The following is a 115,343-nucleotide window of genomic DNA, read 5'->3' as shown; positions in this document are numbered from 1 at the left end:
CCCTCGCACCGGAGTGCTCGAGCCCCAGCGTGGCAACGTCGATGGCGTTCGTCCAGGCGGGCGACAGCACCCTTTATGCCGCGACCTGCGCGGCGCCCGGCGGCTCGACGCGAGCGCTCGTCGTCGGTGGATCGGCCGAGCCTGCGCCGACCCTCGTGGCCCAGGGCCCACGCACCGATGCCTCGCTCAACGTTCACTACTACACCGTCACGAACGGCCGGCACCTCCTCTTGTTGGATGACAACGCGACCGGAGAAGCGTTCTTCAGAACGGGCGCCTCGCGCGCCGATCTCGGCGCGGCGCACCGGATCCAGTTCAGCCCGTCTCCTGACGAGGTGGAGTCCTTCTTCGGGGCGTTCCCGCTGCCCGAGGGGGATGGCGTCACGCTCTTGATGGTGCACCTCGTCCCTCCGCCGAGGCTCACCCTCTCGGCGGAGGTGGGCGTCGTGAAGGACTTTTTGTCGCTCGGACAGGTTCCCCCGCCCGGCTTTACCCCTGTCTTCAAGCTCCAGAATGTGAACCAGTACAACCCCCCGGGCCCCGTCGCGAGCGACGGCGAAAACGTGTATTTGGCGTTGGTGCCGCCGCCTGGAAAGAGCGTGAACCTGGGCTGGTTCACGCGGACAGGTGAGAACGTGCTCCCCAACCAGCTCATCTTCTCCCTTCCGGACGGCAGCAGCGCGCAGATCCTCGGCTCGACCGTCGCGCAGCTCGGCGTCAAGCTGCTCGTCGCCTGGATCGAGCAACGCGAGGGCGCCTACTCCGTGCGCGGTCAGCGGCTCATCTGCACGCTGCAATGACGCGCCGACCGGCGCGGCCAGCTGGGGCGACTCAGGTGCCCAAGCCGAGGCTCAGAGCGTCCTTCCGAGCCTCTCCAGCAGCTTGGGCCACCCGGGCTTCATGCCTTCGAAAGCGGTCTTGCCCATCGGCGAGTCGAGGTTGAAGCCCTCGTGCGTGAGCGTGAGGAGCGTCCCCGCCCCTTCGGGCGTGAGGCGCCAGGTGATGATGGTGTCGAGCTGGCCAATCGCAAAGCGGTACGAGAAGAGCCGCTCCGCTTCGACGGCGAGCACCTCGCAAGCCTGCTTGCCCCAGGGCCCCATGTCGAGCTCGAAGCGGTGCCCAACGACGGCTTTGACGTCACCCGGAGCCCACCAGCGCGCGTGCAGCTCCGGATCCGTGAGCGCCCGCCAGACGGCGGACGGAGGCGCTGTGTAACGATGTTCGAGGTGGATGACTGCAGGGGCGTTCATTTTTTTCCTTCTTCGTCGAGGAGATCTTCGAGGGCGGTGAGCCGCGTCTTCCAGTACTGAGTGAACGTGTCGAGCCATTCGTCGACCTCGCTCAGCGGGCGCGGATCGAGGTGGTAATAGCGCTCGCGTCCGCGCGGCTCCTCGCGCACGAGGCGCGCTTTGCGGAGCACCTGCAGGTGCTCAGACACCGCGGGGCGGCCCAGGTCGAAGCCGCGCGCGAGGTCGTTCACGGCGCGAGGTCCCATGCGGAGCTGCATCAGGATCTCGCGCCGCACCGGGTTGGCGAGCGCCGAGAACACGTCGACTTCAGCCATGTCCTTAATATGTCGGAAACCTCCGACGCGTCAACAAAATCCGACGCGTCGGCCGCGCGGCTCGATTCGCGCGCAGCGCGGATCCAGCCCGCCGCAGGCGCCCGCGCAGCGGGGCGACGCGCCTGCGGGCGCGGGGCGGCCTGCTGTCACGTCCGCTTCAGCGCGTGCGCGATGCCGCTCCGCAGCGTCCCCGCCGTGACCAGGCCCCGCAGGTCGACGTCGAGCTCGATGAGCGTCTGCGCGATCGCCGGCTGGATGCCGGTGAGCACCACCTGGGCGCCGAGCAGCCCGACGGCGCGCGCGGCGTGCACGAGCATCTCGGCCACCTGGACGTCCACCGCCTTGACCCCGGTGATATCGATGATCGCGATGCGGGCCGAGTGCCTCGCCACGCCCTGCAGCAGCGTCTCGATGATCCGGCTCGCCCGCGCGCTGTCGAAGAAGCCGATGAGCGGCATCACCAGCACCCCCTCGGCAATCGGCAACAGCGGCGTCACCAGCTCACGTATCGTGTCCTGCTGCGCCGCGATCAGCTCGTCCCGCGCCGCCTCCCGCTCGCGCTCCGCCGCCTTGACCCGCGTGATGTCCACCGAGATGCCGGCGACCGACCCCTCCGGGATGCCCTCGCCGCGGAGGGGGAACTTGATCGAGTAGAACGTCTTCTCGCCTTGGGCGTGAGGGACGGGATCCTCGGCCTCGAACGGGGCGCCGTTCCTGCGCACCAGGTCATCGACGTCATTGTAAATAGACGCAACTTCCGATGGAAAGAAGTCGCTGTCGGTCTTTCCAAGCATGCTGCCCGGGGTCGCCCCGACGAGCTCTTCCACCGAGCGGCTCACAAGGAGAAAGGCTCCTTCCCGGTCCTTCGCATACAGGAGGACCGGCGCGTGATCACAGAACGTCGCGAGCAGCGCCTCGCTCCTGTGGAGGCGCTGCTCACGGCGCTTTCGCTCTGTCACGTCCTCGGCCGAGAGGAAGATCTCGCGCGCGGATCCATCCTCGCTTCGCGCGAAGACCTCCGCGCGCACCGCGAAGATGCGCTCGTCTCCCTCGCGGCCTCGCGCCCGGAGCTCGCCCTCGATCACCTCGCCGTCCCGCGCCCCCTTCAGCCGCTCCGCGCTCGCGGCGAGGCCGGCCATGTCGCCCGGGTGGATCCGATCCGAGAGCGCCTCGACGCCGCGTGTCGAGAGCTCTTCCTCCGTACAGCCGAGCGAGCGAGCGAGGGCGGCGTTGTGTTCGATGAGCCGCCGCTCGTCGAGGCCCACGACACACAGGATCGTCGGCGCCGCGTCGAGCATCCTCCGGGCTCGCGCGCCGAGCACGTCCTGCTGCTCCTTGGCCGTGGTCTCCTTCATCGCGGCAGGCCTCTCCTCATGGCGGCTCCTTCCAGGCCCGGGCGGCGGACGCGCGGGCCAGAGCTCGATCCATGATACATACGCACGGCGCGCGCGCGGCGAAATCGAAGACGCGGCGTCGCCACCCTGTCGCGGCCGCCCGGCGGGGCGCCGTAGCCTGGCCTACCTGCCCATGCGACGATCGCGGCGCGCGTCACGCCATGCGGCCTGCCAGGCTGAGCGACGCTGGGCTCAGGGGAGCAAGCTGCACTGCGACAGGGGCGTCCGGTAGTCCATGGCCTGGGTGTTGCGCTCGAACTCCTCCAGGTTGTTCGGACAGACGACGTACCAGCCAGCGTCGGTGAAGGCGCTCACTTGGCGATCGGTGGTAGCCAGATCGTACGCGAGCATGACGGTATCGTAGCCCCAGCCGAACAGCTTCTGACCGAGGAGCACGTCCACGTACCCCGCGCGCATGCGATCCATGTACTCCGGCAGCGTATCGAACGCCACCGAGTGAATGGTCTTCTCCTTCGCTCTCGCGGTGAGCATCGGCGCGTTCGCCGCGAGGTCGGGCTCGCCGAGGAGCTTGCTGTAGGAGAAGAAGAAGCCCGTGATCTCCGGGTCCTTCTCCAGGGCCTCCTCCGCGGTCTCCGCGCAGAAGGGGACCGCGTAATCGCAGCACACGCAAGGGAGGCTCACCGCGTTCGTCATGTCCGGGTACTTCTTCAGCGTCTCGGAGAAGCCGGCGAGCCGGTCGATGAAGGTCCCCGCGGGCGTGGGGGTGTAGACTCCATTACCGTCATCATCCATCATCGTCTGCAAGGCGATCTTGCCGGTCTTGCCGTTGATGGTCGCGAGCGCATCCATGAGGAACGAGGCAGCGGCCTTGTTGTCCATGCCGTAGTAGGTGTGGCGCTTGCTCGCGGGAGCGTCGCCGCCGTACGTGACGACCTTGATGCCGGCGTCCACGGCCTTGTTGACGAGGTCGGTCTCGCAGTCCCCGCTGAAGACATCGATGGATATCGCGTCCACCTTCATGTCGATGACCTCTTGCAGCACCGCCATCTGAGGCCGGGAGAGGTAGCAGGCGTCGTCGGGGTCCAGCGGCTTGCCGTCTTCGGTGAGCTCCGGGCATTCAGGGTCCAGGATCATCACGTTGACCGGCCGCGTGCTCGTCGTCGACAGCTCGCTCTGCGCCTGCGCGGCGCCCGCGCGACCCAGATCGTGGAACCTATTGCACTTGTTGTGCGTGATGTAAGCGATGGTCAGCGGCGCTTCCGTCGTGCTCTCGCTGGAGCTGCAGGCAAGCACGCTGGTCGCCAGAAGGATGCCCCCCAAGATGGCGCGATGGACCATGAATCCCCTCCTCTTCTCGAACTAGCTCGATCCGTTTCACCGTCCCCTGACGGTTCAGCGCGCCTGTGCGCGCGCCGACGTCCGGGACCACCCTGCGATGGCGCGCGCTCGGCGCGCCTCGCCCTCATTCACGGCGCACGTGGCGCGGCTCCTGTCCACCGCGCGCTTGCCCGACCGGATACGCATACGCGATGCCGCTCCGCAGCGTCCCCGCCGTGACCAGGCCCCGCAGGTCGACGTCGAGCTCGATGAGCGTCTGCGCGATCGCCGGCTGGATGCCGGTGAGCACCACCTGCGCACCGAGCAGCTCGACGGCGCGCGCGGCGTGCACGAGCATCTCGGCCACCTGGACGTCCACCGCCTTGACCCCGGTGATATCGATGATCGCGATGCGGGCCGAGTGCCTCGCCACGCCCTGCAGCAGCGTCTCGATGATCCGGCTCGCCCGCGCGCTGTCGAAGAAGCCGATGAGCGGCATCACCAGCACCCCCTCGGCGATCGGCAACAGCGGCGTCACCAGCTCACGTATCGTGTCCTGCTGCGCCGCGAGCAGCTCGTCCCGCGCCGCCTCCCGCTCGCGCTCCGCCGCCTTGACCCGCGTGATGTCCACCGAGATGCCGGCGACCGCGCCCTCCGGGACGCCCTCGCCACGGAGGGGGAACTTGATCGTGTACAGGGTCCGATCGCCCTGGGCCTGCGGGACGATCTCCTCGGCCTCGAACGGGGCGCCGGTCCTGCGCACCAGGTGTTCGACATCTTTGTAAATAGAAGCAACCTCCGGCGGACAGAAGTCGCCATCGGTCTTTCCGAGCATGCTGCCCGGGGTCGCCCCGACGAGATCCTCCATCGAGCGGCTCGCCAGGAGGAAGGCGCCGTCACGGTCCTTCGCGAACATGATGACAGGGGCGCGGTCGCAGAGCGCCGCGAGCACCGCATCTCTCCTGGGACCGCCCTGCTCGCGGCGCTTTCGCGCTGTCACGTCCTCGGCGAAGACGACGACCTCGCGCACGGCGCCGTCGTCCCCTCGCGTGAAGACCTCCGCGCGCACGGCGAAGAGTCGCTCCTCTTGCCCTCCCTCGACGGTCCGCGCCCGCAGCTCGCCTTCGACGACCCCGCCGTCGCGCGCCGCGGCGAGCTCGGCCGCGCGCGCGGCGAGGCCGGCGAGATCGTCGGGGTGAATGCGCGCCGAGAGCGCCTCGACGCCCCGCGAGAGGAGCTCTTCTCCCGTGCAGCCGAGCGCCCGGACGAGCGCGGCGTTGTGCCCGGTGAGCCGCGGTCCCGCGAGGTCCAGGACACACACCATCGCCGGCAAAGCGTCGAGTATCCGCTGGGCTCGCGAGATCGTCGCGCCCTGCGTCCGGCTGGCCTCGGTATCCTTCATCACGGGCTTCACAGGAACTTCCATCGAGCGCTTTCGGCCCGGTCAGGGCAAGAGGTCGCACTTCGTCAGAGGCGTCCGGTCGTCCTGAATGCCATCAGACGAATCTCGATAGCGCACGATCCCCCTCCATGATGGCGCTACAACGGTCTAGAGCGACAAACGGGTTGAAACCGCATGCAAGACGGCAAGAAATTGAACCGCCAAGGCGCCAAAAGACGCCAAGAAAAACATAAAATCTTGGCGTCTGTTGACGTCTGTTGACGTCTTTTGGCGCCTTGGTGGTTCACTTCTCTGGTTCCAGCCTGATCGGCGCTCCAGCTCGGCTTCATTATTACGACTAAGTGAACCCAAATCGGCTGTCAATGCCTTTTCCGTCCTCGCTCATTACGATGCCGACCGTGGCAGTTCCCGCAGGAGAGCATGCCAATCACCAGTAGGATACCGTCGGAGATGACTCCAGGGTGGACCATTCGGCCCCTCATCTGGCGGACGGGCTGACGCGATCGAGCGCCATGGAGCGAGAGAACGCCCGTGATCACGGCCCTGCGCCGCCCGCGCCGCCAGCGCCGCCCGCGCCGCCTGAGCCCGCGGAGCCGCCGTCACCGCCTGCGCCGCCTCCGCCATCGGCGCTCGCGCCTGCGCCGCCTCCGGCATCGGCGCTCACGCCGCCTCCGCCGGTCGAGGAGGCTCCGCTCGCCTGAGAAGAGCTCGCGGAGACGCCCGTGTCGAAGCAGTTCGGGTTGTCGGCCTCGACGAAGCAGCCCACCTCGATGGGGTGGCCGACCTCGACGCAGCCCCCCGCCAGGAGGCCTGTCGTGGCCGACAAGCGGAGGAGGAGCGCAGGAAAACGTGTGCTCTTCACGGTGAAGCTCCGTGGCTCGCGCGCCCGACGGTCGCGATGGAGGAGGGCCTGGCCGCCGCGGCCGGGCTGCCTGCGGCGGCGTCGTCGTCGAGGTGGAGCTCGATCCCGGCGAAGAGCGTGAGGCGGTTTTTTAGCGCGAAATCCGCGGTCGGGCCGCTCTCGACGAGGTAGCGCGGCTGCCCCTGGTTGGGCCCGACGACGTAGGGCTCATGGCCCGAGAACGCGTATTGCCCGCCGAGCGTGTACCCGGCGCCCTTCACCCCGGGTATCGCGCCCGTCACCGCCGCGCGGAGCTCGACCTGCGGCGGCACCTCGGGGCGAGGGGCGATGTTCGACGGATCGCCGCCATAGTACGCCTGGTCGGCGATCCGCCGGCCCATGTAAGCGGCCGCCAGGGACACGGCCCCTGAGCCGACCTCGTACGATACACGGGCGTTGCCGTACACCTGCGGCGCGACCGTGATGGGGACGTCGTCGCCGGTGCCGAAGCGCGCGTTCCGGGTGATCTGCTGCTCGGACATGCGGCGTCGCGTCGCGGCGAACGTGGAGTTCACGCCGACGCGCAGCTTCCGCTCGAGGAAGCTCGTCTCGAAGCCGAGGTTCGCGCCGTAGTTCTCGATGCCTGGCACGTTGTTGTACCTCGAGACGCTGGGCGCCTTGGCCCTCAGGAGCTGGAGCTCGATGACGTCCCGCCAGTCCGAGTAGAAGCCGCCGGCCGTGAAGGAGTACGCGCCGCTCCTGAACGACGAGACCGCCTCCAGGGAGGAGACCTTCTCCGGCTTGAGGCCGTCCGGGTTCGGCAGGAGCCTGCCGCTCACGGTGTAGAGCTCGACGAAGCTGGGGGCGCGGAACGCGCTCGAGTAGATGAGCTTGAGCGACACGCGCTCATCCGGGGTGAGGATCAGCGCGGCGCGCGGCGAGATCGCGTTCGCCACGTACTCGAGCGGGATACGCGAGTCGAGGTCGACCCGGATCCCGGCGTTGAGCGAGAGGGGCCGGAACAGGCGGAGCGTCTGCTGCACGTAGGCCCCGAGGGCGGCCTCGTCCTCGAGGCGGTATCCGCCGCCGTGCCAGCGCGTGCGCGCCGGGTCGGAGCCATAACTCTTCCCCGTGAGCTCGTCGAACGCGACGAACTCGAAGGCCGAGGTGCGGAGGCGCCCATCGACGCCCGCCATGGTCGTGGAGGCGCCGTCGCCCGCCCAGTCGTACCGCGCCTGGAGCTCCAGCCCGACCCAGCGGGAGAGGAACAGCGCGTCCTTCCGGCAGGGCCCGGACGGGCCGCGCGGGCACTGCTCGGGATCGAGCACGTCGATCGGGACGTGCGGCACGAGCGGGTCGTGGCCCACCACGTAGCGCGAGCGCTCGATCCGGCTGAAGCCGAAGTACCCGCGCGCCACGCCCTCGAGCCGCTCGCTCAGGCGGGCGCGATAACGCACGCTGGTCAGGACGAGCGTCTGCGTGTTGTCGTTGCGCGCGTCGTCGAAGGCCCCGACGCGGTTCTCGTGGAGATCCATGAAGGGCGCGGCCCACGACGAGCGCGTCGCCTGCGCGACGGCGCTCAGGTCGCCGGCGTCGAGGCGCACGAAGGCGCCCGCCTTGCGGCGGAACCACTGCTCTTCCACCGTGCCGCCCCAGAAGCCGGGCTCGGCGTGCGAGCCGAGATCCATGACGGACACGCCGTCCGCCAGGACCGGGAGCCGCTGCTTCGGGAAGCTCACCTCGGGCCCCTCGAAGCGGTGCATGTCGACAGCCGCCACCACGCCCGCGGGCTGTCCGAGCAGCGTGAAGCGGCGCCCGAAGCCGAGCGCCGCCGTGCCCTCGCCCCCGATGCCCTCGACGTTCGGCGCCCTGATGTTGCCCGATTCGTCGAGAGGCGGCGACGCCCCGAGCGTCAGGGAGGCGCGGAGGCCCTGGTGATCGGCGGCCTTCTTCGTGACGACGTTGATGACCCCCAGCATGGCCTGCGCGCCGTAGAGCACGGAGCCAGGGCCCAGGACCACCTCGATGTGGTCGACGATCTCGATCGGGATATCGTGCAGGAAGACGGCGCCGCCGCCCTGCTCGTTCACGACCATGCCGTCGAGCACGATCAGCACGTGGCTGTTCGAGTCCCGGGTCAGGGCGACGCCGCGCGCGCCGACCTCCGGGACCGACATGCGGTCGTGCGCGAAAACGCCGCTCGCGAGGAAGGTGAGCGCGTCGGCGAGGCGCCGTATGCCGAAGAGCTTGAGCTGCGCGCCCGTGATCACCGACGACATGGCGGGCGCGTCGCTCTCGCGCTCCGCGGAGCGCGAGGCGCCGGACACGACGTTCTCTTCGAGGATCTCGAGGAGCGAGCTGACGTCCTCGGCCCGCGCCTCCCGCGAGGAGGTGGTCGACCACGCGATCGACGCGGCGCAGAGCAGTGCGAGACGGGTCGAGCTCACGTCAATAGATCCTTGCCAGTTTGAGGATGGGAGCGGGGAAGTCGATGTGCTGGGCCCGGGCCTGCGCGAGGTTGATGCTCATGCGCGGCTTGCCGTCCGCGACGTCGACGCCGAGCACGGCCCCCTGCGACACGTAGGGCTCCACGGCCGCGAAGCTCAGGATGCCAGTGTCCGTGAGCGCGCCGCGTATCGCGGCGACCTCCCTGCCGAGCCCCGAGGAGATGTAGACGACGTTGATGTCGTGCGCGCGACACGCCGCGGCGAGCTCGGACGCGCTCGAGTACTCGGCGCTCTCCACGCGGATCGGTTTGTCACGGACCTTGCCGATGTCGTTCAGCGCCCTCCTCATCTGGAGCGCGGCGCTCGCCGAGTCCGCGTCGCCCGCCCGGGAGAGCAAAAGGAAAGAGACCTGTCCTTTCACCCGCTCGGGAAAGCCCCTGTCGTACGGCAGGATGCGCGTGACGATCTCCGCTTGCACGGCGAAGGGCGCCGTCGCCGGCTCCGCCATGACATGGAACGGGACGAGGGCGGCGGCGACGAAGAGGCCGAGCACGAGGGCGCGCCGGCGAGGCGTCATGTCCTGCGTTCCTTGCCGCGCGACAGGCCGGCGAGCTTGCGGATGCGGAGCGCGGCTTGCACCTGCGGGGTGAGGGCGAGGAGATCGCCTTTCCTGCTGAAGACGCCGTCGAAGCCGAGCTCCGCGTACCGCGATCCGGCCTCGGCGTCCGTTGTGTAGAGGTAGAAGAGCGGCGGCTTGTCGCCCTCGGGCACCGCGGCCTTGAGCGAGCGGAGGACGGCGGCGCCGTCGAGGCCCGGCATGAAGAAGTCGACGATGACGAGATCGCAGCCGCGCAGGTGGCGGGCCGTGCCCACGAGCTGCGTCGTCGTGACCACCTCGTAGCCGGCGCTCGCCAGCTCGACGCGGATCCGCATCAGCACGATCTCGCTGTCATCGATCACCAGGATGCGTCCGCCTTGTGACATCGAGTCATTCTCCGTTGCTGAGAGGGGCAGCCTGGGGGCGGATCACGAACGCCGCGCCGGTCCGGCGCGACGCGTCCACCTCGATGAGCCAGCCGACCGAGAGGAGATCGGCGCGGACCGCGGAGAGGCCGACGCCGCGGCCCGCGAGGTCGCTCACGTCGCCCTTCGTGCTCACGCCGGGGGTGAACAGGAGCTCGCGAGTCCGGCGCTGATCCTTCGGATCGACGCCGGCGCGCGTGGCGAGGGCGTCGAAGTCGATGCCCTGGCCGTCGTCCTCGACGAGGAGGGTGGGCAGCGGCCGATCCTCGATGCAGCTGGCGCGGATCACGCCGACCTCGGGCTTGCCCACCCGGACGCGCGCGTCGGGGGGCTCGATGCCGTGGGCGATCGCGTTCCGCACGAGGTGGAGGAGCACGCCCGGCAGCAGGCGGGCGAGATCCGAGGGAATGGAGGCCTCGCGGCCGTCGATCTCGAGGCGGGCGCGCTTGCCCTCCCGCTCGGCCCAGCGGGGGACGCGCTCGACGAGCGGCGCGAGCACCTCGCCGAACGGCCGGGCCGCGAGGCGGCGGACGATCTCGGCGGCCTCGCCGCCCTGCGGGCCCACGAGCTCGCCGAGCCGGGTGACGTCGGTGCGGCGGACCGTGATCTGATCGAGGATCGCGCTGCCCACGGGCGAGGCGTCGACGAACGTCTCCTGCGCGCGCGTGAGCTCGTCCGCGACGCGGGTGAGCCGCGACCGCCACGACGCCGAGCGCCCCTCGACCGAGGGCCTGTCCTCCGAGCGCGCCCGCGCCTGGACCATGGAGAGCTCGTCCTCGAGCGCCATGATCTCGTCCGCGAGGCGCTCCAGGTCGAACGACCGGGCCTCGCCCTTCATGGTGTGCAGCTGCTGCAGGAGCTCGTCGACGTCCGCGGGGCAGAGCTCCCCGCCGGGCTTCAGGATCTCGCTGCACCGGGCCACGCGCTCGCGCGAGATCTCGATGAAGCGGACGAAGACCTGGCCGCCGCCGGCGATGAGGCGGCGCATGGCGGCGATCTGGCGCGCGTGCTCCTCGTCCTTGGTCTTGACGCTCTCCGCGAGGCGCCTGAGCTCGGTCTGGTCGGTCGCGAGCAGCATGATGCGCGCGATCTTCTGGCCGGAGACGATGGGGCAGAGCTCGATCCGCAGGAACCTGCGGTCGCCCGGCGCGCGCTCGAACCACACCTCGCGCGGGGCGAGCTCGGCGATCTCCGGGAAGGCGTCGACCTCCGCGTCGAACGCCGCGTCGACCCACTGCCGGAGCGCCTGGCTCTCGACGCAGAGCGGCCCGCCGCGGTAGAGGAGCTCCGCGACGTGGTTGCCCTCCGCGGCGCGGTCGCCGAAGAGCTGCCTGGCCTCCTTCGAGGCCTCGCTGCCCAGGCGCCCGTCGGGGCCGAAGGCCACGATGGCCTCGCGCATGTTGTCGAAGAGCTCGCGGAGGCTCTTCGTGGCCATCTCGAGCTTGCCCTCGCGCTCGAGGATGGCCGAGCTCATCGCGTTGAAGACGTCGGCGAGCCGGCCGAGCTCGTCGTTCCTGCGGACGTTCACGCGGACGGCGCGGTCCCCCTCCCCGACGCGCCGCGCGGCGTCGACGAGCCGCGAGAGCGGATGCACGATCTGCCACCTCGCGAACGCGAGGAGCAGGAAGGCCGTCATCGCGCCGACGATGCCCGCGAACGCGAGGATGTTGCGGCGCGCCGCGGCGAACGCGGCGTTCTCGGGCTCGAGCGAGAAGACGAGGACGAGCGTCCCGAGGCGCCGCCCGTCGTCGCGCAAGATCGGGCGGGCGACGCGTATCTCGCGCTCCAGGACCTGGTTCTCGGCGCCCCGCGCGGTGAACGCCGACAGGCCGCCTTCCGGCTGACCGATCTTGGCGACGGGCTCGGCGTCGCTGCCCCACGCAACCGCCGCGATGAGCGCGCGGTTCGACCGGAGCTGGTCGAGGTCGCCTTGCGCCGTGTCGCGATCGCCGAAGTCGAGCGGCGCGGTCAGGGACCCTGAGAGCAGATCCGCCATCATCGATGCGGCGTTCGCCTTCGCCGACACGAGGTCATCCCGTGTCTTCTGGATCACCTGATTGGCGACCAGCACGGTAACGCTGGTGAGGACCACCACGGTCGCTGCAGCGAGCTTGACGCCGATGCCGAGGTGAACGCCAGAGCGCGGCCGGTGAGCCGCTCGGGGCCGGGGACCAGGGGCAGAGACCAGCATCACGCGCTCGGCGCGGCAGGCCGTATCCGAGCCAAGAAATGGTCGAATCCAAGAGCGTGCGTCATCCGCGCCCCCTCCACGGCAGAAGCTTCGCCAGGCGCACCATCGGAGGCACCCGAGGGGGCGAGGACAGGCGCACGGCGATGCCCTTCCGACCTCGACGGTACGTAGTTCATTTCATTTCTGCAACAGGATTCTCCTCGCCCGCCGCCGATGTGGCTGTCTGCTTGTCGCGTCAACGGCAACGGATCCATGCGTCAACAGGTCCACGCGTCAACGGGTCCACGCGCCGCGGCGCCATGACGTCGCGCGTCACTCCGGGGACGGCGGCTCTACGGGATCGTGTAGGCTCGCGGGCATGCCCATCACGCGACTCACGAAGCCTGATTCGAAGTTTCGCCTCGATGACGTCTCGACCGATCCGCCTCGGGACGCGACGAAGCAGGAGGCTGCGGAGCGGCTCAAGGAGCTCGGGGGCGAGCTGCTCGAGCTGCAGGAGCTCATGTGGGGAGCGAGGACGCACAGCGTCCTCATCGTCCTTCAGGGCCGCGACGCGGCCGGCAAGGACGGGGCGATCAAGAACGTCGTCGGCGCGCTGAACCCGCGCGGCGTCGCGGTGAGCTCGTTCGGCGTGCCGACGAAGGAGGAGCGGGAGCACGACTTCTTGTGGCGTATCCACCGGCAGGCGCCGCGCGCGGGGGAGTTTGCCATCTTCAACCGCTCTCACTACGAGGATGTGCTCGTCGTGCGCGTGCACGATCTCGCGCCCAAGTCGCTGTGGGGGGAGCGCTACGATCACATCAACGACTTCGAGGAGCTGCTCGCCGAGCACGGGACCATCGTGATCAAGTTCTTCCTGCACATCAGCAAGAAGGAGCAGGAGGAGCGGCTGCTGGAGCGCGAGGAGAACCCGTCGACCGCGTGGAAGCTCAACGTGAACGACTGGAAAGAGCGAGAGCGCTGGGACGAGTACACCGAGGCTTACGACGAGGTCTTCCGGCGCTGCTCGTCCAAGCACGCGCCCTGGTACATCGTGCCGGCCGACGCAAAGTGGTACCGCAACCTCGTCGTCGCCGAGACCGTGACCGAGACGATGCGGGAATACCGCGACGGCTGGCTGAAGACGCTCGAGCGGAACGGGAAGGCGGGCCGCGAGGAGCTCGACGAGTACCGGAGGTCGCGGGGTGGGCGGAGCAAGGGGTGAGCGGACAGGAGAGGCGGCGCTGAGCGGCGCGCGCAGGCGGGCGGCCGGCCAGCTCGGCGCGGCCGCCCTCGTGGCGTCGCAGCTCGTTGCCTGTCCGTCTTCGCCCGAGCGGGACCGCAACACCGCAGAACCGGCGCCGTCCGCGCCAGCGGCGGCGCCGCTCGCCTCGCCCGCCCGCGCCCCCGCGTCGTCCGAGCCCCCCGTCTCGGCGCTGCCGAAGGCCGAAGCGCCGTCTGCCCCGAGCGCCGAGCCGGGCGCCGCTCCGCAGAGGCGCGGGTCGCGCATCGGCGGCGACGGCCGCATCGAGATCGAGCAGGGCGGGAGCGTGCGTCGGCTCGACGGTCCGTGCCAGTCCACCTACGAGGCGGCTGACCCCATGCCCGGGCCCTACGCGGAGATCCTCGATCCCGACGCGAAGGCGCCGCGGCTCATCCTCGATTCGTGCGGCGCAGGAGGCACGCACTTCGATATCGTCGCCACCGGCCTCAAGCTGCCGGGAGAGCTCGAGGTGATCCGGGTGCGCTTCCTGGATCCGAAGACAGGGTCGGAGTGGACCTCGGACACCGCGAAGCTCAAGGTCACCGAGTTCACGAGCGTCGGAGCGCCGGTGAAGGGCACCTTCGAGGCGACCATGAGCGCGCGGCTGAACCGCCCGTCCGAGCGGATCCGCGGCACCTTCTCGCTCCCCCGCGCTCCCGACCGATATCCGCCCTAGCAGGCGCAGAACGCAAGTCGCACGCAGCGACCCGCGTGGGCTCCCGAGGCCATGGCACGGAGTTCCACGCGAGGCACTCCGTGGTTGCATGAGCCATTGAGTCCCCCAGCCGGCGGGGCCGACCGACGACCCTTGGACTCGTCGACGATCTGAACACGTGGCCACGCGCGGCGGAGTCAGGAGGTCGCGCACGGTGACCGCCGGGGGGACGGCTCGCGGATCGCCGATCCGTGCTCGTCTTTCAGGGGAGCCCTGGCAGAGCGCCGCCGCGGGCGCGCCATGGGGGCTGAGCGGCTCGGCCAATTGACGCGCTGTCGCTCGGGTGATGCAATTCCCACGAGGAGGAGGGGACATGCAGCTCGACGATGCCAGGCACGAGTACAACCCATACGCCGCGCCGACGACCGACGACGCGCGCTCCCATGGCGAGGACCAGCCGGATGAGCACATCCTCGCCGAGCGCGGCAGCGATGACCGCCGCTGCCTGCACGATCGCATCGCCGGCACCAAGGTCGTCCTCGCCCCGCCCAAGGCGGGCCCCTGATCGCCCTCTCGCCGCATGATCCACCGCGAAACGCTCCGCGAGCCGCTCGACACGAGCGCCGAGATCGAGACGCCGGAGCACGTGCGGTTCCGCCACCAGATCGCGGGCCCCGCGCGGCGCGCGCTCGCGTACCTCATCGATCTGGTGGTGCGCGGCGTCATCGTCTTCGCGGTCGGGATGCTCGCCGCGATCGGCGGCATCGCCGTGGGGCCGGCGCTGCGCGGCGCGTCGACGGGCTTCGTGCTGCTGGTCCTCTTCGCGATCGAGTGGGGGTATTACGTCTTCTTCGAGACCCTCTGGAGCGGCCGCACGCCCGGCAAGCGCGCTCTCTCGCTGCGCGTCGTCACCGACGGCGGCCAGCCGCTCCGCTTCGGGGACAGCCTGCTGCGCAACCTGCTGCGCGCCGCGGATCTGCTCCCCCCGTTCATCGAGCCGCTCTCGTTCCTCGGCACGTACGCGGTCGGCCTCGCCGTCATGGGCCGTGATCCGCGCTTCCGCCGCCTCGGCGATCTCGTGGGCGGCACCCTCGTGATCGTCGAGGAGCGCCACACCGTCGCCGGCCGGTTCGCCCTCCGCCCTGCGCCGCGCCCCGCGGAGCTCGCGAGCCTGCCCGCGCGCCTCCCGCTCTCCGGCGAGGAGCTCGACGCCATCGAGCTCTTCCTCCGCCGCCTCGATCGCCTCTCGCCCGCGCGCGCCAACGAGCTCGCCGAGATGACCGCGCCCGTGTTCGCGCGGCGCATGGGCGTCCGCTACAAGGACGCGACGCGCTTCCTCGGCGTCCTCCACTACCGCGCGCACGCGCACCGCGGTCAGGAGGGGGCCGCGAGCGGCCCCAAGCCCCGCCGCAAGAAGGAGGTGAGCGCGTGATCGGCGCCCGCTCCCAGGACGAGTTCGTCGCGGCCCGCAGGCAGGACTGGCAGGAGCTCGATCACATCCTCCTCGAGGGCGGCGAGTCGCTCGCGAAGAAGGACGGCGCAGCCATCTCGCGCCTGGCCGCGCTCTACCGCTCGCTCTGCACCGATCTGATGCGCGCGCGCGCGGCGCGCTACACGCCCGATCTCACCGCGTACCTCGACGCGCTCGCCGCGCGCGCGCACGCGACGCTCTACGGCGCGGAGCCCTTCCGCCTGCCGGACGTGGTCTCCTTCTTCACCCGCGATTTCCCGCGCGCGTTGCGCCAGAACGCCCGCTTCTTCGCGATCGCCTGCGCCCTCTTCTTCCTCCCCTCGCTCGTCGGCATCGCGGGCGCGCTCGCCTCCGATGAGTTCGCCGCCCACGTGCTCCCGAGCTCGGTGCTCCAGGGCATGGCCCAGATGTACAGCGAGGGCCTCAGCGGGCGCGACGCGGGCACCGACACCGGCATGGCTGGGTTCTATGTCTTCAACAACGTCGGCATCGCCTTCCGCTGCTTCGCCACCGGCGTGCTCTTCGGCGCGGGCAGCATCTTCTTCCTCATCTACAACGGCCTCTTCACCGGCACCGTCGTCGGCCACGTGATGAGCGTGGGCCACGGCGGCAATATCTGGACGTTCATGTGCAGCCACGCGCCCTTCGAGCTCACCGCGATCGTGATCGCCGGCGGCGCGGGGCTCGAGATGGGCTACGCGCTCGTCGAGACGCGCGGCCGCACGCGCATCGGCTCCCTGCGCCGCGCGGCGCCGTCCATCGTGCGCCAGGTCCTCGGCGCGGCGGCGATGCTGCTGATCGCCGCGGGGATCGAGGGCTTCTGGTCCCCCTCGGGGCTCCCCCCGCCGGTGAAGTGGGCGGCCTCGGGCGTCTTCTCGCTGCTCATCGTCCTCTACCTCGCGCTCGCGGGTCGCTCCGCCGAGGAGGCGCCGCGATGAACCTCGACGCCTCCGCGATCGTGCTGCGCCCGCGCCCGCTCTCCGAGATCCTCGATCTCGCCTGCCGCCTCTGCATGTCGATCGCGTTCGGCCTCTACGCGCGGCTCTCGGCGATCCTCTTCCTCCCGATGCTCGCCGGCTGCCTCGCGCTGCGGTACGCGGCGGGCTGGTCGTGGCCCGCGGTGTGGGGCGCCGCGATCGCGCTCGGCGGCGTCGCGCAGGGCGTGTTCACCGTCGCGGTGGGGCGCCTCCTCTTCTCGGAGGAGCTCGGCGCAGGCCAGGTGCTCCGCCTCTTCGGAAAGCGCCTGGCGTCGTACCTGTGGATGCTCTTCCTGAGCCGCCTCCTGCTCATCGCGGCCGCGCTCCCGCTGCTCCTCGGCCTCCCCCTCGCCTGGCCGCGCCTCGTCTTCGTCCACGAGGCCAGCTTGCTCGAAGCCGCGCGCGCCGGCGACGCCATCCAGCGCAGCAGCCGCTTCGTCGCGGGCCGCGTCGCCGCCGTCCTCGGCGCGCTGATCGCGCTTCTCCTCGCGCAGGCCGGCATCGCGCTCGTGCTGGAGCTGCTCGGCCAGTCGATCGTCGACGCGATCCTCCAGCTCGGCCAGCCGTTCGGCGCGCTCCTCGACGACGGCGGCTCGCCCTTCGCGCTCGCGGGCTTCTTCGCCGGCATCCCGTACGTCGCGACCGCGCGCTTCCTCCACTACATCGACGCGCGCACGCGCGCCGACGGCTGGGACATCCAGCTCCGCTTCCTCGCGATCGCCGCGCGCGAAGGCGAGAGGAGGGCCGCCGCGTGAGCCGCCGCAGGCGCCTCTTCCTCGCCCTCTTCGCGCTCTCCGCGGGCGCGCCGCTCGCGCGGGACGCCCGGGCGGAGGACGCGCAAAGGAACGTCCACTGGAGCGTGCGCGAGGTCCTCGAGGACGATCGCTACCGCTTCTGCCACGAGGACGACTACCCGCTCACCCCCGAGGAGCACGCGTGGTGCCCGATCATCGCCGGATCGAGCGACGTGTGCCCGCAGCTCCCCGCCGCGTGCAAGCTGCCCGCCGTCGAGCTCTCGCGATCGGTCGTGTCCCGCCGCGGCGGCCGCGGCGGTCGCGACGCGTCCGGCAACCATCCCGCCAGCGGCAAGCCGGCCGATCGCGGCCCGAGCGAGGACGAGCGCCGCCGCCCCGGATCCGAGAGGCGCGTCGATCTCTCGGGGATGAGCGTCGTCGCGTCGGTGCTCTTCATCGGCCTGCTCGTTGTCTTCTTCGGAGGGGTGATCCACGCGCTGCTGAAGAACCTGCTCCGCGATCGCGCCCCCGCCGCCGAGGCCAAGGAGGAGAAGGCGCCCGCGCGCGGCCCCACGCCCGAGGAGGCGGCGAAGCGCGAGGTCGAGACCGACGTGCAGCGCCTGCTCGCGCGCGCGCGCAGCCACGCGGGGCGCGGCGACTATGCTCGCGCGATCGACGACGCGTACGCCGCGCTCCTGCGCCGCCTCGACGGGGATGGTCTCATCGAGATCCACCCCTCTCGCACCAACGGCGATTACGTGCGCAGCCTGCGCGAACGGCCCGATCTCAAGGGCGCGATGCGATCGATCGTGCGCGACGTGGAGGGCGTGCAGTTCGGCGTCACGCCGCCCTCCGAGCCGATCTTCCGCGCGGTGATGGATCGCGTCGTCCCGCTCGTGAGCCGCGCGCTCGCGCTCGCGCTCGTCGCCTTCGGCCTCTCCGCCGCGCTGTCCTGTACGCCGCACGCGGGCGGCGACGAGGGCGGCGGCGACCGCTCGCCCTCGGGCACCCAGGCGGTGCTCGAGGTGCTCAAGGACCAGGGCTTCAAGGCGCGGCGCCGCGGCGAGGCGCTCGCGGCGCCCGATCGCGCGCTCGCGCTGGTGGTCCTGCCGGGCGCGACGATCGACGACGCGACGTGGAAGGACCTCTTCGCGTGGGTGAGCGACAAGGGCGGCACGCTCTTCCTCGCCGGGCTCCCGCGCCTGCCCGACGAGGTCGGGCTCGGCCTGCGCGTGGCCCAGGACGCCGAGACGTCGACGGCGCTCGCCGCGGACTGGTCACGCGGGCTCCGCGCCTCGCTCCCGCCCGGCAAGCGCCTCGTCGACCTGTACGGCGACGACCCCGACGATTCCTTCATGATCCTCCGGGGCGAATCGTCCTCGACCGCGGGCATCGTCCGCCGCCTCGGCCAGGGCAAGGTCGTCGTCGTCGCGGATGATCGCCTCGTGTCGAACGTCTCGCTCGCGGCCCCCGACAACGCGCAGCTCTTCCTCGATCTGCTCCGGTTCACGCCCCCCGCGACCGAGGTCGAGATCGTCGATGAGTGGACCGGCGTCGGCGCCGAGACGCCCTTCGCGGCCGTGCGCGAGGCGTACCTCTGGCCCTTGATCGCGCAGCTCTTCCTGCTCCTCGCGCTGCTCTACCTCTGGAAGGGCAGCGCCTTCGCGCGCCTCCGCGATCCGCCCGCCGCGGGCCGCCGCGCCTTCGCCGATCACGCGCGCGCGCTCGGCCTCGCCTACCGGCGCGCGCGCGCCTCGCGCCACGCCGCGGGCCTCTACGCGAGCTGGGCGCTCGACCGCCTGCGCGAGCGCGTGCACCGGTCCGGCCGGCGGGGCCTCATCCCGCTCGCCGAGGCGATCGCCGCGCGCACCGGCCGCTCCGAGCCTGAGGTGATGCGCGTGCTGGTCGAGGCCTCCGGCGCCCGCGACGAGGCCGCGCCCGCCTCCTCGCTCCGCGCGCCGCAGAGCTCGCGCGGCGCGCGGCCCTCGCCCCGCCCGCGCGACGGCGCCGCCGCCGATCTCGAGCTCGTGCGCGAGCTCCAGGGCTTCCTCGACGCGACCGGTCAGCGAACCTCCGATCGAAAGACGACATGAACCCGATTGAATTCCGCGATCGCTTCGATCTCCTCCGCCGCGAGGCCGGCAAGGTGCTCCTCGGCCAGGACGATCTCATCCTGCACACGCTCGTCGCCGTCCTCGCCGGCGGTCACGTGCTCATCGAGGGCGTGCCCGGCCTCGGCAAGACGCTGCTCGTGCGCACCCTCGCGCACGTGCTCGGCGCCACCTTCAAGCGCATCCAGTTCACGCCCGATCTGATGCCGAGCGACGTCACCGGGGGCAACGTCTTCAACCAGAAGGAAGACCGCTTCGTCTTCCACGAGGGGCCGATCTTCACGCAGCTCCTCCTCGCCGACGAGGTCAACCGCGCGCCCGCCAAGACGCAGAGCGCGCTGCTCGAGGCGATGCAGGATCTCGCGGTCACCTCCGACGGCATCACGCGCGCGCTGCCGGATCCGTTCTTCGTCATCGCCACGCAGAACCCCATCGAGTCGCAGGGGACCTACCCGCTCCCCGAGGCGCAGCTCGACCGCTTCTTGATCCAGGTCAACGTCACGCACCCCTCGCAGGCGGTCGAGAGGCTCATCCTCAAGAACCACGTCAACGGCTTCCACGCGGCGCGCCTCGATCGCTTCGAGATCCAGCGCGTCGCCACCGCCGCGGAGCTCGTGGAGATGCGCGAGGGGCTCGCGCGGATCCGCGTGGACGATGGCATCATCGAGTACATCGCGGACATCGTCGGCCGGAGCCGCGTGCACCGCTCGGTGTACCTCGGCGCCTCGCCGCGCGCGTCGATCGGCCTGCTCGCGGTCGCGCGCGCCCTGGCCGCGAGCGAGGGCCGCGAGTACGTCATCCCCGACGACGTGAAGGCGCTCGCGCCCGCGGTCCTGCGCCACCGGCTCATCCTGCACCCCGACGCCGAGATCGAGGGCGTGAGCGCCGACGACTGCGTCGACGACATCCTCCGCGAGGCCAAGGTGCCGAAGACGGCGGCCTGAGCGCGATGATCCCCTCGCGCGCCCTCGTCCTGCTCGCGATCGTGCCCCTCGGGCTCGCGGTGGCGACGCTCGTCGATCGCACGCTGCTCCTGCCCATGCTCGCCGCGGACGCGGGCATCGCGCTCTGGGCCGCGATCGACGCGCTCCTCGCGCGGAGGCCGCTGGTCACGGTGAAGCGCCACGCGCCCGCGGTGCTCTCCATCGGGCGCCCCAACCTGATCACGCTCGAGATCCGCTCGCTCTCCCGCCGCAAGCTCTCGATCGAGGTCGCCGACGACCTCTTCGATCACGCCGAGAGCGACGACCTGCCCGTGAAGCTCGAGCTCCCGCCCAGGGAGCGCGCGGCCGCCCGCTACCACGTGCGCCCCACCCGCCGCGGCGCGCACGCGATCGGCGATCACCACGTGCGCTACCTCTCCCCGTTCGGCCTCTGGATCCGGCAGGTCACGGTGCCGGCGGAGACGCCGGTCAAGGTGTACCCCGACGTGCAAGCGGTGCGCGCCTTCGAGCTCATGGCGCGCCAGGATCGCGATCCGGCGGCGCTGCGCGCCTCGCGCAAGCGCGGCGGCGAGAGCGAGTTCGAGCGCCTGCGCGAGTACCGCCGCGGCGACGAGTTCCGCTCCATCGACTGGAAGGCGACCGCGCGGCAGAAGAAGATCATCAGCCGCGAGTACCAGCTCGAGAGCAACCAGAACCTCCTCTTCCTCCTCGACGCGGGCCGCCTGATGACCGCGCAGACGCAGGGGCTCTCGCTCTTCGATCACGCGCTCAACGCCAGCTTGATGCTCTCTCACGTCGCCGCGCGCGGCGGCGACCGCGTGGGCCTGCTCGCCTTCGCCGACGGCATCAAGAGCTACGCGCCCCCGGTGAGCGGCGCGGGCGCGGCCAAGCACGTGCTCTCCGCGGGGTATGACCTCTACCCCGAGCTCGTCGAGACCAACTACGGCGCGGCGTTCCAGCACGTGGGCCTGCGCGTGCGCAAGCGGAGCCTGATCGTGCTCTTCACGCAGGTCGTCGACGACGTCGCCGCGGGCGAGCTGCTCCGCCTGATGCGCGGGGTGATGCCGCGCCACCTGCCGCTCATGGTGCTGCTGCGGGACGTGGAGATCGACGCGCTTGTCGAGGGCGGCGACGTCGACCCCTACACGCGCGGCGCCGCCGCCGAGCTCTCGAGCTTCCGCGACCGGCTCGTGCGCGACCTCAAGAACCACGGCGCGCTCGTGCTCGACGTCGCGCCCGGCCAGCTCACCGGGCAGCTCATCAACCGGTATCTCGAGATCAAAGCGCGCCATCTGCTTTGATTTCGGCTCCCACGCGGGCCCCGACCTCCGCGGGGCGACGTGGAGCTGCTCCGGCCGCAAGCGCGGCCGGGCGGGCCGCGCCCATGCCGCCGGGCTCCGCTGGGCGCGACCCCTGCGCGCGCTCGCAGCGGGCGCGCTCGGCGCTCGCGCGGCCGGGTCCGGCTGACGCATGCGCGCGCGCGGCCGCGTGATCACCCCGACGACGACGCTCAGCCGGCCTTACAGAGCAACACGTTACCTTCCACCAGCGGGGTTTTGCCTTCCGGAGCAAGTCGTTGCGCTTCTCACAGGGCCCCAACGGGCGAGCGGGCCACAGCGACATTCGTCACCTCCGCACCACCGCCCGAGCGTCGATCGTGCGCGCTCAGCCAGTGAAACCCGGCCGATCCAGCGGTTTCCCGGCCATTTCACCGCCGCCCCGCCGTGCGTGAGCCGCCGAGCAGGGCGGCGTCTTCGCGGCTCCGCGCGCACGCCTGGTATGCGGATCGCGTGAGCGGCACAGCCCTTGATTAGGCCTGTGCGCAGAGGACGGAACGGTGGGCGCGACGCGGCGGACATCACGCCGCATGAGACGCCTGCCGATCCGTCGATGACCGAGGAGGCCAATCTGCCTCGGATGAAGGAGAAATGGGATGAATACCGACAAGAGTGGATTCGATTTCGAGATGATCACCCCTGAGGACCCGGCCGAGCTCGAGGTACGGGAAGTCGCGCTGCATTGCCATTGCTGCGGCTACGTGAACGACGAGTGACAACCCTGGTATGCCGACCGCGTGAGCGGCGCGGCTCTTGATTGGATCTTTGCGCAGACGGCGGGTCGGCGGGCGCGGCGCGGCGGACACCACGCCGCATGAGACGCCTGCCGACGCGTCACCAACCGAGGCGGCCAAGCTGCCTCCGATGAAGGAGAAACAGGATGAATACTGACAAGAGTGGATTCGATTTCGAGATGATCACCCCCGAGGACCCGACCGAGCTCGAGGTGAGAGAGGTCGCGCTGCATTGCCACTGCTGCGGCTACGTGAACGACGAGTAACATGAGCGGCGGGGGGGCGCGCCCCTCGCCGCCGGCGCCGAGGCAGCGCTCGCCGCGCTGCCTCGGCGCTTCACCTTACCCGCGCGCGAGGAGCTTTTCATGTCTACGAAGTCGAGATTCGATCTGCCGCGCATCGGCGTTGGGCTTGCCTACCGCCCCTGGTTCGTCCGCGGGATCGAGCAACACCGCGACCGGATCGACTGGATCGAGATCTGCGCGGATCATTACATCTACCGAACAGAGGGGAGGGTCGCGCGCGCCGTCGAGCTGAGCGAGCGTCTGCCCATAGCACCTCATGGCCTCGAGCTGTCCATCGGCACCGACGCGCCGCTCGACATGGATTACTGCCGTGATATCGCGCAGCTCGCGAGAGCGGTCCGCGCCCCCTGGTACAGCGATCACCTCTGCTTCACGCAGGTCTCCCGGATCGAGCTGGGCCAGCTCACCCCGATCGCGTTCACCGAGCGTACCGCGTCGCGCTGCGCAGCGAAAGCCCGGCAGTTCCAGGACATGCTGGGGGTCCCGCTGCTCCTCGAGAACATCGCCTATTACATGGGGATCCCCGGAGGCGCCATGACAGAGGCGGAGTTCCTCAGCAAGGTCGTGAACGACGCCGACTGCGGCATCTTGCTCGATCTCACGAACCTCTACGTCAACGCCCGGAATCTCCGCTATGATCCGTATGAGTTCATCGACCAGATCCCGCTCGAGCGCGTCGTGCAGGTCCACCTGGCCGGCGGGACTTACGAGGACGGGATGTGGGTCGACACGCACGACCACCCTGTCGACAGCCATCCCGAGGTCTGGGACCTGCTCGACTACCTCTGCCGGAGAGCGCCCGTGCGCGGCGTCCTCATCGAGCGCGACGCGAATCCGCCGGACGACTTCGGCGAGATGCTGGCGGAGGTCGAGCACGCGAGGGCTATCTGGGCGTGAGGCGTTCCTCGCGCAGCTGGAGGGAGGACCATGGAACGTGTCATGAATCACATAGCAAAGGGGCGGACGATGGAGCGCGCAGCGGAGATGCGGGCGACGGGCACGGATACATCGGCGTTTCAGACCGCGTTCGCGCGGCTGCTCACCGATCCTCAGGCGTTCGAGCGCTTCTACGATGATCCGGCGCGCTTCGCCGAGGAGAACGCGCTGAGCGCCGGGCAGATGTCCGCGCTCCAGTCGCTCGACAGGGACCGGCTGCGCTGGATCTCGGGCTCGCTGGGCCTCAAGCGCTTCTACCTCGTCGAGACGTACTTCCCCGCCACGTTCGCGCTGCTCCGGCGCAACAAGGCGCTGTCGAGCGTGGGGCGGAGCTTCATCGCCACCTACCGCCCCATCAGGTCCGAGCACCTGATCCGCGCGTTTCGAGACGCCCTCTGGTTCGCCGAGCTCATCGAGCGGCGTGTCGGCCAAGGGGAGCTCGGACTCCCCTACCTCATGGACGTGATGCGCTGCGAGCTCGCCGAGTTCATTGTGTGGTCCGACGCCGCGTGCGTCGAGAGCTCGAACGATTTCAAGTCGCGGAACGCGTCGAGGCCGAGCGTCACCGAGGAGGAGCTGCTCGACGGCGCCGTGCGCGCGGGCCGGCACGTCGCGCTGCGCGAGTTCTCGTGCGACGTGTTGCCGTTCATCCAGGCGCTCGTCGACGGCAAGGCGCCGCCCGAGCCGGAGCCCGCGCCGACGCTGCTCCTGTTCGGGAGGATCGCGGTGACCGACCGGGTGCAGAAGGCCCGCGTGGGGGGGATGATAAGGTCGTTCCTTACCCGCGCTGTCGACGGGAGGCCTACCCGGGAGATCCTCGGGGAGATCATCGAGCCGCAGACCGATAGCGCCGCGCGGCGCGCCGTCGAGCGAGATTGCTGTCGAACGCTGCAGAAGCTCTACGCGCTGAACTTCGTGACGATCGAGGAGAGCGTGGGGCCGGGCGCGCGCGGCAGAGGCGACGGCGAGGGGCCGCGGAGCGGGGCATGAGGAGCGCTGCCCGACGCCATCATTCCTCACCGGGGGCGGCTCCCCTTCCCCGGCAGGACGCGGCGGACAAGGCATATCGTCGATCCGGTTCATCCGGGCGGATCGACGCGGCCTACGGGCGCCTCGCCGCGGCGCTCGGCGACGACGCGGTGCTCGGCCCGGGCTCGGATCTCTCGGCCTACGAGGACCCCTATGCATTCGGCGGCTCCGAGGACTTCCGGTGCTCCGGGGCGGTGCTTCCGAGATCGGTGGAGGAGGTACAGGCCGTCCTGGCCATAGCCAATCAGCACGGCATTCCGATCTGGACCGTATCCACCGGACGGAACCTCGGGTACGGGGGCGCGGCGCCGCGGGTGAGCGGGGCCATCGTGCTCGACATGCAGCGGATGAACCGGATCCTGGAGGTCGACGAGGAGCATGCCTACGCCCTCGTCGAGCCCGGCGTGAGATTCGTGGACCTCTATGAACATCTCCGCGAGCATCGGCTGAAGCTCTGGATGTCCGCGCCATCGCTCGGTTGGGGCAGCGTCCTCGGCAATGCCCTGGAGCGGGGCATCGGCTACACCCCGTACGGCGATCACGCCGCCCAGATCTGCGGGATGGAGGTCGTCCTGGCGAACGGCGACGTCGTCCGCACCGGCATGGGAGCGTTGCCCGGCGCCAACACCTGGCAGATGTACAAGGGCGGGTATGGCCCGTCGCTGGACGGGCTGTTCCTGCAGTCGAACCTGGGGATAGTGACCAAGCTGGGGCTCTGGTTGATGCCTCAGCCTGACGGAATGATGTCATGCACCGTGCACTTTCAGAGGGAGTCCGACCTCGAGGCGGCCATCGATGTGCTCGCGTCGCTGCGCCGCCGGGAGATCATCCAGAGCAACGCCCAGCTGGGCAATGTCCTGCGCGACGTGGCGCACCGCTATCCGCGCTCGCGCTGGTACGACGGCCCCGGCGCCATGCCCGATGAGGTGCTCGACGAGGTCCGCCGGGATCTGGGCATCGGATGGTGGTGGATCCTGCGCTTCGGCCTCTACGGCGACAAGGAGCTGCGGGACGCTCGGTTCAGGATCGTCCAGCGAGAATTCTCGAGGATCCCCGGCGCCGAGATCACGGGGCATGAGCATCTCGCCTCGGGCTCGGATGGGCTCCACGCCTGGGAGGTCGAAGGACCGGCCGGCCGGCTGGCGGGCGTCCCGGGGTTCTTCTCCTTGAACGCGCTGAAGTTCCGCGGCGACGACTGTGGGCACCTCGACTTCTCTCCGATCGTGGCGTCCAGCGGGCGCGAGGCGGCGAGGGTTTACAACCACGTGAAGGCGCGCGCCCGCGAGCACGGGATCGACTACCTGGCCGGCTTCACCGCCGGCGTGCGCCACCTGAACCATGTCTTCACGATCCTCTACGAGAAGCACGACGCGAAGCAGACGAGCAGCGCCGCCGCGCTGCTCGACACCTTGATCAGGGAAATGGGGAGACAGGGGATCGGCGGGTACCGGGCGCACCTGGCCTTCATGGACCTGATCGGCGATCAGTTCAGCTTCAACGAGCACGCGCTCCGGCGCTTGAATGAGACCCTGAAGGATGCGCTCGACCCGAACGGCATCCTGTCGCCGGGCAAGCAGGGCATCTGGCCCGCGGCGTCTCGAAAGCAGCGCGCAGGAACGCGGTGATCGGCGCGCGCGCCACTCGCCGAGGAGGAGCCTTGCCCGATCTGCCCGCGAAGTTCGAGGCGCAGGGGCGCGGGCGGCGCATGGCCCCCGACGAACTCGTCCCGCCCGTCGATGTGTACACTCGTTCCTATAGAGTGTACACTCGTCCATATGTCGACCCCTCACGATCCCCGGTCCATGCGCGAGCGGATGCTCGCTGGCGACCTCTACATCGCCGACGATCCCGAGATCGCCGAGCAGAGCGCGGCCGCGCTGGATCTCATGGCGGCCTACAACGCGACGTCGGTACGGCAGCGCCCGCTGCGCCGCCGCTTGCTGGAGCAGCTGCTCGGCGCGATCGGCGAGGGCACCGAGATCCGCCCGCCGTTCCACGTGGACTACGGTTCGCGCATCACCATCGGGGCGCGCTGCTTCGCGAACTTCGGGCTGGTCGCGCTCGACGTCGCGCCCATCACGATCGGCGACGACGTGCAGATCGGCCCGAACGTGCAGCTGCTCACGCCGACCCACCCGGTGGAGCCCGAGCCTCGGCGGCAGAAATGGGAGGCCGCGAAGCCCATCACGATCGGGAACAACGTGTGGCTGGGTGGCGGGGCCATCGTGCTTCCGGGCGTGACGATCGGCGACAACACCGTGGTGGGCGCGGGCTCCGTCGTGACGCGCGACCTGCCGGCCAACGTGGTCGCGGTCGGGAACCCCGCCCGCGTGGTCCGCGCCCTCGACGCCGCGGGCGCCGCGCCGGCGCCGGGCGAGGCGCGAGGGTGACGGAGGCGCGATGAGCGCTGCCAGGGCGAGGCGCGCCGCCCCCGCGCGGCGGGCCCGTCGCCACGACCCAGGGCGCCGGGAGCGGCTCGTGGCGACCGCGCTCGACGTGATCGCCGAGCAGGGCGTCGCCGGCGCGTCACACCGCTCGATCGCCCGGGCCGCCGACGTGCCGCTCGGCTCGACCACGTACCACTTCGCCTCGATCGACGAGCTGCTCGCCGCGGCGTTCACCCGGCACGCGGACGACGTGGCCACCCGCTTCGAGGAGCAGATGCGCGCCGCGTGCGACCGCGAGGCCGCGGTCGAGCACCTCGTCGAGCACCTCACCACGGCCCTCCTCGGCTCGGAGCGCGACCTGGTGCTCAGCGTCGAGCTCTACGTCGCCGCCGCCCGGAGGCCCGCGCTGCGCGCCGTCACCCAGGCCTGGATGCTGCGGAGCCGGCGCGCGCTGGAGATCCACTTCGACCCGGTGACCGCGCGGGAGCTCGACGCGCTGATCGAGGGCCTCGTGCTGCACAGCGCCCTATCGACGGATCCCATGGCGCCCGAGCAGATCCGGCACGCCATCCGCCGCTTCACCCGCTGAGCTCTCGCAGGAGCAGGGCAGTCCACCCCCTGAGAAAGCGGCTCCCGCGCTCTCGCTCACCAGGACGTCGGCCCAGCGGCGCGCATGCTCCTCAGCACGCCTTGCCGCATACCAGCCGTCCGTCTGGACACGTCACACCGGGCGTGCTGTCAGCGCCGCAGCTCACCTTGCACTCCGCCGTCTCGGCGCACGTCGCGACGCAATCCGCGTCGCACTTGAGCTCGCAGTGACTCTCGTCCCCACACCGGATCGTGGCGCCGGGGCCCAGGTTGAACTTGCACTTGGCCTGGTCTTCACAGACCGCCGTGGATCCAGCGTCTGCCTTCAGGTCGCAGTCCGACTGCCCCGTGCACGAGATCACGCTGCCGTCGCCGCCGTTCCCCTTGCACTCGCTCGTGTCGAAACACTGGAGCGTGAGCGCGCCTTCGCTGCTCCCGTTACACTTGGTGTTCGCCGTGCAGTCGAGCGAGCACGACGTCGAGCCGCAATATGTCTTACAATCAGCGCCAGCCACACACTCACAGTCGAACCCGGTGCACGCACATCCTGCACCCGTGCACGTCGCGCTCCCTGTCTCTCCCCCGTCACTCCCGCACCCCGCAGCCGTGAACATCGCGAGCGTTACCAGCCAAGCTCGTGCCTTCATCGCTGTCTCCTCCGAGAGTAGGTAAGTAGATCGCTGCACCAAACGTAGACGATGCTGCCAGCCTCGTCATGCAGAGCGGCAGGAGCGCGCTTCCACGCATTCCCCGTTGACATGCATGATGCCATGTGCATCAAACACCCTGCAGGCGGCGTCCAGGACGTTGCCACTCCGATCCGACGCTGGAGAGCGCTAGCTCTACTGGGAAGTCGGCCGGGGAAGCGAACCGCCAAGCCGCCAAGGGCGCCAAGAAAACCGGGGAATAGGGGGGGATGCCCGGACGGCCCCCTTCCTCTTCTCCCCTTGGCGTCGTTGGCGGCTTGGCGGTTTTTCTTCTGATCCGGGGCAACTTCCCGCAGTAGAGCTAGCGACTTACTTCACGGTGTTGACAAACTCGCCCCGTCCTCGGTCCGCACCTGATATCGCAGCTACGAAGCATCCTGAGACGGCAGTCGAACGCATGTCGCGCCCGTTCGGCCGCCAGCGGCGAGCGCGCGCCCGTCACTTCAGCACGACGCGGACGAGCGCAAACTCCGACCCGAACCAGCCGCTCGTCGGACGCGAGTACGTGATGTACTGCACCCGGCCGCCGTCCTCCTCGTACTCCACGTGGTGGACAGCGTCGTAGGGCGCGTGCTCCTCGGGGGCCGTAACCAGGGTGGACTCTTCCGACCAAGGGCCGACGAGGTCCGGGGCGGTGCGCGCCACGATCCGGTGGTCGAACGGGGGCGCGTAGACCGCGAGCCACGCCCCGAGGTGCTCACAGTACGAGACGGACATGATGGGCGCGCCGTCGAACAGCTCGGCGGCCTCCGAGGCGTCGTCGCTCCAGCCGTCGCCGTCGAAGTAACGGAAAGCGCCCCGGTCGAGGGGCGTCTCGAGCGGGACCCGCGCGAGGCTGCACGGCTTGGACAGGCCGCCGTCGCACGCGAAGGTGTAGAGATCGTCGCCGTGGGCGACCACCGCGGCCCCCCAGCCTGGCTCGCCTTCCCCGAAGAGCAGGTCGGGGTGCTCCGCGCTCGCGTCCACGATCGGCCGCTCCGGCGCCTCATCGAGGCCCTCCCAGATCGCGAACGACTGGCCCACGCCGCGGAAGTTGAAGTCGCCCGGCTCCGCATAGATGAGGCCATACGGGATCAAAGCGCGGTCGCGCGCCGCATCGAACACCGGCGCCCCGGGCCACACGGCCCAGCGGGCGCCGCACGGCGCCTCGGCGCAGTCGTCGCCGGCGTGAGCGTCGTTGAACGCCTGCTCGTCCGCGGTGGGCGCGATGAAGTACCCCGGCGCCCCGACGCTGTCGGCCGGCGAGGAGAAGCCGCCGATGCCGTCGGACGCGTCGAGATCGTCCGAGATGTCGAACGAGTTATGGTGCCAGTTCGTCCCGGCCTCGTCAGCCTGCGTGAGAACGGTATCGCCATAGACCCAGACCGATTTGCCCCACGCGACAGCGCTGTCTCCACCGTCGCGCCCTTCGATCCACGCCCCCTTCTCGACGACGCCGATCTCCTCGGCAGACTCGACGCCTGGCCCCGGCTCCCCGCCGCACGCCGCGAGGACCAGATGCGCGAGGACGATGGGGACAGAGCGGGCGGGCGTGAGGGATAGGCGCAGGGAGCTCATGACGCCATCATCCCACGGAAGGGGACGGCGCAGCTCACCACGTGCTCGATGGGCAGCTCGACGAAGAAAGTCGAACCCGCGCCGAGCGCGCTCTCGACCCGGATCGAGCCGCCGTGGGCCTCGACGATCTGCCTGGCGACGAAGAGACCGATGCCCACGCCGGCGTAGTCGCGCGACGACACGGCGCGCTCGAACCGCTCGAAGATCCGCGCCGTGTTCTCTGGGGCGATGCCGATTCCGTGATCGCGCACCGCGATCACGGCCGCGTCCCCGCGCCGCTGTACGCTGATCTCGACGGGGGCGTTCGCGCCATACTTCAGCGCGTTGGACACGAGGTTCGTTACGACCTGCTCGATCCGCAGCGCATCCCAGCGACCGAGGATCTCGCGCTCGACGCGCAGAGACAGCGAGCAGCCCGCCTGCGCCAGCACCACCTGGAGGGGCTCGACGGCCTGGCGCACCACCTCGGCGAGATTGACCCTCTCCGGCTCGAGCTCGAGGCGACCCGCCTTGATGCGCGACAGATCGAGCAGCTGATCGACCAACCGCGTCAGCCGCGCGACCTGTCGAAGGCTCCCCTCCACCGCTCGGGCGGCGCGGTCGTTCTGGAGAATCGCTGGCTCGCCGCCGCCAGGCTTGCGCTGCAGCGCCTGCAGCGTGAGCTGGAGCGCGGCGATGGGCGTTCGGAGCTCGTGGGACGCGATGGAGAGGAACTCGTCTCTCTCTCGGACGGCAGCCTGGGCGGCCTCCTCACGGAGAGCGAGTCGGCCGCGATCTTCTACGGCCCTCCCCCGATCCTGGTCGATGCATTCCAGCGCGGCAGCGCTCTTCCAGATGTGGCGCACGATGAGGACGATGCAGCCGACGACGAGGAGCGACGACTCGAACGCCGAATCGTAGAGGCCGAGCCCCCGCCCCTTCACGATCGCCCAGCCGAGGACGAACGGCGCGCCGAACGCGGCGACAAGCAGTCGGCGCGCCATCACGCCGCCGGCCCCCGCGCTGTTCAACAGCTCGACGCCGCTCAGCTCGGGCCGCGCGCACAGGGCGCCCGCAGACAGCACCAGAAAGAGCAGCGCCGTATGCAACGCCATCTCGGTCGTCGCTCCGACGCCATAAAGATACCCGACCCCGAGCACATATCCGAGCACCGCCAGCTGCCCGAGCAACGCGATGAGCACGACCATCGCGAAGAAGAGCCGGCGCACGCGCCGCGCCTTCGCGTCGAGGAGACACAGCGCCGAGCCGAGGAGGACAAAGCAGAGGGCCGTCGTGATAGCCATTCTGCCGAGGTGAGGGGTGCCGACGGCGCCCGGCCCTTCCCGGAAGAGAATCTGATCGATATGGAGCGGCTGGTTCAGCGCGTATTCCAGGCACGTGAGCAGCCCGATGAGAGCGACTCCGCCGGCGCACGCCCACGAGAGCCGGCGCGTCCGCAAGCTCGAGCCCGCGCGGCGATAGAGCCACAGCGACGCGCCGGCGGCAAGGAAGGCCAGCGCCGTGTTCACCTTCATGGTCACGAATGTAGGGTGGACACTCTTGAGAACCTGAACATCGAGCCACCAGCCCACCAGGACGGCCCCAGCGGTCACGACGGTGAGGGCGCTCGCGGCTCGTGGGATGATCCCAATCCAGTCGAGCAGAGGTGGACCAGGAAGCGCGCGCGGGCAGCCAGGCTCGTCCAGTCCGCTGCTTCGCCCGCCCGCTTTCGACGTCATCGATCACGTAGATTGTCTTCGAACACCGCGATGCGCAACGTGCGAGGAGTCGCGCGCTGCCCTCTCGTCACGCCGCCCAGCGCCGCGCTCGACGAGTTTTTTTGGCATCATCGGGTCTGCGATTTGCGCAGGGGCAGCCCTGGTGAAACGGCGGTGTCCGTCCGGCTGCAGATGGAGCGGCAGAGGTCGCGTATTGCTGCGGCGCGCCGAGCACCGCGCAGGTGGCCGTCGCCCTCCCCGGCCGGACCTCTATCGCCAGCGCCCGCGGGCTCAGGCCATCCGTCGGACCATCTTCGTGTGCGGGATCCCCGCCTCGTCGAAGATCGGCCCTTCCTCGACGAAGCCGAGCTTGCGATAGAACGCCGCTGCAGAGACCTGGGCGTTCAGGATCAGCGCGCGCGCGCCCTCTGCGCCGGCGACGCGGATCGCCTCCTCCATCAGCCGCCGCCCGAGGCCCGCGCCGCGAAGGTCTCTCCTGACGGCCACGCGGCCCACCTTGAGCGCGCCCTCGTACGGCACGACGCGCATCGTCGCGACGACCTCGCCGCCGTCGAGGACCACGAAGTGCCGCGCGACGGGGTCGAGCTCGTCGATCTCGATGTCCTCGGGCACGGACTGCTCGACGACGAAGACCTCGCGCCGGAGGCGGAGCGCGCCGGCGTAGAGCGGCGAATCGCTGCGGATCGGGAGGACGTCGCCGGCCATCTTCGCTTCGTGCGCCGTCCCTGGCGGCGCGTCCACCCGATTCAGCGCGCCTTTTGGCTGCTCTCCGCAGACGCCCCGACCTCGGAAGAGCTAGCCTGATCGGACCGTGAAGATCATGACCTTCAACATCCTCTTCGGCGGCGAGGATCGGTTCGAGGCGATCCTCGCGATCGTCGCCGCCGCGCGCCCGGATCTGCTCGTGCTCCAGGAGTGCGTGGGCTGGGAGGACGGCGCCCGGCTCCGGGCCGTCGCCGAGGCGATCGGCGCGCCCGCCGGCGAGCGGCACGCCGTCCTGGGCAACGCCAACCCGCGGCCGAACGGGAGGCGCAACCACGTCGCCGTCGTCAGCCGGGCGCCGCTCGCCGGCGCGCGCGTGCACGCGCCCGAGACGCTGGCCCACTGCCTCGTGGAGGTCGAGCTCTCGCTCGACGGCGAGCCGCTCGTGGTGCTCGGCACCCACCTCAACGCCGGCAGCGAGGATCGCCGGCTCACCGAGGCGCGCTGGCTGCTCTCGCTCGTGCCCCCCGCCCGGTTCGCCGCGGGCCTCTGGGCGCTCGCGGGCGACCTCAACGCGCTGTCGCGCCGCGACCCCTACCCCGCGGACCTCGGCGCGCGCCTCGCGGCGGCCGGCATCGAGAAGTACGGCAGCCCGCCGCGGTTCGACACGATGGATTCGATCGAGGCGTTCGGCTGGGCCGACGCCCTTCTCCAGAGGCCGCGCACCTCGCGCTGGTTCACCGCGCTGCGCGGGCGCGACGGCGCGCAGGTGGAGACGCGGACCGACTACGTGCTGCTGTCGCCGCGGCTCGCCGGCCGGCTCGCGCAGGCCGACGTCATCGACGTCGGCGCCGCGTCCGACCACCACGCGGTCATCGCCGAGCTCTCCTGACGCGCCGCCTTTCGGCTACGCTCGCCGCGCGAGCTCTCGCAGGAGGGAGCAGGAGGAGAAGCGAGCGTGGTGGATCCGCCGATCATGGACCGTGCGCCCCGGGACGACGCGGCGGCTCGACGCGACCGCGTGCTCGCCGCGCTGCTCCGCGGGCCGGACGCCCTCGTGCTGCTCCGCTGCGACGCGAGGCTGGCGCTCCTCGCCGGCAGGGCGACGCCCCTCCAGATCGCGCTCGTCACGGCGCCAGGGGATCTCTCGGCCGACGAGATCCACGCCCTGCTCGAGCCGCTCGTGAAGGCGGTGCAGCCCGGCGGGCCGCCCACGCACGTCGTGCTCGTGGGCGGCGCCGCTGCCCCAGGCCGGGCCGCGCTCGCCAAGGTGGCGCCGCTGGTGCAGCTCGTGCGGATGGGCTTCCACCACCTCGACGCGGCGGGCGAGCTCGCGCGCGTGAAGGGGCAGGCCCTGCCGGCCCTCGAGCGGGCCTACGAGCGCCTCGCCGAGGTGGGTCCGATCGAGCCCGACGCGCTCGCGGAGGCGCTCGCCGAGGGGCACGCGCTGGCGCAGCAGGAGCGCGCGATCGTCGACCGGCTGAGGGGCAGCCGCCGCGTCACGGCGACGCTCATGATCGCGTGCGCCGCGCTCCTCGCCGTGAGCTACGCCTTCGGCTCGGGCACCCACGAGGCGGCGCTGTGGCGCATGGGCGCCAACAGCGGCGAGGCGGTGCGCCGCGGGGAGCTCTACCGGCTCCTCGCCTCGGCGTTCCTGCACGCCGACCCGATGCACCTCTTCGTCAACATGCTGGCGCTCTGGTCGTTCGGCCCGATGCTCGAGGCGCTCTTCGGCCCGCGGCGCTTCCTCCTGCTCTACGGGGCCTCGGCGCTGGGCGGGTCGCTCGCGAGCGCGATGCTGGAGGACCGGTGGAGCGTCGGCGCGTCCGGCGCGATCTGGGGCCTCATGACGGCCGGCATCGGCGTCGCGCTCCGGCCGCACGGGCTCCTGCCCCCCGCGATGATCGCGCAGATGCGCAGCCGCGCGTGGCTGCCGCTCGGGCTCAACCTCGTCTACAGCTTCCAGCCCGGCGTCGACCTGCTCGCGCACCTGGGCGGCGGCGTCGTCGGCTTCGCGCTCGTCGTCACGGTCCTCCCCCGCGGCCTCACGCCCGTGGACCAGCGCGAGCGCGCGGCGGACGCCGAGCCGAGGCCGCGCCCCCTCCTCACGGCGGCGGCCACCCTGGCGGCCGCGGCGATGGCGCTGTCCGTGGCGACAGCGTTCGCCGCCGGCCGCCCGTGGGAGCTCCGCGCGCCGCCGGTGCTGGCGCGCACCGCGGTCGCGGACACGGGCGTCGCCCTGGACCTGCCGGAGGCGCTCGCGAGCGCCGCGTCCGTGGAGGAGCTGGCCGGCGTCCGCTTCCACGCGTACGGGAAGCTGCCCCGGACGCCCGTCGTGTTCCGGGTCGCCGTCTTCCCGCTCGAGGGCGCTGTGCCGCCCGAGCAGCTGGACGCCCTCCTCGAGCAGGAGCGCAAGGTGCTCGACGAGCAACGGCCGGCGAACACCGTCACGAAGGGCCCGGCGACGCGCGTCACGCTGGGCGGGCGGCCGGCGGTGAGCGTGAAGAACGGGCTCAAGAACGGGGTGCAGATGGTGAGCTACGTCGTCGTGCTCGGGGATCGCGAGGTGATGCTCCAGGCCTACTCGACGGCGGATCGGCCGGCGACGTGGGAAGGGATCGAGGACAAGGTGGCGGCGACGATCCGGGCGCAGTAGTACGCGGCTGGTAGCGCCCGCGGCCGGCGCCGTGAGCAAACCACCTTGCGGAGATCGCGATCCCGTGGAGCACATGAATTCTCTGATGCAGCCGATCGGCCACCCCCTCCCCGGCTGGACGCCGCGGCCGCTGCCGCCGCGCGAGATCCTGCTCGGGCGCACGTGCCGACTCGAGCCGATCGATCCCGAGAGGCACGCGGCGGACCTCCATGCGGCCAACCTCACGGACGCGGAGGGGCGAGGCTGGACCTACCTGCCCTATGGGCCCTTCGCGACCCTCTCGGACTACCGCGCCTGGATGGACGCCACGTGCCTGGGTGATGATCCGCTGTTCCATGCGATCGTCGACGCGACGACAGGACGGGCGATCGGCGTCGCGGCCTACCTGCGGATCGACCCCAAGAGCGGGGTCATCGAGGTCGGACACCTCAGGTACTCACCGCTCCTTCAGAGGACGCCTGCGGCGACGGAGGCGATGTACCTGATGATGCGGCGGGCGTTCGACGAGCTCGGCTACCGGCGCTACGAGTGGAAGTGCGACGCGCTCAACGCAGGCTCGCGGGCGGCGGCGACGAGGCTCGGGTTCCGCTTCGAAGGCGTGTTCCGGCAGGCCGCGGTGGTCAAGGGGCGCACCCGCGACACCGCGTGGCACGCGATCATCGACAAGGAGTGGCCCGCGGCGAAGGCGGCGTTCGAGCGCTGGCTCGATCCATCGAATTTCGACGGCGCGGGCCGCCAGCGGCAGAGCCTCTCCGCGCTGATGGGCGCGGAGGAGCGGCGGTAATCGCGGGGTGACCGGGCGAGGGCGAGGCGGCGCCGCGTCGCCCGGTGGTGGGGTACTTTGGCCGAAGGTGTGTCTTTTAACCGCCAAGACGCCATAAGACGCCAAGAAAACAATAATCATCTTGGCGTCTTATGGCGTCTTGGCGGTTCCATCATTCCGCCAGGAGGGCGGGAATTCCCCCGAAGTTCAAGGAGCTGCTCGTATGCGCCTTCGAACGACGCAAGCCTTTCAAGAACTTCCCGAAGGTCAAGCGCGCCCGCGGATCCGTTCCCAGAGCACCTTGGCGCCGCCCGCGACAGCCACCAGGCCGGCGACGACGAGCTTCTTGCTGGCGAGCATCAGGGCGAAAAGCCCCTTGAACAGCCCCGCCTTGGCCGCCACCTTGCCCGCGACCAGGGCGCCGATGCCGTACACGGCTACCTGGTCGATCTTCTCGTCGAAGTCGTCGTAGCGGTTGCCGGGCTTGAACTCGACGAACTTCAGCACGCTCTGCATCTCGCCCCGCACGGTCGCGAGCTGCTTCATGCCGGAGACGGCGTTCAGCTCGAGCACGCCTTTGCGCCCGAGCACGCGGATCGAGTAGTTGAGCGTGTGGTGCTCGTTGCCCACGAACTCGAGCTCCTTGGCCCAGTACAGCTTCTTCGTCGCGGGATCGTAGTGAGGCGGCTCGGCCCAGCCGATCAGGCGCACGGCGGGGAAGCCCGCCTTCTGGCGCTCCAGGTTCCCCTCGCCGGTGTCCTTCTGCATCTCGGCCAGGAGCTCGCCGAAATCGATGTCCTTCGCGTCATCGTCGTCGACGTGGCCCTCCTCCACGTAGCTGATCACGACCCCCCACGAGTCGTCCGCGATCGGGCTCAGGCCGGCCGGGAACAGCATGCCGAGCGCTTCGGACCCCGGAGGATTGCCCCAGGCCTCGAGCACCTTCCTGGTGCCTTCCGGGCCCGTGAAGCGGAACGCCTCCGGCACGTCGAGCTCGGCCAGGTTGTCGCCGACCGTGACCTTCCCGCTCTGGAGCTTCAGCTCGGCATCGAACTTCTGCATCGCCGCAGCGATCTCCTCCGCCGTCGGCTCCCGCGCTGCGTCGCCGGATGGCTCCGCCGCAGCCGGCTGCGCGGCCCCCGCGGGTACGGCGCTCGCCGCTCCGGCCGCGGCCCCGGCGGGCGCGACAGGGCTCGGGTCCCCGGCCGCGGCGAGCGCGCTCGCGCCGAGCACCAGGGCCACCGAAGCAATCGAAGCGAGTCGACGATTGGACATTTTCCCCACTCCTGACGGAACACCCTGCCGCCTTCGAGAATAGTCGGGGCATTCAACCAGAGTGCTCCATGGCGCACAAGCGCAGCGTGGCGCTCCCGCAGGCTGTGGAGAAGGCAGCTCCTTCAATGCATGGATAAGTTGTTGATGCAGTGTCATTTTTCCAGGAGGGGGGCGGGGCGCGTCAGAAACGTGCTTTCGCCGCGAGTGCAATACATCCGATTCCCTTCGCCAAGCACCGCTATGGACATGCGGCGCCATGATCCGGCTGGGTGCACAACACCTTTCGGCCAGGTTCATCCAGTCGACCTGTGCGTGACTGCCCGGAGCAATCTGCCACCGCGCAGGCGACGGCCTCCCCCGGGCGGGCGTACACGGGGGCTCAGCTCTCCCCGGCGAGCTCGACCCCTCCCCGACCGCCGCGCCGGCGCCCCTCCCGCCCGCAACGCAGGCCGCCTGGCCGGAGGCTCCGCTGCGCCCTACCTTGATCGCCATGAAGAAGCTCCGTATCGATGTCTGGTCCGACATCGCGTGCCCGTGGTGCTACGTGGGCAAGCGCCGGCTCGAGGCCGCGCTCGCCAGGTTCCCGCGCCGGGATGCGGTCGAGGTCGTCTGGCGCGCGTTCGAGCTCGACCCCTCGGCGAAGCGCGTCCTCGACACCGAGGTCTCCTACGCCGGGCGCCTCGCGAGGAAGTACGGCGTGCCCGTCGCCAAGGCCGAGGCCATGATCCAGCAGATGACCGAGGTGGGCGCGGCGGACGGCCTCGATCTCCGCTTCGACAAGGTCCGGCCCGGCAACACCTTCGACGCGCACCGCGTGCTCCACCTCGCGGCCGAGCGCGGCGCGCAGGACGCCGTGAAGGAGCGGCTCCTCCGCGGCTACATGACCGAGGGCGAGGCGATCGGCGAGCCGGAGGTGCTCGCGCGCCTCGCTGGCGAGGCGGGGCTCGACCCGGACGAGGTCCGCGCGGCGCTCGCGAGCGACGCCCACGCGCGCGAGGTGCGGGCCGACGAGGCCGAGGCGCGCGCGATCGGCATCACGGGCGTCCCCTTCTTCGCGTTCGGCGGGCGGTACGGCGTCTCCGGCGCGCAGCCGGCCGAGGCCCTCCTCGGCGTGCTCCAGAAGGCGTGGGACGAGGCGGCCGACGCGCCCGAGCAGGCGTTCGCCGAGGGGGCGGCCTGCGGACCGGACGGGTGCGCATGAGCCGCCGGGCGTGATAGAGCTGCGCGGCGGATGTCGATTCAATGGTATCCAGGCCACATGACCAAGGCTCGGCGCACGATCGCCGAGTCGATGCCGTCGCAGGACGTCGTCATCGAGGTGCTCGACGCCCGGATGCCGCTGGCCAGCGAGAACCCCGTCCTGGCCGAGCTGCGCGGCCAGAAGCCGTGCATCAAGGTCCTGAACAAGAGCGATCTGGCGGACCCGGCCGTCACCACGGCGTGGCTCCGCTACTTCGAGGCGGAGCGCGCCGCGCCTCTTGACGAGGCGGAGCGCCGCGCCTCGCCGGGGGGCCAGGTGCTCGCGATCGCGATCTCTGCGAGCCAGTCGTCCGAGGCGCGGCGCCGGATCCCGGAGCTCTGCAAGCGCCTCGCGCCCCCCAAGAACGGCCCCGGCAAGGTGGTGCGGGCCATGATCGTGGGGATCCCCAACGTCGGCAAATCGACGCTCATCAACGCGCTCATGGAGCGCAAGGTGGCCAAGGTCGGCGACGAGCCCGCGGTCACGAAGAGCCAGCAGCTCGTCACGCTGAAGACCGGCATGGCCATCTCCGACAACCCGGGGATCCTCTGGCCCAAGATCGACGACGAGGCCGCCTCGTTCCGCCTGGGCGTGGGCGGGGCGATCCCCGACACGGCCATCGATTACCAGAGCGTCGCCCTGTTCGCGGCGGGGTACTTCCTGCGGCGCTACCCCGAGCTCCTCGTCGCCCGCTACAAGCTGAAGGAGCTGCCGGAGACGGCCGCCGCGCTGATCGAGGAGATCGGCCGACGCCGCGGCTGCCTGCGCAGCGGCGGGTCGGTGGACCTGCACAAGGCGTCGGACATCCTCGTCCACGACTTCCGCGCCGGTCGGCTCGGGCGCATCAGCCTGGAAGAGCCGCCGGGGCTGGAGTCGCCGTCGGGGATCGAAGAGAGCGCGTGAGCCGCGGCGCAGCGTCGCCGGCCAGGCTGGCCGATCGACGTGGGCGCCCAGGATCTTCGACCCGAAGGCCGCCGACGCCCGCTACGATGCCCACGCGACGGCTGCGGTGCGGCGCCGCCGGTGACGTTCGCCACGCTCCCCGCTCCCCACGTCCCCCGCTCCCTACCCATTCACCCGACGAGGACCTCACTCCATGGCCGGAAGCAGCCTGCTCGCCCTGATCGACGACATCGCCACCGTGCTGGACGACGTTGCCGTGCTGACGAAGGTGGCCGCCAAGAAGACCGCCGGCGTGCTGGGCGACGATCTGGCGCTGAACGCGCAGCAGGTGACGGGCGTCAACGCCGATCGCGAGCTGCCGGTCGTGCTGGCCGTGGCGAAGGGCTCGCTGCTCAACAAGGCCATCCTGGTGCCGGCGGCGCTGGCGATCAGCGCCTTCGCGCCCTGGGCCGTCACGCCCCTGCTGATGGTCGGCGGCGCCTTCCTCTGTTACGAGGGCTTCGAGAAGGTCGCCCACAAGGTGCTGCACAGCAAGCACGAGGACGAGGCGCACCGCGCCGAGCTCGTGCAGGCGCTCTCCGATCCGAAGATCGACCTCGTGGAGTTCGAGAGGGACAAGATCAAGGGCGCGGTGCGCACCGACTTCATCCTGTCGGCCGAGATCATCGCGATCACGCTCGGCACCGTGGCGGCGTCGCCGTTCAGCACGCAGGTCGCCGTGCTGAGCGGCATCGCCGTGCTGATGACGGTGGGCGTCTACGGCCTGGTCGCCGGCATCGTGAAGCTCGACGACGCCGGCCTCTACCTGAGCCGCCAGGACGGCGGTCTGCAGCAGTCGCTGGGCAGCGGCATCCTGAAGGCGGCGCCGTGGCTGATGAAGGGCCTGTCGGTCGCCGGCACCGCGGCGATGTTCCTGGTCGGCGGAGGCATCCTGACGCACGGCGTGCCGTGGCTGCACCACCACATCGAGGACATGACCCAGGGCGCCGGCGCCGTGCTCGGCGCGGTGGTGCCGTCGCTCGCCAACATGGTCGTCGGCGTCGCGGCCGGCGCGGTCGTGCTGGGCGTCGTGACCGCGGTGAAGCAGGCGATGACGCGCGAGAAGGACGGCGACTGACCCTGGAGCGCGAGCCTGCGCCGCCTGGAGCGCGGGCTCGCGCCGCGCCGATCAGCCCTGTCCGGACCGCACAAGGGCCGCGAGCAGCCGATCGAGCGCCGCGGCCGGGTCGGCGCCGAGGCCCGCGTGGACACGCGAGGGCTGGACGACCGTGCTCGCCGGGGACACCACCCAGCCGAAGCGCTCGGCCTGGGGGAGCTCGGCGACGTACCCGCACGCCCGATCGCCGGCGCAGACGCGGCGGATGAAGTCGAGGTGGCCGCGGACCGCCTCCAGGTCGAGATCGGGCCAGAGGGCGAGCAGGCGCCGCTCGTCGGGCTCGAAGCGCGCGTCGAGGAAGCCCCGGGCGCGGCTGAAGAGGACCACCCCGACGTTGACGCGCTCGCCGCGCTCCACGCGCGGGACCACGCGCAGCACGGCGTAATCGAACGGGTCGGCGGCGTCGACGTCGCGCGCGCCCGGAGGGCTACCGCCGGGCACGGGCGGCATCGAGCGCCTCCTCGACGAAGCCCCGCGGCGACGCGAGGCGGTGGGTCAGGTAAGTGGCGTACGCCGCGCGGCGCGCCGCGAGCGGCGCGGCGTCGGGCTGCGGCGCCTCGGCCGCGTCGGGCGAGAACGCGGACCGCCGCTCGCCAGACGACCGGGCGGGGGGGTCCTGATCGGCAAGCCACGCGTCCGGGATCGCCGCGACGATCCCCGCGATGCGCTCGGGGGTGAGCCGGGCGCTCAGCGCGGCGTCGGCCGCGGCGAGATCGCCCGCGAACGGGAGCAGGACATGGCTCTTGACGAGCGGGAAGCGGTCGTGGGCGTCGGCGCGCGGGTCGGTCGCGTCGGTCCAGGCGTGATGAACATAGAGCGCCGCGCCGTGGTCGATCAGCCAGAGGCGGCGGTGCCACAGGAGCAGGTTGGGATTCTTGGGCGTCCGGTCCACGTTGCTCGTGAAGGCGTCGAACCAGACGACGGCGGCCGCAAGCCCCGGGTCGATCGCCGGGCCGGCGAGCGGCTGGAAGGCGAGCGACCCGGGCAGGTAATCGAGGGCGAGGTTCAGGCCGGCGCTCGCCGAGAGCAGGTCGGACAGCTCCGGATCCGGCTCGGCCCGCCCGAAGGCGGGGTCGAGCTCCATGAAGACGATCTCCGGCACCGGCAGCCCCAGCGCGCGCCCGATCTCCCCGGCGACGAGCTCCGCGATGAGCGCCTTCGGCCCCTGGCCGGCGCCGCGGAGCTTCAGGACATAGAGCCCGTCGTCATCGGCCTCGACGAGGGCCGGCAGCGACCCGCCCTCGCGGAGCGGGGTGACGTAGCGGGTCGTGTGGACGGTTCGGATCATGCCGCAGCAGCGTAGCGGGTGGTGAGGGAGTTCCCCCACCCTGCCGGAAGGATGGAACCGCAAAGGCGCCATGAGACGCCATGATTTTTGTGTTTTGCTTGGCGTCTTTGGCGACTTTGGCGCGTTTGGCGGTTCAAAAGACCCCGCCTTCGGCCAGAGCCCTCACCCCCGCCGTCATGTGAGACGGGGGAGCCGGATCGAGCTGGAGCGCACCGGGAAGCGCGCCCTCGATGATCGATGAGGCGGCCCGGGCGCTCGCTCCACGCAGCAGCGCGAGAGCGAGCGCCGAAGGCCCTCGTGGATCACTCGCCGAGGGGATCCAGCCTCGAGCCCAGCACGGGCTGGTAATCGCCGAGCAGGAAGCCCTGCAGGTCGTCCGTGAACTCGAACGGACCGATCACATGAACCACCTCGCTGCTCGCGCCGCCGGCGCCGCCCTCGCCGCCAGCGCCGCCAGCGCCGCCCTCACCGGTGGCGCCCGCCGAGCCGCCCTCGCCGCTCATACCGCCGGCGCCGCCCTCACCGGTGGCGCCCGCCGAGCCGCCCTCGCCGGTGGCGCCCGCCGAGCCGCCCTCACCGCTCGTGCCGCCAGCGCCGCCCGAGCCGCCCTCGCCGCTCATGCCGCCAGCGCCGCCCGAGCCGCCAGCGCCACCCGAACCGCTCGTGCTCGCAGGCCTCGTGACGGTGATGGAGTCGATATAGACGATGGTCGGGTTGGCCCAGGGCCCCTCGGCGCCTGCGTCGACCTTGACGCCGATGCGCCTCACCGCGGTGCTCTCGAATTTCCCGCCAGCAGCGGCATCGGCCGCATCAGCGGCATCGACGTCGATGGTGAGGTCGGTCCACTCTTTCAGGTCGCCGAAGCTCGTCCACGCCCAGGGGACGCCCACCCAGCTCTGTTCATTTTCGTTCCGTGCAGTTCCGTTTTGTACGAACGTCTGCAGACCACCGCCGGTGGCCGCTTGAGCCTTTACACGGAACGTGACGGTAGCGCCGGTCAGGTCGACCAGCTGAGAGAAGTCGAACTGGAACAGCGTCCCCGTGGAAGCCATGGTGAGCGGCACAGCCAGCCGGGCGCAACCCGAGCAGCTCTCCTCCGGACCGGGACCGATGTCGGGGGCGCCGCCGCCCGCGCCGCCGTCGCCGCCCGCGCCGCCGTCGCCGCCCGCGCCGCCTTCGCCGCCGGCGCCACCGTCGCTGCCGCCCGCGCCGCCTTCGCCGCCGGCGCCACCGTCGCTGCCGCCCGCGCCGCCTTCGCCGCCGCCCGTGCTCGCCGAGCTGCTGCTGGAGCTCGACGTCGTGCTGGAGGCGGTCCCACCGCCCGCACCGCCGCTGCCGGTGGTCTCGTCATCACCGCAACCCGCCATGGCGAATGCGCCGACCAACATCCCGCACATTGCCAAAGAAAGAACTGATCTCATCCTGACCCTCTCCTGATGTGCACCACGAGGCCACGCAGCCCGGGCCTCCGTTCGCCATGGCGGTTGCCACCGCCCGCGAGCTCCTCCGAGCCAGCCGCGTGGCGCAAGCTACCCTGGGCAGAAATTTTTCTCAACAGGCCAAACGTGTGAGCCCGGCAACCAGATGGACCCCGTCGAGGCGCGGCGCGCAGCGCCCGCCCGACAAAAGCGCCGCGGCGGGCCCGACGACGGCGTCGCGACGGAATCGTGCGGCACGCCCTCGCCGGGCGTCCCTCAGGCCGCGTCCCCGCGCTTCACGTCGTACCGGAGAAGCGAGACGCCGTTCGCGTACGACATCGCGCTGAGGAGCGCCAGCTCGACCTTCCTGGTGCTGCCGCCGAAGAGCCGGATCCCGTGCCCGAAGACGATGGGATTGACCTTGAGGACGAGCTGTTCGACGAGGTCGTGGTCGAGCAGGAAGCCGGCGAAGGCGCCGCCCCCGCAAAGATAGATGCCTCAGATAATTTGTGGGTGAGCCATTCGGGCGCCGGCAGGTTCCCGAGCGCACGGTAGAGGGCGTTCTCCGCGTGTTCGTAGGTCCGAAACCCATACGCTTTTCTGGTCGTAATTCTCGTTTTATTGTTGAATCCCTCGGTGGCGCCATGGGCGAAGGCGCTCCGTGCCCGGAACCAGTTGAGGAGGAGCTCTCCATGACCACGGAGCGTTCGTGCGAACTTCTGGAACGGCAGAATCCTGGAACGCATGGCCAGACGTGTCCAATCGTCCAGGAACCGTCCAGCCCACGCGGGTGCCTCATCGTGCCTGCAGCTGACGTCGTCGAGAATCTCGGATTTTAACGCCAAGGCGCCAAGGCGCCCAAAGGCGGAGAGAATGACCGAGAATGAAATAGCCAAGGTCGTCGTCGACGCAGCGATCGAGGTGCATCGTACCCTTGGAGCTCCAGGGCTGCTCGAGACAGTCTACGAAGAGGTGCTTGCCTTCGAGCTCAAGTCGCGAGGGCTCACGGTGGTGCGCCAGAAGGCCGTACCGCTCGTGTACAAGGGAAAGCGTCTTGCGTCGGACCTTCGCCTCGACTTGTTCGTAGGCGATCGAGTCATCGTCGAATCATCGTCGAGTGCAAGGCGGCGGCCGCCCACAACCCGCGCGGCGCCTCGCGGGCGGAAGCGCCGCGCGGCGGCGTTGTTCAGCTGCCGCACGCGGGATCTTGGCTGGTTTGCGGAAGCGGACGGCCGGCGCGCGCTGCTAGCGCCTGCGCCGCGCCGGCCGCGTCGTCGGCGGACGGGCTGGCCCGTGGACGGGGCGCCCCAACGACGTCAGGGGGTGTAGATCTCGGCGGTCGACAGGGCGGAGCCGTCGCTGCCGCCTACGACCAGCACCTTTCCGTTCCCGAGCCGGACCGCTGCATGAGCGTACCGCGCATCGTTCATCTGCCCGGTCAGGGCCATGGCACCTGTCGCGGGATCGTAGATGTAGACGTTCCGGGTCACGTTCCCTGTGCTGTCGATGCCCCCGGCGAGCAGCACCTTGCCGTTGTTGAGCAGCGTCGCGGTATGCGAGCGACGGGAGAACTGCGCAGTACCGGAGGACCAGAGATCGGACGTCGGGTTATAGACCTCGACGGTCGCGTTCGCGGGGCCTCCTCCCACCGCCAGCACCTCGCCGGTGTTCAGCAACGTCAACGTATGATAGGCGCGGCCCCACGCCATGTGATCTACTACGCCCGACCAGAAATCGTTCCACGGCTCGTAGAGCCCGGTAACGGAGTGCCGCTCTACGTACTCGCTTCTACCTCCCGCGAGGAGCACCTTGCCGTTCGGGAGCAGCGTCGTGGCAGAATAGGCATAGGCAATCGGCATGTCGTCGGCGGGCGACCAGGTGTTGTTCGCCGGATTGAACAGCGCCGAGGAATACAGGTACTCGTCGGGGGCGGCGGAGGGATTAACCCCTCCGTACACCACCACCTTGCCGTTCTGGAGCAGCGTCGCGGTGTGCCCCATGCGGTTGAGGTCTGGGCTTGTCGACGAGCCTACGGACGACCATGTGTCGGTCGCGGGATCGAACAGCTGGGCGTTCGCGGGGGACGCGACGGTCCGAATGCCCACCACCAGCACCTTGCCGTTGCCGAGCAGCGTCGCCGTATGATACTGGCGTCCCACACCCATCAATGGCCCCGCCGCCCAGGTGTCGGTCGACGGATTGTACAGCTCGGTCCTCGTTCCCAACGAGTCACCGCCCGTCACGAGCACCCTGCCATCGTTGAGCAGCGTCGCGGTCGGCGCAATGCGGGCGTGAGACATCGACGTGACCGCCCCCCACGTCGTGGCCGCCGGATCGTACAGTTCGGCGCTCGAGTAGTACGTGCTGGATGGAATGCCAAAGTTGAGCCCACCCGCGAGTAGCACCTTGCCGTTGCCCAGCAGCGTCGCAGTATGACTGGTGCGGACGGTGCTCATCGACCCGGCCGCTGCCCAGAAGTTGGTTCCCGGATCGTAGACCTCGGCGCTTGCACTGACGACCATGGGGGCGCTCCACCCGCCCGTCAGGAGCACCTTGCCGTTCGGGAGCAGCGTCGCGGTATGGTTGCCGCGCTTGCTGCTCATCGGCGTCGCCGTCGTCCAGACGGGTGGCGACGAGGACGGGTCGTAGATCTCGACGCTCTGCAGGTAGTCGGCAGAAATGTCGTAGCCACCCGCGACGAGCACCTTGCCGCTCACGAGCCGCGTCGCGGTGGCGTTTTGGCGGGGCCCGGTCATCGAGGCCGTCGGCGACCATGCGCCGGTCGACGGCTCGTACAGCTCGGCGGTCGCCAACGCCGCACCGGAGCCGTTATGCCCCCCGGCGACCAGCACCTTGCCGTTCCCGAGCAGCGTCGCGGTGTGCCAGGAGCGGCTCGCCCCCATCGTTGAAGCGGGCGACCAGACGCCGGTCGACGGCTCGTACAGCTCGGCGGTCGCCAACGCCGCACTGGAGCCGTTATGCCCCCCGGCGACCAGCACCTTGCCGTTCCCGAGCAGCGTCGCGGTGTGGGCGACGCGGCCCGCGGCCAGCGCGCCCGTCGCCGTCCAGGTATTGGATGCCGGATCGTACAGCTCGGCGCTCGTATGGACCACCGAGCCGCTGCCTTTCCCGCCCACGACCAGCACCTTGCCGTTGCCGAGCAGCGTCGCCGTATGATTGTAGCGGGCCGTGGCCAACGTTCCGGCCGACCACCAGGTATTGGATACCGTATCGTACAGCTCGGCGCTCCCCGCCGCAGAAGTCGTAGGGTACCCGCCCACGACGAGCACCTGGCCATTCCCAAGCGGCGTCGCCGTGTACTCGGCGCGTGCTGCGCTCATGGATCCTGTCGGCGCCCAAACCGGGTCGACCAGCACCTCCTCGCCGCCCGCGTCGACCCACAGCGCGATCGTCGCCCCGCGCACCTCGAGCCGCGCCTCGACCGGCCGACCGCCGCTCGCGTACGCCGCCGGCGCCGTCACCCGCAGTCGCGGCGCGCCCGCGTCGTCGACGACCTCGACCGCGTCGCCCTGCTGTCGCAGCGTCGCGCCGTCGACCTCCCACGCCGCCACCGGCGCACCGCCGTTCGCCACGCCGGCATCGAGGAGCAGCCACTCCTCGTAACCAGCGTCGACCGCAGACCAGAACGACGTCCCGCCCTGACGCCGATACGCCACGGCGCGCTCGACGACCGCGCCCTCGCCCTCGGCGCCGATCTCGCGCACGCCGATCTCGAAGCCGCCGGGCAGATGGAAGCGGACCTTCCCTTCTCCGCTCGCAGGCAGCGCGGCGTGCAGCCCGCCGCGGCGCTCGAACAGAGCCTCGATCTCGCGGGTCGAACCGCCCGTCGAGGCGAGCGCGAAGCCTTTGTCGACCGCGACGAACTCCTCGTTGCCGAGGAGCACCTGTGCCGCCTGGCCAGGGAAGCGAAAACGCAGCTCGTCACCCCCCGGCGGCCCGGCGTCGAGCGCGCATCCGAGGCCGCTCAGGAAGATTGCTCCGACGAGGAGCGCGGTGAGCCATATGGATGATGCGAAAGGTAAACCCCGAAGCACGAAACGGACACGCGTCATGGATACTCCCTTGGCAGGAAGAAAAGCCCATCAGGCCCCCATGGTCTGGAGCACGATGAGGCTTGCGATCGAGAGCGGTCGGGGATCGCACGCCGCACACGGGGACGCAGAGCTCGACTTCCGGCCAAATGCGCCATCACGGCTCGCGTCCCCGGCGCGGATGCCCCCCTTCTCGATCAAAAAATCAGAAGTTTATACAAAACTGAAAGTCAGCACACGTCATTTGGTCGATTCGCTTCTCGCGGTCAAGTTCAAATTTCCGCCACGTTGAGCGACGCTCCGCGCGCTTCGGGTGCGAACAGACGCAAAGGTCGCCTCTCCAGAGGCTCGCGCCCCCGTGCACGCCGCCACGCGCACCGCATCCAGACGCGTCCTTGACGCGCTCGACACGCGAGAGCGGCACGAAGGCTAAGCGTGCATGTACACGAGCGTCCCGCCCTTGTCGTTGAACGCGGCGTGCGGCCTGTCTCAAACCCGTTGGCATTGTCCGCCCCGGCGACAGGCTCAGCCCCGTCGAGGTGCGGCGCTCAGCGCCCGCCGACGATCGCGCCGCAGTGGAATCGAGCGGCACGCGATCGCCGCGGGCGACCCCTTACGCGGCGCTCCCGCGCTTCACGTCGTACCGGAGGAGCGACACGCCGCTCGCGTACGACGTCGCGCCGAGGAGCGCCAGCTCGACCTTCGTGGAGCTGTCGCCGAAGAGCGGGATCCCGTGCCCGAAGACGATGGGATTCACCTTGAGGACGAGCCGATCGATGAGGTCGTGCTCGAGGAGGAAGCCGGCGAAGGCGCCGCCCCCGCAGAGATAGATATCGGCCCCGTCGCCCTCCTTCAGCCGCTTCAGGGCCGCGATCTCGTCACGGCCCACGACCTCCACCTCGGCGCCCTCGCCGAAGCGGAGGGTCTTCGAGAAGATGTAGTGCGCCATGTGCGGGTAGGCTCGCTTCCCCGGGACGAGCCCGAAGGGATAGCCCCACTCGTACGTCCTTCGCCCCATCACGACGGTGTCGTAGCCCTTCAGGCGCTCGACGTAATCGCTGGCGTGCTCTCCTTGCATCACGAAGCCATCCACCGAGCCGTCCTCGTGCGAGATGAAGCCGTCGACCGTCACCGCGACGTCATAGACGATCTTTCTCATTCGAATCCTCCCTGAGACGCTGCCCTGAGCTCGCCGTGGGTCGGTCCATCGAGAGCGCCGGGCCTCGGCGCGTCGAGGCCATTCTCATCGCGACGCTCGCGCCGGCGCAACCAGTCGACACAGAAACGACCCCAGGCGAGGTCCGACATGCTGCCCGTGGTCCGTTCGTCTTCGGGCGAGCAAGAAGGCAGAGGTGCGCCCGAGCGCCGCCGCGTCTGCGTCAAAGGCGAGTGAGGCTCACCGGCACGGGAAGCCGTCGAAGTGGCCGCAGATGGACAGGTCGGTGCGGCCAGCGCCCACGGATAGATTCCACGCGATCGCCGAAGGCGCACCGACGTATGGCTCGACCGTGAACGTCCCGGTGATGGGATCGGGCTGCAAGCCCATGGCGGCCTGCGCCACGCCGTGCGGCGTCTCGACACCGAGCGTGAACGTTCCCGGTTGCCCGTCCCACCTCACGATCCCGAACACGAGCACATCGTCCTCGATGCTCGCCGGGGCCAGACAGCCGGAGCCGTCCGGCCAGATCTCCACGAAGAGCGTCGGGGTGGCGAGCTCGTCGCCGCAATCGATGTGGCTGTAGGTCCGATCCGGCGGCACCGTCCAAACGGCTGATGAGGACGAGCTGCTGGTGTCGCTGCTTCCGGCGCCTGGTGCTGACGTTCCGCCGCCGCCGCCGTCGCTCGCGCCATGGCCGTCTTCGGGAACGATGACGGTGCTGTCGCACGCGCTCGCGAAGAGGAGCGCACCCAGGAGGACCACCCACACCATGCGGGCTATAGCATGATCCGCCGACATCCCACAAGCAGCGCCAGGATCGCCGGCTTGCTCGCCTCGGTGAGCCGTGACGTGGGCCGGATGCCCGCTCCCTCGGCTGGAGTTGTTACGAGATCAGGCTGTTCGATGTTCTGGCGCGCCTTGCGCGTTTCGCTGCGCGAGGTGCAGCGCGCTCCCCGGCTGGCCCGGGATCACTCGGCGATGTGGGTCAGCAACGAGCCGGCCACCGGCATGTAGTTGCCGACCACCATCGGCTCCACGCCGGTCGTGAACTCGAACGGACCCACCACGTGGATCACCTCTCCACCGGAGCCGCCGCCTTCGCCGCCTTCGCCGCCTGCGCCGCCGACACCGGCCGAGCCGCCTTCGCCGCCCGCGCCGCCGACACCGGTCGTGGCGCCTTCGCCACCAGCGCCGCCAACACCGGTCGTGGCGCCTTCGCCACCAGCGCCGCCGACACCGGTCGTGGCGCCTTCGCCACCAGCGCCGCCCACGCCGCTCTCACCGCCGGCGCCGACGTCACCGCTCGTTCCACCGGCGCCGCCCACGCCGCTCTCGCCGCCGGCGCCACCATCTCCGCTCCACCCGCCGGCGCCGCCCGCACCGCCGGCGCCGCCCTCCCCCTCGCCGCGCTCGCTGCTCGGGCCTCCGGCGCGCCGCGCGGCGCTCGAGCTGCCGGGTTTCGTTACGGTGATGGAGTCGACATAGATGACGGTCGGGTTGGTCCAGGGCCCGGTGCCGCCCGCCGTGATCTGGAGTCCAATCAACTTCACCTGGGTGCGGTGGAAGTTGGGACGCGATGAGGACAAGGCGTCGACATCCACCGTGATCTCATGCCAGTCTGCCAGTCCGGCGATCGGATTCCACGAATAGCCGATGTTCGCATAGAACAGGTCCGCCCCGTTTTGCACGAACGGCTGCACGCCGCCGTTGGTGCCGGCGTGCGATCTCACGCGGAACGTGACAGTGCTCCCCGTCAGATCGACCGGCGAGGCGAACTCGATGAAGAACTGCGTCGCCGTATTCGCGGTCGTGAACGGAACGGACAGCCGCGCGCAACCGGAGCAATGCTCCTCCGGGACCGAGCTGCCGCCACCTTCACCCGAGCTGCCGCCGCCTTCACCCGAGCTGCCGCCGCCGACACCTGGGTTGCTGCCGCCATCACCCGAACCGCCGCCGCCGTCGCTCGAGCCGCTGCCGCCGTCACCCGAACCGCCGCCGCCGTCGCTCGATCCGCTGCCGCCCGAACCGCCGCCGCCATCCGCGTTCGAGCCGCCATCACCCGAGCCGCCACCGCCGTCAGAGCCCGAGCTGGTCGAGTTCGACGACGTGCTGGAGTTGGATGAGCTGTCTCCGCCCGTCCCGCCAGCGCCGCCGCTGCCAGTGGACTCGTCGTCACCGCAACCCGTCAAGGCGAACGCGCCGACCAGCAACCCGTACGCAGCAAAAGAAAGTACCGATCTCATTCGGACCCCTCCTGGATAGACCCCCGCGAGGCCGCGCGGCAGATGTCGCCGTTCGCCACCGCGGCTCCTACAGCACTGGAGCTCTTCCGAGCCAGCCCCGCACATCGCGACATTATCCTGGACAGAAGACTTTCTCAACAGCCCGGACGGGGAAATCCGTCACCGGGTCTCGACGCGTTTGTCGTTCATCGACGCTGGCGACGCTGCAAGCATGGCAGCCACACCAGACCACCTGAGGAGTCGAGCCGGAGCGCCGCGCGACGGCTACACATAACCACCCATGAAGTCGACCGGAGCGCCGCGCGGCGGCCACATCGGATTACCTGCGGTCCCGGTCGAGAGCGCGGCGCGGCAGCCCGAGAGAGCCGAACAGCGCTCTGTCGCGTATCGATCGCTTCCTCAGCGACCGTCCCTGCCGCGACGACTTTGCCGGCGGCGAAACTGGTTCCTTCCAACCACCTCCGGACGCGGACGAGGTCATGGCCCGTCGAGCGCGCCGAGCCCCCCGATCGGCGCGTCCGGGATCATCGCAAATCAAGCGGATTGATGCTGTAGCGCGTCTCTCGCGCTTCCCTGGTGAGGAGCGGCAGGCGCCACGGGATAGCCAGGGTCACGGGGCGACGTGGGTCACCGTCGAGCCTTCCACGGGCTGGTAATCGTTGACCACCATCGGCTCCTCGCTCGTCGTGAACTCGTACGGACCCATCACATGAATCACATCGACGCTGGAGCCGCCGCCTTCGCCGCCTCCGCCGCCTTCGCCGCCTCCGCCGCCTTCGCCGCCTCCGCCGCCTCCGCCGCCTCCGCCGCTCGAGCTGCTGCTGCTCGAACTGCTGCTGCTCGCGCTGCTGCTGCTGCTCGCGCTGCTGCTGCTGCTCGCGCTGCTGCTGCTCGCGCTGCTGCTGCTCGCGCTGCTGCTGCTCGCGCTGCCGCCGCCTTCGCCGCCTTCGCCTCCGGCCCCGGCCACCCCACCCGCGCCGCCGGCGCCGCTCATACCCCCCGCGCCGCCATCGCCGCTGGTGCCGCCCGCGCCTCCGGCGCCGCCCATACCCCCGGCGCCGCCCATACCCCCGGCGCCGCCATCGCCCCCGGCGCCGCCATCGCCGCGCTCCCCGCTACGGCCAAAGAAGAAGCGCTGGCTGCTCGGAGCCCCTTCGCCTGTGCCGGGTCTCGTGACCGTGACGTAGTCGACATCGACAACGGTAGGATTGACCCAGGGCCCCGTGTTGCCCGCCGTGACCTGAACCCCGATCATCTCCACCACGGTGCTTTTGAAGCTTCCATTTGTCGGAGCCAGCGCATCGACATCGATCTTGATTTCCTTCCACTGTCCCAGCTCGGCAAGCGGGTTCCACGAGTAGCCGATGTTCGCATAGCCGAGCTCACCCCCGTTCTGCACGAACGGCTGCAGACCGCCGCTCGTGCCGGCACGGGTCCTCACGCGGAACGTGACGGTCGCGCCGGTCAGGTCGACCTTCTCGTGGAAGAAGATCATGAACTGCGTGGCCTGCCCCGCCCTCGTGAGCGGCACGGAGAGCCGCGCGCAGCCAGGGCAGCCATCGCCCGGATCAACGACGCCTCCACCCACACCGCCGCTGGCGGCACCACCACCTGCGCCGCTATCACCGGTAGTTGCTGCGCTGCTCGAGCTGCTGGCCGCGCCCGTGAAGCCCGTCGACGTGCTCGGGGGGAAGGGGAAGCCCCCGCCCGTGCCGTCCTCGATCGCGGGGTTGTCCGTGCAACCCATCACGGCGAACGCGCCAACCAGCAACCAACACCCCGCCGTAGAACGAACTGTTCTCATCCTAGCCCCTCCTAGATCCATCCCGCGAGGCCCCGCGGCTGATGCCGCCGTTCGCCTTCAGCGGCTCCGACCGCTCCCGAGCTCCTCCGAGCCAAACCGCACGAGGCGAGACTATCCTGGACAGAGCAACTTCTCAACAACACGGACGTGTGGATCCGTCGTTACAGTTGAGTGCATTACGCGATCACCGACGCCGGCTCCAATGCGCGCGAAGAAGCCACATCATGCCACCTGCGAAGTCGCGTCCGGAGCGCGGGCGCCCCTCGGCGCAGCGGCTGAGCGCCCTTGGCTGCTCGGCCATGGTGCGATGTCGAGGCGACGGCGGCGCGCGATGCGCGCGGTGCCCGCAGCGCGGCGCCATCGGCCGTCGGGGCGCCGGGCTCAGCGCCCGCCCGATGACGGGGCCGCGGTGGGGTGGAGTAGCATCATGGCAATGGCGACCACATAAAACGAGAGGCCGACCAGGAGGAACGCGATGGCGACACGGTAGATCGTGGTCTTGCGATCGCGGTAGGCGAGCGAGGCCAAGAGCCAGCCGCGCAGGTCGTCGCCCGGTTGCTGGGTGAGCCAGCGAATGTGCTGCACACCCCAGACGATCAGGGTCGCGGAGAGCAGGACGATCGCCACGCCGGCGATGATCAGCCCCTGCGCGTGGGGGCTGGTGCCGGCGATGAGGCGGCCCGAGAAGCCGGTCGTGGTGATGACGATGCCGCAGAGGCCGATGAGCACCTGGGCCCGGTTGTGGAGGACGGCGAACTGCCGCTCCAGGATCCCGTGGAGGGCATCCCAGGACCCGGCGCCCACGAGCTCGACGAGCCGGTCCACCTCTTCCTCCCTCGCGATCTTCTTCATGACAGGCGCCCTAGCACTCCGGCGCCCGCGCCTCATCACGTCCCGCCGCGCGCGCGACGAACAGGCCGAACGCCGCGCACGTCAGCGCGACGAGGAGCGCGCCCGAGGCCCACAGCACGGGGCGGTGCCCATAGCGATCGACGCCCATCCCGACGACGGGCCCGAGCAGCACGAAGGCGAGGCGGAAGAGGAAGCTGCGGAGCGAGACGCAGCTCGCGCGATCGCCGTCGGGCGCGAGGCGCTGCTCCTCGTGGTGGAGCAGCGGCATGTGCAGCCCGCGCACGAGCGTGAGCAGGAAATAGAACGCGACCCCGAGCACGTGGCGCGAGAGCGCGAGGCCGAGGTACCCGGCCGCCACCAGGACGACGCACACGAGCAGCGTCCCCGTCATGCCGAGGCGGCGGCCGGCGCGCTCGCTCAGCATCGAGCCGAGCGCGGTGGTGAAGCTCGCGACGGCCCACATGGGGCCTATCCACGCGACCGGGGCGCCGGCCTCGGTCGCGTACAGCGCCATGAGCCAGGTCGGCAGGTACGACGCGAGCGCGAGCACGACGCCGAGCAGCAGCACCGCGCGGAAGTCGGCGCGCTCGAGCAGCGCGTCGCGCACGATCGCGCGCATGCGGCCCAGGTGGTCCTCGACCTTCGGCTCGGCGCGGCGGGTCTCGCCGAACCGGAGGGCGATCCCCGCCGCGAGCGCCCAGGCCGCGGCCTCCATCGCGAACGGCAGGCGGGACCAGCGCGCGTAAAGGAAGCCCGCGGCGAGCGCGGCGCTCCCCGAGGCGATCTGCGCGATCGTGCGCATGCGGCCGTACCAGCGGGCGAACTCGTGCTCTTTGCCCAGCTCGCGCAGCGAGTCGAAGAGGAGCGCGGAGTCCGCCCCCGAGACAAGGGAGAACCCGACGCCGAGCACGAGCTCGGCGAGCAGCACCGACCAGAGCCCGCGCGCGAGCGCATAGAGGACCCAGCCGGCCAGGATGCAAAAGGAGGCGATCACGAGCGCGCGGCGGTGGCCCAGGCGATCGGCGACGTAGCCGGACGGGAACTCGAAGAGCGCGATGCTCAGGCTGAACGCGCCCTGCACGGCCATCATCGTGGCCACGCTCATGCCGATGTCCTGCGTCCAGAACAGCGGGAAGATGGCCGACGGGAACATCAGCGATTGAACGCCGTGGTAGACGCAGATGCGCCAGGGGTTCTGCCGGACGGACGACATGACAGGGGATCCGGGAGCTCACGCCGCCGCGGGCGCGCCGCCGCCTCGCGTCTAGAACTCGGTTCCGATCATGTACCTGAGTTGCCCCGTCTTCAGCGAGAAGACATAAAGCGCCGTCCAGCTGGCGAAGAAGACGTCGTTCGCCGAGATCGAGATCCCGGACGAGACCTGCGACTTCTTGTGAACCTGCACGTCCCACAGCCGCTTGCCGGTGGCCGCCTCGAAGCAGGCGAGGCGCGTGCCGTCTTTGTGATCCTTCATGTCATAGGGGACGACCAGGAACCCGCCTTCATAGGCCCCCGCCTCCACCCCCGTGGCCCGCGTGGTCAGCGGGTCGACGCCGGGCACCACCGTCTTCCAGAGCACCTTCTTCTTGTTGTCCACCGCGGCCACCATGCCGACCTGGCTGCCCTTGCTGCGGCCGCCGAGCAGGAACCGCGGCCCGGGCCCGCTCGGGATGATCGCGCCGCTCACCGACATGCCCTCGACCTCATGCGACCCGGGCAGCCCGAGCTCGTCGAACTCGTGCCAGCGGGCGAACCGATAGCCGGGCGCCTCTTCCTGGATCGAGCTCGGAACCGTCTTGCAGGCCGCGTCCTTCGCCAGCTCGCGCCGCTTCCCGGTCGCCGGCTCGAGCCCGTGCTTCGCGTCGTCGACCGTCTCGACGACGATCACGCCGTCGCCCTGGCACAGCCGCCTCGCCTTCTCGCCGAGCAACGCCGACCACGACGGCGTCCCGGTGCGCAGATCATGGGCCTGCACCTTGCCCAGCGCGTCGATCGAGATCATCCGATCGAAGACGATCGCGCGCCGCGCCTCGTGGTTGGCCGCGTCCTTGGTGAGCGCCGCCGTCTTCCAGATCGGCTTCCCGTCGCGCCCGTCGTAGGCCGCGATCCACTCCTCGCCGCCGGGGACGTTGCTCTTGCCGATCACGTCCGGCGTGCCGTCGCCGTTCACGTCGGCGAGCATGGGCCGATCGCTGAAGTACGTTTTCGCTACGACGCCGAGGAGCGGCGTCGACCCGCCCCTGGACGGCCCCGACGCGTTCATCACGAAGGCGCCGGCGGCCGCGCCGACCACGACCATGGCCACGACGACCGACATCACGATGACCCCCGCGGCGTTGCTGGACGGCGGGGCGACCCGGACGACGTGCATGCCTTGCGGGATCGGCGCGGTGGTCGGCTTCCTGCCGCGATCGACGAGCGACCGCGCGCCGCAGTACTGGCAGGTGACTGCATCCATCCCCGCCTGAATCGGCAGCGGGGCGCCGCAGCGCGGACACCTGGTATCGACGATCCGTGCCATCGTCCCACTCTACACGAGCTGCTCGCCGGGTTCGCAACACGTTCGACGCGGCGATCTCGGGGCCTTGACCGGAGCCGCGGATCGCGGGCCCCCCTGCGCCGCTCGCCCTCGATCCCCGGTCTCCCCGGCGGTCGACGAGGAGCGCGAGCCCTGGCCCGCGTCGACCGCGCAGGCTCGCTGTGCCCCGCTGGTCCTCCGATCGCCGCGCCTCGTTCCCGCGCTCGCGCTGCCTGGGCGCGTCGCAGGCGCGCGTCAGGCGCTCGCGCTCATTCCGCCTCGCGGGCGAGCTCGGCCGCGACCGGGTCGGCGCCGAGCGGGATCAGGAACTCCAGCTTGTCTGTCGGCAAGTGGCCCTTCATCACCCCTGTGAGCGACTCCTTGGCCTCGGGCGTCAGGCTCTCGCCGTCGGACAGCGATCGCACGGTGTCGCGGTAGAGGTGGAGATAGGCGCGCTGTGGATCGAGCAGTTCCACGGTGCCTTGCTCGCCGTGGCCGGGGTACACGACGGTGTCCGGGCCGAGCGCCTGTTCCAGCGTGTCGAGGTTCCCGAGCCACTCGCCCGAGTGGCCGTCCGACAGGTAGGAGTGCGTGCCGTTGAAGGCGGCATCGCCGATGAAGGCGATCGGCGGATCGGCCTTGATGACCCAGATGCTGTCCGCGTGCGACTCGCCGGGCCCGAGATCCTCGACCTGGAACGAGACGTCGTCGAGCGTGACGGTCTCTCCGGACGCGACGATCCGGCTCGGGAAGGTGCGCGCTGCGGGCCACTCCTCGCCGAACACCGGGGTCCACTGCGCCGCCTTGGCCTCGTCGTCCCGCCGGATCACCTGGTCGACGGCCGCCGTCGCCAGGATGGGCGCGTCGAGCCCGCGAACGAGCTCGGTCACGCCGTTGTAGTGATCGGGGTGGCCGTGCGTGAGGAGCACGGCGAGGAGCGGTTTACCCAGCCCATCGAGCTTCTGTCGCAGCGCGATGGCGTCGGACACGGTGAGCATCGCGTCGACGGCGACGACCCCGTGCTCCGTCTCGACCAGATAGGCGTTCACATAGATGCCGTTCATCCCTGCGCTCTGCGTATGGATGACGGGCGCGGGCGCCGTCGCGCCGTCCTCTGCGTCCAGGCACCCTCCGGCGAGCAAAGCCGCGGCGACCAGCGCTGTTCCAAAGCTCCGTGACATCGTGTTCTCTCCTTGAGCAGCGAGCCCGCGACGGCGCGCCCTGACCGCGTTCGGAGCGGGCGGCGCCGTCGTTCTGCGCTCAGGATAGGAGTCCTTGCCAGGCCTTCTTGGACACCGCTGCTGCCCCCTGGAACGTGGCTGCTGTCATCCCGCGCCCCGCGACGCAGCGCTGCCCCGCTGGATCCACTGCAGCGGACGGCCCCTGCCCTCCCGCCCTAGATCTTCTTCTCTCGCGCGGTCCCGCGCCCGCCCGGGGCCGCGCCCCGCTGGCCCGAGGGCGGCTGTTCCGTCTGTTTCGTCTGTTTCGTCTGTTCCGTCCGTTCCAGCAGGGCCGCGCGGGTGAGCCCTTTCCCGCCGAAGCGCTCGGCCACCTCCGCGACGACGCCCTCGAGGCGCCGACGGCGCTCCGAGGCGACCGGGAACAGGCTCAGCGTCGGGCCGGCGGTCTGGCTCGTCAGGTCGCCGGCGGCGACGCCGACGAGCCGCACCGGCCGCGAGAGATCGAAGCGCGAGAGCAGCCCCTTCGCGCAGATGTAGATCGAATCCGTGTCGCTGACCGGCTCGGACAGCCTCGCCTGGCGCGTCCGCAGCGTGAAGTCCGAGTACTTGAGCTTCACCACCACCGCGCGGCAGGACAGGCCCGCCTTGAGCAGGCGCCGCGCCACGCGGCCCGACAGATCGAGCAGCCAGCGCTCGATCGGCTCCCTGCCCCGGAGGTCCTCCTCCACGGTCTCCTCCGCGCCGATCGACTCCGCCGCACGGCCCGGGACGACGGCGCGCTCGTCGACGCCCGCGGCGAGCAGCCGGACGTGCTCGCCCCACGCGGGGCCGAGCAGCTCGTGGAGGCGCGGCGCGGGGCAGCGCGCGAGATCGCCGATGGTCGCGAGCCCCGCCGCGTGAAGCCGATCGGCCGCGCGCGGGCCCACGCCCCACATGCGCTCGAGCGGTAGCGGCGCGAGGAAGGCGGCGACGTCGCCGGGGACGACGACGAGGCCGTCGGGCTTCCGCAGATCGCTCGCGATCTTCGCGGCGAACTTGCAGGACGCGACGCCGGCGGAGGCCGTGAGCCCGGTCTCGTCGCGGATCGCGCGCTTGATCTGCGCCGCGATCGCCTCGCCGTCGCCGAAGAGCGCGCGGCTCGCGGTCACGTCGAGGAACGCCTCGTCGAGCGACAGCCCCTCCACGAGCGGCGTGAAGCGGCGGAAGATCGCGAACACCTGCGCGCTCACCTCGGCGTAGCGGGCGTGCCGCACCGGCACCACGATCGCCTGCGGGCAGCGGCGGAGCGCCTCGACCATCGGCATCGCCGAGCGGGCGCCCGAGGCGCGCGCCTCGTACGACGCGGCCGCGACGACGCCCCGCCGGGAGGCGCCGCCCACCAGGACGGGGCGGCCTCGCAGCGACGGGTCGTCGAGCTGCTCGACCGACGCGAAGAACGCGTCCATGTCGACGTGGAGGATCTGTCGCATCGGTGGTGCTCTTCTGTACCGCCTCGCCGCCCGCGCGCCGCGGTGAAGCGGTGAAGCGGTGAAGGCTGAACGTGAACGCGAAGGCTGAACGCCGCGGCGGCGCCGTGCTGCGCGGTAGCGTCGTCGCTCGTTTGCTGCTACGGGTCGACTCTACTTCTTCCTTCGTCAGCCGGACACGTTGGACCGCGTCGCGGATCGTGAGTCATGACGTCGAGCGCCGCACGACCGAACTGCCCCCGTTGCGCCGCGCGCCGGCGCAAGGCGCCCGCGCTGCTCGCGGCGGCGTCGCTCGCGCTGGCGTCGGGCGCGGCCGCGGCGGACGAGCCGCGCGCCCCGGAGCGCGCCGGCGCGGGCGAGGCGCCCGCTGCGCAGCGGGCGCTCGTGCTGATCGTCGCCGGGCGCCCGGGCTCGCCGCTCGAGGCGCACGCCGCTGCGCTCGTCGCGGCGCACGTCCGGCCCTCGGGCGTCGGGCTCCACGTGGTGCGGCGCGCGCCGGCGCCCGCGCTCGATGTCGGCGAGCGCGTGGCGGCGGCGCGCGCGCTCGTGGAGCAATGGTCCGCGCAGGGCGCGCTGTGGATCGAGGCAGGCCCGGGCAACGAGCTCGCCCTCTATCTCTTCCCGCGCGGCGGAGAGCGCGTGTACTCGCGGCGGTTCCCTGCGCCTCCCGGGCGGACGTCCGCGGCCGTCGAGGCGCTCGCGAACGTCGCGGGCTCGGCGGCGGAGGAGGTGCTGGAGGGGCCCATCACCGGGGCCGGGATGGCGAGCCTCGAGGTCGGCGGCGCCGCGCAGGCCGCGCCCCCGCCGACGCCGTCCGCGCCGCCGGACGCGCCCGCGCCGCCCGCGGCCCCTCCGTCTCGACCGCCCGCGCAGGCGCCCCCGCCGACGCCGTCCGCGGCGGCGCCGGACGAGCGCCCCGCGCCGCCGCCCTCGATGCTCGATCACGCTGACGCCGCGTGGTGGCGGCGGTGGTTCCTCTCGGCCGGCTACGCGGGCGGCACGTTCGGAGCGCACGTCCCCTGGCAGAGCGCCGTCTCGCTCTCGCTGTCGTGGACGCCCACGCCCGATTCCTACGTCGGCGCCGGCTACGACTGGATGGACACACAGCACCTCCAGGTGCAGCGCGCGGGTTTCGATCTGGATCTCGATCGGACGCCGCTCTTCGCGAGCGGGGGCCACCGCTTCGACATCGGGAGCGGGCGCTGGGCCTTCCATCTCGGCGGCCGGGCCACCTTCGACGTCGTCTCGCGGAGCGGCGCGTGGCGAGCGCCGCACGCGCTCTGGAGATCGCCGGGTCCGCCGGGAGCGTCCTCGCCAGAAGGACCGCCTCGGGCGTTCGACGAGCGGGTGACCGACCTGCTGATCAGCGTCGCGCCCACGACGGGGCTGAGCCTCCGGATCTCCGATGAGCTCCGCATCTCCCTCTGGACGAGCCTCGACGTGCCGCTGAACCGGCTCTCGACCCCCGCGCTGCAGGTCGCCGATCTTCAGCCCGATCCCGTGCGCTTCCTCGGCGGGATCGGCCTCGAGCTCGGGCCGGCCAGACGGAGCGCCCCGCCTCGTACTGTCGCGGGGCGGTGACGGCGGGCGCGGCGCGCTCTCGCTGCGCCGGGCCGCCGTCGCTCCGGGCCACCCTATAAAAAATGACTCGATCGTGCCCGCGGGAGGCACAGGGTCACCGTGGTCGTGGATGGACAGGCTCTCCTCATGAGTGTGCGCGTGACGGAGGGGTCGCGCGCTCACCAGGCCGAAGGTCCCCTCGTCTCCTCCATCGATCTCGAGCGGACCCGCCGCGCCGGGGCGGGTGATCCCGCGGCCCAGGCGTGGCTCGTGGCCAGGCTCCTCCCGGGCGTCCGTCAGGTCGCGCAGGCGTTCCTGCGGCGCTCGGCCGACGCGGACGACGCCGCGCAGCTGGCGACGCTCGCCATCCTGAGGGCCGCGCCCGCGTACCGCGGCGAGGCCGCCATCGAGGGCTGGGCGCGGCGCATCGCCGTGCGGACCGTGCTGCGGTACCTCCGCGCCGTGCGGCGGCGCGACGCCCCCATCGCAGGCGACCTGTCGGACGCCGAGGAGGTCCCGGCGTCGTCGCGCGGGAGCGCCCAGGAGGCGCTCCCCCGCCACGTGCGCGATTACCTGGGGGAGCTGCCCGAAGCCCAGCGCGAGGCGCTCATCCTGCACCACGCGCTCGAACACACCGTCGATGAGATCGCCGAGATGACCGACGTCAGCCCGGACACCGTGCGCAGCCGCCTGCGCCTCGGGATCGCCGCCCTGCGAAAGCGGGTCCGGCAGGACATCGCCGTCGGCCGGAGGAGATCGCCGTGAAGACCACCATGGCCCATGCCTCGGACGAGGAGCGCTGGATCGCGATCGTCGCAGCCGAAGGTCGCGGGGCGCCGATCGGGCCCGAGGACGCCGCGTTCCGCAGCCGCTACGAGGAGGCTCACCCGGAGCTCGCCGACGAAGCCGCGCTCTGGGCCGACCTCGGCCGGCTCGGCGCGCGGCGCGGCGGGGCTTCCGGCCCCGTGGACGACGACGCCCTGGCCGCGCGGATCCTCGCGCAGATCGCCGACGAGGCCGGGGCGCAGCGCGTCCCTGCGCCAGAGGAGCGCCCCAGGCGGCGCGCGATCGTGCGCCGCGGGATCGCGGGCACCTTCGCCGGCGTCGCGCTCGCGGCGACAATCCTGGCCGCGCTCGCGGCCGAGCTCATGAGCCGCCGCGACGTGGCGCCCCCGCCCCCGCGCGCGCCAGACGCGGCGCCCGCGCAGGCCAGCGCCGGGATCGAGGCGCCGCCGCGCTCCCTCGACATCCAGCCCGCCGCCACGGCGCCCGCGCCGAAGGAGCCGCCCGTCGCGGGCGTGGTGGAGGCTGCCGGCGCGGCGGCCGCTCCGAGGGCAGGGACAGCGCGCGAGGGCCACCGCGGCGAGGCGCGCCCCGGTCCGAGCGCCGACGAGCTGCTGCGCGACGCGCAGCTGGCGCTCGCCGCCGGCCGCGACGCCGATGCGTCGGCCGCGTACCTCGCGCTGCTCGCGCGCCATCCGGGCAGCCCGGAGGCGCGCGTCGCGCTCGTGTCGCTCGGCCGGCTCTCGCTCTCGGGCGGAGATCCCGCCACGGCCCTCGGCTATTTCGAGCGTTACCTCGCGTCCGGGCGCGGCGGGCTCGGCGTCGAGGCGCGCTACGGCCGCGTCGAGGCCCTGCGCCAGCTCGGGCGCGAGAGCGACGAGCGGGCCGCGATCGACGACTTCCTCTCACGCCACGGCGACAGCGTCTATGCCGCCCGGCTGCGCGCCCGCGCCGAGGGCGCTGCCGAGCGCTGATCCTTTTCGCGAGGCGCCATCCAATTCATTGACCCGAAGTCCCATTTGTCGACGCAATCTTCCTTGATGCCGAATCTTCGCCAGCTCGACCGTCGATGGATCGAGGCCCTCGACCCGCTGCTATGCCTGCTCCCAGACGATGGGTGCATACTCGTGTAAGAGCGCCGGGTCCACTGCGGCAGGGTCGCTACCTTGCGACTCAATCATCGACCAGCGCACCGAGAGCTCCGATGAACGACAGTGCTGCAACGCGCGGGAAGAGCTTCTTTGACATGGCCTTCTCCTGGTTCACAAAGAACAAGACCGCCATCAGGGTTCGCGGCGGTACCCGCGTGGGCCCCTATGCCTGGCAGCAGAAGGTCGACGGCTCGGCCGGCAGCAGCTCGCCGAGCGGCTCGCCGCCGCTCGAGGCGCAGCCGCCGGGATCCACGGCGACGACCTCCGCCGATTTGCTGCCGAGGGCGACGCCGGGCGGCGTGACCCCGCAGAACGGCGTCGTCGAGCTCACGACGGCCGACACAAGCAACGCCCCGCATGCGCCGTCACTGTAGACGGAGGCCATGACGGTGCACGACGCGCCCTCCGGCTCCCCGCAGCCGCACTCGGAGCAACCGCGCGTGTCCTCGGCGCCGCCGTAGAAGACGTGCCTGTCCAGGTAGGGGGCCTCGCACGTCACGTCGCCCTCGTGGAAGATGCACGTCAAGAAGCCGCCAGGCGGCGGGACCCCGGGCTGCCCTGGCGTGGGCATGCAGGTGCTCCGATCGCTTGCGCACTCCGTGTAGGCGCCGGGCACGCAGGCGAGCGCCCGGGTCTGCCACGGATCGAGGCGAGCCGGCGGCGGGGGCTCGTCCACCCTGGGCGTGCAGGCCGAGGGAACCACCACGGCCGGCGCGTCGATCGAGAGCCACTGCACGCACGGCTGCCCGCCGCAGTCCTGGCCTGCGGGGATCGCGTTCACGGCGGTGCAGGTGCCGTCCCAGCCTTCGGGGGCGGCGAAGGAGGTCACGGCGGTGCCGGGGACAGTGACAGCACACGTTGCAGCGTATGCGGACCAATCCAGCGGGAGCTCGCACGAAGCCGCAGCAGGGGGATCGCACAGGCACGCCGCGCAGGCGAGCGGCACCGGCGCCAGATCGGCGAAGCCCTGGTAGCCGACGTTCGGCGCGGCGGCGGGGCAATCCGGCGCCTGGTCCGGCGGGCCGTACCAGAGGAGCGCCGGGCCGAACCAGCCGAGCGGCGCAGGCGCGACGCAGTCACCGGCGCAGGCGGTTTCATCGCCGCCGCCCGCGCCGCCAGCCCCGCCTTCGCCGCCAGCTCCGCCGGCCCCACCTTCGCCGCCGGCCCCGCCGCCGCCTTCCTCGGGATACGGGCAGCCTGGGAGACCATATTCCGACGGCTGACAGGGGCCGTAGACGGTCGCTCCGCTCTCGCAGCCCGCCAAGAAGAATGATCCCACGATGAACCAGGAGAAGACGCGCATACCAAACAATCTATCGGATACTGGTCTCTGCTGGCAACGGACATGCATGACGAGAAAGCGAGCTACGGAGCTCATTCCGGCTTACCTCCGAGAATTATCATGTTGCGTTCGAAAGTTTCAGGGTCGTGCGAGCTTGTTCAGTACGTCGTCGTGATACCGAAGCCAAACGTGGCTCCGAGCGGTGGTGACGACCAACGGCGGGCTGCAGGCGTTTCGCTTCCATCTCGCTGGCGTTGAAGAAACGCATCCGCGACGAGCCAAGCCGCTTCGGCATACCCGTATGCGGACCACCGGTCCGAGAAGGGCCACTCGCTGCCGAGCCGTGCGCCAACACCGAGAAGCGGCTCGGTGGGGGAACCGATGGTCCATGGGTCCCGAGGGACAAACCGAACCACACCGGCGGTGACAACGCCACAGCCGAACAGGTAACGGCTGCGAAGGCAGCCCACACCAGCCATCGTGAAGGCCCTCGTGCTGATGGCCATTCCTCTCACGGTACGGACCGGTGGCCTGGGTAACGGTTCAGACCGGGAGCCTGGGTAGCACCCGGACGGACCGGGAGCTTAGGTGACACATGTCGTAGAGGACCGGCGACGGAGGAGCGCCGGTGCCCTGGAAAGAGACATGTTCAGTGGACGAGAGGCTTCGATTCATCGCGCAGGTCAACGAGTCGGACGAGACGTTCGCGGAGCTGTGCCGGCGGTTCGGCATCAGCCGGAAGACGGGGTACAAGTGGGTGGAGCGCTACGAGCAGGCCGGACCGAGCGGGCTGGAGGAGCGGCGGCCCGTGGCGCGCTCGTTCCCGCATGCGACGCCAGCGGCGCTCATCGACGCGCTGATCGAGCTGCGGAAGGAGCGCCCCACGTGGGGGCCGAAGAAGCTGCGTGCGCGGCTGGAGAGCCTGGGCGTCGAGGGGCTGCCAGCAACGAGCACCATCGGCGAGTTGCTCAAGAAGCACGGGCTGATCCGGCCCCGTCGGCGCCGCGTAGTGACGCCGACGACCGCGATGCCGTCGCCGCTGGCTCCAGCCGAGCAGCCGAATGACACGTGGTGCGCCGATTTCAAAGGGCACTTCGCGCTCGGCGACAGGACGCGCTGCCACCCGCTGACGTTGACGGACCAGGCGTCGCGGTACCTGCTCAAGTGCGAGGGCGTGGCGAAGCCGGACGAGGCCTCGGTGCGGCCGCACTTCGAGCGCGCGTTCCGCGAGTTCGGGCTGCCGCACCGCATCCGCTCCGATAACGGGCCGCCGTTCGCCACGATTGGCATCGGTGGGCTCTCGGCGCTCTCGGTCAGCTGGATCAAGCTCGGCATTCATCCCGAGCGGATCGAGCCCGGTAAGCCGCAGCAGAACGGCCGCCACGAGCGAATGCACAAGACGTTGAAGGCGGAGGCGACATCGCCGCCAGAAGCCAACTTGGCAGCGCAGCAGCGCGTCTTCGATCGGTTTCGGCACGAGTACAATGATCAGCGTCCGCACGAGGCGCTCGGCCAGAGGACGCCGGCTTCGCGCTACACGCCCTCGCGCCGCTCGATGCCGAGCAAGCCCTCGTCGCCGGAGTACCCGGACACGATGGCCATTCGACGCCTTGACGACCAAGGACGGATGCTGTTCGGGGGCGCGCAGACCACCGTCTCCTCACTGCTCGCCGGCGAGCCCGTGGGGCTGATTCCGAGCGCCGATGACGTCTGGGAGCTGTACTACGGCCCGGTTCTGCTCGCGCAGGTCACCCTGAAGAACAAGGAGCTTCAGCTGGCCAGGGCGCGGTGACCTGCGCGAACTCACGCCGGATCGTGAGAAGAGGCTCGTGTGTACCGCGACCACGGGGAGCGGTTCGTGTATAGATCCAGGCGGTCCGAGAAAGCGCGGCGAGCGTGTCGCGCCGACGAGGATCCGGTCCCTGTTTCCAGTCCTCCCGGAGCATGGGCCTGTAGCTCAAGGAAGTGTCACCGCAGCTCCCGGTCAGAAGTGTTACCAGGGCTCCGCTCGTACACTACGCAGCCCCGGCGGTCCTGCTGCGCGGTCCCGTGGCCCTCCTGCGCAGCCCCGGCGACCCTCCTGCGCAGCCCTGGCGACCCTCCTGCGCACCCATTTCTGTGTCCTATCGTACGATCGAGTGGCTCCTGCGCGGCCCCGGCAACCCTCCTGCGCATCCGCTTTGGTGTCCTATCGTACGTTCGAGTGGCTCCTGCGCGGCCCCGGCAACCCTCTGCGCGCCCAGCTGGTGGCCTGTGCACGCCTACGACCAGACCCGCCGCGCGGTTGCCTATCTGCGCTGGAACGAGGGAGACGCCGACACGATCGCACCGTCGCTCTACAAGGGCCGCCCACGTCCGGCCCTCGGCGTTGCGGGCGAGGCGCCGTCAAATTGTTTGACTCACGTTCGCCCCCGATGAGCACAAGGAGGGCAGGCAGCCGCGCCTGAAGCGCCGCGCGGCCCGCCATTCACGCCACGCGCCGGAGCAGCCGAGGTGCGCCCCGGGGACGGCGGCGCGTGCGTCGTCACGATCGGCGCGCCCAACATCCTTGAGAACGAGGAGGCTCGCGTGAGCGCGATCCTGCGATTGAAAGAGCTTGCACTCAGCGACACCGGATTCGTGTTCGATCCCGCGTCGGGCGCGACGTTCACCGTCAATCCCACCGGCCTGTGCGCCCTCAACGCCATGAAAGACGGGCTCTCGCGCGAGGAGGTCGCCGCCCGGCTCCGCGAGCGCTTCGACATCCGCGGGGGCGACCCGGCGCGCGACGTCGGCGAGTTCGTGGAGCTCCTCCGGCAACACGGCCTCATCTCCGCCGAGCCGGAGGGAGCCCAGTGAAGACGAGGCCCCGCACCATCGCCGTCACCGGCCTCAACGCGACCGACAACCCCGCGCCCGGCGTGGGCGTCATCCGGGCGCTCCGCGCGGGCGGCGACGCCTCGCTCCGCATCGTCGGCCTCGCGTACGACGCGCTCGATCCCGGCGCGTACGCCGGCGACATCGTGAGCGACGTGTTCATGATCCCCTATCCATCGCAGGGCCTGGAAGCGTTCGTGTCCCGCCTCGAGTACGTCCACCGCCGGGTCGGGCTCGACGTGATCATCCCGACGCTCGACGCCGAGCTGCCCTCGTTCATCGACATCGCGCCGCGGCTCCACGCCATGGGGATCGGCACCTGCTTGCCCACGCGCGAGCAGCTCGATCTCCGCTCGAAGGCGAGCCTCGCCGCGCTCGGCGCCCGCGCCGGCATCCGGGTCCCGCGCACGGCGGCCCTCTCGGACGCCGACGAGCTCCTCCGCATCCACGAGCGGGTGCCTTACCCCTTCCACGTGAAGGGCGTGTTCTACGGTGCGACGCTGGCGACGACCTTCGATGAAGCGGTGTCGGCCTATTACAAGGTGATTGCCCAGTGGGGCCTCCCGGTCCTCGTCCAGGAGCACGTGACCGGGGAGGAGCTCGATGTGGTGGCCGTCGGCGACGGGGAAGGCGGGCTCGTCGGCGCCGTGCCGATGAAAAAGATGCTCCTCACCGACAAGGGAAAGGGATGGGCCGGGATCACCGTGCGCGACCCCGAGCTCGTCGGCATCGCGCAGGCCTTCGCGGAGGCGACGAGGTGGCGCGGCCCCTTCGAGGTCGAGGTGATGCGCGACGCGCACGGGCGCTATCACCTCATCGAGGTCAACCCGCGCTTCCCTGCGTGGGTGTACCTGAGCGTGGCTGCGGGGATGAACCTGCCTCGCGCCGTGGTCGATCTCGCCGCGGGCGCGCCGATCGAGCCGCTCCGCGGCTACGAGGTCGGCGCGATGTTCGTCCGCATCTCGATCGACCAGGTCGCGCGGATCAGCGACTTTCAGAGCATGGTGACGACGGGCGAGCTCGTCCGTTCAGGAGGCCTCTCGTGAACAGCCCGGTCTACGAATCGCCCAGCATCGTCCGGCACCAGATGGGGGCGATGAACAAGTTCGGCCGCCTCCAGGGCGTGCGGCCCCTCACCCACATCGATGGAGTCGCCGTCGCCGATCTCGTCGCCGAGCACGGATCACCGCTCTTCGTGTTCTCGCAGCGGACGCTCGTGAACCGCTACCGCGAGCTCCACGGCGCGTTCGCGCGCCGCTGGGCCAAAGTGCGGATCGCCTGGTCGTACAAGACGAACTACCTCGAGGCGATCTGCCGCACGTTCCACCGCGAAGGCGCCTGGGCCGAGGTCGTCTCGCCCTTCGAGTACGACAAGGCGATCCTCGCGGGCGTCCCGGCCGAGCGGATCCACTGGAACGGCCCGTACAAGCCCGACGCGGCGCTCGCGCGCGCGGTCTCCGGCGGCTCGATCATCCACATCGACAACCTCGACGAGCTCGCGCGGATCGAGCGGGTCGCCGAGCGGGTCAAGGCGCGCCCGAAGGTGGCCATTCGGGTCAACATGAACATCGAGGGACTCGCGCCGTGGAGCCGGTTCGGCCTGAACCTCGAGTCCGGCCAGGCCAGGGAGGCAGTGAACCGCCTCGTGAGCGGAGATCGCATGGAGCTCACCGGGCTGCACTGCCATATCGGCACGTTCATCCTCGACCCGGGCGCCTACGGCAAGGCGGCGTCCAAGCTGGCGCGCCTCGCCAACGAGATACGCGCCGCGCACGGGATCCGGCTCTCGTTCCTCGACCTCGGCGGCGGCTTCGCCTCGAAGAACACGCTGAAGGCGCAGTACCTGCTCGGCGAGCAGGCATCTCCGTCGTTCGAGCGCTACGCCGAGGCCATCTGCGACGGCCTCGGCGAGCTCGATTGTCCCGCACGGGAGCTCCCGACGCTCGTCCTCGAGACGGGCCGCGCGCTGGTGGACGACGCGGGGTACCTGATCGCGACGGTCGAGGCCAAGAAGCGCCTCCCCGACGGGCGCAGCGGCCTCGTCCTCGACGCGGGCGTCAACCTGCTCTTCACCTCGTTCTGGTACAAACACGATGTCGTCCCGGCGCAGGAGTTCAGCGCCATGCAGGAGCCCACCGTGATGTTCGGCCCGCTGTGCATGAACATCGACGTGGTGCGCGACACCATGCAGTTCCCGGCGTCGTCCCCGGGAGATCGGCTCGTGTTCCGCAACGTGGGCGCCTACAACGTGACGCAGTGGCACCAGTTCATCACCCTCCGTCCGGCGGTGGTGATGGTGGGCGAGGGAGGCGCCTCCTGCATCCGCCGCGCGGAGACGCTCGACGATTTCCGCGCCGTCGAGGACGTGCCGGCATGGCTCAGGTGATCCCCGCGCCGACGAGCGGCGCGGCGCACGCGACCTGGACGGCCCGGCGCCGTCGGGTCGCGGCGGCCGTGAGCTCGCTGCTCGCGAGGAGCGGCGTCGCCGAGATGGGGGAGTCGCTCCTCCGGGTCTACGCGCACATCCTGTTCTCGCGCTCGCCGGCCGTGGGGCTGCTCGTGCTGCTCGCGACCGCCACCGTGCCTCGCGCCTTCGTGTTCGGCGTCATCGCGGCGTGCGCGGCGAACGGGGCCGCGCTCCTCCTCGACCTCGAGAAGGACGCCGTGAGGGACGGGTCCTACGCGTACAACGCGCTCCTCGTCGGCCTCGGCGTGGCGCAGTCGTTCACCGCGGACGGCCCCGCTGTCGCCGTCGCGCTGCTCGGCGCCGCCGCGTGCGTGGTGGTCACGGCCGCGCTGCGCTCCCTCTCCGGTCTCGGCTCCGGCGGCGCCGCCGGCCTGCCGGTGCTCTCGCTGCCGTTCATCGTCGTCTTCCACCTGACGCTGAGCACCTCGGCGTTCTCCGGGCTCACGCTCGCGGCGCACGCGCAAGCCCCGCCCGCGATCGAGGGCCTGCCCGCGCCCATCGCGCTGTTCGCGCGGTGCCTCGGCGGCCTCTTCTTCCTGCCCCGCGCCGACGCGGGCGCGCTGGTGCTCGCCGCGCTCCTCGTCCACAGCCGGATCGCCGCGCTCCTCGCCGCGCTCGCGTTCGCGGCGGTGCTCGGGCTCGCCTCGCGATGGCTCTCGCTCCCTGACGGCGCGCTCGACGTGCTCGGCTACAACGCCGTCCTCACGGCGGTCGGGCTGGGCGGCGTCTGGTTCGTCCCCTCGGCGTCCTCGTTCGCGCTCGGCCTGTCCGGCGCCGTCGCCGCCGCGCTCGTCACCGCCGGCGCGATGGCGCCGCTCGCGCGGCTCGGCGCGGCGCCGCTGATCCTGCCGTTCAACGTCACCGTCGTCGCCGCCCTGCTCGCGATGCGGCGGCGCGCGCGCGACGAGCGGCCCAAGGCCGTGGATTTCCTCCCGGGCACGCCCGAGCAGAACCTCGCGTACTTCCGCACGCGGCGCGCGCGCTTCCAGCGGTCGCCGCACGGGGTGAGCTTCCGGCTCCCGTTCCGCGGCACGTGGACGTGCACGCAGGCGGTCGACGGCGCGTTCACGCACAAGGAGCAGTGGCGGTATGCCTTCGATTTCCAGGTGATGGACGAAGGTGGCCAGGCCTTCCGCGGCGCCGGGAGCGCGCCGCAGGACTTCCACTGCCACCGGCTGCCCGTGGTCGCGGCCGCCGACGGCACCGTGGTGAAGGTCGAGTCGAGCGTGCCCGACAGCGACGTCGGCGCGATGAACCTCGAGCAGAACTGGGGCAACCACGTCATCGTGGCCCACGCGCCCGGCGTCTACTCCATGGTCGCGCACCTCGCGCGCGGGACGCTCAAGGTCGTGGAGGGGCAATGGGTGAAGCGGGGCGACGTCCTCGGGCTCGCCGGCAGCTCGGGTCGATCCCCCGAGCCGCACCTGCACTTCCAGCTCCAGTCGACCCATAAGCTCGGCGCGCCGACGCTCCCATGCAGCTTCACCGACGTGGTCACGGTCGGCGAGGAGGCGCGGCTCTGGCCCAGCCTGGAGCCGCGGGAGGGCGACGCCGTGCGCTCCATCGAGGCCGACGAGGACGTGTCCGCGTACTTCGGCTTCACCTGCGGCGACACCTGGGCGTACCGCGTCGGCGCGCACGTCGAGCGCGTCACGTGCGACGTGGACGTCTACGGGCGGCTCCTGATCCGCTCGGAGGACCGCGCCGCGTCGCTCTTCTACGGCAGGAGCGACGACCTGTTCACGAGCTTCGACGCGGTGGGCGACGACGCGTCGGTCGTTCACCTGCTGCGCGCGGCGCTCCCGCGGGTGCCGCTCGAGGGCAGCGCCTCGCTCCGCTGGGCGGACACGCTGCCGGCGCGGCGGTTCCGCGCGGTCGCGCTCCGGGCGCTCGCCGACTTCGTCGCCCCCTTCCTGCCAGGCGACGGGATCGAGATGGACCTCAGGATGCGCCGCGAGGGCGACCTCCTCGTGGTGCTCGGCGAGTCGCGGCGGCGCGATCGCCGCGGCGAGCCGCTCGTGCGGACGCGGGCGGAGCTCACGAGGGGCAGAGGGCCGCTCAGGGTCGAGATCACGGCGCAGGGCCGCACGCGGGCAGCGGAGCGGATCCAGGACGCCGACAGGAAATTCACCGTGTCATTCGGCGAGGAGACGTCATGAGAGCGAGTCGATGGTTCTTCGTGATGCTGGTCGGTTGTGCCTTGAGCGGCGTCCCTTCCGGGGCCGCCGAGGCGGAGGGGAGGCCGGCGGACCTGTTCCAGCTGTCCTATGACGCCGAGGCCGCCGGGAAGGTGCAGGACGCGCTCGCCGCGCTCGATCGCCTCCCTGCGCCGCAGAAGGATGGCTACGTGGCGGAGCTCCGCCGCGGCTGGCTCTATCACAAGCTCGGGCGCAACAAGGAGGCCGTCGACGCGTACGGCAGGGCGAGCGCGCTCGAGCCGAGATCGGTCGAGTCGCGCGTCGGCGCGCTGCTCCCGCAGATGGCGCTGCGCCGGTGGGCCGACGTGGAGGCGACCGCGCGGAAGGCGCTGCAGCTCGACCCCGCGAACTACCTCGCCAGCCTGCGGCTCGCGTTCGCCCTGTACAACCTGGCGCGCTACCCGGAGGCGGCGACGATCTACGGCCGGCTCGCGGAGATGTACCCGAGCGACGTCGAGGTGCGCTCGGGCCTCGGCTGGTCGCTGCTCAAGATGGGCAAGGGCGGCGACGCCGCGCGGGAGCTCCGGCGGGTCCTCGACATCGCGCCCAAGCACGCGCTGGCCCGGGACGGGCTGCGCGCGGCGGGCGTCTCGAACTGACGCGCCGGCGCGCGCCGCGAGCCGCCCGGGTCGGGTCAGCCGCCGGGGGGGCCCAGGATCACCGGCCCTGGCGAGAGGAGGTGGGTGCCATTCATCAACCAAACCGCCATCTGGCTCGTCCCCAGGCGTTGCCACACGACGTCCGTCATCAGATCGCCGTTGACGTCGCCGGCGGCGATCGCTCTCCAGCCGCCGCCGATCGGCCCGGGGATCACCGGCCCCACGTCGAGGAGCTCGACGCCGTTCATCAGCCACACCGCGATGAGGCCCTTGTCCTCGTTGGACCAAAGCACGTCCGCCATGCCGTCAGCGTTGAAATCGCTCGCCCAGAGGACTTCCCATCCCTCGCCGGCCGGCCCGGGGATCACCGGCCCCCGCCCGAGGACCTCGGTGTTGCTCATCAGCCACACCGTCATCAGGTTGCGCACGTCGTCGTTCCAGATCACGTCCCCGATGCGATCGAAGTTGAAGTCGGGGACGGGTCCGATGTCCCAGTCGCCGCCCGGCCCCGGAAGGAACGGGCCCGGCGCGAGCAGCTGATTGCCATCCATCAGCCACACCGTCATCAACTTCTTCTCTTCGTTATAAAAGAGCACATCCGAGCCGAGGTTGCGGTTGAAGTCGTTCGGCCGGATCACCCAGCCGCTGCCGCGTGGCCCGGGGATCACCGGCCCCTGCGCGAACGGCCGGCCTCCGTCCATGAGCCAGATCGTTATCAGGTCCCGCTGATCGTGACGCCAGATCACGTCCCCCATGCCATCGGCGTTGAAGTCGTTCGATATGGCGATCCAGCCTCTGCCGGCCGGCCCCTGAAGGATCGGGCCCGGCGTGAGCAGCTGGGCTCCGTCCATGAACCAGATGGCCATGCGGCTGCGATCGGGGTCTATCCAGAGGACATCCTGCTTTCCGTCGAAATTGAAGTCGATCGTCTGGATGATCCTCCACCCGTAGGCGCTGGCCCGCTGTTCTGCGACCCCGAGGGTGGGAGTCGCAGGCGCCGCGGATCCGCCCTCGTCGGGCAGGTCGACGCCGGCGGCGCAGCCGAGCACGGCGTGAATCGCAGCGGCGGCACACAGATACTTGGTCACGACCACAGGACTCGTCACGCTCGCCTCTCCTGCGCCGCGTGCGCGGCACGGCAGCCGCTCCTGGGGGGATGCGCGACCTCGCCCGTGGGCACGCCGCTCACGCGCCTCCTGGAACGGCAAGCGCCAGTCCATTCGCGACCGGCGTCGGCGCCGGGAGCGCTCGCGCTGTGGACGCCGCGGTGGCGCGCGCAGGGGAGCGCGCAGGGGAGCGCGCGCCACTCCACGCTTCTTGCAGGGAGCGTCGCCCCATAGGACTTCTATGCTCATCGAGCTGGTCTCACGGAGGACTCCCGAGCTCACGGGCTGGCTGCGCTCTGGCCGCTGCCGTCTCGGAGTCGGAAGAAGAGGCCTCCCGGGACACCGGGACGCGGAAGGCGACGATCGGCTCCTCGGCGCGCTCCACGCCGGAGTAGCTCCGTCGCTTCGCTGCTCTGATCGCAACCCAGGGGAGTGAACATGTCTGTTCCTGACGTGAAGCTCGTGCTCGGCACGGCGATGCTGCTCGTTCCATCCATCACTTGCGTGAACCCGCGCGAGGCGCCCGAGGTGCCCGAGCGCGCGGACAGCGGCGCACGAGCCGGGGTCGGCGAGGCCCGGCAGGCCCTGTGTTTTGGTCAGACGATCACGAACGTCCTCGTTCTACCGGAGACGTTCCACTGGGAGGATGCCGGCCACCTGCTCCGCGTGGCGGAGGGGTTCGGCCCGCGGACGCTCAGCGTCTCCGTATCGGCGAGCGTCACGCCGGCGGTGCGCGTGCTGAGCACCGTCACGCCCCGGCAGCCCCAGGCCGCGACGCGCACGGGCACGACAGGCAGCCGCGCGCTCAACAACTTCTGGCCTTTCCCGGCGCTCTCGGAGGACGAGCCGGTCGGGTTCTTCCAGCCCTTCCCGGGCGTTCCGGGCGGCATCCCCGGGGGCGACGACGACACCTTGGGCCCACAGCCTTCGACGGGAATGTCGGGCAGCGGCGGCGCCTGGAGCTATCAGCCCGCGCCGGGCATGCCGGGCGGCGGCACCTGGGGTCCTCAGCCTTCTTCCTCGGCCACGTCGGGCGGCGACATGTCCTCGGGCGCGCAGCCGGGCCCGCTGGATGATTGCGTGCCGTCGGACGAGCAGATCACCAAGGCGGTCGGGTTCGACGTGAGCGCGACCGTCGCGCTCGACGCGACCTCGGTCCTGTTCGTGCCCACGGCCGCGCTCGCGCGGGTCTCGGCCTATCCGGTCTACCAGCAATACACATGGGATATCGTCAGCACCACCGGCTGGAACTGGGAGACCCGTGCAGCAGAGACCGTCGTCGTGGGCTCTGGCATCGCCTACAGGCCGATCGGTATCTATTTCGATACCGACCTCATCTATGACCTGGCCGCGATCGGCGGCGGTCTGATCGATCCGGGCCCGTACGTGGACCCCGGCGGCAACGGCGGTGCAGGCAACGGCTCGACCCCCGGTGACGACGGGGGCGGCGGCGGGGCGAACGGCAGCCCCGTGGCGAGCGGCAGCACCGGGGCTGCCGGCGCCGTGGGGAGCGGCGTGGCGAGCGGGAGCACCGGGGCGAACGGCAACACCGGGGCTGACGGCAACTCCGGGGCTACAGGCAGCGGCGCGGGCGACAGCGCGGGCGGCGGCGGCGCAGGCGGCGGCGCCGGTGGCAACGACGGCGCGGGCGGCGCGGGCGGTCCCTGGATCATCGATCCATAGACCGCTGGCCGCAGCGGCGCTTCAGGTAGGGCGGCCGGCACCGGCACCGGCCGGGGGCTCGCAAAGCAGCCGATCTCGGCGCTCCCGCGCGCCGCCCCTACCGCGCCGCCCGCGCGATCTCGTCGGCCGCCCGCGCCCTCTCCTCCGCCGACTTCGACAGCGGCCCCGTCAGGAGCGCCTGCGCCTCGCGGAAGCGCGCCGCCACGTCGGACCAGTAGCTCGCTTCCGCGCCCTGCGGGGCGGCGATCTGCTTGATGACGGCCGCGTCGTACGCCGCGATGCCCGCGTACGTCGAGGCGGGCTTCGCGCGGGCCACCCAGTCGAGCGCGGCGAGTTCGCCGAGGCCCAGCGCCGCGAGCGGCGCCCGCCGCATCATGAGCGCCGCGTCCTCGGGGCCGTTGCGCAGGCCGAGCGCGACCGCGAGCAGCGTCGTCGCCTCGGCGGGGCGCGGCGTGTCCTTGGGCCACGCCGCGAGCAGCGCGGTCGCCTGATCGAAGTCCACGGCCCGCCAGTAGAGCCGGCCGAGCTCGAGCCGCGCCCTCGCATAGAGGAGCCTCGACTCGGGCGAGAGCTGCGCTGTGCGCAGCGCCGCGCGGTGCTGCAGTGGAACGCCCCGGCCGAGCAGGACGCGCAGGAGCTCGGGCCGCGCCGCCGCCTCGGGCGCGATCAGGCGGCCCGCGTAGTACGTCGGCAGCCGGGCCGCGAGCCGCTCGACGGCCGACGATGGGGGGGTGCCCGCCGCGAGCGGCGGCAGTTCCAGCGCGTCCAGCGCGTCGACGCGCCGGCCGCCATAGAGGCGGGAGAGCATCTCGCGCGCGCCGTCGACGCGGGCGTCGTGGAGCACGCCGACCGACGAGAGCTCGCGCAGGCCGACGAGCGCGGCGTCACGGCCGCGGGCCTTCCAGGGATCGAGCAGCTGATCGAGCTCACCGTAGTAGACGTCGGCGAGCTCCGCGTCCTTCCGCATGGCGTCCGGCAGCGGCGCGGACCGGACCGCCTCGACGAGCCGCATGTCGGCCCGCCCGGACTCCACGGCGACGATGCCCTTCGCGTAGAACGGAAGCTCGACGCCGCGCCGCCCGAGATCCTCGATCGCCCGGGCCTGCTCCGTCACCCACGCGAAGAGCGGGCCCTTCGTGAACGCGAGGACGCGCTGGACATCGTAGGGCGGCCGCAGCGTGGGCGGCTCGGTCGCGGTGCGCGCGAGCCGGGCCGAGAGCGTCAGGCCGAGAAGCACCTGGTAGAGGTCGCCCCGGAGCGCGCCGGGCGGCGTTTCGAGGAGCGGCGCGGCGATGGCGTCGCCGCAGGTGATAGGCGCGAGCTCGGCCCGGAGCGCGCGCGCGAGGCCCGCCTCGAGGCCCGCGCACGCCTCGACGCCCGCGAGCCGCGCGTCGCGCTTCGCGGCGTCGTCCTCGGCGAGCGCGGCGTCGAGCGCCTCGATCGCGCCCTGCGCGTCGCCGCAGGGCTGCGCGGGCGCGACGGGGGCGCGCCGCGCGAACGCCTCGCAGGCGCGCGGCGCGGCGGGCACGCCGGCCGGCGCCGGGGGGACCAGCGCGGTCTTCGGGTCGAAGGGCGCCGGCTTCAGGATCGGGAGCCACTCGTCCTTGAGCGTGCCGTGGACGGCGAAGGCCTCTTCCTCCGGGAGCGGCGCCGGCGGCGGGGCCGCCGGGCGGCCGTCGCCCGGCGAAACCGGCGCGTTCGGCGCGGGCGGAGGCGCCCCGGCGCAGGCCGCGAGGGACAGCCCGATCGCGGCGGCGAGGGCGTTGAAGGCGAAGTGCGAGCGAAGGTTGGAGGGCATCACGTCTCCTTGGACACGGGCGGTCCGCAAAGGTTTCGCGGACGAGCGGCGGGCGTCCATCACAATCCGAGCGGGGGCGCAACCTGGGCGCCGCCCACGGCACGGCACGGCGCCGCGGCCGGCGCCCGACCTGTGGGGTCCCTCTCTCTCGGTCACGCTCTCACCGCAGCCCGACACCCGTGTTCGTGACGGGTATCGATCGCAGAACGCAAACAGCGAACCTTGTGGTGCGCATCGCACCCACGGCCCTTGACAGCTCCGTCCTCAATGCGATGTCATCGTCTCGAAGGACAACCATGTACACTGGGATGCCTACCGTTCGGGACTGCCTCCATCGAGCCGGCGCGTGGCTGGGTTCGCGCAGGCGACGCATGCGCTGTATGGAGACCGGGCTGATTGTGGGACTCGCGTCCCTGCTCTCCGCGTCATGCTCGTCGACGGCGCCCGATGAGCCCGATGAGCCCGAGAACGCCATCAAAATTGGGGCCCTCCTCCCCTTCTCCGGGAGCGAGTCGGCCATCGGCCGCAACCTCGAGCAAGCCATGTTGCTCGCGGTCGAAGACGTGACCGCCGCGGGCGGGCTCGGAGGGAGGCCGTTCGACATCGTGAGCCGAGACAGCCACTCGAGCCAGGAGCGCGGGCTCGACCAGCTCCTCTCGCTGATCTACACGGATGACGTCCGCTACCTCGTAGGGCCCGAAGAGAACGAGCTCGCCCGCGACATCGCGTTCGAGGTGAAGAAGGAGGACCTCCTCCACATGCTGCCGGGCTATGCCGCGCCCTCCATCGCGCGCCGTGATGACGTGGGCGGCAGGATGAGGCTCGCCCCTTCCCCGTTCGCCATCGGCTGCGCGCTCGCGAAATACATCGTCAGCGACGGCGTCCGCACCGCCAATAGCCTCTCCGCGCGGGACGACTACAACACAGGCGTCAGCACCGAGTTCACGACCCATTTCGCGGCGCTCCAGGGCAGGATCCTCCCCTCGGTGACGTTCAGGCCGGGCGCGCAGACGTACAAGGACAAGATCGAAGCCGCCTTCAACCTGGATGACCTGGAGCGGGCGCCGGCTGGCCGCACGCTGCTGGCCGCCTATCCCGCCGCCGCCTCGACCATCGTGACCGAATGGACCGTCCGCGGACGTCCGGGCAGGTGGCTCCTCGGCCCTGCATTGCACACCGAGGTGTTCCTCGCCAACATCCCTCAAGGCACCCTCGATGACGACTCCTATGGGATCTCGCCCTCGCTCAGCCTGCGGAGCGAGTGCAGCCCCAAGGACGACACCGGCGAGAAGCTCGACTGCACGAACTGGAACGCCACCGCCTTCGCCTATCACTTCTCCCGCCGGTGGAACGGCGAGGTGCCGTTCCCCGCGGCGCACTTCTATTACGACGGCGTCGTCCTCATCGCGATGGGACTCGTGTACGGCTACGCGACCACCGGGCAGATCATCACGTCCGGGCATGAGCTGCGGCAGAAGATCCTCGAGCTCAACGATCCCAAGAACGACGTGGCCTTGTGGTGGGATCTGAACACCGCGATGGCCAAGCTCCGCGCGGGGACCCCGCTCCGCTACGTCGGGGCGGCCGCCGAATACGAGTTCGACGCCTACGGGGCGAGCCAGAATCACATCATGCAAAGGTGGGTCATCGAAGGCGACCAGTTCCGCGATCTCGACCCCTTCGACGCCAAGTGCGTGGTCCAGCAATGATCTAGAGCGGTCTCCGCTCTGCTAAACTGCAGAGCAGAGCGGCGGTCTCCCGCACAGGAGACGGGCCCAGATCGGCGTTTTCGGCGCGGAAGCGCACTCCGGTGCGCTGAGCACCGAAAACGCCGAGGTGGGCCCGTATCCGAAGCGGGTGACCGCCGCTCAGTAACGGTGTCGTAGCTCGAAGAAGATCTCGCGCGGCGCGAGCGGGTACTCGAAGCCCGAGAACCCGGGATCCGGGCCGAAGGTGCCGAGGATGTTCTTGGCGCGCACGGCCAGGGTCGTCTCGTGCCCCGGGATGATCCACAGGTTGCGCGCGACCAGGCTGGCGTTCCACCTGAGGTACGTGGGCAGCTCGAACGCGCCGCCGGCCTCCAGGGTGCTCGCCTCCGCGGACCGCCGGGGCCCGACGAGGATCCCTTGCGTCGAGAGCTCCAGCGGCACGGAGCTCGGCGACGGCAGCTTCACATAGGCCCCGGCACGGGCGATCCAGCTCGGGTAAGCGACCATCGACGAGCCGACCAGATCCGCCTGGTACCCCACCTGGCCGGACTCCCGGGTGGAGTGCACGGTCTCGAACGACCCGTAGCCCCCGAAGGCGTCGCCGTGCCGCAGCTCGGCGCGGGTCGCCCAGATCAAGGACTTCTGGCTGGACACGTTCAAGGCCGTCTGGTTGATGCCCCGCGGGACGAACTCTGCCTTGTCGTTCAAGAGGCTGTACGACACCCCCGTGCTCGCCGAGGCCCAGACGGCAGGCCTCCACGTCAGCTCCGCATCCACGGTGTGGATGAGCTGAGGCGACAGGCGCTCGTTCCCGATCACGTCGCCCGGCACGAGCGGCTGGGCGAAGAGCAAATACGGGGAGGGCGCCTTGAAGGCGCTGCCGTACAGCAGCTTGGCCACGACCGTCTTCCCCAGGTGCGAGGTCGCCCCGAATCGACCGGTCAGCTGATTGCCATACTTGCTGTGGTGATCGTAACGGAGCCCGCCCGTGAGCTTCAGCCACGGATCGAGCACCTTGAGGTTGGCGCTAAGGAGCGCCCCGATGTCGACCAGCTCGGCCGATTGCCGCTCCCGCTCCGGCGAGCCGAAGGACTGCCCCGTCTCCTTGGTGACCCGACGGAAAGACGGCATGTCCTCCTTGTCATAGACGGACTCCAGATTCAATATCAGGTTGAATCGGTCCCATGGCATCCACCGGGCCTCGACGTTCGCGTCCACGCCGCGATACGCCATGCGCCGCTCGATGTAGTACCAGCCGCCGGCGACGTCCACGCGATCGGCCGGCAGGACGCCGCCCTGGAAGTACATCCCCTGCACCGCGAACGCGAGCTCCCGGTTCAGCTGGAAGAGCCCGTCGACCGCCACGCGACGCTGCTGGAGGCTGACCACCGTGCCGGCGCGGTTCCCCTCGTCGTCCGTCCCGCCGGTGAGCTGCGCCCATTGCGCAAAATCCCCGCCGCGCCGGAGGCCTGACCAGTACGCGCTGAGCCTGAGGTGGTGCCCACGCTCGGGGCTGCGAAACCCGATGCGCGCCCCGACGACCCCCGACATGCGCTCGAGGTTCTGGGCGTCCAGGCGCCCCGCGTTGTAGGGCGGGATGAGGGCCGCCGGGGACTGGGTAGGCATCTCCAGGCCGCTTCGATCATCGAGCTCCCCCGCGGCCGTCAGCATCATCTCGAAGCGATCGGTGAACATGCCGCCCACCAGGTCGAGACGGCCGCGCGGGTGGTCCTTCGTCACGCCGACTTGCACCGTCCCGTCGGCGAAGGGAATGTCCTCCGGATCGAGGGTGATGATGTTGACGACCCCGAGGAACGCGTCGGCGCCATACAGCGCCGACGCCGGGCCGCGGACGATCTCGATCTGCTTGACGGCCGACAGCGGTATCAGCTCCGTGCCCAGCCAGTTGCCGCTGGTGGTCCGGAACGCCGCCGATCGCCCGTTGATCATCACCTTGATCCCGCCGCTCTCGGCCCCCAGCCCGCCCGTCATCCCCTGCACGCCGGCGTTCGGCAGGATGTGATCGTCGATAAGGTAGAACCCGACGACGTGCTCCAGCACCTCGCCGACGCTCGTATATCCCCAGCGCTGGATCTCTTCCGCGGTGATCGCCGTCATGATGGCGGGCGCGTCGTCGAGGGTCTCCAGCGTCTTGGTGGCCGTCGACACCTCGACGTCGAGCAGCCGCAAGAGGTCGACGTCCTCGAGCGCGTCGTTCCGGCGCTCACCCCCCACCGCCTTCGGCGCTGCCGGCGCCGTCGCGGCCGTCGGCTGGGCCCATGCGAGACCGGGGATCGAAGCGATCACCAGCGCGACCATCCACCTGGTTCCGAGTGAGGCAAGCATCATGCGGGTTCAGTGAGCTCCAGACCTTCGTCCATCGTCGATTCGGCGCGATCGTCACGTCGCCTTGGCGGTCGCGGCGAGCTCCTCCTTCAGGGCAACGCTCACGGCGTCGAACTCGTCACGTATCCGCGCGAGGTCGCGGGCCTGCGGCACCTCGCCTTGACCGGCGGCGAGCTGCATCTTCTCCGCCAGCTCCGCGACGCGTCCCGCGCCGATCGAGAGCATGCTGCCCTTCAGCTTGTGAGCGTTCGCCTTGATCTCTGCAGCCACGGCGCTCCGGATGACCCCCTCCAGGCCATCGAGCTGCGCCGGGACGTTCTTGAGAACCAGCTCGATCAGCTTCCGCGAGCGCGGGACCTCCGGGTCGAGCACGGGCGCGCTCTCCGCCTCCGTCGCGGCGGCGGAGAGAGACGGAGACGACCCGGGCTCCTCTCGGCTCAGGACCACGTGGCGCCACAAGGTCTTCTGCAGAGATTGAGGGCGCACCGGCTTGGCCAGATAGTCGTCCATCCCCGCGGCGAGCACCCGGTCCCGCTCGCCGACGAGCGCGTGCGCCGTCAGCGCGATGATCACCGTGTGGCGATTCCTCGAGCGCTCCCAGGCGCGGATCTCCTGGGTCGCGGTGTACCCGTCCATCACGGGCATCTGGCAATCCATGAGCACGGCGACATACTGCTTCCGCTTGACGCACTCGAGAGCCTCCTGGCCGTTGCACGCGGTCTCCACGCGCAGCCCCAGCTGCTCCACCTGCTCCATCGCCACGTAGCGGTTGATCTCGTTGTCATCGACGACCAGCACGGGGAGCTTGCTCGCGATCTTGCCCGGCTCCGCGCCGGGCTTGCTCGGCGGCGGGGTCGAGGCGCCCGTGAGCGCGCTCTGCAGCGTGTTGTACAGCTCGGAGACGCGGAGCGGCTTGGGGAGCTGCGTGACCATGCTGGAGTCCATCCCGCTCAACGTCACGCTCGATCCCATGTGGTAGAGCGCCACCACGGGCAGCGTCTGCAGCGCCGGGACCGACTGGATGGTCTTGAGGAACTCCTCGAGGCCGAGATCGTCCATCTGGACACCGACGACGGCGGCGCTGAACGGCCGCCTCTCCAGCACCGCGAGCTCGAGCCGATTGATGGCGTCCCTGCCGGAGGTCGCGGACTCGGCGTCGAAGCCCCAGGCCACCAGGTGCTCCACAACGACGTCGCGCCAGCTCCTGCTGTTCTCCACCACGAGCGCGCGGCGCCCGCTCGCCCACTCGGCGGAGCGGATCTGCTCGCCTCCGGCCGTGACGCCGACCCTGATCGTGAACCAGAAGCGGCTGCCCTGCCCCGGCGTGCTGTCGAGGCCGACCTCGCCGCCCATGACCTCGACGAGGCGCTTGCTGATCGCGAGCCCGAGGCCCGTGCCGCCGTGCTTGCGGACCAGCGAGCCGTCCACCTGCGAGAAGGCCGCGAAGAGCTTCTTCTGGTCGTCGGGCGCGATGCCGGGGCCGGTGTCCACCACGGCGAGCTTGATGAGCGCCGTGGCCTTGTCCTGCTGAGAGGTCGAGGCGTCGATCAGCACCTCCCCGCGCTCGGTGAACTTGATCGCGTTGCCGACCAGGTTGGTGAGCACCTGGCGGAACCGGTCGGGGTCGCCCACGATGCCGGTGGGGACGCGGCGCTCGACGCGGTACACGAGCTCGAGGCCCTTCTCGTGCGCCTGGCTCGCCATCAGCTCCGCGACCTCCTGGATGACGAGGCGCAGATCGTAGGAGACGTGCTGCGCCACGTACTTGCCGGCCTCGAGCTTCGAGAAGTCGAGCACGTCGTTGATGATCGACATCAACGTGTTGGCGGAGGCGTCGACGGTCTCCACGTAACGCCGCATCTTGCCGTCGAGCGACTGGTTCTGCATGAGCCGGATGACCCCGAGGATCCCGTTCATCGGCGTCCGGATCTCGTGGCTCATGTTGGCGAGGAACTCGCTCTTCATCCGGGACGCCTCGAGCGCCTGCTCGGTCTTCACGCGCAGCTCCTCGAACGCCTGCTCGTTCGCCTCGACCATGCTGTTGAAGGCCGCTCCGAGCAGCTCGAGCTCGTCGCCGCTCGTGATCTGCACGCGCTCCCACTTCTTCCGATCCACGATGGGCGATTCGGTCGACGGCGCGCTCGAGCGGAGCCCGGTGGCGATGGCCCCCGCCGCCGTGCGCAGCGCGAGCAGCGGCTCGGTGATGTGGACAGCGACCCGCTTGACGAGGAAATAGCTGGCCGCCCCGCTGCCGAGGATCAGCGCCACGATCAGGCCGAGCGTGGTCACGAGCCGGTTCGCGGCGAGGTCCCGGGCCTGGACCATGCGCTCGACGACGCTCCTCGTGCTGATGCCGTAGATCACGGTCCCGGCGTGGGTCCCCTCCGAGATGACCGGGGCCGCGACCTCGAGGACGTCATCCCCGCCCAGGGGGTTCTGCCGCCGCCGCAGCACGAGCCGGGTCTGGTGCGCGGTGCTGATCCCGAGGGACTCCAGGTCCGCCGCGGTGAAGTTAGGCGCCGCCGGGCTGGGCGCGTCGTTCGAGGTGGGCACCCTGGCCAGGCCGCTCGCGGCCCAGACCCGGTTCTCCGCGTCGAAGAACAACCCGTAGGCGATGTCGTTGTTCTCGGAGACGGTCTGGTGAATGAGCGCCTTGACATCCCCGAAGAGGTTGTCCGCCACCAGGCTGCGCAGCGCCAGCGCCTGATTGAAGCCGAGCAGGCGCGCCTTCTCTTCGAGACCGCTCAGGAGCTCCTGCTCACGCTTGGCCTGGACCGCACGATCCGTCGAATAGATGAGCGCGCCGCTCGCGAGCAGCGTGGTGCCTCCGAGCAGCAGCAGCGCGCCCAGGATCAGGCGCAGCAGCTTGATGCGGAGCGAGCCGTGGGTGTTCGGGGTTGCCATGCACTCTACTTTGGGCGCCTTATCGAGGGCGGCGGGTTAGAGGAGGACGACGCCGCAGAAGACCCCGCTGACGAAGGCGGCGGCGGGCTGGTCTTCCCGGCGCGCGAGGCCACCGCGCGCTCGACCGCCGGAGCCAGCGCGACGTGCAGCTTCGCTTTCGAGACGATGCCGTCGGCGCCGACCTTCTCGCCGATCGCGCTCAGCTTGTCGATATCACAGCTGGAGACGAGGACGATACCCAGGTTCGAGAGCTGCGCGTTGTCGCGGAGCAGCTTCGCCAGCTTGTCGCCGTTGATGGTCGGCATGTTGATGTCGAGCGCGACCACGGAGATCTTGTCTCGCTTGATGACCGCCGTCGCGCCGATGGGCGTGGCCAGCTCAACCACGTCGAAGCCGGCCCTGACCAGGACGGCGCGCATCGCCTCGCGAGCGATGTCGTCGTCATCGATCACGAGCACCCGGATCATGACGGCGCGCTCCAGGAATGGCAGCTACGCGTGCGACGCTCCCCATGCGACGAGCAGATGGCAGGCGAGCCGGGGAGCTCGATGGTTCGAGCTAGCCCCTCGCATCGTGACCATGTGCCCGGTTGGAAAGGTAATCGCACGGCGCCTCCATTCCCCCCGATACGCGCTCACCTACCGATGAGAAAGTCAACTTGGCCGAACTGGCTGGAATTCAGGCCGAAGCGCCGTGCGAGCCTCACGTCGACCAGGCGTTTCACCGAGATGGGAAGGCGGACGCCCGACGACCGGAGCTTCCAGTCCGCGTCCGCGAGCTCGTAGAGGAGATCCGCCGCTTGCACCGCGAGCGCCTGGGTGTCGGGGATGGCCGCGAACGTCCCGAACTCCGCGTGCTCGTTCACGAGCGAACGCACGGCCACGACCACCGGAGCGCCGAGCCGGTCCACATAGGGCAGCCAGACGTTCGTCAAGAACCTCGGGCTCAGCAGGCCATTGTCGTTCGGCAGCCAGATCGCGTCGACCTTCGCCCGCTGGAGGTTCACGAGCGCGGCGCGGAGGTCCTGCACGCGTGGCTTGTTCGAGAGCTCTTCCTTGACGAAGGCCAGCTTCTCGACGTGCATGAGCGCTTCCTGTCGCGCGATGTGATCCGCGAAGCCCTGGCGGTACACGACGCCGACCCGATGTGCGTCGAGGCCCAGCGTGCGCAGGCCCACCATGGCCGTGACCGCCGGCACCTCGTAGGAGATGGCGACCGAGTTGGGGACGGTGCGCTGGAGCTCCTCGGCGAAGGACGCCATCAAGATCAGCGCGACCGGCGGGGTCGGGACGGTGCGCGCCCACTCGCGATACAGGAGCACGGTCGAGTTGTTGACAAGCACCACCGCCTTCGGACGATCGCGGGCCACGATCCGCGCCACGAGGTCAGGGCTCGACTCCTCGCTGCGCAGCAGCGAGGTGATGACATGGTGTTCCCCGGACAGCTCGACGCGGAGCGATCTCAGCATGTCGTCGAGCTGCGGATCCGAGGGGGCGATGACGGAGATGACCGGCTTCGCGTCCGGAGGTGGCGCCTTGAGCGACGGCGCCGGGTCGCTGGCCACGTGCGTGGCCGGACCCGACGAACAGCTCAGGGACAGCACGAGCCCCGCGAGGGCGGAGGCCCGCAGCAGCGAGCGCCGAGAGAGGGGACGCGTCGACCTTACTTCCATTCGTCAACCCCCAGATCGGCGAGCACGTGTTTCGGAAGCCTCCGGATCGCGCTCTCCACCGTTTGGCGCTCGCTCAGGAACGTGACCGCCACCAGCCCGACCTTCGCCGTCGAGAGGCTGAGGATCGTGAACGTCATCTTGCTTCTCGACTCGAAGTCAGAACGAAATCGCTCCGGGAGAAGGACCGCGTCGGCCGTCTGGAACTGGAGCAGCTGCAGGAGGTCTTCGATCTTCGTGACGCGCTGGACCTCGGGCGCAGCGCTCACACCCAGCAGCCCCGCTACGAACTTAGGGAGCGATTTTCGTTCGACCAGATCGACGATCCCATATCTGAGACCCGAGAGCATCTCCTTGGTGAGAGCCCTCGTCGAGACCAGGAGGTACTGCTCCGCGTCGCTCCCGGCCTTCATGCCCTGGATGTCGGCGGTCCGATTGAGCGAAGCCAGGACCGGCTTCGGCGAGAGGGCGGCGTCGGGCGGCGTCGACTCGAGCGCTGCTTTGAAATCGCTCAACTTTCCGAACACGGTGACATCGACGCCGGGCATCGACTCCTCGATCTTCTGCTCGAGGGCGCGAGCGCGAAGCGGTGTCACCGCATACACATAGAGCGTGGCCACGGGCCCAGCCGTGGTCGGCGGGCTGAGCAGCAGAAGGCAGCACCCGATGAGCAGCGCCGCCCCGAGCAGGACCATCGGCGCGCGCTTCGATCGGAGCCCCGGGCGAGCCGGAACTCCGGTCCTGTCGGGCCAGGCGCGCTCGGCGAGAGTCCTGAGGAGTGAGCGAAATCCCCCGTGCCGGACCGGAGGAGCCGCGCGGTTATTTCGTGGCATCCACGATGACGCCCAGCGGATTGCGATTCGCGCTCGACACGCGAGGTGCCCCACGGCCCGCTCGACCGCTGACCGCCGTGCCCCCATGGAGCGCCTGCAGCTGGTTTCCACCCGGCTCATGTCCTCCCGGTCATCATGGTAGGCAGCGTAGCCGATGGTTAACCCTCTTTGTCAAGCGCCCCCTGGGAGGCGCCCCCGCGTCCCCACCGAGCTTGGCGAAATGGGGACGTCGGAGAGGGTGACGACACCCGACGGCCGCTCCCCCGCCCGCAGCCGGCCAGCACGACCGCACCGGCACCGCCGCACGCGCAAACCACGGGGGCGAGCGCTTGACACGCTCCTCACGCCTCTCGGTGTCAGGGCTCGATCTCGAGCCCCAGGGGCGCCATGCCCCCCGCACAGCGGGAGCAAGAGACGGCACCTCGGAGAAAGCAGCAGATGGCGCCCCGGATTCGCGCGATACATCATGCTTCGTCAGCCTACATGGTGAGCGATGGTGCATCGTGATGCTCGGTAATTTCACCTTGTCATGCACAAACAGCAGAATCCCCGGGTGCGCCGCCGCTCCCCGCCACCGAGATCGAAGAGTCGCGCTTCGCGCTCGATCTACTTACCGCCTACCGCTGGCGCTCTGCTCACCGGCTACCGCTGGCGCTCTGCTCACCGGCTACCGCTGGCGCTCTGCTCACCGGCTACCGCTGGCGCTCTACTTACTGCCTACCGCTGGCGCTCTGCTTGCCGCCTACCGCTGGCGCTCTCCTGCCGGCGCTTGCCGCTGGCGCAGGACGATCGCGGCGTCCAGCTCTCCGGTGCGGCGTCCGGCCAACAATCGCTCCGACAACGGGATTGTAGTCCATCCGGTCGCCGCACAGCAACCCTCGCGAACCGCGGCCGCAGGGTCGGGGTGTCGTGGATCACAGCGGACGGCGCGCCACAGAGACGCTGGCGCCGGCCGCCGCGCAGGCGTGAGGCAGAGCGCCCTTGGACCCGGCGTATTTGCAAGGAACTCTCGTGACCTGGAGAACGAAGGTTCCACTCGAAGGGTACTCAGTACTCAGCCAGCGGCCGGGCAAACCGCTGCCCGCCTCTGCCCGGAGCGCCGGGCGAGCGGAGCGGCTCGCCCGGCGACGCGGCGCACCGCGCTCCGGCGCGCCGTCGTCTCAGTACCACTCGCTGCCGAGGCCCAGCGTGAAGGTGAACGTCGGCCCGTCTGGCAGGAACACCGGGTGGAGATCCGCGCTGATCGCGAAGCCGCTCCGCCGCGCGCCGCTCCCGGCAAGGCCTCCGAGGATCAGGGCGCCCCGCGCGTGAGCGCCGAAGTACCAGGAGGCCGTGCTCTCGCAGCCGGCGCTCGGGAGCGGGATGCCGCCCTCCGGGACCTCCGCGCCGCAGGTCGCGACGGCCACGTAATCCATGGAGGGTCCCGCGCCGAGATCGAGGAAGTGGAACAGCGTGAAGCCCGCGAGCACCGAGTTGTAGTCGATGAACCCCGCCTCGAATCCAGCGCTGTTCTCGGTGCTCTCGGGGGTGAGCGTCACCATCGGTGTGTTCTGGTAGTATATCGCGAAATAGTGGTTGACCTGGACACCGAGCCGGCCAGAGAGCGCGAAGACGGCCCCCGCGCCCGTGGGTGACTCGATGATCCCGCCGCTGAGCGACGTACCGAAACGAAAGCGCATCCCGTCCTTCTCGCCGTCCTCGGGCTCCGTCGGCTTCTCCTCGGGAGCGGGCGGAACCGGCGGGGGCGGCTCCGGAGCGGGCGTGTCCGCCGCCGGCGCGGACCGCGGCGCAGGCGGCGGCGCGAGCGGGGGTGCAGGCCGCGGCGCGGACGGCGGCGCAGGCGCGGGTGTGGACCGCGGCGCGGGCGCAGGCCGCGGCGCAGGCTGCACCGGCGTGGGAGATGGCGGCGGCAACGGCGTGGGAGCAGGCGTTGGCGCTGGCGCGGGCGGCACGGGTGTCGGCGCTGGCGCGGGCGGCACGGGTGTCGGCGCTGGCGCGGGCGGCACGGGTGTCGGCGCTGGCGCGGGTTGCACCGGGGTCGGCGCTGGCGCGGGTTGCACCGGAGTCGGCGCTGGCGCGGGTTGCACCGGAGTCGGCGCTGGCGCTGGCTGCACCGGGGTCGGCGCAGGCGCGGGCGCGGGCGCGGGCGCTGGCTGCACCGGGGTCGGCGCAGGAGACGGCGGCGGTGCTGGCTGCGCGGAGGCAGACGGGAGCGGCTCCGGAGGAGGAGGCGGAGGGAGGGGAGCGTCGCCCTGGGTCAAGGCCGTCGCCGAGACCGCCAGCGGAACGGTGAGCGCCGCGAGCGCGGCAAGCCAGCGAGGGGGTGTCATCCGATCTTCCTCGGCGCACTCCTCGCGGCCGTCAAGCGCCCGGAGGTGCGCGCTGTCGGCCGCGGTGCGCCGCAGCGGATGATCCGCCCGCGAGCCGTGGAGCGCCAGCCCATCGACGACCGCCCGATGCACGTCGCCCCCCGTCCCTCCACTTTCCTTCACGGAACGCGGCGGCACCGGTCACCAGCCCCTCGACCCATGCGCCGAGCTCGCCAAGCCCTCCTCTGCGGTATCAGCCCCCTGCTCGGGATCCTCTTCTCCGTGGCTTGCGTCGAGGAAACGCTCCCCTCAGCCGCGACCGGGAGCGGCAACACTGGAAATATCCAAGAGACGAGCGGCGTTCGGTCGCTCGAAGCGCAGGCGGCGTATATGCGAGAAGCGGTGCCTCTCCTCGAATCGGACCCCGACGTCTTCCGGTACGCCTGGTTCTCCGGGCGGACCGACGCGATCCCCCACGTGGACCTGCTCGGCGCGCGCGGTGAGCTCATCACGCTCGGCGAGCTCTGCGTCTCGCTGCCCCACGAGGAGGAGCGCAGCTCGTGACGGCCCGCGCGGCGGTCGCTCCGTCGACGCCTCCGCCGGCCGGCGCGGTGCCCGCCGTCCCGGCGGCCGGCGTGCAGGCCGCGCCGCTCGACTTCGCCGACGTCTACGAGGAGATGTTCCCCTTCGTCTGGCGGACCGTGCGCCGGCTCGGCGTGGACGCCTCGGCGCACGAGGACGTGTGCCAGGAGGTGTTCGTCGTCGTGCACCGGCGGCTCCCGGAGTTCCTGGGCCGCTCGTCGCTGAAGACGTGGGTCTTCGGCATCGTCGTGAACGTCGTGCAGACGCACCGGAGATCGCTGCGCCGCAAGAGCCCCGCCCACCGCGGGACAGGAGAGACCGTGGATCCCGAGCTGCTCGCGGGGCCGAGCAGCCTCAGCCCCTACGAGGCCATGACGAGGGCGGAGGCCGCGCGCGTCGCGCACGAGCTGCTCTCGTCGCTCGACGAGGAGAAGCGCGTGGTGCTCCTCCTCGCCGAGCTGGAAGAGATGCCGGCGGCGGAGATCGCGCGGGGCATCGGGGTGAACGTCAACACCGTCTATGCGCGGCTGAGGGCCGCTCGACAGGCGTTTTCCGACGCGGTGCACCGCCACCACGCCAGGATCCGAGGAGGCCGCAATGGATGAGCTGCGGGCCGGGGAGCGAGCGCTCCTGAACGCCCTTCGTGACGAGGACGAGCCGACCGACGACGACAGACGTCGGATGCGCGCGGCCGTGTGGGCGAGGCTCGGCCTCGCAGGGACGGCGGCCACGGCCACGGCCGTCGCCGCGAGCGCCGAGAGCGCCGCGGGCGCCGGAGCCGCCGGCTCGGCGAGCGCCGGCGCGGCTGCGCACGCCGTCGGTCCCGCCGCCGCGAGCATGGCCGCGGGCGCGAGCACCGCGGTCGCCAAAGGCGCGGCCATCACGCTGCTCGGCGCCCCGATGAAGATCGGGCTGGCGGCGCTCGTCGTGGGCCTCGCGACGGGGGCCGCGCTCTACTTCCCAACCTTGTCGACACCGGGCGAGGCGCCCGATACGCAACGCGCGCTGGAAGCAGCGACGGGCGCGGCCGAGGCGCCCCGAGCGGAGCGCGCCGCCGCGCCCTCCAGCGCCCAGGGCGACGAGACGCCTGCGCCCACCGAGGCGAGCGCCGCCGCCAAGGCCGACGGCCCCGACAAGGCCAGCGCCCCCGCCGAGGCCAGCGCCGCGCCCGCGGTCGCTGCAGCGCGCGCGATCGCGCCGCGCACGCCGCGGACGGCGGCCGCCGCGAGGCAGGGCTCCGAGGGGCTCGACGCGGAGATCGCGCTGCTCCGCGACGCGCAGCAGGCGCTGCAGGCGGGCCAGTTCGCGCAGGCGCTCTCGAAGCTCGACGAGCACGCCAGCCGGTACCCGAGGGGCGTGCTCTCGACCGAGCGCGAGGCGTCGCGCGCGATCGCGCTCTGCCGCTCCGGCCGCGCGTCGTCCGGCAGGGCGATCGCGGCGAGGCTGCTCGCGAAGAGCCCGGGCTCGCCGCTCGCGACGCGCGTGCGCGCCGCGTGCGGACAGGAGGAGTAGAGTGCGCGGGTGCACGTCTCAAGGTGGGCGCAGGCGCCGTCGATCCTGCCGGCGCTGATCGTCGCGGCAGGGCTCCTGCCCGCGCGCGCGCTCGCGGCGCACGCCGAGCCGCGCACCATCGATCTCCGCTGGGAAGCGCCCGAGGGGTGCCCGCCGGTCGACGAGGTCCGGAGCGAGATCGCCCGGCTGCTGGGGACGTCGGAGCAGCGCCAGCCGATCGAGGTCGAGATCGCGATCGCTCGCGAGCGCGACGAGCGCCTCCGGCTCGACCTGCGCATCCGCGCGCCGGCGCCGGGCGAGCGGGTGATCCATGGCGACGACTGCGCATCCATGTCGCGGGCAGCGGCGCTGATCGTCGCGATGTCGATCGATCCCGACGCTGTCGCGCGGAGCGCTGCCGCGCAGCCCGCGCCACCCCAGGCGATCGCCGCCCCCGCCGCCAGCGCGCCGCGCCCGCCGTCTCCCGCGCCGCGCCGCCCACCTCCCGCGGCGGCGCGGCCGTCCGCTGCGAACGAGCGCGACGTGGAGGGAGCGCTCTGGGTGAGCGCGCAGCTCGAGCAGGCGCTCGTCCCGACGATCGGCGTCGGGCTCGCCGCAGGCGGCGGGATCCGCAGCGGCTGGTTCCGCGCGGACGGCGCGGCCGGCGTGGTGCCGTCGAGCTCGAGCCACATCGCGGGGCAGGCTGCAGGCGCCGAGTTCCGGCTCTGGTTCCTCGAGGTCGACGCGTGCGCGCTCCCGCTCGAGGGCCCCGTCCGCGTCTACGTCTGCGCGCTCGGCCGCCAGCACTGGCTCCGCTCCAGGGGGCGGGACGTCGATGAGCCATTCACCCTCACGACGCCGATCTTCGCAGCCGGGCTCGGCGCGCTGCTCGAATGGCGCATCGCCGCTCCCGTGAGCGTCGAGGGCGCGCTGCACGCCGTCGTCCCGCTGAGGCGGCCCCGCTTCGTCGTCGAGAACCTCGACGGCATCGTTTACCGCCCCCCGGCCGCAGGCCTCAGCGCGCGCCTCGGTCTCGCGCTGGCCTTCTGAGCCTCAGGGCAGCTCCGGGCCCGCGCGCCACGCGGCCTCGATCGCGCAGCCGGCCAGCGCCCCGCGGTAGAGGCGCAGCTCGTCGTAACGCCCTCCGAAATACGGATCCTGATCGAAGTGGGACCGCCCGAGCCAGTTGTTCGCGTCCTGGATGGCCGAGAGCGGAAAGCCGACCGGCGTGCTGCCGAGGAGCGCACCGTCGAGGTAAAGCGCCAGGGTCCCCGCCGCGCCGTCGAAGACCGCGGCGAGCTGATGGATCTCGGCGTCATCGAGCGTGGGCTCGGTGGTGACCTGCACCTGACCCGCGGCGCCGCTGTCGCTCGCGAGCGCGGCGATACCCGGCGGATCGAAGCCCGTCGAGGGGGTGATGACCAGGTAGGACCGCCCAACGCTCGCGTCGCCCTCGACGGGATCCTCACCCGTGCTGCCGATGCCGAAGTCGACGACGCGCAGGTACGCCCCTCCGCCGTTGCGGGCAACCCAGACCATGACGGTCACGTCGCTCAACCCCGTGAGGAGACCCGCGGGCAGATCGACGTAGTCGTCCTCTCCGTCGAGGGTGAGCACCCCTCCGCCGTCGAGGCTCGCGCCGCCGAAGATCTCGCCGTCGGCGCCGCCGACCGTATCGGCGACGACCTCCCCCACCCCGTCGAACGAGTACCGATGAGCCAGCGACGGCAGCGCATCGCAGGGGGCCGCGCCGCTGCCCCCTTCGCCGCCGCTGCCCGCCTCGCCGCCGCTGCCCGCCTCACCGCCGCTCGGCGCCCCACCACCACGCCCCCCTTCCCCGCTGCCACTACCACCTTCCCCGCCGCCGCCCACAGTCGACGCCGGAGTCATACGACCCACCGCAATCTCCACATCTGCCCCACATCCGGATAAGCCGAGGAGCAGCGCCATCATCGTAGTCTTCCGCGCGCACGACACGGGCTGATCCTAGCGCGGGCGTGCGGTCGATTCGATCACGAAAGGCGCGCGCCCCGGCAACGAGGGGGAGAGTGCTGATTCCACACGCGGGAGCCGACCATGATGTGCCGACTTGACCGAGTGTTCGCAAGTCCCTGGCTCGTCGCCGGGGGATGTCTCTTGAGCATCTCGTGCACTGGCATCCTCGGAGCCGACGACGCTCCGGGACCGGGGCTGGAACCGGGAGACGACGCCGCCGCGCCGGGCGGGATGCCTTTGCACCACATGACAGCATCGGAGTACAACAACACGGTCGCCCACCTCCTGGGCACGCGCCTGCGGCCGGCGGACGGATTCCCGGCCTCCGGCGCGAAGGGCTTCGACGCGAACGCCAGCGCGCTCTCGAGCCTCTCGCAGGTCCTCGTCCAGGGGTACTACGACGCCGCCAAGAAGCTGGCGGCCGAGGCGTTCTCGAACGAGGCGCAGCGCGCCCGGATCCTCGTATGCGACCCGGCGGAGGGCGCGGATGACGGGTGCGCGCGCGAGATCATCGAGCGCTTCGGGCTGCGCGCCTTCCGGCGCCCGCTCGAGGCGGCGGAGGTCGACCGGTACGCGGCGCAGTACGCCGACGCGCGCACCACCCTCGAGATGTCCCCCGTCGAGGCGGTGCAGCACGTCGTCCGGACCCTGCTGACGTCGCCCAATTTCTTCCTGCGGATCGAGGTCGGCCCCGACTCGAAGCGATCGCCGGGCGCCCTCGGCGGCCACGAGATCGCGTCGCGCCTCTCGTACCTCCTCTGGAGCTCGCTCCCGGACGAGGAGCTCTTCGACGCCGCAGAGAGCGACGAGCTGGCCACCGAGGACGAGCTCCGGCAGCAGGTGGACCGCATGCTGTCCGACCCGAAGAGCGCCGCGTTCTTCCAGAACTTCTTCGGGCAGTGGCTCGGGACACGCACGCTCCCGAGCCACACCGTCGACACGACGCTGTTCCCGGGCTGGAACGACGAGGTGAAGGGCGCGATGATCGAGCAGGCCAACGCCTATTTCACCGGCTTCACGACCGGCGAGCGGCCGTGGTCCGAGTTCCTGACGGCGCCCCACCCGGAGAGCCCGCTGCTCGCGCCGCTCTACGCGAACGACCCCGAGGCCGGGCGCGGCGGGTTCCTGACGCTCCCCGCGTTCCTCACGCTGTCTTCCCGCGCCGAACGGACCTCCCCCACGTCCCGCGCGAAGACGATCCTGGCGCAGCTCTACTGCGCCGACCTGGCCCCTCCCGCCGGCGTGGATATCCCGGAGCTCGAGGCCGCGGGAGGCGACTCGGGCCCCGTCGACAACGTCCGCAAGAAGCTCGAGAAGCACCGCGAGTCGCCCGACTGCGCGGGCTGTCACGATCTCCTCGATCCCATCGGGCTGAGCCTCGAGAACTTCGATCCGATCGGCGCCTACCGGACCGAGTACCCGAACGGCGACGCTGTCGACGCGACAGGCAAGTACGGGAGCGCGGAGTTCCAGGACATCTCGGGCCTCATCCCGGAGCTCCAGAAGGACCCCCAGCTGGGGATCTGCCCCTCCGAGCAGCTCTTCACCTATGCGTTGCGCCGGCGCCCGAGCGGCGGCGACAGGGACACGCTCAAGGAGATCGCCGCGCGCTGGGAGAAGGGGACGATCGCGGATCTGGTGAAGCAGGTGGTGACCAGCGACGCGTTCCGCCTCCGCGCGGCGAAGGTCGGGGCGAAGTGAAGCCGCAGGCGTTGTTTCCTCACGGAACCAGGCACGAAGGAGCGATGCGCACATGAAACGCGGAATGACACGCAGGAACCTGTTGCGCGGCGCGGGCGTCTGCCTGGCGCTGCCGTTTCTCGAGAGCCTCGCCCCGCGCGGGGCGCGCGCCGGGGAGCCCGGCACGCCGAAGCGCTTCTTGCTCTGCACGTTCCCGAACGGGGCGCCCCACCACTGGTGGGAGACGGCGCCCGCGTTCGGGAAGACGCTGAAGGGCGCCGATTTCAAGCTGCCGAGGGTGCTCGAGCACTTCGCGCCGGTGAAATCGAAGATGCTCATGATAAGCCGCCTCGGCAACCACACGTGGAGCAAGGGCAGAACGCGTTCCTCGAGCCGTCCCACTCGCGCTGCATGGCCGCGCTGTCGACCTGCGTGGACGCCGATGAGCTGGGGAGGGCCGCCGGGCAGGACCTCGGCGAGTGGGTGGGCAACGGCGTCTCGGTCGACCAGCTCATCGTGCAGAAGGCAGGCCCGGAGCAGGCGACCCGCATCCCGTCGCTGCAGACGGGGCTCGGGGTGAAGCCCGGCTTCTTCGACGGGCGCAGCTACGCCTACAATCAGGCCGTCTCCTGGAAGAGCCCGCGCGAGCCCCTGAAGCGCTCGGTCAACCCGAAGGCGGTGTTCGACGCGCTCATCAACGCGGGTGCCGCGAGCGCGCCTTCGGTGCCAGGACAGACCGACGAGCAGGCCAGGATCGAGGCGGAGCGCCGCGCGGCGACCGAGAAGAGCGTGATCGACGCCGTGCTCGCGGACGCGAACTCGCTCATGCGCAAGGTCGGCTCGGACGATCGCAAGGTCGTCCAGCAGTACCTGGACGCCCTGCGAGAGACAGAGAAGAACGTGACCCGCATCCAGTCGACGATGACCCCGTCGAGCCTGGGCTGCAGCCCGATCGGCGAGCCCGGAGTCGTCCCCGAGCCGCCGGGCCAGCAGGAGGGGCTCAACGAGAACGACAGCACGGAGGCCGGCGAGTACAAACACGACGATCACGCGAACGTCATGATCGATCTCATCGTCATGGCGATTCAATGCGACGTGACGCGCGTGATAACCCACATGCTCGACGACGCGCGCTCGGAGTTCGAGTACCGGTGCATCCCGGCCGACGTCCGCGCGAAGGTGGGCCTCGAGTACAGGGAGGGCAGCAGCCTCCATTATCACGCCTGCCAGCACGGCCCCGGCAACCTGGGCGCAACGGACGAGGGCGGCCGCTACGCGGTCGTCGAGGAGAGCAATCTCGATTTCGCGGCGATCAACTGCTGGCTCGGCCAGAAGACGGCGCAGCTCGCGCAGCGGCTCGACGCGATCCCCGAGGGGGACGGGACGGTGCTCGATCACTCCGTGATGGTCTACATGAGCGAGATGCGTACGCACGACCACGACGCGTATGATCTGCCCATCGTCCTCCTTGGCGGCGACGGCGTCTTCCTGAACGACGCGCACGTCGCGTATGGCCCCCTCGGCCAGGATCGCCAGCTCCGCGATCTGTGGTTCACCCTCATGAACCAGTACTACAACCTCGGCGTCGCGTCGTTCGGCGAGGATCGCCGCGGCGTGCCGAACGCGCTTCTCGAGGAGATCCTGCGGTAGCTCTGCGGGTCACGGTCTCGATAGATGGGCTCACACCGGAGGTCGAAAAGCGATGTTCGAAAGCCGCTCACGTCGGTTGGTGTCCGGGGGTCTCCATGTCGTGCTCGGGCTGCTCGCGACCTGCGCAGCAGAGCTCGGGTGCTCGAGCGACCTGTCGCCCGCGTCTCCCGCGCCGGAGTCGCCCTCGCCGGAGTCGCCCTCGCCGGGCGACGGGGGCGGCCCGCCGGGCGAACCGCCCTGCGTGGAGACGAGCGACGGGCCAGCGCTGCCGCAGGCGTTCGCGCTGAACTGCGGCGGGTGCCATAGCGCGCACGGCAAGCCGGCCGGCGGGTTCCCCGATCTGTTTGCCTTCGACGGCACCCTGGAGGAGTTCACGGCGCAGGTGCGCACGGGGAAGACGCGCATGCCGGCCTTCGGCGAGCAGCAGATCGCGACGGCCGACATCGAGGCGATCTACGCTTATTTCTCTACGGGAGCGCCGCCCGCGCCGGCCTGCGACGGCGGCCAGGTCGATCCCGGCGAGTGCTCCGGCGTGGACGGCGCCATCTCGCCGCTGTTCCCCGCGGCAACGGAGGGCAGGCCGATCACCACGATGGCTGCCGATGGGACGATCACGCTCGAGGCCGCGGGGCGCGTGCGCGGACGCCACGAGAAAGAGGAAGAGTTCAGCCCCTACCAGCCGCGCTATTTCGAGAACCGGAGCTACAAGTTCATCGTCGAGGACACGATCCCGGCGGGCGGCAGCACCATCAAGTTCACCTGGCTCCCCAAGGCCAACGCATCCAACAACCAGACCATCAATTTTCGCTGTTGGTACTCGGGCGAGGGCAACGTGTTCGACTCGAACAACGGCATGGAGCGCATCACGAGCACCCACTGGGAGTTCGTCGTGGATCGCAACGCCCGGGAGAGCAGGGAGATCCGCGAGGGAGACCTGCTCGAGTTCGAGTTCGGGGTGTTCCTTGACGCGGGCACCGTCGAGGGGAGGACGAGCTATTACAGCGACACGTTCCGCTACCGCGTCGGCAGCGGCGAGCTGACGCCGTTCAACGAGGCGAACGAAGTGGCCCTGTCGGGCGGCGACGGGACGATACCGTACATCTACGAGGAGCCTCATCTCTATTACGAACAGATGGCGCTCAACATCCAGGAGAGCTCGATCCAGCCCTTCCTCGAGGGGCGCCGCCTGTTCCATACGGACTTTGCCACCGGCGAGCACAGCGAGGGCGGTAACCCCGTCTTCGACGAGCAAGCCGGCAAGGCGGGGCCGCTCTCGAACCAGGCGGCGTGCGTGAGCTGCCACATCAACAACGGTCGCGGCGCCCCGCCCGAGCCCGGCGAGGCGATGGAGACCGCTGTCGTGAAGGTGTTCGGCGCAGGAGCGAACGCGGACGGCCGGCCCACCGCAGATCCAAGCTACGGCCGGCAGCTCCAGGACAAGGCGCAGGGCGGCGGCGCCAGCGAGGGCACGGCCACCGTGGCCTACGCCGAGGAACCCGGGCAGTTCCCCGATGGCACGCCGTACGTCCTGCGAAAGCCCACGTTCCGCTTCAACGGGCTCTCCGCAGGGCCGATCGCGAGCTACTCGGTCCGCGTTGCCCGCCCGCTCGTGGGCATGGGCCTTCTCGAGGCGATCGCGGAGGACGCGCTGCTCGAGCGCGCAGATGGGATGGATTGCAACCAGGACGGTATCTCGGGCCGTCCGAACCTGATCCCGGACCCAGTCTCGGGGGCGCTGCGAATAGGGCGCTTCGGCTGGAAGGCGAGCAAGGTGAGCGTACCGCATCAGGTCGCCGACGCGCTGGTGGCGGACATGGGCGTGACGACGAGCCTGTTCCCGGTCGAGGAGTGCGGCGAGGCGCAGACGGGTTGCCAGGGCGGCACGCGCGGAGATCCCGAGCTCTCCGACGACGATCTCGACAGGTTGGCGACCTACATGCGCATGCTGGGCGTGCCGCCGCGCCGCGACACGGCGGACCCAACCGTCCAGCGCGGTGAGGCGCTGTTCAGCCAGGCAGGGTGCGCGAGCTGCCATGTGCCCTCGATGAAGACGGGGGGCCGCCACCCGCTCGTCGAGCTGCGGGATCAGCTCATCCAGCCGTTCAGCGATCTGCTCCTGCACGACATGGGAGAAGAGCTCGCGGACACGTCGACGAGCGAGCACCTCGCGGGGCCGCGCGAGTGGCGGACGCCGCCGCTGTGGGGCATCGGGCTGCTCGAGGCCGTGAACGGCCACACCCAGCTGCTGCACGACGGCCGCGCGCGGAACGTCGTCGAGGCGATCCTGTGGCACGGCGGCGAGGCGGACGCCGCGAAGCAGCGCTTCATGGCGCTCCCGGCAGGAGATCGCGACGCGGTGGTCGCCTTCCTGCGCTCGCTCTGAGCGCTCGCCCTTCTGCCCTCGCTCCGAGCGCCCCCATTTCTGCGCTCGCTAGGAGCGCCCTCTCCCCGCCCCCGCCTTCCTTCGGCCTTCTGGGTGCTCGATCCGCTCGACGTTCCCGGCGCACAAGGGGCGGGCGCCGCTCAGAACCCCGAGCGGTGCGCCATCCGCCTCGAGAGCCAGCGCATGGGGCCGGGCGCCACGCGGGCGGCGAGGCTCGCGGTCTTCACGAACAGGCTCGTCTCCAGGACGTCGCGGCCCGCGTCGACGGCGCGCACGATCATCTCGGCGACCTCGTCCGGGCTCTGCTTCTTGTGGCCCGGCGGGCGGTAGCCGACGTTGTCGTCGGTCACGACGGCGTTCGCGTGGAACGGGGTCGCGACCGGGCCCGGCCGCACCACCAGCACGCGCACGCCGCGCGACGAGAGCTCCGCGCGGAGCGACATCGCGAGCGCCTCCAGGGCGAACTTCGACGAGGCGTACGGGCCCATGCGCGGCGCGGCGACGAGCCCCGCGATCGAGGAGACCATGACGATGGTGCCCTTCGTGGCCGCGAGGGGCTCGATCGCGAGCCGCGCGAGGTGCACGGGGGCGACGACGTTCAGCCGGTAGAGCGCCTCCAGCTCGGCGGGCTCGATCTCGATCGACGGCGTGTAGTAGCCGCGCCCGGCGTTGTTCACCAGCACGTCCAGCCGGCCGTACGCGCCGAGCGCCCGCTCGCAGAGCGCCTTGCGATCCTCCTCGACGGTCACGTCGCCGGCCACCGCGAGGGCCTCGCCGCCCGCCGCGCGCACCTCCGAGGCGACGCCCTCGAGCGCATCCCGCCCGCGCGCGCTCAGCACCACGCGCGCGCCGCGCTTCGCCCAGGAGAACGCGAGCGATCGACCGATTCCGCTGGATGCACCGGTGATGACGACGACGGGAGCCATGTCGGCGAGAGTACACGACATTCGGATCGCGAGGAGAGACTTGCTGCTGGCGGCCGCCTGCCGCGCGGCGAGGGATCGGGCAGCCGGCGCCGCGATCCCAGCCTCCCCGACCTCGCGCGCAGCTGCCTGAACGCACGACGCCTGATCTCGCGGGAGCAGCGGTATCGGACGCTGGCGTCCTACCGTTCCGGCACAGGACCGTCGCACGGCTGACAGCCCAATCGTTCTCCATCAGCGGTATCCGGCGCTGGCGCTCTACCGTTCCGGCACAGGACCGTCGCACGGCTGACAGCCGAATCGTTCTCGAATGGATCAACTCATCGATCGGGGACAACAGGAGCACGCCATCACAGGACACAGTTCGGTAATACGTAACACAAACTTCGCGCATTTCGTCACCGCGCCTACTATAGTCCGGCCCACACGAAGCCGCCGGGGGGTGGCTGGCCATCTCCCCGCATAGCGAGCTATGACGTTGGGGTCTCGATTGCATTGACGCGCCCGAATCGCGCAAATGCGCGAGCGCGTCGCCGTTGCATTCTGACGCGGGGTGACCAGCAGAGGCAGGAGTGCGGCTCGTCCGCCCTCCGTCGGACGGCAGCACCGCGGCGGCGGTTCGTGATCGTGGGGTGATCCGAATGGGTCCGGCCCTCGGCTCCATGCAGCCATGGCCGTTCAACCAACCTGTTTGGCGTGTCCGGCCGGCGAACGATCTCGGCGTTGCGTACTCATCGCGCGCCTGGCGCTGACATTCCACGTATGCGCGGAACGTAATTTCCTCCGTGACTACGTGGCTCGTTTCACGAGCAAACAGGTGCGAATCGACACAGGACGGAATCCGGTTCCGGGGAGGGAATGGGGGAAGCACCGTGTGTGCACGCAGCTCGCCAGCGCAATTCAGAACGGGGTGCGGAGCGGGATCGTAACGGGCCGCTGACGAGCGTGAGCGCGTAGAGGCAGCGAGCGAGAGCGCGCATAGCGACGCTCTCGGCGAGCACCCCTGCGCGCGGCGCAGCCGCGGTATCCACGTGTTCATGACAGCAGATCTCGCAAGACGCTCTCAACCTCAAACCCTGATAGAGAATAAAATGAAGAAGAAGTCGATTGTTGCCTTGTCGATGATGGTCGGCGCCGCCCTCGTGGCGCAGGCGGAGCCCGCGAGCGCCGGGTATTGCCCGGCGGCGTACGCGGGTGACATCACCGAGTACGCCATTCCTTCGAACGCCTCGCCGGGGAACATCACCTTTGGCCCTGACGGCCGCGTGTGGTTCACCGTGCTCTCCGGCAGCAAGATCGGGGCCGCAAAGTCCAGCGGCGCTGTGACCGAGTACCCGCTCGCGACCGGCGCGAGCCCGGTCGGCATCACCGTCGGTCCGGATGGCCGGATCTGGTTCACCGACGCAGGGAGAAACCAGATCGGGGCGATCACGAAGCACGGCGTCGTGACCGAGGTTGCGATCCCGACGAACAGCTCGAGCCCCTCCGCGATCACGCTGGGATTTGATGGGAATCTGTGGTTCACCGAGGTCCTCGGCAACAAGGTCGGACGCATCACGCCGGACGGGGTGATCACCGAGTTCGCGCTGCCGACCGCCGGCAGCCAACCGCGCGGGATCGCGGCGGGAATCGACGGAAATGTCTGGGTCGCGGAGTCGCGCGGGAACAAGATCGCGCGGATCAGCGCGTCCGGGACCGTGACCGAGTACCCGCTGCCGCCCTCGGCCGCGCGCCCCAACGCGATGACGCTCGGTCCCGACCTCAAAATCTGGTTCACCACGGCGGGCGAGATCGCGAATATCGACACCAGCGGGACCGTGACGGAGTTCGCGCTCCCCGCGCTGGGCCTCGGCGTCTCGGCCATCACGCCCGGGGTGGACGGCAATCTCTGGTTCACGGAGCAGTCCGTGGACAAGATCGTACGCATCACGACGAGCGGCGTCATGACCGAGTACGCTCTCCCGATCGCGGGCTCTCGTCCGCTCGGGCTCACGCTGGTCCCGTCGCTCCAGGGGTGCGGCTTCCTCGACCTCTGGTTCACCGAGGCGGGGGGGAGCCGCCTCGGCAAGATCCGCACGGTGACCACCCACTGAGAAGCACGCATCCGGAGAGATAGAGACTTGACCGCCTGCCGGCGAGCGCTTCGGCGGCCAGGCGGTCTTCGCTGGATTGTTGGCTTGATAGATGCGCCGTGCACCGGGATGATCCAGGTGCACACGCGCACCGTCACTCTGAACGATGGAGATGAGCATGAATACGACGGGTAAGTTGGTTCTTTCGGCGCTCTCGGTCCTCGGTCTTGCGGCGTGCGCCGTGAGCGGCACGGACGAGGCAGAGGTCCTGGGCGAGTCGCAGGAGGCGCTGATCAACGGCACGGAGTTCTACGGGTCGGACACGCTGTTCAACGCGATCACGGCCGCGATCAACCAGGCGGGGCTCAGCGCGTCCCTCGACTACCTCGGCACCGGGTCGGGCAAGGGCGAGCAGTGCCTGGAGGGCACCGGCGCCGCCCCCTGCAACACGAAGGCTCAGACGATCGCCCCGATGTCCAGGGACTTGCAGGGCTCTTGTGACAGTGGTCAGAAGAGCAATCGCATCGCGCTCGACGCTATCTACATTCTGGCGGACGACACCCAGGCCGCCACCAGCGCGACCTCGGCGAACATCAAGGGCGCGTTCTGCGGCGACGGCTCCGGGAGCCCCGCCACCTGCGCCAATTTCGACACGTGGGGCGAGCTCACCACGGGCTCGTCGAACCCCTCGAACGCGATCAAGCTGTACCGCCGCGACGACATCTCGGGCACGACCGACACGTTCAAGAGCCTCACCGGCTGCACCACGTTCTGCGCCGGCGTGAAGATCATCGTCGAGGACCTCATCGCCGGGCCGCGGCTCTCGACCGACTCCGCAGGAACCCTGGGGACGCCGAACACGTCATCGATTGTGACGTACTCGGGCGCTCCGACCGCGGCGGCGCCCTGCCTGCAGACCGATTCGGCCACCGATTGCATCGGCAAGCTCGCGGGCGCGGACATCGACGCGCTCGCCTACGCGGGCGGCGACGGGTTGCGCCCGTCGAACCCCTTCGCCAACCAGGCGTTCACCATCGACAGCAAGGCGCCGACCACGGCCAACATCCGCAAACTTATCACGGACCCGAGCAACAAGTACCCGCTCGCTCGCTTCCTGTACCTCAACGAGGGCAATGGATCTCGGGCTACAGCCGAGACGAACTTCCTGAACTGGATCATCGCGAACCCGCAGACCTTCGAGAACACCCTGACGGCCTCCGGCTTCATCGCGTGTGACCCGGGAAATCCTCTCGATTGCGGTGCCACCGGCACCACGTGCCCCCGCAACAGCAGCCTGCCGTGAGCTGATAGGCTGATGACGAAGGACGGAGCGCGCCGCGCAATCCATCGCGGTAGGCGCGCTCCGTTCGACGCACATGGCCAGCGCGGCGCGCTCGGGCACGCCCCCCGTCTCATCACCCGCCGAGCACCGTGCACCGCGAAGTCGTCCTCCAGGGACGGAACGCGCCCCCGCTGCTGCCGGATTGAAACCGCTCCGCAACACTGCCCAGCACAGGAGGTCTGAGCGGAGAGCCCTTACTTTCTATCACGGTCGAGAGGCGAGCCTGCCGCGCGTGAATCAATGGCAGAGCTATCATCTACGTCGACGTCACCGCGATAGCGTCACGGGTCCGTGACAGCCGGCATTCACGGTTGTTCCAGGAGCTCACCGGTGGCATTTCGGCCACCGCGACGATAGGGGGTTCGCCGCTGCGAGCCCGGGGAGTTGGCATCGATGCGTCAAGGTCGGCGTTGGGTGACGATGAGATCGCTGGTGCTGTTGCTCGGGGTCGTGTCCGTGGCCGGGTACAGCTGTGGAGGTGACGATACCGGTGAGCCCCCGGAGGACACGAGCGGCGGCGGCACCGGCGGTGCCGGCGGCAGCGGCGGGGTCGCGGGCGGTGATAACGGCGGAAGCGGCAGCACCGGCGGTACCGGCGGGGTCGCGGGCGGCGATAACAGCGGAGGCGGCGGCACCGGCGGTACCGGCGGCAGCGGCGGTGACGGGGGGGGCACGCCGCCACGTCAATGCGCCCCTGCCCGATCGCACGAGCCGATCCCTCAGCGCCACTCGGCGACGGTCGAGGATGCCCTCGATACCTTCAGCAATCTCTCGGGGGAGATCGAGATTCAATGTGGCAACTGCCACAAGGCCCCGGCAGAGCAAGGCGACTTCTCCTACACCGGCACTCCGGAGAACCTGTGCAATGCGCGCGGCAAGAGCGGCAAGACGCCCGTTGACGTCATGCTCAGCGGGGAGATGCCCTACAAGATCGGCGGGCAAGAGGCGCTCGGCCGGCGGGTGCAGGCGTGGATCGAGCAGGGGTGCCCTGCCGGCACGTACGTCCTCCCGAAGGGCGAAATCCACGTCGATCCCGACGTGGATTTCGTGACCCCGCGCGAGATCGGCGATGCGCAGACGGAGCTCGGGAACTGCATCCCCGACGCCGAGATCGTCGGTCGAGACGAGGAGGTGGATGAGCGCTTCGCCGCGATGCGATCGTTCGAGGACCTCCCGGTCAAGCTGTCGGAGACCGATTTCGTCTCGCTGGACGCCGAGGTGCTCGCGCGCAGGGGGACGCTCGCTTACGCGCCGACCTACCCTCTCTGGTCGGACGACGCGGCGAAGCTCCGCTTCGTGCACGTCCCGGCGGGGCAGGCCATCACGTACGACCCGGAGGCGAAGAGCCTCCGCATCCCCTCGAACAGCCGCTTCTACAAGACCTTCTTCAGGGCCGTGGTCGAGCCCGACGGCGCCACGCGATACCGCAAGATGGAGACGCGCATCATCGTGACGCGCGAGCAGGCCGAGGACGCGATCTTCGGCACGTACGTGTGGAACGCGGAGGAGACGAGCGCGAAGCTCCTCGGGACCGGGCTCGATCCGGCGTCACCGGACAGCAGGGAGCTCTACCTGAACGGTGAGCCGTTCCCCGACTACGTCCGCCCTTACACGGCCAACGAGACCACCGGTGCACTGCAGAGCTACGCCGTGCCCGGTGCGACGCGATGCGTGGCGTGCCACACGGGCTCGGAGAGCGAGAGCTTCGTCCTCGGCATCACGCCCTTCCAGCTCCACAAGCGACCCAAGGGGGAAGGGGGCGTCTACACGCCGGACGTGCTCGCCGACGAGCTCAATCAGCTGGAGCGTCTCCTCGCGTACGGCGTCGTGCGCGGCACGTTGGCGACCCTCACGCCCGACGACTTCCCCAGGCTCGAGGAGTCCGCGCTGCCCCGCCGGCCGCGCAATGACGACGAGCTGAACATGCAGGCCTACATGGCAGGCAACTGCGCCCATTGCCATAACCCGCGCGGCTATGCGGTGGCGAGCAAGGCGACGCTGCGAGGCCTGGATATGTCGCCTGGCGGGAGCATCTTCGGGTTTCACATGGATACCGTGGGCTCGGACGGGCGGCTCTACTTTCCTGGTGTGCCGGCGTCCTTCGATGAGCTCGTCATCCAGAGCTCCATCCCGGTCGGAGGTATCTACCGCCGCGTCGTCCTGCCCACGGGATCGTGGACTCCCCGTGCGTTCGGCCTGCCCGTGGAGAACGAGGAGGTCAACGCGTTCTTCAACCTCCACATGCCGATGCACACGGCGTCTGTCGACTGCCGCCTGCCGGTCCTCGTGGCGCGCTGGTGGGCGTCGGTGCCGCGCGATTACGAGCGCGGGGGACGGGAGGCGCCGGAGGATCCGGAGGCGATCGAGCTCGCCACGCGCGCGGCGGACGCCGCGGAGGCGCGTGCCCTTCACGACTGCGAGCAGCATCGCGAGCTCGGGTGGGTGCTCGAGGACACGACCGAGCGCTATCCGTACGTCCCGCGCAACATCGACTGGAAGACGAAGCTCGACGACTGGATCCGCGCGGAGGAGGTGACGAGCGAGCACGAGGCGCTGGCGAAGAAGGTCTACGCTCAGGGGTTCTTCATCCCAGGCTGCGCGTTTCCGGACGACGCGCCAGAGCCTGAGCCGGTGGAGCAGTGGATGATCAATCCGGGGACCGGGAGGCCGCGCCGGCCGTGGAGCGCGATCTACTGGGCCAACCCGGGGGAGCATATCTACGCCGGTATCTGCACGAATTGCCATGGGATTTACGGAGACGCCCAGACCGGCGCGGCCAGGGCGCTCCGCGCGACCTCCGGGGCGAGGGTGGCGAGCTTCGTGGACGGGCTCTTCGGCCCGCGCTGGGCCCCCAACGAGAACCTCGCCACGTTCCATGGGCCCGACGCGGGGGAGGGACGGCCTCGGGCCCGACGGGGCGGCGAAGTACCTCGTCTGGATGGCGACGGGGGGCACCACCGTTTCATTCGGCCGTACCACGGAGGAGGAGAGGACCTTCTTCAACGTCTTCGTCGACAATCGGATCGTGGCCGCGGTGCCGATCCCGCTCGATCCGGAGACCGCGAAAGCCGCATTCAAGAGATCGAAGGCGAACATGCTCGGCGTTGCGCGCGCCGCCTGCGATGAGATCCGCACCGATGCTCATCGGTTCGGAGCCCTTTACGACGCCGCGGCCGCGAGCGGGAATTGGAGCGTCATCCTGGGCAGCGCCGTGGCTCCGGAGTTCGGCGTGCCCATGTGGAGGGACGTGTGCACGCTCAGGAACCCTCTTACGGACGAGCTCCGCACCGCGGACGCGAGCTCGCCGGAGGTCGATGCATGGCTCCGGAGAGCGGCCTTCAACGCCGGTGTAATGGCCTACATCTACATGCGTGACGAGCTGACGAAGGGAGTCATCGCGGTTCCGCGTGACGCCTGCGAGCTGAAGTTCCCGCGGTAGTGAATCGTTCTGGCGCGTGCGACGCGCTACACGGAGATGTGTTACGATGAAGATGCGTCAACGATGGCTGATGATGGTGGGTGCGCTGGCCGGGCTTTCGATCTTCACGAGCGCTTGCGGGGACGACGATACCTCATCATCGTCGGGGCAAGGCGGAGGTGGGACCACGAGCGCCAGCGCCAGCACGTGGTCGGGCGGAAGCTCTGACGGCGGCGGCGGCATGGGCGGCACGGGCAGCGGCGGCGGCACGGGTGGCGCTGGTGGCACGGGCGGCAGTGGCAATGCGGGCGGCGCTGGTGGCACGGGTGGCACGGGCGGCAGCGGCAACGCGGGCGGCGCTGGCGGCACGGGCAGTGGCGACACGGGCGGCGCTGGCGGCACGGGCAGTGGCGACACGGGCGGCGCTGGCGGCACGGGCGGAGCTGGTGGCACGGGCGGAGCTGGTGGCACGGGTGGCGGCGATCCGGAGGAGTGTGGCCTGCCGCCGGACACCGACCCTGAACCCAAGGTCCGCTTCATCAATGCCCTTCTGCCGAATCGCACGAACTTCCCGGTGGGGAGCGGCGACCCGCCTGCGCTCCGCCTCTACGTGAACGGGGCGCCGGTGCCCGACGTAGAGGCAGTGTCGCCCAGCAGGGTCGCCGCCTCTGTCACGAGGTACGCCAAGGTGACGGCGGGCGCGATCACCTTCTCGGCACGAAGCGATGACGGAACCAGCGGTGGCGCAGGCGACGCGCTCACGATCTCGGCGGATCCGCTGACGATTGCCCCTGGGACGCGCTACACGATCGTGGCCGTCGGAATCCTGGGCACTACCAGCCCGACGGGGCCGCAGCTTCTCATCGCAGAAGAGAAGTTCACGACGCCTTCATGCAGCGAGGTCGGCCTGCGCTTCGTGAACGCCGACGCCAGCGTGGGGCCTCCGAAATCGTTCTACATCGACCGAAGCGCCACGGCCGTCGCGGCGCTCGACGGGTTCACCGTCAGCGCTCCAGAAGGCCTGCTCGTGCCCCAGTCGCCACGATCGATCACTGTCACCGCGTCGAGCAGCTTCGGTCCGACGGGTCAGGCGCCGTTCTCGTTCTCTGCAGCATCGCTCGTCGGTGGGCGATCGTACTTCGTCATCGAGACCGGGGAGCCGACCCGCGTCGTCGCCGATGCGCGCGCACACGGGTTGCTCGTCGTCCCGGCGGGGGACGACTCGCCTGCCACGTTCATCAACCGGGATCCGCTCGTCTATCTCTTCCACGCATCGCCGCCGCCCACGCCGTCGCCCCTCGAGGTGTACTCGGGCACGGAGAGGATCGCCATCAACCTGACGTATGCGCAGGCGCCGACATACACCGATCTGCCGCCGGGTGAGTCGACGCTCTCAGTCGTCGCGCCCGGCTCCGGTGGCGGCGATGGCTCGGGTGACACCGTGGTGGTCGGCGCCCAGCCGACGGGCCCGCTGGAGCCCGGCGCGATCTACCTGGGAGGTCTCCTCGGCATCGCCGGAGAGACGGGCGACAAGGCGCTGCAGCTCAAGCTGTGGAGGGTTCAGCCGGAGCTGCCCGAGACGGTCACCAGCACGCGCGTCATGTTGATCAACGCCTCGGCGGCAGCGCCCTCGGTGGATCTCGGCCACTGGTCGGTCAATGCAGATGGGACCCAAGGTGAACCGTTTACACCCGTGCTCACGGACGTCGCGTACGCGTCGGCCAGCGCCAGCACGGCCGTCGAGTTCGCGGCGCCGAGAGCCGCCGGCCGGCAATGGGTAGGAGTTCGACCGGTCGGATCGGCCGACGGCATCCGGAGCGCCGCGAGAAGCCTGTCACCGACCTGGTATGCCGCTGTCCTCCTGGGAGACTGGAGCTCATCCGACCCAGCGAGCGCCGCGCGGCTCATGTTCATGAGAAATCTCGGCATCGCCTCCTCGGCTGTTTTCGTGGCGTTGCCGACTCCCTGACCGGTCGAAATCCTGCGCCCTCGCTCGACCGTCCTGATCTCCTCGCGCGCCCCCTCACGATACGCAGCTTGCCTGGCGGCCTGCGGGAGCGGCACACGCCTTCCGGCCCGCGCGGCTCGTCTGCTACTGCTGATGACCAGGGTGCACATGAAGAACGTCGTCGAAGCGCTGTTGATGGGCTCATGGCTCCTGGCGGCCGCCGCGTGCGGCGACGACGGGCCGACCGAGCCGCCCTCGGGCACGGGAGGGGGCGGCCCGGGAGGCGGCGGCAGCGGCGGCGGTGTATCCGGGAGCATCCGTTGCCCCCTCTCGGACATCGTGTGTCCCGGAGGCGCGCGGTGTCAGATCGACGCCGAGGGCAAGCCGTCGGGCTGCGCCGCCGCGTGCGACGCGGCGCGCGCCTGCGGCGACACGGCGTGCTGCAGCCCCGGGGCCACGTGCGCGCGCGGCGTCTGCGAGGCGGCGGACCTCGTGCTCGGGCCCCCGGAGCGAGAAGAGCCCGTCACGTTCGCCACGGTCCGCGTCGACGAGGACGCGTGCGAGCTGCTGCACGGGTGCGTCGGCGCGAGCGGCCGGCGGGCGCTCATGCGCTTCCACGTCTCGCTCGAGAACGCCGGCGACGTTCCGCTCGAGCTCGGCGCGCCCTCGGAGAGCGACGTCTTCGAGCCGAACTTCTGCGAGGACAGCTACGTCGTCCCGCGCTTCTTCCGCGCGCGCCTCGGCCAGGGCGGCGCGGTGGTCGCCGAGGCCGAGCTCGACGCGCGCTGCGTCGCGATGCCAGGCGGCCAGTACGGCTGCGACGCGCAGGGCCTCGGCCCAGGAGAGCACGTCGAGCAGCCCGGCACCCTCGCGTGCAACGCCCTCGACGTGACCGGCGTCCCGGCCGGGCGCTACGAGCTCGAGATCACCGTGAACCCGAACAGGACCCTCGCCGAGGCGCGCTTCGACAACAACACGATCGTCCTCCCCGTCGATTACACCGCCTGCGACGGCACGATCTGCGGCGGCGCGTGCTGTCCCAGCGGCCACGCGTGCGAGGCCGGCGTCTGCATCGTGCCCGACCTGCGCCCGGACAGGCAGCGCATCGTCGACACGATCCAGTTCTCGTACCAGACGTTCCCCAGAGACGCCTGCGAGCTCATGGAAAGGTGCATCGGAGGCCCCGGCCGGCGGCATCTCCTCGAGTTCGAGGGGCGCGTCGAGAACGCAGGGCCGGGCCACCTCGACCCCGGGCCCGAGTTCAACAGCCCGCTCTTCGAGTACGCGCAGTGCCACCAGCACTTCCATTTCCTGAACTTCACCGATTACCGGCTGGTGGACGCGGGGGGCGAGGTCGTCTCCCAGGGGCACAAGCAGGCGTTTTGCCTTGTCGACATGGAGCCTCTCGATCCTTCGTCCCCCGCGCCGCGCGGCTACCCGACCTCGGGAGGCATGGGGTGCAACTTCCTGAGCGCGGGGTGGGCCGACACGTACGACGTCGGCACGCCGTGCCAGTGGGTCGACGTGACGGACGTGCCCGAGGGGGACTACACCCTCCGCGTCACCGTCAACCCGATCGGCGCGATCGCCGAGCAAGCGATCGAGAACAACGTGGTCGAGGTGCCCGTCCATGTCCCGGCGTTCGCGCCCTGCGAGCCCGAGCCGGAGATCTGCGGGGACGCGGTGGACCAGGACTGCGACGGGCTCCCCGACGACGGCTGCCAGGGCGAGGGGTGCGCCTCCCCGGTGCCCGAGGTGTGCGGCAACGCGGTCGACGAGAACTGCAACGGCGTCCCGGACGACGGCTGCACGCCGATCCCGGGCGCCGACAGCTGCGAGACGCCGGGAGAGCTGACGGGCTCGATGGATTACGCGGCGGAGATCACGGCCGAGAACACCTCCGATGTCGCGCTGCCGTGCGGCGGCAGCGGCGGCGAGGTGTTCTTCCGGTTCACGCTCCCGTCCGACGAGGTCGTGTACCTCGGCACCCTGGCGTCGGACGTCGACACGGCGCTCGCGGTGCTCGAGGGCGACGGGTGCGGCGGCCCCCCCGTCGGCTGCGCGGCCGACAGCTGCGGCGACGCCGCGCCGGGCGCGCACTTCGCGGCCAGGCTCCGGGCCGGGACCTATACGGTGGTGGTCAAGGCCTCGCGCCCCGAGGCGCTCGGCACGGTCCGCCTCAGGTTCCAGCGCGCGTCGTGCCTCGGCGAGAGGGCCGGGGTCATCTCGGGCAGCGGCCTCATCAGCGGCGACACCACCGGGGCGCCGATCCCTCCCAGCTCCTTGTGCGGCGCGAGCAGCCCTGAGCAGACGTTCTATGTCCCTGTCTGCCCGGGGACGTCCACCGTGGTGTCCTCGTGCGGCCTGACCGGCTTCCCGATGACGATCAAGACCGCGGACGACGCATGCAATCCCATCGACATCGAGTGCTTCGGCCCGCTCAGCGCCTGCGCGGGCGAGAGGGAGGGCGTGAACTCCCGGATTTACGGGGCACGACCGGGAGGGAGCCTCGGCGCCATCACCGTAAAGGGGCGTACTCCGGTGGATTTCGGGCCGTACCAGCTCTTCGTCGCGCCATTCCAGTGACGGGAGCGCAGCGCCGAGCGTGAACCGCGCTGCGCTGCGCCTCCCTTTCCACGAGCGAAGATTGCGCTCGACCTCGGGCGATCTGCGCTAAAACCGCGCCCATGCGAGCCCACCATCGGTCCGAACGGACGCGCCTCCGGGCGCTCTCGTCCCTGTCGAGCGCGCTCGTCGCCGCGCTCGGCCTGACGTTGCCCGCCTACGCCGCGCCCCCGGCCGCGGCGCCGGCGCAGCCTGCGGCGGCTCAACCTGCGGCCAAGCCCGCGCCCGCGGCGGCGGCGCCGGTCGCGACGAAGGCGCAGCCTGCGGCGGCGGCGACCAGCGTGAGCGTCGCGATCCCGGTCGAGAAGTACACGCTCGAGAACGGGCTCGAGGTGGTCCTGCACGAGGATCACCGCACGCCCGTCGTGGCCGTCAACGTCTGGTACCACGTCGGCTCCAAGGACGAGCCGCGGGGGAAGAACGGCTTCGCGCACCTGTTCGAGCACGTCATGTTCCAGGGCTCGAAGCACGTGGGCGAGGACATGTTCTTCAAGTACCTGGAGCGGGCCGGCGCGAGCGATCGCAACGGGACGACGAACACCGACCGCACCAACTACTTCGAGACCGTCCCCGCCAACGAGCTCGCGCTGGTGCTCTGGCTGGAGAGCGACCGGATGGGGTGGCTGCTCGACCACGCGAACGAGGCGACCTTCACGAGCCAGCGCAATGTCGTGAAGAACGAGCGCCGCCAGAACTACGAGAACGCGCCCTACGGCCTCGTGCCGCAGTTCGTCCGCGCGGCCCAGTTCCCGGAGAGCCACCCCTACCACCTGCTGACCATCGGCACGCCCGAGGATCTCGACGCGGCGCAGATGGACGACGTGAAGGCCTTCTTCCGGACGTTCTACGTGCCCAACAACGCGACCCTCGTCGTGGCGGGCGACATCGAGCGGGGCAAGGCGAAGGAGCTCATCCAGAAGTACTTCGGCCCCATCGCGAAGGGCGCCCCGCCGCCCGTGGCGACGAAGCCCGACCTCGGCGACCTCGCGACCGAGAAGCGCCTCGACATCGAGGCGGACGTGGAGCTGCCCCGCGTGACGATCAGCTGGGTGACGCCGCCGAGCTTCGCGCCCGGCGACGCCGAGCTCGACCTCGTCGCCAACGTCCTCGCCTCGGGCAAGACGAGCCGGCTCTACAAGAAGCTCGTGTACGATCTCCAGATCGCGCAGGACGTCTTCGCGTTCCAGCAATCGAGCCAGCTCGCCAGCACCTTCCAGATCACGGCCACGCTGAAGAAGGGCAAGTCGCCCGAGCAGGCCCTGAAGCTCATCGACGCGGAGCTCGATCGGCTGCGCAAGGCGCCGCCGACGCAGGACGAGCACGACCGGGCCCAGGCCAAGGTGCTCTCGGAGCTGGTCTTCAGCATGGAGCAGGTGACGGCCCGCGCGAACGCCATCAACAACTACAACCAGCTCACGGGCGATCCGGGGTACTTCCCCAAGGACGTGGCCAGGTACGAGAAGGCCACCGCCGCCGACCTGCAGAAGGCGACCGCGGATCTCCTGCCCCAGGGCAGGCGCGTGATCGCCCTCGTCACGCCGAAGCCGGGCGCCCCGAAGGCCGGGCGCCTCGTGAAGCAGACCGGGGCGGCGGCGCCCGCGACGGCGGGCACGAAGCCCACCGCCGCGGCGCCCGCGGCCGCGGCGAGCGCAAAGCCCGCGGTTCTAGCGCCTGCTGTCGCGGCCCCGCCGGCGGGCGCGAAGCCCGCCGCGGCGCCCGCGACCGACAAACCGGCGGCCGCGCCGGCCATCATGAAGCCCGCTGGCGACAAGCCTGCGGTCGACAAGCCTGCGGCCGGACCGGCCGCGCCGAAGGGGGGTTGAGCCCATGCGCATGAAACGAACCGTCTCCGCCTCGCTCGCAGCCGTGGCGCTCGCCGCCTGCGCTCCGGTCACCTCGACGCCGCCCCCCGCGCCCCCCGGCGCGCCGCCCCCCGCCGCGGCGCCGCCCGCCGCCGCGGCGGCGGACGACTTCCGCAGATCGCCGCCTCCTCCGGGGCCGGAGGTGGTCTTCCGGCCGCCGCAGATCGAGGAGGCGAAGCTCGCCAACGGGATCCGCGTCCTCGTCGTGGAGCGGCACGAGCTTCCGATCGTGGCCGTGGACGTGACGACCGTCCGCGGCGCCGATCAGGCCGAGCCGGGCGTCGGCGCGTTCGCGGGCGCGATGCTCATGCAGGGCACCAGGACCCGCAGCGCGCTTTCGCTCAGCGACGCGCTCGGCAAGCTCGGCGCGAGCTTCTCGTCCGCGGTCGGCTTCGACGGCGGCGGCGTGGAGGGCCAGAGCGTGACGCCGCGGTTCGGGGAGATGCTCACGCTGCTCGGCGACGCGTACATGAACCCCGCCTTCGCGCCGGCCGAGATCGAGCGCGAGCGGTCGCGCCGCATCACCCAGCTCGCCGAGATGAACGATCGCCCCGCGTCGCTCCTCTCCATCGCCCAGGCCCAGGTCCTCTACCCCGAGGGCCACCCGTACAACGCGCCGCTGATCGGCACCGAGGCGGCGCTGAAGAAGATCACGGCGGGCGCCCTGGCGAAGTTCCACGCCGCGCAGTTCCGGCCGGAGCTGACGACCGTCGCCATCGCCGGGGACATCACCAAGGCCGACGCGGTGAAGGAAGTGGAGCGGGTCTTCGGCGCCTGGAAGGGCCCGGCCTCCGCGCCGCCCGCCCCCGCGAAGGCGGCGCTCCCCGCCGATCCGCCGGCGATCGCCGCGGGCGCGCCGCGCGTCGTTGTCGTCGATCGGCCTGGGCTCACGCAGTCGACCGTGACGGTGGCGCTGCCGGGCGTGCCGCGCGCGACGACGGACTACGACGCGCTGCTCGTGATGAACACCCTCCTCGGCGGGCAGTTCTCGAGCCGCCTCAACCTGAACCTGCGCGAGAAGCACGCCTACACCTACGGCGCGCGCTCCGGCTTCGACATGCGCCACGGAGCCGGCCCGTTCTCCGCGGGCGGCGCCATCGTGCGGGAGAACACGGGCCCCGCCGTGCGGGAGATCTTCGCGGAGATCGACCGGATGCGGAGGGAGCCCGTCACGAGCGAGGAGCTCGCGGACGCCAAGGCGAACCTCATCCGCCAGCTGCCGGCGCGCTTCGAGACGGCGGACGCGACCGCGTCGACGATCGCGGGCCTCGCGGTCTACGATCTGCCGCTCGACGAGTACGCGACGCGACCGGCGAGGCTCCAGCGGATCACGGCCGCGGACGTGCAGCGGGTCGCGCAGAAGTACCTCGCGCCCGAGCAGCTCCGGGTCGTCCTGGTGGGCGACGCCGGCGCTGTCGGAGAACAGCTCTCGGCGTTGCAGCTCGGTGAGGTCATCGTGCAGAAGGCGCCAGGCGTGACGGCCGGGCCGGCGGCGGCGGCCGGCAAGCCGGCGGCGCCCGCGCAGCCTGCCGCGCCCTCGAAGCCCGCAGCGCCCCCCGCAGCGAAGAAGCCGTGAGGTACGCCGCGCTGCTCGCCTGCGTGTGCGCGCTGGCGTGGAGCGCGCCCGCCGCCGCGCAGACGGGGCCGGCGGCCCCGGACTGGGCGTTCGGCACGCCGGGCGGCGAGGTGGCCCTCGCCGCGGCCTGCACCGCCTCGCTCGCGGCGTACCTGCTCCCGCAGCGGCGCTCCGGGTGGGGCGCCGCCTCCAGCGAGGAGCGCAACGACGCGATCGGCCTCGCCAGCGATATCACCGGCGCCGCAGCGGGCACGCTGCTCCTCCTCGGCAGCGGGTACGCCCTCGAGGGCAGCTACCTCGGGGGCGCCGGCGTCCCCCGCCCCTACGCGCGGGCGCTCAGGACATCGCTCATCGAGGTCGAGGCGGCGGCGCTGTCGACCGGCCTCTCGAACGTGATCAAGCGCCTGGCGGGCCGGTGCCGGCCGCGCTCGTGGCGGACCGATCGGTGCGGCGAGACCGACCTCGATTTCGACGCCTTCCCCTCGGGTCACACGACCCCGGTGGCCGCCATCGCGGGCGCGCGCCTGAACCTCGCGCTGCGCACGACCGGCGACGCCGCGCCGCGCCTCGGCGCGCTCGCCCTCGCCGAGGCGGCCACGGTGGTGACGATGGCGCTGCGGATCGGCGCCGGCGCGCACTCCTGGCAGGACGTCGGCGCCGGCATGATCCTGGGCCACGTGACGGGCTTCGCGATCGCGGCCGTCCACCCGATCCAGCCGACCAAGGCCCGGTACGCGGCCGGCGTGATGCCCGGCCCGCCCCCCGAGCCCGCCGCGGTCACCTGGTCGTGGGCGTTCTGATGCGGCCGTCGAGAGGCCGCCGGGGGCCCGGCGACCGGGAGCGTGCGCTCTGCTCCCGGGCCGCCCGCCTCAGAGGCCCATGCAGCTCGCGTAGTACGTCACGGTGGCCGGCCAGTCGGAGAAGACGCCGCGGACGCCCACGTCGCGCGCGAGCACGTCGAGCATCACCATCGTGTCGCCGTCGTTGTCGATGCTGTCCGTGACCGACTGGTAATAGTAGCCCCCGCCGCTCGCCAGCGGGCCCGAGCGCTCGAGCGTCCATGTGATGATGTCGAGGCCAGCGGCCTTGGCGGCCTCGGCGTAGTCCGAGGGCACGATCCGTCCTTTGCCGTCGAGCGTCACGAGCGCGAACATCGGCGGCGCGATGATCTTCACGCCCTGATCCGCGAGGCGCTGCATCCCGGAGACCGCCTCCTCGTACCCCTCGGCGGTATCGACGCGCTCGTCGAGGTACACGGCCTGCGCGCCGAACTCCGGCTCTCTCGCGAGCCAGTAGAGCACGTCGTCGAGGCTGAACGACTGCGCAAACACCTGCTTCGGGTCGATGTCGGCCGCCTTGTACTCGTCGATCATCTGCTGCGCGAAGTCCTGTTGCTCGTACTCGCCCTCGTACGGCATCTCCACCTCCGGGACCTTGAGCTCCGGGGTGAACTTGACGCCCAGGCTCGAGAAGAGCTCGATGCTCTCGGCGTGCGTGAGCAGCGTGCCGCAGCTGGCGTAGAGGTCCGTGCGGAATGTGGGCGTCGCGGCCATGTACTCCAGGGCCGTAGCCGCGTCCGGGTTCGCGGAGTCCATCTTTCCGCAGAGCCGCTTGAACTCGGCGAGGGTGATGTCGCTCGTGCAGCACTTCGCCGACGCGGGCGTCCCGGCCTCGGCGTCGGCCGGCGCGAACGGCTCCGAGCACTTCTCGGCGAGCTCCGGGATCGTGAGGATGTTCGTCGTCGTGTGGAGATCGCACTGGGCGTGACGGCACACGAGCTTTCGGTCCTTGGTGAAGGTCACGTCGCACTCGACGATGCCAGCGCCCATGCGGGCGGCCGCCTCGTACGACTCCCTCGTGTGCTCGGGGAACTGCATGCAAGCGCCGCGATGGCCGATGGAGAAATCGGTCCGCTGGAAGGGCCCCTCGGAGCACGAAAGCAGCTTCTCCTTCAGCTCGCCTTCTTCCATGTCCGCGACGAGGTAATACGGCCGCGGGCCGAGCTGCACGCTGAACTGCCCGGCATCGTCCTCGGCCGGCGGGGCCGGCAGCGGCGCGGGCTGCACCGACTCGTCGCCGCTGGAGCACGCGCTCAGCGCAGCGACAGGCAGCGCGACAAGCGCCGTGGCCGTGCTCAATCTGGCGCTCTTCCTGATCATGAGACGCTCCCCTCTGGGTGGATTGAAGTTTGGACGGTACTCACGTGCTCCTGTGAGAATATGTCGTCAGCGAAACAACAAAGCGACATCCCCTCTCCGGCGTGCCGTCGCCAGGAGCGACGGCATGCGTGTGTG

Annotated in this window: 91 protein-coding genes and 1 pseudogene (1 of these 92 only partly in view); 50 read left to right on the top strand and 42 right to left on the bottom strand. The window is 70.6% G+C overall.

Features of this window, described 5'->3' with window-relative positions; all coding sequences use genetic code 11:
* Window positions 1-800 carry the 3' portion of a hypothetical protein gene (locus tag POL72_RS34695; protein ID WP_272101078.1) on the top strand. It extends 541 nt beyond the left edge of the window, so 800 of the gene's 1,341 nt are visible here — the last part of the coding sequence; its start codon lies off the left edge, out of view; the stop codon is at window positions 798-800.
* 51 nt (window positions 801-851) lie between these two features.
* Here POL72_RS34695 and POL72_RS34690 read toward each other — a convergent pair whose 3' ends face one another.
* The 10 genes from POL72_RS34690 to POL72_RS34645 form a co-directional block, all read right to left on the bottom strand.
* Window positions 852-1,250 carry an SRPBCC family protein gene (locus POL72_RS34690; protein ID WP_272101077.1) on the bottom strand — a complete coding sequence of 133 codons (399 nt, stop codon included), beginning with the start codon at window positions 1,248-1,250 and terminating at the stop codon, window positions 852-854.
* Window positions 1,247-1,564 (bottom strand): ArsR/SmtB family transcription factor, encoded by a 318-nt coding sequence (locus POL72_RS34685; RefSeq protein WP_272101076.1) that lies wholly within the window; start codon window positions 1,562-1,564, stop codon window positions 1,247-1,249. The genes POL72_RS34690 and POL72_RS34685 overlap by 4 nt, the downstream gene beginning before the upstream one ends.
* A 146-nt stretch (window positions 1,565-1,710) precedes the next feature.
* Complete coding sequence (locus POL72_RS34680; protein ID WP_272101075.1) at window positions 1,711-2,919, bottom strand: PAS domain-containing protein; 1,209 nt, start codon at window positions 2,917-2,919, stop codon at window positions 1,711-1,713.
* A gap of 231 nt (window positions 2,920-3,150) precedes the next feature.
* Window positions 3,151-4,257 (bottom strand): substrate-binding domain-containing protein, encoded by a 1,107-nt coding sequence (locus POL72_RS34675; RefSeq protein ID WP_272101074.1) that lies wholly within the window; start codon window positions 4,255-4,257, stop codon window positions 3,151-3,153.
* 124 nt (window positions 4,258-4,381) lie between these two features.
* Window positions 4,382-5,638 carry a PAS domain-containing protein gene (locus tag POL72_RS34670; RefSeq protein ID WP_272101073.1) on the bottom strand — a complete coding sequence of 419 codons (1,257 nt, stop codon included), beginning with the start codon at window positions 5,636-5,638 and terminating at the stop codon, window positions 4,382-4,384.
* A 535-nt stretch (window positions 5,639-6,173) separates the two neighbouring features.
* Window positions 6,174-6,500 carry a hypothetical protein gene (locus tag POL72_RS34665; protein ID WP_272101072.1) on the bottom strand — a complete coding sequence of 109 codons (327 nt, stop codon included), beginning with the start codon at window positions 6,498-6,500 and terminating at the stop codon, window positions 6,174-6,176.
* Complete coding sequence (locus POL72_RS34660; protein WP_272101071.1) at window positions 6,497-8,926, bottom strand: TonB-dependent receptor plug domain-containing protein; 2,430 nt, start codon at window positions 8,924-8,926, stop codon at window positions 6,497-6,499. Before POL72_RS34660 ends, POL72_RS34665 begins: the two co-directional genes overlap by 4 nt.
* Window position 8,927: 1 nt before the next feature.
* Window positions 8,928-9,503: a YfiR family protein gene (locus POL72_RS34655; protein WP_272101070.1), complete on the bottom strand. Its 576-nt coding sequence runs from the start codon at window positions 9,501-9,503 to the stop codon at window positions 8,928-8,930.
* Window positions 9,500-9,910, bottom strand: a complete 411-nt coding sequence (locus tag POL72_RS34650; protein WP_272101069.1) for a response regulator — start codon at window positions 9,908-9,910, stop codon at window positions 9,500-9,502. The genes POL72_RS34655 and POL72_RS34650 overlap by 4 nt, the downstream gene beginning before the upstream one ends.
* 4 nt (window positions 9,911-9,914) lie before the next feature.
* Window positions 9,915-12,140, bottom strand: coding sequence for a HAMP domain-containing protein (locus POL72_RS34645; RefSeq protein ID WP_272101068.1), 2,226 nt, complete (start codon window positions 12,138-12,140; stop codon window positions 9,915-9,917).
* Window positions 12,141-12,498: 358 nt separating this feature from the next.
* Between POL72_RS34645 and POL72_RS34640 the strand changes: the two genes are divergently transcribed.
* From POL72_RS34640 to POL72_RS34575, 14 genes are all read left to right on the top strand, one after another.
* Complete coding sequence (locus POL72_RS34640) at window positions 12,499-13,344, top strand: PPK2 family polyphosphate kinase (protein ID WP_272101067.1); 846 nt, start codon at window positions 12,499-12,501, stop codon at window positions 13,342-13,344.
* On the top strand, window positions 13,325-14,059 hold the full coding sequence (locus tag POL72_RS34635; RefSeq protein ID WP_272101066.1) for a hypothetical protein: 735 nt from the start codon (window positions 13,325-13,327) through the stop codon (window positions 14,057-14,059). The genes POL72_RS34640 and POL72_RS34635 overlap by 20 nt, the downstream gene beginning before the upstream one ends.
* 352 nt (window positions 14,060-14,411) lie before the next feature.
* A complete protein-coding gene (locus tag POL72_RS34630) occupies window positions 14,412-14,603 on the top strand; it encodes a hypothetical protein (protein ID WP_272101065.1) in 192 nt (63 codons plus the stop codon).
* Window positions 14,604-14,618: 15 nt separating this feature from the next.
* Window positions 14,619-15,470, top strand: a complete 852-nt coding sequence (locus POL72_RS34625; protein ID WP_272101064.1) for an RDD family protein — start codon at window positions 14,619-14,621, stop codon at window positions 15,468-15,470.
* Window positions 15,467-16,447 (top strand): stage II sporulation protein M, encoded by a 981-nt coding sequence (locus POL72_RS34620; protein WP_272101063.1) that lies wholly within the window; start codon window positions 15,467-15,469, stop codon window positions 16,445-16,447. Before POL72_RS34625 ends, POL72_RS34620 begins: the two co-directional genes overlap by 4 nt.
* Entirely contained in the window at window positions 16,444-17,241 is a 798-nt protein-coding gene (locus tag POL72_RS34615) for a hypothetical protein (protein ID WP_272101062.1), read from the top strand. Before POL72_RS34620 ends, POL72_RS34615 begins: the two co-directional genes overlap by 4 nt.
* The gene (locus POL72_RS34610) at window positions 17,238-19,313 is read left to right on the top strand and encodes a DUF4350 domain-containing protein (protein WP_272101061.1); all 2,076 of its coding nucleotides are present in this window, start codon (window positions 17,238-17,240) and stop codon (window positions 19,311-19,313) included. Before POL72_RS34615 ends, POL72_RS34610 begins: the two co-directional genes overlap by 4 nt.
* A complete protein-coding gene (locus tag POL72_RS34605) occupies window positions 19,310-20,275 on the top strand; it encodes an AAA family ATPase (RefSeq protein WP_272101060.1) in 966 nt (321 codons plus the stop codon). Before POL72_RS34610 ends, POL72_RS34605 begins: the two co-directional genes overlap by 4 nt.
* Window positions 20,276-20,280: 5 nt before the next feature.
* Entirely contained in the window at window positions 20,281-21,576 is a 1,296-nt protein-coding gene (locus tag POL72_RS34600; RefSeq protein ID WP_272101059.1) for a DUF58 domain-containing protein, read from the top strand.
* A 1,135-nt stretch (window positions 21,577-22,711) separates the two neighbouring features.
* Window positions 22,712-23,548 carry an MbnB/TglH/ChrH family RiPP precursor modification enzyme gene (locus POL72_RS34595; RefSeq protein ID WP_272101058.1) on the top strand — a complete coding sequence of 279 codons (837 nt, stop codon included), beginning with the start codon at window positions 22,712-22,714 and terminating at the stop codon, window positions 23,546-23,548.
* A 42-nt stretch (window positions 23,549-23,590) separates the two neighbouring features.
* Window positions 23,591-24,577: a hypothetical protein gene (locus POL72_RS34590; protein ID WP_272101057.1), complete on the top strand. Its 987-nt coding sequence runs from the start codon at window positions 23,591-23,593 to the stop codon at window positions 24,575-24,577.
* On the top strand, window positions 24,574-26,241 hold the full coding sequence (locus POL72_RS34585) for an FAD-binding oxidoreductase (RefSeq protein WP_272101056.1): 1,668 nt from the start codon (window positions 24,574-24,576) through the stop codon (window positions 26,239-26,241). The genes POL72_RS34590 and POL72_RS34585 overlap by 4 nt, the downstream gene beginning before the upstream one ends.
* Window positions 26,242-26,418: 177 nt before the next feature.
* A complete protein-coding gene (locus POL72_RS34580) occupies window positions 26,419-27,006 on the top strand; it encodes a sugar O-acetyltransferase (protein WP_272101055.1) in 588 nt (195 codons plus the stop codon).
* 10 nt (window positions 27,007-27,016) lie between these two features.
* On the top strand, window positions 27,017-27,592 hold the full coding sequence (locus tag POL72_RS34575; protein WP_272101054.1) for a TetR/AcrR family transcriptional regulator: 576 nt from the start codon (window positions 27,017-27,019) through the stop codon (window positions 27,590-27,592).
* Between the two features lie 91 nt (window positions 27,593-27,683).
* Here the strand turns inward: POL72_RS34575 and POL72_RS34570 are convergent, their stop codons facing one another.
* The 4 genes from POL72_RS34570 to POL72_RS34555 form a co-directional block, all read right to left on the bottom strand.
* The gene (locus POL72_RS34570; protein WP_272101053.1) at window positions 27,684-28,238 is read right to left on the bottom strand and encodes a hypothetical protein; all 555 of its coding nucleotides are present in this window, start codon (window positions 28,236-28,238) and stop codon (window positions 27,684-27,686) included.
* 498 nt (window positions 28,239-28,736) lie between these two features.
* Window positions 28,737-29,855: a DUF5005 domain-containing protein gene (locus tag POL72_RS34565; RefSeq protein ID WP_272101052.1), complete on the bottom strand. Its 1,119-nt coding sequence runs from the start codon at window positions 29,853-29,855 to the stop codon at window positions 28,737-28,739.
* The gene (locus tag POL72_RS34560) at window positions 29,852-31,369 is read right to left on the bottom strand and encodes a sensor histidine kinase (protein ID WP_272101051.1); all 1,518 of its coding nucleotides are present in this window, start codon (window positions 31,367-31,369) and stop codon (window positions 29,852-29,854) included. The genes POL72_RS34565 and POL72_RS34560 overlap by 4 nt, the downstream gene beginning before the upstream one ends.
* Window positions 31,370-31,843: 474 nt before the next feature.
* The gene (locus POL72_RS34555) at window positions 31,844-32,278 is read right to left on the bottom strand and encodes a GNAT family N-acetyltransferase (protein ID WP_272101050.1); all 435 of its coding nucleotides are present in this window, start codon (window positions 32,276-32,278) and stop codon (window positions 31,844-31,846) included.
* A 115-nt stretch (window positions 32,279-32,393) separates the two neighbouring features.
* Here POL72_RS34555 and POL72_RS34550 point away from each other — a divergent pair, with 115 nt between their 5' ends.
* From POL72_RS34550 to POL72_RS34540, 3 genes are all read left to right on the top strand, one after another.
* Window positions 32,394-33,167: an endonuclease/exonuclease/phosphatase family protein gene (locus tag POL72_RS34550; RefSeq protein WP_272101798.1), complete on the top strand. Its 774-nt coding sequence runs from the start codon at window positions 32,394-32,396 to the stop codon at window positions 33,165-33,167.
* 84 nt (window positions 33,168-33,251) lie between these two features.
* On the top strand, window positions 33,252-34,931 hold the full coding sequence (locus tag POL72_RS34545) for a rhomboid family intramembrane serine protease (RefSeq protein ID WP_272101049.1): 1,680 nt from the start codon (window positions 33,252-33,254) through the stop codon (window positions 34,929-34,931).
* 73 nt (window positions 34,932-35,004) lie between these two features.
* On the top strand, window positions 35,005-35,715 hold the full coding sequence (locus tag POL72_RS34540; protein WP_272101048.1) for a GNAT family N-acetyltransferase: 711 nt from the start codon (window positions 35,005-35,007) through the stop codon (window positions 35,713-35,715).
* A 246-nt stretch (window positions 35,716-35,961) separates the two neighbouring features.
* On the opposite strand, the gene POL72_RS34535 is transcribed toward POL72_RS34540, so the two are convergent.
* Complete coding sequence (locus POL72_RS34535) at window positions 35,962-36,969, bottom strand: DUF2167 domain-containing protein (protein WP_272101047.1); 1,008 nt, start codon at window positions 36,967-36,969, stop codon at window positions 35,962-35,964.
* A 490-nt stretch (window positions 36,970-37,459) separates the two neighbouring features.
* On the opposite strand from POL72_RS34535, the gene POL72_RS34530 reads away from it, so the two are divergent.
* The 3 genes from POL72_RS34530 (at window position 37,460) to POL72_RS34520 (ending at window position 40,229) form a co-directional block, all read left to right on the top strand.
* The gene (locus POL72_RS34530) at window positions 37,460-38,170 is read left to right on the top strand and encodes a DsbA family oxidoreductase (protein ID WP_272101046.1); all 711 of its coding nucleotides are present in this window, start codon (window positions 37,460-37,462) and stop codon (window positions 38,168-38,170) included.
* A gap of 30 nt (window positions 38,171-38,200) precedes the next feature.
* On the top strand, window positions 38,201-39,112 hold the full coding sequence (ylqF, locus tag POL72_RS34525) for a ribosome biogenesis GTPase YlqF (protein WP_272101045.1): 912 nt from the start codon (window positions 38,201-38,203) through the stop codon (window positions 39,110-39,112).
* Between the two features lie 193 nt (window positions 39,113-39,305).
* Window positions 39,306-40,229, top strand: coding sequence for a DUF808 domain-containing protein (locus POL72_RS34520; protein ID WP_272101044.1), 924 nt, complete (start codon window positions 39,306-39,308; stop codon window positions 40,227-40,229).
* A 51-nt stretch (window positions 40,230-40,280) separates the two neighbouring features.
* Here the strand turns inward: POL72_RS34520 and POL72_RS34515 are convergent, their stop codons facing one another.
* The 4 genes from POL72_RS34515 to POL72_RS34500 all read right to left on the bottom strand — a co-directional run bounded on the left by POL72_RS34515 (window position 40,281) and on the right by POL72_RS34500 (window position 43,433).
* A complete protein-coding gene (locus tag POL72_RS34515) occupies window positions 40,281-40,718 on the bottom strand; it encodes a DUF3037 domain-containing protein (RefSeq protein WP_272101043.1) in 438 nt (145 codons plus the stop codon).
* The gene (locus POL72_RS34510) at window positions 40,696-41,556 is read right to left on the bottom strand and encodes a HipA family kinase (protein ID WP_272101042.1); all 861 of its coding nucleotides are present in this window, start codon (window positions 41,554-41,556) and stop codon (window positions 40,696-40,698) included. The genes POL72_RS34515 and POL72_RS34510 overlap by 23 nt, the downstream gene beginning before the upstream one ends.
* Window positions 41,557-41,858: 302 nt before the next feature.
* Window positions 41,859-42,944 carry a hypothetical protein gene (locus POL72_RS34505; protein WP_272101041.1) on the bottom strand — a complete coding sequence of 362 codons (1,086 nt, stop codon included), beginning with the start codon at window positions 42,942-42,944 and terminating at the stop codon, window positions 41,859-41,861.
* A 306-nt stretch (window positions 42,945-43,250) separates the two neighbouring features.
* The gene (locus POL72_RS34500; protein ID WP_272101797.1) at window positions 43,251-43,433 is read right to left on the bottom strand and encodes a dihydrofolate reductase family protein; all 183 of its coding nucleotides are present in this window, start codon (window positions 43,431-43,433) and stop codon (window positions 43,251-43,253) included.
* Here POL72_RS34500 and POL72_RS34495 point away from each other — a divergent pair.
* Window positions 43,371-43,529 (top strand): hypothetical protein, encoded by a 159-nt coding sequence (locus tag POL72_RS34495; protein WP_272101040.1) that lies wholly within the window; start codon window positions 43,371-43,373, stop codon window positions 43,527-43,529. The two genes, POL72_RS34500 and POL72_RS34495, sit on opposite strands and share 63 nt — an antisense overlap.
* A gap of 26 nt (window positions 43,530-43,555) precedes the next feature.
* Here POL72_RS34495 and POL72_RS51945 read toward each other — a convergent pair.
* Window positions 43,556-43,819, bottom strand: a pseudogene (locus tag POL72_RS51945) (transposase); the annotation flags it as partial.
* A 28-nt stretch (window positions 43,820-43,847) separates the two neighbouring features.
* Between POL72_RS51945 and POL72_RS34490 the strand changes: the two are divergent.
* On the top strand, window positions 43,848-44,303 hold the full coding sequence (locus tag POL72_RS34490) for a GxxExxY protein (RefSeq protein ID WP_272101039.1): 456 nt from the start codon (window positions 43,848-43,850) through the stop codon (window positions 44,301-44,303).
* Here POL72_RS34490 and POL72_RS34485 read toward each other — a convergent pair.
* From POL72_RS34485 to POL72_RS34440, 10 genes are all read right to left on the bottom strand, one after another.
* Entirely contained in the window at window positions 44,291-47,047 is a 2,757-nt protein-coding gene (locus POL72_RS34485) for a Kelch repeat-containing protein (RefSeq protein ID WP_272101038.1), read from the bottom strand. The two genes, POL72_RS34490 and POL72_RS34485, sit on opposite strands and share 13 nt — an antisense overlap.
* 592 nt (window positions 47,048-47,639) lie before the next feature.
* Window positions 47,640-48,185, bottom strand: a complete 546-nt coding sequence (locus tag POL72_RS34480; protein WP_272101037.1) for a dihydrofolate reductase family protein — start codon at window positions 48,183-48,185, stop codon at window positions 47,640-47,642.
* A gap of 237 nt (window positions 48,186-48,422) precedes the next feature.
* Window positions 48,423-48,947: a hypothetical protein gene (locus POL72_RS34475; RefSeq protein WP_272101036.1), complete on the bottom strand. Its 525-nt coding sequence runs from the start codon at window positions 48,945-48,947 to the stop codon at window positions 48,423-48,425.
* A gap of 206 nt (window positions 48,948-49,153) precedes the next feature.
* A complete protein-coding gene (locus tag POL72_RS34470; RefSeq protein WP_272101035.1) occupies window positions 49,154-50,428 on the bottom strand; it encodes a hypothetical protein in 1,275 nt (424 codons plus the stop codon).
* Window positions 50,429-51,038: 610 nt separating this feature from the next.
* Window positions 51,039-52,232, bottom strand: coding sequence for a hypothetical protein (locus POL72_RS34465; protein ID WP_272101034.1), 1,194 nt, complete (start codon window positions 52,230-52,232; stop codon window positions 51,039-51,041).
* A gap of 381 nt (window positions 52,233-52,613) precedes the next feature.
* Window positions 52,614-53,084, bottom strand: a complete 471-nt coding sequence (locus tag POL72_RS34460; RefSeq protein WP_272101033.1) for a hypothetical protein — start codon at window positions 53,082-53,084, stop codon at window positions 52,614-52,616.
* A gap of 10 nt (window positions 53,085-53,094) precedes the next feature.
* Window positions 53,095-54,297: an MFS transporter gene (locus POL72_RS34455; RefSeq protein ID WP_272101032.1), complete on the bottom strand. Its 1,203-nt coding sequence runs from the start codon at window positions 54,295-54,297 to the stop codon at window positions 53,095-53,097.
* Window positions 54,298-54,348: 51 nt separating this feature from the next.
* Entirely contained in the window at window positions 54,349-55,605 is a 1,257-nt protein-coding gene (locus POL72_RS34450) for an outer membrane protein assembly factor BamB family protein (RefSeq protein WP_272101031.1), read from the bottom strand.
* Window positions 55,606-55,871: 266 nt separating this feature from the next.
* Window positions 55,872-56,783, bottom strand: a complete 912-nt coding sequence (locus POL72_RS34445) for an MBL fold metallo-hydrolase (RefSeq protein ID WP_272101030.1) — start codon at window positions 56,781-56,783, stop codon at window positions 55,872-55,874.
* Window positions 56,784-56,998: 215 nt separating this feature from the next.
* A complete protein-coding gene (locus tag POL72_RS34440) occupies window positions 56,999-58,252 on the bottom strand; it encodes a DNA polymerase IV (RefSeq protein ID WP_272101029.1) in 1,254 nt (417 codons plus the stop codon).
* A 204-nt stretch (window positions 58,253-58,456) separates the two neighbouring features.
* On the opposite strand from POL72_RS34440, the gene POL72_RS34435 reads away from it, so the two are divergent.
* From POL72_RS34435 to POL72_RS51015, 3 genes are all read left to right on the top strand, one after another.
* On the top strand, window positions 58,457-59,830 hold the full coding sequence (locus POL72_RS34435) for a hypothetical protein (protein ID WP_272101028.1): 1,374 nt from the start codon (window positions 58,457-58,459) through the stop codon (window positions 59,828-59,830).
* A 126-nt stretch (window positions 59,831-59,956) separates the two neighbouring features.
* On the top strand, window positions 59,957-60,574 hold the full coding sequence (locus POL72_RS34430; RefSeq protein ID WP_272101027.1) for an RNA polymerase sigma factor: 618 nt from the start codon (window positions 59,957-59,959) through the stop codon (window positions 60,572-60,574).
* Entirely contained in the window at window positions 60,571-61,566 is a 996-nt protein-coding gene (locus tag POL72_RS51015) for a tetratricopeptide repeat protein (protein ID WP_272101026.1), read from the top strand. The genes POL72_RS34430 and POL72_RS51015 overlap by 4 nt, the downstream gene beginning before the upstream one ends.
* A gap of 340 nt (window positions 61,567-61,906) precedes the next feature.
* On the opposite strand, the gene POL72_RS34420 is transcribed toward POL72_RS51015, so the two are convergent.
* Window positions 61,907-63,046, bottom strand: coding sequence for a hypothetical protein (locus POL72_RS34420; protein ID WP_272101025.1), 1,140 nt, complete (start codon window positions 63,044-63,046; stop codon window positions 61,907-61,909).
* A gap of 607 nt (window positions 63,047-63,653) precedes the next feature.
* On the opposite strand from POL72_RS34420, the gene POL72_RS34415 reads away from it, so the two are divergent.
* The 6 genes from POL72_RS34415 to POL72_RS34390 all read left to right on the top strand — a co-directional run bounded on the left by POL72_RS34415 (window position 63,654) and on the right by POL72_RS34390 (window position 71,145).
* Entirely contained in the window at window positions 63,654-64,817 is a 1,164-nt protein-coding gene (locus tag POL72_RS34415) for an IS481 family transposase (protein WP_373372277.1), read from the top strand.
* A 776-nt stretch (window positions 64,818-65,593) separates the two neighbouring features.
* Window positions 65,594-65,863: a PqqD family protein gene (locus POL72_RS34410; RefSeq protein ID WP_272101023.1), complete on the top strand. Its 270-nt coding sequence runs from the start codon at window positions 65,594-65,596 to the stop codon at window positions 65,861-65,863.
* Window positions 65,860-66,927 (top strand): ATP-grasp domain-containing protein, encoded by a 1,068-nt coding sequence (locus tag POL72_RS34405; protein ID WP_272101022.1) that lies wholly within the window; start codon window positions 65,860-65,862, stop codon window positions 66,925-66,927. Before POL72_RS34410 ends, POL72_RS34405 begins: the two co-directional genes overlap by 4 nt.
* On the top strand, window positions 66,924-68,267 hold the full coding sequence (locus POL72_RS34400) for a type III PLP-dependent enzyme domain-containing protein (RefSeq protein ID WP_272101021.1): 1,344 nt from the start codon (window positions 66,924-66,926) through the stop codon (window positions 68,265-68,267). The genes POL72_RS34405 and POL72_RS34400 overlap by 4 nt, the downstream gene beginning before the upstream one ends.
* A complete protein-coding gene (locus POL72_RS34395) occupies window positions 68,255-70,507 on the top strand; it encodes an urea transporter (protein WP_272101020.1) in 2,253 nt (750 codons plus the stop codon). Before POL72_RS34400 ends, POL72_RS34395 begins: the two co-directional genes overlap by 13 nt.
* A complete protein-coding gene (locus POL72_RS34390; protein ID WP_272101019.1) occupies window positions 70,504-71,145 on the top strand; it encodes a tetratricopeptide repeat protein in 642 nt (213 codons plus the stop codon). Before POL72_RS34395 ends, POL72_RS34390 begins: the two co-directional genes overlap by 4 nt.
* A 35-nt stretch (window positions 71,146-71,180) precedes the next feature.
* Here POL72_RS34390 and POL72_RS34385 read toward each other — a convergent pair whose 3' ends face one another.
* Window positions 71,181-72,251, bottom strand: a complete 1,071-nt coding sequence (locus POL72_RS34385; RefSeq protein ID WP_272101018.1) for an FG-GAP repeat domain-containing protein — start codon at window positions 72,249-72,251, stop codon at window positions 71,181-71,183.
* Between the two features lie 438 nt (window positions 72,252-72,689).
* Between POL72_RS34385 and POL72_RS34380 the strand changes: the two genes are divergently transcribed.
* Window positions 72,690-73,934: a hypothetical protein gene (locus tag POL72_RS34380; RefSeq protein ID WP_272101017.1), complete on the top strand. Its 1,245-nt coding sequence runs from the start codon at window positions 72,690-72,692 to the stop codon at window positions 73,932-73,934.
* Between the two features lie 97 nt (window positions 73,935-74,031).
* Here POL72_RS34380 and POL72_RS34375 read toward each other — a convergent pair whose 3' ends face one another.
* Window positions 74,032-75,732, bottom strand: coding sequence for a hypothetical protein (locus POL72_RS34375; protein ID WP_272101016.1), 1,701 nt, complete (start codon window positions 75,730-75,732; stop codon window positions 74,032-74,034).
* 398 nt (window positions 75,733-76,130) lie between these two features.
* On the opposite strand from POL72_RS34375, the gene POL72_RS34370 reads away from it, so the two are divergent.
* Window positions 76,131-77,441: an ABC transporter substrate-binding protein gene (locus tag POL72_RS34370; protein ID WP_272101015.1), complete on the top strand. Its 1,311-nt coding sequence runs from the start codon at window positions 76,131-76,133 to the stop codon at window positions 77,439-77,441.
* 159 nt (window positions 77,442-77,600) lie between these two features.
* Here POL72_RS34370 and POL72_RS34365 read toward each other — a convergent pair whose 3' ends face one another.
* The 6 genes from POL72_RS34365 to POL72_RS34340 all read right to left on the bottom strand — a co-directional run bounded on the left by POL72_RS34365 (window position 77,601) and on the right by POL72_RS34340 (window position 86,872).
* Entirely contained in the window at window positions 77,601-79,748 is a 2,148-nt protein-coding gene (locus POL72_RS34365) for a TonB-dependent receptor plug domain-containing protein (protein ID WP_272101014.1), read from the bottom strand.
* A 93-nt stretch (window positions 79,749-79,841) separates the two neighbouring features.
* Window positions 79,842-82,691, bottom strand: coding sequence for a response regulator (locus POL72_RS34360; RefSeq protein WP_272101013.1), 2,850 nt, complete (start codon window positions 82,689-82,691; stop codon window positions 79,842-79,844).
* 5 nt (window positions 82,692-82,696) lie between these two features.
* Window positions 82,697-83,158, bottom strand: coding sequence for a response regulator (locus POL72_RS34355; protein WP_272101012.1), 462 nt, complete (start codon window positions 83,156-83,158; stop codon window positions 82,697-82,699).
* Between the two features lie 167 nt (window positions 83,159-83,325).
* Window positions 83,326-84,363 carry a type 1 periplasmic-binding domain-containing protein gene (locus POL72_RS34350; RefSeq protein ID WP_272101011.1) on the bottom strand — a complete coding sequence of 346 codons (1,038 nt, stop codon included), beginning with the start codon at window positions 84,361-84,363 and terminating at the stop codon, window positions 83,326-83,328.
* Window positions 84,354-84,980, bottom strand: a complete 627-nt coding sequence (locus tag POL72_RS34345) for a hypothetical protein (protein ID WP_272101010.1) — start codon at window positions 84,978-84,980, stop codon at window positions 84,354-84,356. The genes POL72_RS34350 and POL72_RS34345 overlap by 10 nt, the downstream gene beginning before the upstream one ends.
* 1,373 nt (window positions 84,981-86,353) lie before the next feature.
* Entirely contained in the window at window positions 86,354-86,872 is a 519-nt protein-coding gene (locus POL72_RS34340; RefSeq protein ID WP_272101009.1) for a hypothetical protein, read from the bottom strand.
* 1,032 nt (window positions 86,873-87,904) lie between these two features.
* Between POL72_RS34340 and POL72_RS51940 the strand changes: the two genes are divergently transcribed.
* From POL72_RS51940 to POL72_RS34320, 4 genes are read left to right on the top strand one after another with little or no spacing between them, the layout of a single operon-like run.
* Window positions 87,905-88,066 carry a hypothetical protein gene (locus POL72_RS51940; protein ID WP_373372276.1) on the top strand — a complete coding sequence of 54 codons (162 nt, stop codon included), beginning with the start codon at window positions 87,905-87,907 and terminating at the stop codon, window positions 88,064-88,066.
* Window positions 88,063-88,689 carry an RNA polymerase sigma factor gene (locus tag POL72_RS34330; protein WP_272101007.1) on the top strand — a complete coding sequence of 209 codons (627 nt, stop codon included), beginning with the start codon at window positions 88,063-88,065 and terminating at the stop codon, window positions 88,687-88,689. The genes POL72_RS51940 and POL72_RS34330 overlap by 4 nt, the downstream gene beginning before the upstream one ends.
* The gene (locus POL72_RS34325; protein WP_272101006.1) at window positions 88,682-89,596 is read left to right on the top strand and encodes a hypothetical protein; all 915 of its coding nucleotides are present in this window, start codon (window positions 88,682-88,684) and stop codon (window positions 89,594-89,596) included. The genes POL72_RS34330 and POL72_RS34325 overlap by 8 nt, the downstream gene beginning before the upstream one ends.
* 9 nt (window positions 89,597-89,605) lie before the next feature.
* On the top strand, window positions 89,606-90,625 hold the full coding sequence (locus tag POL72_RS34320) for a hypothetical protein (protein WP_272101005.1): 1,020 nt from the start codon (window positions 89,606-89,608) through the stop codon (window positions 90,623-90,625).
* 3 nt (window positions 90,626-90,628) lie between these two features.
* Here POL72_RS34320 and POL72_RS34315 read toward each other — a convergent pair whose 3' ends face one another.
* On the bottom strand, window positions 90,629-91,465 hold the full coding sequence (locus POL72_RS34315) for a LamG domain-containing protein (RefSeq protein ID WP_272101796.1): 837 nt from the start codon (window positions 91,463-91,465) through the stop codon (window positions 90,629-90,631).
* A gap of 351 nt (window positions 91,466-91,816) precedes the next feature.
* Here POL72_RS34315 and POL72_RS34310 point away from each other — a divergent pair, with 351 nt between their 5' ends.
* From POL72_RS34310 to POL72_RS34300, 3 genes are all read left to right on the top strand, one after another.
* Window positions 91,817-93,271: a DUF1592 domain-containing protein gene (locus POL72_RS34310; protein WP_272101004.1), complete on the top strand. Its 1,455-nt coding sequence runs from the start codon at window positions 91,817-91,819 to the stop codon at window positions 93,269-93,271.
* A 342-nt stretch (window positions 93,272-93,613) separates the two neighbouring features.
* Window positions 93,614-94,900 carry a DUF1552 domain-containing protein gene (locus POL72_RS34305; protein ID WP_272101003.1) on the top strand — a complete coding sequence of 429 codons (1,287 nt, stop codon included), beginning with the start codon at window positions 93,614-93,616 and terminating at the stop codon, window positions 94,898-94,900.
* A gap of 79 nt (window positions 94,901-94,979) precedes the next feature.
* Entirely contained in the window at window positions 94,980-97,283 is a 2,304-nt protein-coding gene (locus POL72_RS34300) for a di-heme oxidoredictase family protein (protein WP_272101002.1), read from the top strand.
* A gap of 140 nt (window positions 97,284-97,423) precedes the next feature.
* On the opposite strand, the gene POL72_RS34295 is transcribed toward POL72_RS34300, so the two are convergent.
* Entirely contained in the window at window positions 97,424-98,209 is a 786-nt protein-coding gene (locus POL72_RS34295) for an SDR family NAD(P)-dependent oxidoreductase (protein WP_272101001.1), read from the bottom strand.
* A gap of 1,088 nt (window positions 98,210-99,297) precedes the next feature.
* On the opposite strand from POL72_RS34295, the gene POL72_RS34290 reads away from it, so the two are divergent.
* The 9 genes from POL72_RS34290 (at window position 99,298) to POL72_RS34250 (ending at window position 113,849) form a co-directional block, all read left to right on the top strand.
* A complete protein-coding gene (locus POL72_RS34290) occupies window positions 99,298-100,299 on the top strand; it encodes a Vgb family protein (protein ID WP_272101000.1) in 1,002 nt (333 codons plus the stop codon).
* Between the two features lie 157 nt (window positions 100,300-100,456).
* On the top strand, window positions 100,457-101,581 hold the full coding sequence (locus POL72_RS34285; protein WP_272100999.1) for a type 2 periplasmic-binding domain-containing protein: 1,125 nt from the start codon (window positions 100,457-100,459) through the stop codon (window positions 101,579-101,581).
* Between the two features lie 453 nt (window positions 101,582-102,034).
* Window positions 102,035-104,746 carry a hypothetical protein gene (locus POL72_RS34280; RefSeq protein WP_272100998.1) on the top strand — a complete coding sequence of 904 codons (2,712 nt, stop codon included), beginning with the start codon at window positions 102,035-102,037 and terminating at the stop codon, window positions 104,744-104,746.
* Complete coding sequence (locus POL72_RS34275; RefSeq protein WP_272100997.1) at window positions 104,655-105,059, top strand: hypothetical protein; 405 nt, start codon at window positions 104,655-104,657, stop codon at window positions 105,057-105,059. The genes POL72_RS34280 and POL72_RS34275 overlap by 92 nt, the downstream gene beginning before the upstream one ends.
* A 46-nt stretch (window positions 105,060-105,105) precedes the next feature.
* The gene (locus tag POL72_RS34270; protein WP_272100996.1) at window positions 105,106-107,007 is read left to right on the top strand and encodes a DUF4397 domain-containing protein; all 1,902 of its coding nucleotides are present in this window, start codon (window positions 105,106-105,108) and stop codon (window positions 107,005-107,007) included.
* Window positions 107,008-107,154: 147 nt separating this feature from the next.
* Window positions 107,155-109,572 carry a lysyl oxidase family protein gene (locus POL72_RS34265; RefSeq protein WP_272100995.1) on the top strand — a complete coding sequence of 806 codons (2,418 nt, stop codon included), beginning with the start codon at window positions 107,155-107,157 and terminating at the stop codon, window positions 109,570-109,572.
* A gap of 101 nt (window positions 109,573-109,673) precedes the next feature.
* Entirely contained in the window at window positions 109,674-111,434 is a 1,761-nt protein-coding gene (locus POL72_RS34260) for a M16 family metallopeptidase (RefSeq protein ID WP_272100994.1), read from the top strand.
* Window positions 111,435-111,444: 10 nt separating this feature from the next.
* Window positions 111,445-113,049, top strand: coding sequence for a M16 family metallopeptidase (locus POL72_RS34255; RefSeq protein ID WP_272100993.1), 1,605 nt, complete (start codon window positions 111,445-111,447; stop codon window positions 113,047-113,049).
* On the top strand, window positions 113,046-113,849 hold the full coding sequence (locus tag POL72_RS34250) for a phosphatase PAP2 family protein (protein ID WP_272100992.1): 804 nt from the start codon (window positions 113,046-113,048) through the stop codon (window positions 113,847-113,849). Before POL72_RS34255 ends, POL72_RS34250 begins: the two co-directional genes overlap by 4 nt.
* Window positions 113,850-113,918: 69 nt before the next feature.
* On the opposite strand, the gene POL72_RS34245 is transcribed toward POL72_RS34250, so the two are convergent.
* Window positions 113,919-115,187, bottom strand: coding sequence for a glycerophosphodiester phosphodiesterase family protein (locus POL72_RS34245; protein ID WP_272100991.1), 1,269 nt, complete (start codon window positions 115,185-115,187; stop codon window positions 113,919-113,921).
* Between the last annotated feature and the right edge of the window lie 156 nt (window positions 115,188-115,343).

Source organism: Sorangium aterium (genome assembly GCF_028368935.1).
GTDB lineage: Bacteria > Myxococcota_A > Polyangia > Polyangiales > Polyangiaceae > Sorangium > Sorangium atrum.
The sequence above is the reverse complement of the archived record's forward strand: the minus strand, read 5'-3'. Positions and strand labels throughout refer to the sequence as shown.

Bases quoted from the DNA above. Each gene is read 5' to 3' on its own strand.
- POL72_RS34450 (WP_272101031.1), bottom strand. From the start codon at position 55,605: ATGGCACGGATCGTCGATACCAGGTGTCCGCGCTGCGGCGCCCCGCTG.
- POL72_RS34265 (WP_272100995.1), top strand. From the start codon at position 107,155: ATGAAGAACGTCGTCGAAGCGCTGTTGATGGGCTCATGGCTCCTGGCG.
- POL72_RS34670 (WP_272101073.1), bottom strand. From the start codon at position 5,638: ATGAAGGATACCGAGGCCAGCCGGACGCAGGGCGCGACGATCTCGCGA.
- POL72_RS34535 (WP_272101047.1), bottom strand. From the start codon at position 36,969: ATGTCCAATCGTCGACTCGCTTCGATTGCTTCGGTGGCCCTGGTGCTC.
- POL72_RS34455 (WP_272101032.1), bottom strand. From the start codon at position 54,297: ATGTCGTCCGTCCGGCAGAACCCCTGGCGCATCTGCGTCTACCACGGC.
- POL72_RS34510 (WP_272101042.1), bottom strand. From the start codon at position 41,556: ATGATCCGAACCGTCCACACGACCCGCTACGTCACCCCGCTCCGCGAG.
- POL72_RS34690 (WP_272101077.1), bottom strand. From the start codon at position 1,250: ATGAACGCCCCTGCAGTCATCCACCTCGAACATCGTTACACAGCGCCT.
- POL72_RS34445 (WP_272101030.1), bottom strand. From the start codon at position 56,783: ATGTCACGGAGCTTTGGAACAGCGCTGGTCGCCGCGGCTTTGCTCGCC.
- POL72_RS34650 (WP_272101069.1), bottom strand. From the start codon at position 9,910: ATGTCACAAGGCGGACGCATCCTGGTGATCGATGACAGCGAGATCGTG.
- POL72_RS34310 (WP_272101004.1), top strand. From the start codon at position 91,817: ATGACAGCATCGGAGTACAACAACACGGTCGCCCACCTCCTGGGCACG.
- POL72_RS34565 (WP_272101052.1), bottom strand. From the start codon at position 29,855: ATGAGCTCCCTGCGCCTATCCCTCACGCCCGCCCGCTCTGTCCCCATC.
- POL72_RS34615 (WP_272101062.1), top strand. From the start codon at position 16,444: ATGAACCTCGACGCCTCCGCGATCGTGCTGCGCCCGCGCCCGCTCTCC.
- POL72_RS34350 (WP_272101011.1), bottom strand. From the start codon at position 84,363: ATGGAAGTAAGGTCGACGCGTCCCCTCTCTCGGCGCTCGCTGCTGCGG.
- POL72_RS34680 (WP_272101075.1), bottom strand. From the start codon at position 2,919: ATGAAGGAGACCACGGCCAAGGAGCAGCAGGACGTGCTCGGCGCGCGA.
- POL72_RS34485 (WP_272101038.1), bottom strand. From the start codon at position 47,047: ATGACGCGTGTCCGTTTCGTGCTTCGGGGTTTACCTTTCGCATCATCC.
- POL72_RS34355 (WP_272101012.1), bottom strand. From the start codon at position 83,158: ATGATCCGGGTGCTCGTGATCGATGACGACGACATCGCTCGCGAGGCG.
- POL72_RS34560 (WP_272101051.1), bottom strand. From the start codon at position 31,369: ATGAAGGTGAACACGGCGCTGGCCTTCCTTGCCGCCGGCGCGTCGCTG.
- POL72_RS34645 (WP_272101068.1), bottom strand. From the start codon at position 12,140: ATGCTGGTCTCTGCCCCTGGTCCCCGGCCCCGAGCGGCTCACCGGCCG.
- POL72_RS34575 (WP_272101054.1), top strand. From the start codon at position 27,017: ATGAGCGCTGCCAGGGCGAGGCGCGCCGCCCCCGCGCGGCGGGCCCGT.
- POL72_RS34570 (WP_272101053.1), bottom strand. From the start codon at position 28,238: ATGAAGGCACGAGCTTGGCTGGTAACGCTCGCGATGTTCACGGCTGCG.
- POL72_RS34325 (WP_272101006.1), top strand. From the start codon at position 88,682: ATGGATGAGCTGCGGGCCGGGGAGCGAGCGCTCCTGAACGCCCTTCGT.
- POL72_RS34590 (WP_272101057.1), top strand. From the start codon at position 23,591: ATGAATCACATAGCAAAGGGGCGGACGATGGAGCGCGCAGCGGAGATG.
- POL72_RS34655 (WP_272101070.1), bottom strand. From the start codon at position 9,503: ATGACGCCTCGCCGGCGCGCCCTCGTGCTCGGCCTCTTCGTCGCCGCC.
- POL72_RS34270 (WP_272100996.1), top strand. From the start codon at position 105,106: ATGAAGATGCGTCAACGATGGCTGATGATGGTGGGTGCGCTGGCCGGG.
- POL72_RS34585 (WP_272101056.1), top strand. From the start codon at position 24,574: ATGAGGAGCGCTGCCCGACGCCATCATTCCTCACCGGGGGCGGCTCCC.
- POL72_RS34685 (WP_272101076.1), bottom strand. From the start codon at position 1,564: ATGGCTGAAGTCGACGTGTTCTCGGCGCTCGCCAACCCGGTGCGGCGC.
- POL72_RS34555 (WP_272101050.1), bottom strand. From the start codon at position 32,278: ATGGCCGGCGACGTCCTCCCGATCCGCAGCGATTCGCCGCTCTACGCC.
- POL72_RS34360 (WP_272101013.1), bottom strand. From the start codon at position 82,691: ATGGCAACCCCGAACACCCACGGCTCGCTCCGCATCAAGCTGCTGCGC.
- POL72_RS34465 (WP_272101034.1), bottom strand. From the start codon at position 52,232: ATGAGAACAGTTCGTTCTACGGCGGGGTGTTGGTTGCTGGTTGGCGCG.
- POL72_RS34640 (WP_272101067.1), top strand. From the start codon at position 12,499: ATGCCCATCACGCGACTCACGAAGCCTGATTCGAAGTTTCGCCTCGAT.
- POL72_RS34530 (WP_272101046.1), top strand. From the start codon at position 37,460: ATGAAGAAGCTCCGTATCGATGTCTGGTCCGACATCGCGTGCCCGTGG.
- POL72_RS34380 (WP_272101017.1), top strand. From the start codon at position 72,690: ATGTCTGTTCCTGACGTGAAGCTCGTGCTCGGCACGGCGATGCTGCTC.
- POL72_RS34505 (WP_272101041.1), bottom strand. From the start codon at position 42,944: ATGTTGGTCGGCGCATTCGCCATGGCGGGTTGCGGTGATGACGAGACC.
- POL72_RS34295 (WP_272101001.1), bottom strand. From the start codon at position 98,209: ATGGCTCCCGTCGTCGTCATCACCGGTGCATCCAGCGGAATCGGTCGA.
- POL72_RS34480 (WP_272101037.1), bottom strand. From the start codon at position 48,185: ATGAGAAAGATCGTCTATGACGTCGCGGTGACGGTCGACGGCTTCATC.
- ylqF (WP_272101045.1), top strand. From the start codon at position 38,201: ATGTCGATTCAATGGTATCCAGGCCACATGACCAAGGCTCGGCGCACG.
- POL72_RS34675 (WP_272101074.1), bottom strand. From the start codon at position 4,257: ATGGTCCATCGCGCCATCTTGGGGGGCATCCTTCTGGCGACCAGCGTG.
- POL72_RS34630 (WP_272101065.1), top strand. From the start codon at position 14,412: ATGCAGCTCGACGATGCCAGGCACGAGTACAACCCATACGCCGCGCCG.
- POL72_RS34490 (WP_272101039.1), top strand. From the start codon at position 43,848: ATGACCGAGAATGAAATAGCCAAGGTCGTCGTCGACGCAGCGATCGAG.
- POL72_RS34605 (WP_272101060.1), top strand. From the start codon at position 19,310: ATGAACCCGATTGAATTCCGCGATCGCTTCGATCTCCTCCGCCGCGAG.
- POL72_RS34595 (WP_272101058.1), top strand. From the start codon at position 22,712: ATGTCTACGAAGTCGAGATTCGATCTGCCGCGCATCGGCGTTGGGCTT.
- POL72_RS34375 (WP_272101016.1), bottom strand. From the start codon at position 75,732: ATGCCCTCCAACCTTCGCTCGCACTTCGCCTTCAACGCCCTCGCCGCC.
- POL72_RS34440 (WP_272101029.1), bottom strand. From the start codon at position 58,252: ATGCGACAGATCCTCCACGTCGACATGGACGCGTTCTTCGCGTCGGTC.
- POL72_RS34290 (WP_272101000.1), top strand. From the start codon at position 99,298: ATGAAGAAGAAGTCGATTGTTGCCTTGTCGATGATGGTCGGCGCCGCC.
- POL72_RS34420 (WP_272101025.1), bottom strand. From the start codon at position 63,046: ATGCGCGTCTTCTCCTGGTTCATCGTGGGATCATTCTTCTTGGCGGGC.
- POL72_RS34315 (WP_272101796.1), bottom strand. From the start codon at position 91,465: ATGACTCCGGCGTCGACTGTGGGCGGCGGCGGGGAAGGTGGTAGTGGC.
- POL72_RS34550 (WP_272101798.1), top strand. From the start codon at position 32,394: ATGACCTTCAACATCCTCTTCGGCGGCGAGGATCGGTTCGAGGCGATC.
- POL72_RS34340 (WP_272101009.1), bottom strand. From the start codon at position 86,872: ATGCGCTTTCGTTTCGGTACGTCGCTCAGCGGCGGGATCATCGAGTCA.
- POL72_RS34285 (WP_272100999.1), top strand. From the start codon at position 100,457: ATGAATACGACGGGTAAGTTGGTTCTTTCGGCGCTCTCGGTCCTCGGT.
- POL72_RS34430 (WP_272101027.1), top strand. From the start codon at position 59,957: ATGAGTGTGCGCGTGACGGAGGGGTCGCGCGCTCACCAGGCCGAAGGT.
- POL72_RS34435 (WP_272101028.1), top strand. From the start codon at position 58,457: ATGACGTCGAGCGCCGCACGACCGAACTGCCCCCGTTGCGCCGCGCGC.
- POL72_RS34600 (WP_272101059.1), top strand. From the start codon at position 20,281: ATGATCCCCTCGCGCGCCCTCGTCCTGCTCGCGATCGTGCCCCTCGGG.
- POL72_RS34520 (WP_272101044.1), top strand. From the start codon at position 39,306: ATGGCCGGAAGCAGCCTGCTCGCCCTGATCGACGACATCGCCACCGTG.
- POL72_RS34255 (WP_272100993.1), top strand. From the start codon at position 111,445: ATGAAACGAACCGTCTCCGCCTCGCTCGCAGCCGTGGCGCTCGCCGCC.
- POL72_RS34515 (WP_272101043.1), bottom strand. From the start codon at position 40,718: ATGCCGCCCGTGCCCGGCGGTAGCCCTCCGGGCGCGCGCGACGTCGAC.
- POL72_RS34390 (WP_272101019.1), top strand. From the start codon at position 70,504: ATGAGAGCGAGTCGATGGTTCTTCGTGATGCTGGTCGGTTGTGCCTTG.
- POL72_RS34260 (WP_272100994.1), top strand. From the start codon at position 109,674: ATGCGAGCCCACCATCGGTCCGAACGGACGCGCCTCCGGGCGCTCTCG.
- POL72_RS34460 (WP_272101033.1), bottom strand. From the start codon at position 53,084: ATGAAGAAGATCGCGAGGGAGGAAGAGGTGGACCGGCTCGTCGAGCTC.
- POL72_RS34540 (WP_272101048.1), top strand. From the start codon at position 35,005: ATGAATTCTCTGATGCAGCCGATCGGCCACCCCCTCCCCGGCTGGACG.
- POL72_RS34470 (WP_272101035.1), bottom strand. From the start codon at position 50,428: ATGAGATCGGTACTTTCTTTTGCTGCGTACGGGTTGCTGGTCGGCGCG.
- POL72_RS34545 (WP_272101049.1), top strand. From the start codon at position 33,252: ATGGACCGTGCGCCCCGGGACGACGCGGCGGCTCGACGCGACCGCGTG.
- POL72_RS34625 (WP_272101064.1), top strand. From the start codon at position 14,619: ATGATCCACCGCGAAACGCTCCGCGAGCCGCTCGACACGAGCGCCGAG.
- POL72_RS34580 (WP_272101055.1), top strand. From the start codon at position 26,419: ATGCGCGAGCGGATGCTCGCTGGCGACCTCTACATCGCCGACGATCCC.
- POL72_RS34395 (WP_272101020.1), top strand. From the start codon at position 68,255: ATGGCTCAGGTGATCCCCGCGCCGACGAGCGGCGCGGCGCACGCGACC.